Genomic DNA, 110,647 nt, shown 5'->3' with positions numbered 1-110,647 from the left:
CTTCGACTCGTACACCGGATCGCTGCTGCGGAACGTGGACACCGCGGGGATCGCCGACGCGGGTCTCAAGGTTGTCGTCGACGCCTCCAACGGCAGTGCCGGGCTTGTCCTGCCCAGCCTGCTGGGCAGGCTCGGCGTGGACGCATTGACCATCAACCCCGGCCTCGACGAATCACGGCCCACCGAATCCGCCGAGACCCGGCGCTCAGGGCTGGTGCGATTGGGCGAGATCGTCTCCTCGGCACGGGCCGCGTTCGGCGTGCGGTTCGACCCGGTGGGCGAGCGGCTCTCCCTGGTCGACGAACGGGGCAGGATCGTGGAGGACGACCGGGCGCTCCTGGTGATGCTCGACCTCGTGGCGGCCGAGCGGCGCAGCGGGCGGGTGGCACTGCCGGTGACCACGACGCGGGTCGCCGAGCAGGTCGCGGCGTACCACGGCACGCAGGTCGAATGGACGACGACATCGCCCGACGATCTGACGCGTGTGGGACGCGAGGAAGGCACCATCTTCGGTGGAGACGGCCGCGGCGGATTCATCGTTCCCGAATTCAGCAGCGTCTTCGACGGATCGGCTGCTTTCGTAAGACTCATCGGGCTCGTCGCCAGGACCCAGCTCACTCTCAGCCAGATCGATGCCCGTATTCCCCGTGCCCATGTCCTGCGCCGTGATCTGGCCACACCCTGGGCCGTCAAGGGCTTGGTCATGCGGCGGGTCGTGGAGGCCGCCGGTGACCGCAGTGTCGACACGACGGACGGCGTACGGGTCGTGGAGGCCGACGGGCGATGGGTGATGGTGCTGCCGGACCCGGCCGAAGCGGTCACCCATTTGTGGGCTGAGGGCCCGGACGACGCCTCCGCACAGGCGCTGCTGGGCGAATGGGCGGCGGTCGTGGAGAGCGCAGGTCACTGAGGGTTCCACCGGTGTTCCCGGCGGCGTCCAGCGACGCCTTTGGGCACACCGGTGGGGCCATTCGGCGGTAGCAGTGGCGACGTGCGACGATGTGCGGCATGTCGCAGCAGCCCCCCGATCGGAGTACCGCCTCGCCTCCTGCGCGCCCCGACGCGTCCATGTCGCTGCTGACCAATGTGATGGACCACAGCCTGGACGACGGATACGCCGAGGCATCGGCGCGTCGGAAGGCCGACGGGAGCGCGGGCATGCCCCGCACGCTCAAGTCGAGACTCGGCCTCGCCGCATGTCTGGTGCTTGCTGCGCTTGTGGTCACGCTCGGGGCTGCGCAGGCACGTGTCTCCGCGCCGGTCCTCGCCAAGGAGCGCCAGGAGTTGATCGATCGTATCGACGGGGAGACGGCGGCGGCCGACACCCTTGAGTCGCAGGTCGACAAGCTCCGGGACGACGTGGGCAGGCGCCAGCGCAAGGCGTTGGAGAAGCACGGCGGGGACCAGGGGGAGCTGGTGGCACTGCTCGCCGGGGCGACAGCGGTGGAGGGGCCCGGCGTGAAACTCGTCATCGACGACGCCAAGGACACTGACCAGGGCGGTGGCGGGCCGAGGGAGACCAGCGGATTCGCCGACACCGGGCGGGTCCGCGACCGGGACCTGCAACGGGTCGTCAACGGACTCTGGCAGTCCGGTGCGGAAGCGATCGCGATCAACGGGCAGCGTCTGACAGCCCTGTCGGCGATCCGTGCGGCCGGCGACGCCATACTGGTCGACAACAGACCGCTCGTGCCGCCGTACACGCTGCTGGCGGTGGGGAACGGGAAGCAGCTCAGCACCGCATTCCAGGACAGTGCTGACGGCCAGTATCTGCAGGCGCTCAAGGACACCTTCGACATCCGGACGAGCATGTCCGTCCAGGAGAAGGTGAACCTTCCGGTTGCGCCGAGCCTGATCGTACGAACAGCAGAGCCTTATAAGGCCGCAGACACCGGCAGTGGTGCGGCAGACACAGGGAAGGGCACATCGTGATCGCCGTACTGGGCCTCGTCGTGGGAGTCGTGGTCGGACTGTTGGTCCGACCCGAGGTGCCGGCGGTGGTCGAGCCCTATCTTCCGATCGCCGTCGTGGCTGCCCTCGACGCAGTCTTCGGGGGTCTGCGGGCCATGCTCGACGGAATCTTCGTCGACAAGGTGTTCGTCGTGTCGTTCCTGTCGAACGTCGTGGTGGCCGCACTGATCGTGTTCCTGGGCGACAAGCTGGGCGTGGGTGCGCAACTCTCCACCGGTGTGGTGGTCGTGCTCGGGATCCGGATCTTCTCCAACGCCGCGGCCATCCGCCGGCACGTCTTCCGGGCCTGAGGCCGATGAGCAACGAAGAACTTCCCAGCGACATGGGGCGCATCGGCGAGCAGCCGGCCGACGCCGCCAAGCAGCTCACCGGACGTCAGCGGCTGATCGCCGGTCTCTGGCCGCCGCGGATGACGCGAGCCCAACTCATCGTGGCGGTGCTGCTGTTCGTCCTCGGTCTCGGGCTGGCCATTCAGGTGCGCTCGAACAGTGACAACAGCGCACTGCGGGGTGCCCGCCAGGAGGACCTGGTCCGCATTCTCGATGAGTTGGACGACCGAACACAGCGTCTGGAGGACGAGAAGCAGCGCCTCGACGCTCAGCGTACGGAGCTGGAGAACAGCTCCGACCAGGCTGAGGAGGCGCGTAAGCAGACGGTGGAGAAGGAGCGGCAACTCGGTATTCTCGCCGGCACCGTGGCAGCACACGGGCCCGGGATCACGCTCACCGTCAATGACCCGGGAGACGGGATCAAGGCGGACATGCTGCTCGACGCGCTGCAGGAGTTGCGTGCGGCGGGTGCCGAAGCGATCGAGGTCAACGGAGTGAGAGTGGTGGCCAATACGTTCTTCTCCGGTGACGGCGGCAACGTCAAGGTTGACGGCCGTAAGATCACCGCGCCGTACGTGTTCAAGGTGATCGGCAAGCCCCAGGATCTGGAGCCGGCGCTGAACATCCCTGGCGGTGTGGTACAGACACTGGAGAAGGAGCAGGCCACCGTGCATGTGGAGCAGGCCGACGACATCGTCGTGGACGTCTTGCGACCGGCGAAGCGGCCTGACTACGCTCGGTCGTCATCCTCGTGAGGCCGCGCCATGGAGGGGTCGAAGGACACGGGCAGGAGGTTGCGGGGGGTCGCCGCATCGTAATGGTGGTGCGTGGTGGAAACTGTCGAGTGGATACGGACGTTGTGAAGATGTCCGGGTCGGCAGGTGTGTTCGTTCAGGGTTCGTCCTGCCCCACGGGCGGGTCTATTTCGGTCAAGGGGAATCGCCCGTGAAGTTGTTTGGGAAGTTGTTCGGCAAGAGCGCTCGCGATGAAGCTGCCCGCCATCGCGCACCGCGCCATGGCCAGGCGGAGGAGCAGGGCTCGGAGCGCCCGCTCTTCCGCGATCAGATGTCCGGTTCGGGCAGTGACAACTCGGGCGCTTCCGGCGCGTCGTCTGTTGACCCTGCCGGTGCCGGCCGCATAGGTTTCTCAGAACCGTCAACCTCAAGTACGGGTGGAGGGTTCACCCCGAGGCAGGAGGTTTCGTCCATGCCGGTCTGTACGAGGTGCGGGCATCGTAACGCCGAGGCCAGTCGCTTCTGCTCCAACTGCGGTGCGCCGCTGAGGGGTGGAATTCCCGAGCGTGCCTCGGAGACGACCTCGACCATCTCCATCTCGGGTCTTGAGGCATACGAGGCGGAGGCCACCGGGCAGACGCCCGTACCGTCCCTCTCGTCCGAGGCGCAGGCCGCAGTCGATGCTCTTCCGCTCGGCTCGGCACTCCTGGTGGTGCGACGTGGGCCGAACTCCGGCAGCCGCTTCCTGCTGGACGGTGAGCTGACCACGGCCGGCCGCCATCCGCAGAGCGACATCTTCCTCGACGACGTGACGGTGTCGCGGCGGCATGTGGAGTTCCGCAGGAGCCCCGACGGCAGCTTCACGGTCGGGGACGTGGGCAGCCTGAACGGCACCTATGTCAACCGCGAGCGCATCGACTCCGTCGCCCTGTCCAACGGTGACGAAGTGCAGATCGGCAAGTACCGGCTGGTCTTCTACGCGAGCCAGCGGGGCATCTGACCCGTCAGGGAAGGTCCATGCTGAGAACACCGACGGGCGGTGCCGGTCACGGCACCGCCACCGCCGACGACCGCCCGATGAGCATCGGCACGGTGCTCCTGCAACTCCGGGACGAGTTTCCCGAAGTCACGATCTCCAAGATTCGCTTCCTGGAGGCCGAGGGTCTCGTCGAGCCGCAGCGGACCCCCTCCGGCTACCGCAAATTCCGTGGGGCGGACGTGGAGCGGCTGGCTCAGGTGCTACGTATGCAGCGGGACCACTACCTCCCGCTGAAGGTCATCCGAGAGCATCTGGATGCCCTCGCCCGTGGCGAACAGTCCACGCTGCCGTCCGGGGGCGACCCGCGGGATCTGACCGACGGCGGCTGGGACGCCGGCTCCGGACGGGCGACTGCGGCCCGTATCGGCCGTGCCGAGCTGCTGGCGGCCGCCGAGGTCACCGAGAGCGACCTGGACGAGTGGGAGTCGTACGGCCTGGTCGCTCCGACTGCCGAGGGCGGTTACGACGCGGAAATGGTCACGGTGGCCAAGCTTGTGGCGGATCTGGGTCGATTCGGTCTGGAACCGCGTCACCTGCGTGCCATTCGGGCGGCCGCGGACCGTGAGGCGGGACTCATCGAGCAGGTGGTCGCGCCCCTGCGGCGGCACCGGAATCCGCAGACCAGAGCGCATGCCGAGGCCACCGCGAGGGAGCTCGCAGAGTTGTCCGTACGGCTTCATTCGGCGCTTGTGCAGACCGCTCTGCGGGTCCGGCTCCACTGATCACGTCGGTGCCCGACTACCCAAACCTGCCGAGCACGTCCTAGGGTTGCTGTGTGAACGAGCTCGACGTTGTGGGTGTCCGGGTGGAAATGCCCTCCAACCAACCGATCGTGCTCCTGCGTGAAGTGGGAGGCGACCGGTACCTCCCCATTTGGATCGGTCCTGGTGAGGCGACCGCGATCGCCTTCGCCCAGCAGGGCATGGCTCCGGCCAGGCCGCTGACCCATGATCTCTTCAAGGATGTGCTCGAGGCCGTCGGCCAGGAGCTCACCGAGGTCCGTATCACGGACCTGCGGGAAGGGGTCTTCTACGCGGAGCTGGTCTTCGCCAGTGGGGTCGAGGTGAGCGCGCGGCCGTCCGACGCCATAGCGCTTGCACTTCGCACCGGGACGCCGATCTACGGCAGTGACGGGGTGCTCGACGATGCAGGTATCGCCATCCCGGACGAGCAGGAGGACGAGGTGGAGAAGTTCCGCGAGTTCCTCGACCAGATCTCACCGGAGGACTTCGGTACCAACAGTCAGTAACCGTTCTACGGGGTCGCAGTCAGCGCATCCGACAAGCCCTTCCCGCTCGCAAGACACGGGAAACCACTCTCAGGGTGATTATCACTCGGCGTGCCGAGTGTGGCGATCGTTGACGCACCCCGAGTGACTGCCTACCTTCGAGATGGCAGGTCAAGGACGGAGGTCGGCGTGAGAAGCAGCGGCGACGGTACGGCAGCGGGTGGGCCGTATCCGCAGCAGGGGAGTACAGCCGGCCACACCATCAGGCAACCGGTTAAACCGGCGGCGGTGGCGGGGGGCGGCGTGGCATCGGCCAACGACATCGGTTATCGCGGGCCGACAGCTTGCGCGGCCGCGGGGATCACCTATCGGCAGCTCGACTACTGGGCGCGCACGGGGCTGGTCGAGCCGAGCGTGCGTCCGGCATACGGCTCGGGCACACAGCGGCTCTACAGCTTCCGGGACGTCGTCCTGCTGAAGATCGTGAAGCGTTTCCTGGACACGGGCGTCGCCCTGCAGAACATCCGCACCACGGTTCAGCATCTGCGGGCCCGCGGATTCCAGGATCTTGAGCGGATGACGCTGATGAGCGACGGGGCGACGGTCTACGAGTGCTCCTCGCCCGACGAGGTCGTCGATCTGCTCCAGGGCGGCCAGGGGGTCTTCGGTATCGCCGTGGGTGTGGTGTGGCAGGACGTCGACGCCGCCCTGTCGCAGCTGCACGGTGAGCGGGTGGACACCGGCGAGACGCTGGTCGGGAACAACCCCACCGATGAGCTTGCGCGTCGACGCAACCGTGCCGGCTGACCCGGCCTGGGAATCGGGCGCGGCGATTGTCAGTGCCGTAGGGCAGCATCGATTGATGTGAGAGCCGCGCCCACCATCCTGCATCTGGACATGGATGCCTTCTACGCCTCTGCCGAGCAGGCGGCGAAGCCCAGCCTGCGCGGCAAACCGGTCGTGGTGGGCGGGCTGGGACCGCGCGGAGTCGTCGCCACCGCGTCGTACGAGGCACGGCGCTTCGGGGTGCACTCGGCGATGCCCACGGCGCAGGCGCGGCGGCTGGCTCCCAACGCGGCCTATCTGGTGCCCCGCTTCCTGCTGTACCGGACGGTCAGTGACCAGGTGATGGAGCTGCTGGCGCGGCTCTCCCCGCTGGTGGAGCCGCTCAGCCTGGACGAGGCTTTTGTGGACCTCGAAGCGGGTGGCACGGCCGATGACGCCGCTTCCGCGCTGGAGATCGGTGAGCAGCTGCGTACGGCCATCAAGGCGGTGACAGGGCTCACCGGCTCGGTTGGGCTCGCCGGTTCCAAGATGCTGGCCAAGATCGCTTCGGAGGAGGCGAAACCGAACGGGCTGCTGCTCATAGAGCCGGGGACGGAACGGGAACTGCTCGCGCCCATGTCGGTACGGATACTCCCCGGCGTCGGGCCCGCGACGGCGGACCATCTGCGCCGCGCCGGGATGACGACGGTCAACGACCTGGTCGAGGCGGGTGAGGCGGAGCTCGTACGCCTGCTGGGAAAGGCGCACGGCGGCTCGCTGCACCGCATGGCGTTCGGGTACGACGACCGGCCCGTGGTCGCGGAGCGGGACGCGAAATCGGTGTCGGTCGAGGACACCTTCGACGCGGATCTGCACGACCGGGTGCGGGTCAGGGCAGAGGTGGAACGGCTGGCTGACCGATGCGTCCAGCGACTGCGGGGCGCGGGGCGGTCCGGGCGGACGGTGGTGCTGAAGGTACGGCGGTACGACTTCTCCACGCTCACGAGGTCCGAGACGCTGCGTGGGCCCACGGACGACCCCACGGTGGTCCGGGAGGCCGCCGCACGGCTCCTGGAGGCCGTTGACACCACCGGAGGAGTACGGCTCCTGGGGGTGGGCGTCACGGGGCTTGCCGACTACACGCAGGAAGACCTCTTCGCCCAGGCCGCCGGTGAGCAGGCCGCAACCGGGGAAGCCGCCGAGGAGGAGACAGCGGTGGGGGGCGACGGGGACAAGCCGGTGGACGGTGCGCGGGAGGAGGTCCAGGAGACCGCCGAGCAGCTCGCCGCGCGGCGTTGGCCCGCCGGACACGACGTACGTCATGACACCTACGGCTATGGCTGGGTGCAGGGCAGCGGTGTCGGCCGGGTGACGGTGCGGTTCGAGGAACCCGAATCGGCGCCCGGCCGGGTGCGTACGTTCCGCATCGACGATCCGGAACTGCAACCGGCCGATCCGCTGCCGCTGGTGCGGAACCCGGTGGACTACTCGTCCTGGCCGGCCAGTCTGCCGAAGTCCCTGTCCGGGCCGGTCTCCTCGGGCGGGGAGTCCAGACCGTAGTGCCGGTAGAGCTGGAGCTCCTGTTCCGGTGAGAGATGGCGGCCTACGCCGAAGTCTGGCGCGTCCTTGATCAGCGCACGGTCGAAGGGGACGCGGAGCGAATCCTCCACGAATTCGCTGGGTTCCAGCGGGACGAACGCGTCCCGGCTGAACAGTCCGGTACGTACGGCCGCCCACTCGGGCACACCGGTCGCGTCGTCGAGGTACACCTCGTCCACGGTTCCGATCTTGGTGCCCTTGCGGTCGAACGCTTTGCGGCCGATCAGGCTGCGCGGATCGATGTCGGTCTGCACGGTCCCTCCCACTGGTCGCGGCTACTCCACAAGCACTACAGAAGTGCAGATCCGGGGGGTTGGCCACTCGAGAATTCCGCCGCGAACCCCGCTGGTAGGCTGGTGATGGCTGCTGACCCCGTGCGGGAGAGTCCTCCGGAGCGAATCCGAAGGCGCCGAAGGAGCAAATCCTCCCCGGAATCTCTCAGGCCCCCGTACCGCACGGACGAGGTCACTCTGGAAAGCAGGGCGGGTTTCGTGCGGCCGAGTGCCGGTACGGTTCCCTTCCTCACCGACGGTGAAAGCTGGTACGCCGCAGGGCGCGCCGGTGAAGCTCTCAGGTTGAGATGACAGAGGGGGAGGCCGTTCGGGCACCCGCGCCGTGGTGCCCCTCGCAGGTCGTGACAGACCAGGAGGCCTCCACCATGACCCCCCGTCGCACTCCGCTCTCCCAGCTGGAGCAGGGCATTCCGTTCGAACAGCGCCACATCGGTCCCGATGCCGAGGCGCAGTCGAAGATGCTCGCTCAGATCGGTTACGGCTCGCTGGACGAGCTGACCGCGGCAGCGGTGCCCGATGTCATCAAGAGCGCGGAGGCGCTGCAGCTGCCGACCGCCCGCACCGAGGCCGAGGTCCTGGCGGAGCTGCGCTCCCTCGCCGACCGCAACCAGGTGCTGGCCCCGATGATCGGGCTCGGCTACTACGGCACCTTCACCCCGCCGGTGATCCTCCGCAACGTCATGGAGAACCCCGCCTGGTACACGGCCTACACGCCGTACCAGCCGGAGATCTCGCAGGGCCGCCTGGAGGCGCTCCTCAATTTCCAGACGATGGTCGCCGAGCTGACCGGGCTGCCCACCTCAGGCGCCTCGCTGCTCGACGAAGGCACCGCAGCCGCCGAGGCCATGGCGCTCTCGCGGCGTGTCGGCAAGGTCAAGAACGGTGTCTTCCTGGTCGACGCCGATGTCCTGCCGCAGACGATCGCCGTCATCGAGACCCGCGCTGAGCCGACCGGTGTCGAGGTCGTCGTCGCCGACCTCTCCGACGGCATCCCGGCGGAGATCGCCGAGCGCGGCGTCTTCGGTGTCCTGGTGCAGTACCCGGGCGCCTCCGGGGCGGTACGGAACATCAAGCCCGTCATCGAGCAGGCCCACGAGCTCGGTGCGATCGTCACGGTCGCCGCCGATCTGCTGGCCCTGACCCTGCTCACCTCACCGGGCGACCTGGGCGCGGACATCGCGGTCGGTACCACGCAGCGCTTCGGTGTACCGATGGGTTTCGGGGGACCGCACGCAGGCTTCATGGCCGTACGCGAGAAGTTCGCCCGCAGCCTGCCGGGCCGCCTCGTCGGTGTTTCCGTCGACGCGGACGGCAGCAAGGCATATCGGCTGGCCCTGCAGACCCGCGAGCAGCACATCCGCCGCGAGAAGGCCACCAGCAACATCTGTACCGCTCAGGTGCTGCTCGCCGTCATGGCCGGGATGTACGCCGTCTACCACGGCCCGGACGGGCTGCGGACGATCGCTCAGCGCACCCACCGCTATGCGACGATCCTGGCCGAGGGCCTGCGCGCCTCCGGTATCGACGTCGTGACCGGTGCCTACTTCGACACCCTCACCGTGCGTGTCCCGGGGAAGGCCGCCGATGTCGTGGCCGACGCGCGCGAGCGCGGTGTCAATCTGCGGCTCGTCGACGCAGACCTGGTCTCCCTCGCCTGCGACGAGACCAGCACGCGTAAGCAGATCGCCGCCGTCTGGGCCGCGTTCGGTGCCGACGGGGACATCGAGGCACTGGACGCCGCGACCGCCGACGCGCTGCCCGAGGGCCTGCTGCGCACCGACGAGATCCTCACCCACCCGGTCTTCCACCAGCACCGTTCCGAGACCGCGATGCTGCGCTACCTGCGCAAGCTCGCCGACCGGGACTACGCCCTGGACCGCGGAATGATCCCGCTCGGCTCCTGCACCATGAAGCTGAACGCGACCACCGAGATGGAGTCGATCACCTGGCCCGAGTTCGGCGCCCTGCACCCCTTCGCGCCGGCCGAGCAGGCGCAGGGCTTCCTCACCCTCATCCGTGAGCTTGAGGAGCGCCTCGCCGAGGTCACCGGGTACGACGCGGTCTCGATCCAGCCGAACGCCGGATCGCAGGGCGAGTTCGCCGGCCTCCTGGCCGTGCGTGCGTACCACCGGGCCAACGGCGACGACCAGCGGACCATCTGCCTCATCCCGTCCTCCGCGCACGGCACCAACGCCGCCAGCGCCGTGATGGCCGGCATGAAGGTCGTCGTGGTGAAGACTGCCGACGACGGCGAGGTCGACATCGAGGACCTGCGCGCCAAGATCGAGAAGCACCGCGACGAGCTCGCCGTGCTCATGATCACGTACCCGTCGACGCACGGTGTGTTCGAGGAGCACGTCGCCGACATCTGCGCCGAGGTGCACGACGCCGGCGGTCAGGTCTACGTCGACGGTGCCAACCTCAACGCGCTGGTCGGCCTCGCCAAGCCGGGACGGTTCGGCGGCGACGTCTCGCACCTGAACCTGCACAAGACCTTCTGCATCCCGCATGGCGGCGGCGGTCCCGGCGTCGGCCCGGTCGGTGTCCGCGCGCACCTCGCGCCCTACCTGCCGAACCACCCGCTGCAGCCTGCGGCGGGCCCCGAGACCGGTGTCGGACCGATCTCCGCCGCTCCGTGGGGCTCGGCCGGTATTCTCCCCATCTCCTGGGCGTACGTACGCCTGATGGGCGGGGAGGGCCTGAAGCGTGCGACGCAGGTTGCCGTACTCGCCGCCAACTACATCGCCAAGCGTCTCGAACCGCACTACCCGATCCTGTACAACGGCCCGGCCGGGCTCGTCGCGCACGAGTGCATCGTGGACCTGCGGCCGATCTCCAAGGCCACCGGCGTCAGCGTCGACGACATAGCCAAGCGTCTGATCGACTACGGCTTCCACTCGCCGACCATGTCGTTCCCTGTCGCCGGGACGCTGATGATCGAGCCGACCGAGAGCGAGAACCTCGCGGAGCTCGACCGATTCTGCGACACGATGATCGCCATTCGTGGCGAGGTCGAGAAGGTGGCCTCCGGCGAGTGGAGCGCGGACGACAACCCGCTGAGCAACGCTCCGCACACCGCGGCGATGCTGGGCGGGGAGTGGGACCACGGCTACAGCCGTGAGGTGGCGGTCTTCCCGGCCGGAGTCTCGGCCGCCGACAAGTACTGGCCGCCGGTGCGCCGGATCGACGGTGCCTTCGGTGACCGCAACCTCGTCTGCTCCTGCCCGCCGCTGGACGAGTACGACAACTGAGGCATGAGCGGTAGGGCGTGACGCGGACATGCGTCGGGGCCGGTGCGGAGAGTTCTCCGGGCCGGCCCCAGTTCGTACCGGCCGCGGTCAGGCGGCCTTCACCACCCGGCCGGTCTGCAGGGGCCGGTGCGGGGCGATGATCTGCCCGTCCGGGAGCAGCTCACCGGTGTCCTCGAAGAGCAGGACGCCGTTGCACAGCAGGCTCCAGCCCTGTTCCGGATGGTGTGCCGTCAGGCGGGCGGCTTCCCGGTCGGCTGAGTCGGCGGTCGGGCATGGTGGCTGGTGCTGGCACATGGATGGGTTCTTTCGCTGCGTTGTGGTGAATGTCCTGCGGCTTGATGAGGTGTTCATGGCCGCCCCCCGTATCGATCGGTCCGGTCCCAGTGTTGCCCCACGGGCGTCAATCCGCAGGGATTTCGCAGCAGCACTCCTCCTTACTCCAAGGACGTGTCACCCGGCCGGACGGTTCACCGCAACTGCACTGTCACTTCGGGTGGTTCGGGGTGGCCGGACCGGGCTAGTCCAGATGGGCAGGATGTGCGCCCCGCAGCACTGTGCCCCACCACCAGGGAGGGTGGCGGGACACAGCGCGGTGATGTGGGGTGCGGCCGTCGTCAGGCCGGTGATCCGAGCAGGGGGCCGGTGCCCGGGGTGATGCGCAGCGTCATCACGCGGAGCAGATCGGCGACCCGGTGTGGTCGATGCGCCGCGATACCCGGCGGTGCGGGTGCCAGCGGTACCAGGAGATCGGCGGGGGCAAGTGCCCCGCCGGAGGCGTCGGCCTCGGTGTCGGCGTGCAGCCACAGCGCCAGCATGTAGAGCTCCGGGATGGACAGCAGCCGTGGCTGGTAGTGCGGTGTCACCGTCTCGGCCTGGCGCACGGCGAGTTCGGTCGAGGCGATGTAGGGGCCCTCGAAGAAGTGCGAGAAGGTCCAGCCGTCCGGAGTGAGCATGGTGTCTGCCGCGGCGACGGCCTGCTCCGAGCTGCGGATCAGGAACCGCCACGCGGCAAGCCGGGTGACGGGTGCGAGCCCGCTCGGGCCGATCCGCTCCAGTACATGGACGGGGAGCGGGAGTTCGGGGCTCAGTGGTCCCTGGGCGGCTCGGAGGGCAGGTGTGCGGGCCTCGCGGACTGCGGTGGGTGAACCGAGTGCCGCGAGAACGCTGCGCAGAGCGGGCGCGGGAGCCGGAGGAACATGCAGCGGCATAGTGGGTCGCCTCTCACTTCGGAGACACGGTGATGCGTGGGCGGGTGCAGACGGCGCTGTCGGCGTGCGGGGCCAGAGGAGGCCGGTGACTGGGCCGGTGCGTCAACTCTCTGCCTCGTCCGCGAAGTTTATACGACACGTGTTCACGCAGTGATTCCACTAGCCGTCGCAGGTATTGCCGACAAGGCGGTATCAGGACTTTATTATGCGGAGATTCTGCTGATTCGTCGTCAGCGGCGCAGCCACCGCCAGGGGTTTTTCCCTGGACGCGGTCGGCCGAAACGCGTCGGCGTTTTCACCACGCGCCGGGCGGCGGAAACTGCGCACTGCACCATGCCGAGGGAATGTGCCCCGGACGGCTGCCCTCAGATTACTTGGTGCGCGGCGTTCGCGGGGCGTTATGGATCACCCGGCCTGGGCATTATCGATCGTGACGCGAGCGGCCTGGGCCGCGGGCCGCCCACTCGAGGGAGGGACGCTTCGATGGGGGAGAAGGTCGTGGCGGGCGCCTTTGATCTGTCCGATCGGCAGAGGTACCGGAGGAAGCTCCACCAGTGCCTGGAGGGGCTGGAGAGGCTCCTGGCAGAGCGGAGGTTCGACCGCCCCCGCAACCTCATGGGCATGGAGATCGAGCTGAATCTGGCAGGCTCCGACGGCATGCCGAAGATGATGAATGGGGAGGTGCTCCCGCGCATCGCGAGCCGTGATTTCCAGACCGAACTCGGGATGTTCAATTTGGAGGTGAACATAGTCCCGCACCACCTGGACGGACGCGTTTTCGATCAGCTGGCGGAAGAGCTCAGGACTGGCCTTGGATATGCCCATCGGAAGGCGGGCGAGGTCGATGCCGGGATCATGATGATCGGAATTCTGCCCACCCTGGGCCGTCAGGACCTCGTTGCGGCGAACCTCTCGGACGTGGACCGCTACGCACTGCTGAATGATCAAATGGTGGCTGCGCGGGGCGAGGATTTCTCCCTCGATATCCAAGGCGTGGAACGATTGGTCTCCACCTCCTCCTCGATCACTCCCGAGGCCGCCTGCACATCGGTCCAGCTGCATCTGCAGGTGACACCGGCGCGCTTCGCGGCCGTATGGAACGCGGCCCAGGCTGTCGCCGGGGTCCAGATCGCCCTTGGTGCCAACTCGCCCTTCCTGTTCGGCAGGGAGCTGTGGCGGGAATCGCGGCCGCCGCTCTTCCAACAGGCCACGGACACCAGGCCGCCCGAACTCCAGAACCAGGGGGTGCGGCCCAGGACCTGGTTCGGCGAGCGGTGGGTTGGTTCGGCGTACGAGCTCTTCGGGGAGAATCTGCGCTACTTCCCGCCGCTGCTGCCGATCTGTGACAAGGAGGACCCGCTGCGGGTGCTCGACGAGGGCGGGGTGCCGCGGCTGCAGGAGCTCGTGCTCCACAACGGTACGGTCTACCGCTGGAACCGGCCCGTGTACGGACTGGCCGACGGCGTACCCCATCTGCGGGTGGAGAACCGGGTCCTGCCCGCCGGCCCCACGGTCACCGATGTGATCGCCAACGCCGCCCTCTACTACGGGCTCGTGCGGGCGCTCGCCGAAGAATCCCGTCCGGTGTGGACCAGGCTCCCGTTCGCAGCAGCGGCCGAGAACTTCGACACCGCCTGCCGCCACGGCATCGACGCGGAGCTGATCTGGCCCCGTCCCGGCCGTTCGGGCGGGCTGACCCGGGTGCCGGCGGTCAAGCTCGTACGGGACGAACTGCTGCCGCTGGCCGCTGCGGGGCTCGATGCCTGGAACATCGAGCCCGCGGACCGCGACCGCTACCTCGGGGTCATCGAGGAGCGCTGCAAGCGGCGGGTGAATGGAGCGTCCTGGCAGGTGGACACCTACCACCGGGCACGGGAGGCCGGACTCGACCGGCATGCGGCATTGGCCGCGACCACCCGTCGGTACGCCGAGCTGATGCACAGCGGCGACCCCGTGCACAGCTGGCCGACGGGTGTCCCCGCACTGTGACCCGCTGTGGCGGGCGCCGACAACCGCTGCCGTTCCTGACCGCGCCGAGCGCTACTCCTGGGCGGCGTGGTTGCTCTGCCCGGCCGTCATGACGGCCTGCAGAATCACGGCCTGGATCTCGGTCGGGTCGGTGACCTGGTAGCCCCCGCCGCCGGTGACCTTCGCTATCTCGTTCACCTCTTCGCGGTCGGCCTCGGGGCCGACCGCGATGGCGAGGAGCAGCACCGGACGTTCCGGGTCGGCGATCCGCTTCAGTTCCGCGACCAGGGCACTGCGGGAGATGGAGCGGTTGTCCTGGTTCGAGCCGTCGGTGAGGATCACCACAGCGTTGAACTTGCCCTTCACATACGTTGCCTGGGCATCCTTGTACGCGGCCAGAGTGGTGTCGTACAGACCGGTCGCGCCGCCTGGTACCGGCTGCAGCGCGGAGAAGGCCGCGGCGAGCCTCTCGCGGTGAGTGCCGCCGCCCTTCGCAGGGTCCCCGAGTCGGCCCGTCGGCACCAGCCTGCGGTAGTCCTTGTCGCCGTCGAGTGCGGTGGCGAACTCCCAGAGCCCGATCTCGTCGTTCGGGGTGAACTGGTTGAGGGCCTGGATCAGGGACGCCTTCGTGACGTCCATCCGGGACTGGTGGCGCCCCGGCACGATCGTGGCCATCGAACCCGAGGCATCGACGACTGTCGTCAGCCGGGCGCTCTGCACCGTGATCGTCCACATGCCGAGCGTCTGCTGGAGCGCCTCGGCGGACGGCGCTGCGGCGGCCGCGGTGGCGTACGGCTGGGGTTTCCTGCCGCCCGCCGATGCGACCACCGACTCCCCGGCCGTCCCGTCGACGTTTCTGAAGCCGTGCTCCTTCAGGATGGTTTGCGCGTCCGGCTCATTCAGCAGTTTCATGAACCGCAGGGCCGCCCGGCCCTCGGAGGTACTCATCCTGGTCTCGTCCACCAGCGTGTACGGATAGTCGAGCAGCGGGGTGCCGTCCTTGGGGTAGAAGAGATCGAGCCTTCCACCGTCGGTCGACTTCGCGTTGTGGGCGAACGCGGCCTGCTCGGAGAGGAGCACCGCCTGGTTGCGCTCCGGGTTCCCCTGCTCGGCACCCGAATCGCCCTGCGGCAGCGTTTCGAGTACCTGGGTGTCACCGTCCGACATGCGCTGTGCCAGCAGCTTGGCGGTCGCCGCGACCCTGGTGTCGCTGTCGCCGCCCTGCTTCTCGGAGGAAGCGCCGATGCTGGAGAGCGCGAGCAGACCGGTTGCACTGCGTGCCGGGTCGGCCGCGCCGAGACGCACCTTGTCCGAGTCCATGGCCGCGGCCGTCAACTCGGCCCAGGAGTACTTCTTCTTCGGCCAGCCGAGGCTCTTGGCCGCCGACGGCGCAATGGCCAGGGTGACGGGGGAGGAGGCGACGGAATCGCCGGGTGTGATCGGGATGCCGTCACCGGAGCCCTTGGCCCGGTCGAGCCACAGGTCGGAGTCTGGCAGCCAGATCTGGTAGTCCGGGGTACGGGTGCCGGAGGAGAGAGCGTCAGCGACCTTGTAGGAATCGCGGGCCACCACCCGCACGTACAGACAGCGGCCGTCGGATCTCAGGTCGTCCTTGCGCGCCTTGTCGGCGATGGCACGCACGGCGGGGGCGATGTCCGGTGAGGCCACCATGGAAAGACGTACGGCGGAGTCCTCGCAGGAATTCGAGAACGACAGCAGATCGCCCTGCACCGCGACTGCCGTTCCCGCCGCCACCGCGAGGACGAGCATGGTCGCGATCGCTACGGTCCGCCGACGGCGCGGCGGCGGACCGTCCCCGCTTCCATCGGTCGCGTAGTCGTCGGGCAAGCTGTGACGTCCCATGACGGTGGTGCCCCTCCTTGAGGATGAACAAGGAAAAGGGGGACCACACCATCGCCAATGGTGGTTGTCCCCCGGCCTGTCGCGCATGATCTTCGTACCTGCATTCGAGACCTTAGCGGGACAGGGAGCGGGATGGGGCGTGAATGCACAACTCGAGGCAGGTGTACAGGTGGAGGCGGGGCACGTGGCTGAATCTTTCCCCCAAGAGGCTGTGTCGCGACGGATCTTGCGGTCCGAAACGGTGCTGGTGCTGGCTCTCTCATTGGGCGCCAGCGGGGTGTCTGCCCTGATCAGTTTTGTCGGATCGCTGACGAAACCAGGGGGTTTGAAGCAGCAGGCCGCGACGCTCAACGGCTCGTACGCACCAGGGCGTCCATGGCTGGATCTTGCCTGGCAGCTCTTCGGAATCGCGACGGCTCTGGTGCCCGTCGCCCTCGTCGCGCATCTGTTGATGAGGGAGGGGACCGGCCTGCGTGCCATCGGCTTCGACCGGACCAGGCCATGGCCGGACCTGGGGCGCGGCGCGATGGTCGCGGCGGGTATCGGAAGCGCTGGGCTCGCCTTCTATCTGGTGGCGCGGGCAGCCGGTTTCAATCTGACCGTGGTCCCGGAATCACTGCCCGATGTGTGGTGGAAATTCCCGGTTTTGATCCTTTCCGCGCTCCAGAACTCCGTGGTGGAGGAAGTGATCGTCGTCGGGTATCTGCTTCGCAGACTCGGGCAGTTGGGGTGGACGCCGATGGCGGCTTTGGTGGCGAGTTCGGTGCTGCGTGGTTCGTACCACCTGTATCAGGGCATCGGCGGCTTCATCGGCAACATGGTGATGGGTGTTGTCTTCGTGCTGCTGTACCGGCGTTGGGGCCGGGTCGGTCCGCTGGTCGCGGCGCATGCACTGCTCGACATCGGGGCATTTGTTGGATATGCCCTACTTGCGGGGAAGGTGGGGTGGCTGCCCACACCGTGAGTGGGGTGGGACGTCGCTGGGTGGTGTTCACCGATGGGGGCGTACGGCAGTGGTCGGTGGGTGGTGTTGGCGCAGAGGGTGTACGGGAATGGTCCGTATGCCCTCTGCGGTGTCTTCGGAGGGCGTCAGAGTGCCGTGAGCAGTTCGCCGTCGATGACCGTCACGGCGTTGCCGGTCAGCAGGGTGCGGTCGCCGCGCAGCGCGGTGCGGACCAGGCCGGAACGGGCGGAGGCCTGTAGTCCGGTCAGCTCGTCACGGCCGAAGCGGGCCGACCAGAAGGGGGCCAGCGCGGTGTGGGCGCTGCCGGTCACCGGGTCCTCGTCGATCCCGACGCGTGGGAAGAAGCCGCGGGAGACGAAGTCGTAGCCGCGGGCGGGGTCCTCGGCGGCGGCTGTGGCGATGATGCCCCGTCGGGAGAGTCGGCTCAGTGCGGCGAGATCCGGGGTCAGTCCTCGTACGGTCGCCTCGTCGGCCAGTTCGACGACCAGGTCGCCGATGTGAGGGCCGGTGTCGTGTACGGAGAGCGGTTCCGCGCCCAGGGCGACGGCCAGCCCGGCCGGGGCGATCTCCGGTGTCAGTGGGGCTGTGGGGAAGTCGAGCGTGACCGTGCCGTCGGGGTGGGCGGTCGAGGTGAGGATGCCGCACCGCGCGGCGAAACGCACCGTGCCGCTCGCCGTCTGGGTGGTGTGCAGGACGTGCGCGGTCGCGAGGGTGGCATGCCCGCACATGTCGACCTCGGTGGTCGGGGTGAACCAGCGCAGTGCCCAGTCCGCGTCGCCGCCCGGCGACAGCGGGTGGGCGAAGGCGGTTTCGGAGAGGTTCAGCTCCATGGCGATCCGCTGGAGCTGTTCGTCGTCGGCAAAGGCGTCGGAGTCCAGCAGCAGGACTCCCGCAGGGTTGCCGGTGAAGGGGCGGTCGGTGAACGTGTCGACGATTCGGATCCTCATGACGTGACCGTACGTGCGGCGGAAGGCCTCAGACCAAGGCCAATTCCGTATCGCTGGACCGAAAGGCCCGGACGGTTCTCGAGGTCCCGGTAGGCCGCCATGGCCTCGTCCTCGTCGACGGCCGCGAGCAGGCGGTGCAGTGCGTCGGGCACACTGCTGGACCGGTTGCCGAGCGTGCGGAAATCCTCCCACCGTGTGCGGGCGATCTCCATCTCGGCCGGCTGTCTGCGCACCGGACACCTTTCCTGCTCTCGCGCATCAATTGGACCACGCTCCGCCCTGGTCGTACGTGGCGTCCGGCGGGAATTGGCTCCGCTTGTACCGGGCCTGGCAGCAACAATCCGGTACGTGCGGCGCGAGCCGTCCGGCCGGGACGAGACGCGGCACCACCGGTTCGTCCGGGGGTGCCGCCTTCTGGCCGTCACGGTGTCGCGTGAGGAACGGTGCGACGCGTCGTCGATGGGGGCGAGAAGGGCAGCAAGCTGTATGTGCTGTCCGAGGCCCAGGGCCTCCCGCCGGCCGTCGCGGTGTCGGGGCGAACCTGTACGACAGTCAGGCGTTCAAGCCGCCGATCCTCGGCATACCCGCCGTCCGTTCCCGGCGTGGTCCCCGTCGGCGGTGGCCGGTGAAGATCCGGGCAGACAAGGCGTACTGCTCCGCCGAGCACATCAGCCGGCTTCGCGGCCGGAACCTCTCACCCGGCCGAAGGCCGACCAGGATGTTTGTCCAGCGACCGGTTCCGATATATCGTTGACGCATCGCGACAGATCAACGATGGAAGGAGCGTAGCGATGCGATCACGTGGACATGAGCATGAGCGCGGGCATGGACATGGGCACTGCGGGACCGGTCATCAAGGTCGGGGCGACTTCGAGGGGCGGCGGGCGGCCTTCGGGCAGTTCGGTCCGCCTTTCGGCGGCGGTCCCTTCGGTGGCGGACGCGGTCGGGGCGGCGGCCGGGGAAGGGCGCGCCGCGGTGACGTACGTGCGTCGATCCTGGCGCTGCTGAAGGACCGGCCGATGCACGGGTACGAGATGATCCAGGAGATCGGCGAGCGCAGCGGCGGGGCCTGGCGGCCCAGTCCGGGCTCGGTTTATCCGACCCTCCAGTTGCTGGAGGACGAGGGGCTGATCGTCAGCGCGAGCGAGGGCGGCAAGAAGCTGTTCACGCTCACCGGCACCGGCCGCACCGAGGCGGAGTCGGGCCCCGACGCGCCCTGGGAGGAAGCCGGGCGCGGAGTCGACTGGGAAAGCGTCAACGAGATCCGGCAGGCCGGTTTCGGCCTGATGGAGGCGTTCGGTCAGGTCTGGAAGACCGGTTCGGCCGATCAGCGCCAGAAGGCGCTCGCGGTCGTCAATGACGCCCGTAAGAAGCTCTATCTGATCCTCGCCGACGAGCACTGAGCCCGCAGGCGGGGTGCCGAGGGCCTCGCGGCCGAGCCGCGAGGCCCTTCCCGTCGCTCCGGTGGCGGTCAGGCGGCGACGAGCCCGCCCAGTTTGCGCAGTGACTCGACGAGCGCGGCGGTTGCGGAGTCCTTGAGCTTGCCCGCCATCAGGGAGACCGCGGCGCCGGTGAACTCTCCGTCGATGCGTACCGTGGTCGCGTCCCCGTCGGGGGTCAGCGAGTAGCGCATGGCCAGGTTGACGCCCATCGGCCCCTTGCCCTTGGTGGTCAGCAGGCGCGCGGTCTCCAGCTCCGCGACCGTCCACGTCACCTCGGCGGGGAAGCCCATGAGCTTCATGTTCTCCTCGTAGGTGGCCGCGAGTTCGAGTGTCGTCGGGCCGCCCTTGGGGAAGCTGGTGTGGGTGGCGTTCCACTGGCCGTACGCGGTGAAGTCCGTCAGCTTGGCCCAGACCTTCTCGGCCGGTGCTTCGATGCGTGCTTCTGCACTGACTTCGGCCATGCGACCACCCCTTCTCGGCGGGTTACGGTGTCGCGGAACGTAGTCGCAGTGCCGTGAACATTCAATACTGATGAACTGTCAGATCTGTGTGGTCCGTTCCCCCCGTTCCCGCCCGCCAGATCAGTGCGGCGTCGAACCGGTCGGAGGCGCGCGGGTGCGGGCCGTCGTCATGGCAGTGGAACGCGGCCCAGAAGAGATCGGCGCGCAGGGCGTCCGCCGGTGCGTGGATCCGGTATACATACTCCCGTCCGTCGAGCGCCGGTAGGGCGACCAACCAGGACACGTCCGTGGGCCCCCTTCCGGCTGCCGTATGGGTGGTGTGGCGTGTGGGACGTACGAGGGAGGCTCGCGGTTGCTCCGGGGGCGCGGCGCAAGGCGGCGCGCGCCGTTTTCCCGGATCGGATCCGGGAATGGCGAGATCTCATCCGTAAGGAGGAGGAACCGCTCGGGTGTGCCCAACTTGCGTGGGATGCCTAAATGGGCCCCTCCGGCGATGCTTCGGCGCGGTGGGACTGATGGGGTAAGGGGTGTGCAAAACCGGACGCCGTGGATCCCTCAGCAGCCCGCACCGAACCGTGCTGAGCTCGACGCCAGACTCACTGTGGAGCTGGCCGCCGTGGTGACGGGTGCCCGAAGGCGCGCACTGCGCGACGGCGACCGGCAGATCGACACCGCGCATCTGCTGCACTCCCTCATCGAATCGGACCCCGAGGTGCGGGCGGCCTTCGAGGGCGGACCCCAACTGGCCAAGGTGCTCGGATATCTCGTCCAGCGCAGTATCGGATATGGGCTCCGCTGGCAAGGCGCGGTGGAGGACTCCGGCGCTGTCCCGGTCGTTGAGGACCCGGATTCCGCGGTGCGGGACACGGGGGTGGAGGGCTGGTCGCCCTCGGCTGCTTCGGCGATGGCCGAAGCCCGTGAGCGGGCGGAGCTGCGCGGCGACGCGCGGGCCGGAGGGCTCGATCTGCTGGCGGCGCTGGCCTTGGACCACGAGTGCCGGGCCGTCGAGGTGCTGCAGCGGGCCGGCGTCGACGCGGAGCAGCTTGCGGCCCGGATCGTGGGGGCGTCCGGCCAGGGGTGACGGGGAGTCGGGGGCTGACGGCCTGACGTGCGGGCGCCGATTCAGCGTGGCGGTTCGGTCAGGGCCTTGAAGGCCGGGCGGAGCAGGGCGGCGATGCGGTCGGCGGGGGCGTGGCGGAGGGTGTCGAGGCCGAGTAGCTGGTGGCCGATGGTGACGCCGACCATGGTGGTGATGACCAGTGCGGCGCGCAGTTCGGCGTCCTCGGCCTCCGGTAGTGCCGCGCCGATGCTGCCGATCTGCCGGTCGAGGCTCGCACGGACGTGATCGGCCGCGGCTGGATCGGTGAGCATGGAGCGCATCATCGCCAGTGTGCCGTGGGGAAGGCCGCCGAGCTTGAGGCCGAGCGTGGCGATCAGTTGATCCACCAGCGCGTCGCCGTCGGTGCCGGTCGGCAGCGCGGGGGGCGCCTGTACGGCCTGGGTGAACAACTCGCGTTTCGCCCCGAAGTACTGCATGACCAGAGCCGCATCGACGCCTGCCGCAACTGCCACGGCGCGGATGGTGGTGCGATCGAAGCCCCGCTCGGCGAACAGCCCGCGGGCGCTGTCGAGGATGCGCGCCTCGGTGGCTCGGCGGCGCTCGGCGCGGGAGATGTGAGGGATGGTCACGATTTCACTCTACAGCCGTTGACCGAAGCCTTGACGGGCTCGTACGGTAATTGGGTCAACATTCGTTGAATGAACGGATCGAGTAGTGGATGGAGTGAGTGCCGTGTCAGGTCGGCAGAAGCCCTCGGCCCGTACGCCCCGCGAGGTGCTGGGGCGCTACCACCAGGCCATGCTCGACAAGTCCGCGGACGACCTCGCCGACCTGTACGCCGCGGACGCGGTGCACGAGTTCCCGTTTTCCTCTCCCGGGTTTCCCTCCCGCTATGAGGGGCGCGAGGAGGTGCGTGCCGGATACCGGGCGGCCTGGGGCGCGAGCCCCGTCCGGGTGGAGGCCGTCGAGGACATGGAGATCCACGAGACCGCCGATCCGGAAGTGATCATTGGCGAGCACGTCGTGGTCGGCGCGCTGCCGGCCGGGACCTTCGCCGTGCCCGGTGTGCTGATCGTCCGCGTCCATGACGGACTGATCACACGGGTCCGTGACTACATGGACGGACTGGCTGTCGCCGGACTGGGCGAGCTGATGGCGAAAGTTGCGGTGGAGCCGAGCGTCTGACGGAGAGTATGCGTCAGGGGTCACAGGGGTGACGCTACTGACAACAGCTGGCATGATGTCCCGATGCACGCGTCTCAGGGGAGAAGCGCCGGCCTGGGACTTGCCCTGGCCTCGGCGTTCGCATTCGGTGGTTCAGGGGTGGCGGCCAAGCCGCTGATCGAGGCAGGACTCGATCCGCTCCATGTGGTGTGGCTACGGGTGGCGGGCGCCGCCCTTGTCATGCTGCCCGTCGCTTGGCGCCACCGGGTTCTCGTGCGCAGTCGGCCAATCCTGCTGCTGGGGTTCGGGCTGCTCGCCGTGGCCGGTGTGCAGGCGTTCTACTTCGCTGCGATCTCCCGTGTCCCCGTCGGTGTCGCTCTTCTCGTCGAGTATCTGGCGCCCGCGCTCGTCCTCGGCTGGGTCCGCTTCGTCCAGCGCCGGCCGGTCGCCCGGGGTGCCGCGGTCGGTGTGGTGCTTGCCGTAGGGGGACTCACCTGCGTGGTCGAGATCTGGTCGGGTCTGAGCTTCGATGTGGTCGGGCTGCTGCTCGCACTCGGCGCCGCCTGCTGTCAGGTCGGCTACTTCGTCCTGTCGGACCAGGGCAGCGCGGAAGGAGTCGAACCTCCGCATCCGGTCGGTGTCATCGCGTACGGGCTGCTGATCGGCACGGTCATTCTCACCGTGGTCGCACGGCCCTGGGGCATGGACTGGTCGGTTCTGGGCGGCAGCGCGGGCATGGACGGCACGGATGTACCCGCCTGGCTGCTGCTTGTCTGGATCGTGCTGATGTCGACGGTGATCGCCTACGTCACCGGGGTGATCTCGGTGCGGCTGCTCTCACCCGCGGTGGCGGGTGTCGTCGCCTGTCTCGAGGCGGTCATCGCGACCGTGCTCGCTTGGGTGATGCTCGGCGAGCACCTGTCGGCGCCGCAGCTCATCGGCGGTTCCATGGTGCTGATCGGTGCCTTCATCGCCCAGTCGGCGACACCGAAGACGCCCTCCGGTCCCGTCGCATCCGGACGGGGCGAGGGGCACACTGCGGGATCGGACGGAGGCCGTGCCGCTGCCGAGGGGGAGTTGTCCGCGGGTCGTACTGCGACGTAATGTGACGATCATGCATTCGACCGTACTTTCGCCGCCTGCCGTCTAGCGCGGGCGGCCACTCCTGACGAAGACCGGGCTCGGGCAGTTCCGAGCGGTTCGTCGCTGCCCGTGTACCGAGCCGAGCGACCACCGTCCTGTCCTCATCTGGAGAAGTCACGTGTCGAACCCTGCTACCGGCCTGCCCGTCGGGCGAAGCCTCTTCTATCTGATCGTCGCCGGTGTTGCCTGGGGCACTGCCGGGGCCGCCGCTTCGCTGATCTTCGAGGTCAGTGATCTGGGCCCACTCGCCCTGTCGTTCTGGCGTTGCCTGGGCGGCCTCGTGCTGCTGCTCGCCGCGCTGGCGCTACGGCCCCGACGCGTGGCCGTCCCCGCCGAACCGCGCCGTCGTCGGCTGCTGCGCGTCCTGGGGACCGGCGTCGGTCTCACCGTCTTCCAGAGCGCGTACTTCGCGGCCGTCGAGGCGACCGGCCTCGCGGTCGGGACCGTCGTCACCCTTGGAGCGGGCCCCGTGTTCATCGCGGTCGGTGCACGGTTGACCATGGGGGAGCGGCTGGGACGCGGCGGACTCGCCGCGGTGGTGGGTGCGCTGGCCGGGCTCGCCGTACTGGTGCTCGGCGGCGACGGGGCCACCGTGCGGCCCGCCGGAGTCGCCCTGGCACTGCTCTCCGCGGCCGGCTACGCGACGATCACCCTGCTGACCCGGTGGCTCGGTCGCGATGGCGGCGCCACCGACTCGCTCGCCACCAGCGCATGGGCATTCGGGATCGGAGCCGTCGGACTGCTGCCGATGGCTGCGGCCGAGGGGCTCGTACCGCATACCGCTCAGGCCGCGCAGGTCGTGACGCTGCTGGTGTACGTGGCGGCGGTACCGACCGCGCTCGCCTATGCGCTCTACTTCGCGGGCGCCGCGGCGGTACGTGCCGCGACAGTGTCCGTGATCATGCTGCTCGAACCGGTCAGCGCGGCGGTCATCGCCGTGGTGGTGCTCCGTGAACAGCTCACCGCGGCCACCGTCGTCGGGACACTGCTGCTCCTGGTAGCCGTGGCGGGGCTGGCGTTCGCCGAGGCGCGCAGCGCCGCGTACGCCCGCCGCCGGGCGGCCGTACCGGCCTGACCGGCGGGGTGGCCGGAGGTACCCGGCGGCGGGCTAGGCCACCCCGGGAGGGGTCAGAGCGAGGCGATGTAGTCCGGCACCCCGATGGCGGGATCGAGGTCGTGCGAAGGGAGCGGGGTCGCATAGCCGTGGGCGAGCGGCACGACGCCCGCCCAGTGGGGCAGCTCGAGGTCGCGGGGTTCGTCGTTGGGGCCGCCGGTGCGGATCTTGGCGGAGACCTCCTGGAGGTCCAGGCGGATGACCGCTGTCGCGGCCAGCTCCTTCTCGTCGGCGGGCCGCGAGTCCGCGGACCGGCCCGGCACCACGTGGTCGACGATCGCGTCGAGGGCGGTCCGCCGCTCATGCGGGTCGGTGACCGTCCGCGCGATGCCGTGGACCACCACGGAGCGGTAGTTGATCGAGTGGTGGAAGGCGGAACGGGCGAGCACCAGTCCGTCGACATGCGTCACCGTCAGGCAGACGGGCAGGCCGGGATCGGTCCGGCCGGCCTCCCGCAGCGGCCGGGAGCCGGTCGAGCCGTGTACGTAGAGCCGCTCGCCGACCCGGCCGAAGAGCGTCGGCAGGACGACCGGTGAGCCGTCACGGACGAAGCCGAGATGGCAGACATACGCCTCGTCGAGTATCGAGTGGACCAGTTCCCGGTCGTACGCCGCGCGATCGCGGGAACGGGTCGGGACGGTGCGCTCGGTCGGCTGGTATCCGGCCGCGGTGTCCGGGCCCGTGGTCTGCGGCGATGCGGTGTCCGGCATTGCGTACTCCATTGCACTAGTGCATAATCTTGTTTGTGCTAGGAGAGTATCGGATCGTCGGGCGGCGTGCAGCGGAAATTGCCGCCAGTGTGGAGCGCGGGGTCGGGTCGGGGGAGCTCGCGCCCGGACAAGTGCTGCCGCCCATGCGGGAGTTGGCGGACCTGCTGGGGGTGAATCCCAATACGGTGGCGGCCGCCTACCGCACGCTCCGCGACCGCGGGGTGATCGAGACGGCCGGGCGCCGGGGCAGCAGGGTGCGGCCGCGACCCGCGAGTACGGCGCGCGGTTCCCTCCGGGTCGAGGCGCCGCCCGGGGTGCGCGACCTGGGGGAGGGGAACCCCGATCCGGTGTTGCTGCCCGCGCTGGGGGAGGCATTCGCGGCGGCCGCGGGTGAGTATGCGCGGCGGCCCGGAATGTACGGACAGCCACCGGTGGACCCGGAGTTCGCCACACTCGCCCGCGCCGCGCTGGATGCCGACGGACTGCCGGCCGGATCCGTGGTTGCGACCTCCGGATCGCTGGATGCGATCGAGCGCGTACTGGTCGCGCATCTCAAGCCCGGTGACGCGGTGGCCATCGAGGACCCGGGGTGGGGCAGCTTGCTGGATCTCGTACCGGCGCTGGGGTTGCGCCCAGTGCCCGTCGCGCTCGACGACGAGGGACCGTTGCCCGATGCCGTCGAGCACGCGCTGAACGCCGGTGCCCGCGCCCTCGTGGTCACCGACCGCGCGCAGAATCCGACCGGGGCCGCGATCAGCGCCGGGCGCGCCTTCGAGCTGCGGGGCGTTCTTGCCGGACACCGCGGCGTTCTCCTGATCGAGGACGACCACGGGCACGCCATCGTCGATCTGCCGCTGTACCCGCTGGCGGGCGCCACGGACCGGTGGGCATTCGTGCGGTCCGTGGCCAAGGCGTACGGACCGGATCTGCGGGTCGCCGTGCTGACCGGCGACCCGGTCACGGTCGACCGGGTGTCGGGCCGGCAGCGGCTGGGCCCCGGCTGGGTCAGCAGACTGCTGCAACGGGCCGTGGTGCACTTGTGGTGCTCGGGCGCGGTCGATTCGGGCGAGGTGGCAGGGGCGTACGCCGAGCGGCGGGACGCGCTCGTGAAGGCGCTGGAGGAGCGGGGCGTGGAGGCGCACGGACGCAGCGGCATGAACGTGTGGGTACCGGTCAGCGACGAGACCGGTGCGGTGGCGCGGCTGCTGCACGCAGGCTGGGCGGTGGCGCCCGGTGCGAGGTTCCGGATGGCCGCGCCCCAGGGGATCCGGCTCACCGTCTCACCGCTGACCGGGGCCGACATCGGGCCGCTGGCCGATGCGGTGGCGGCAGCTGCGGGACCGGCGAAACCGCTGAACTACGGCTGAGCCTCGGTCCTGGCCTTGCCGCTGCGTGCCCTGCTCTGGGTGAGAGCGGCACCTGCCAGGACCACGAGCGCGCCGACCGGAGTGTTCCAGCTCAGCTGCTCGCCGAGCATGACGACTCCGGCCGCGGTGGCGATCACCGGAATGAAGTAGGTCACCATCTGCGCGGTCGTCGGTCCGACCTCCTCCACCAGGCCGTACTGCATCAGCACCGCGAGGCCCGTGCCGAGCGCCCCCAGGGCGACCACGGCAAGTGTCGGGAGCAGCGGGAATCCATCGGGAGCCGATGTGAACAGCGGGGTCACCAGGGCGATTTGCACCGTGCCGAGAAAGAGCTGGCTGCCGGTCAGGGCGAGCGTGGACGAACTGCTGCCCGCCAGCGTCCTGCGGACGTAGATCCAGCCGACCGGATAGCTGAGGGAGGCGAGCAGGGCCATGGCCGTACCGCTGAAGTCCAGCCCGGAGAAGCCCTGCCAGGCGCCAAGCACGGTAAGTACACCGAGGAATCCGAGCCCGAGTCCGGCGACGCGGCGACGGGTCGGCCGGTCTTCGGAGAGCGCGACGAGTGAAAGCGCCATGCCCCACAGGGGCGAGGTCGCATTGCAGATTCCGGCCAGCGTCGACGGGATGCTCAGCTCGGCATACGCGAAGAGCGAGAACGGCAGTGCGTTCAGGAAGAACGCGGCGACGGCCAGGTGCCCCCACGTGCGGGCGCCGCGCGGCAGCCGCTCACGCCGTACTGCCATCGCGACGGCAAGCACCGCCGTGCCCGACAGGAGGCGGCCGAGAGTGACCTGGAACGGGGCGTACCCCTCGGTACCGACCTTGATCAGAAGGAAGCTGAAACCCCAGATGAGCGAGAGTGCCCCGAACCGGATCCGCCAGTCCGGCGCCCGGCGCACGGCAGGCGCCGGGACCGGAGCCGGAGTGGTCGTCCCGGCCTGCGGGGCAGGGGTGGAGGGCTTGGCGGGAGGAGTGGTTCTCTGCGTGGCAGGGGCGCTCATGGGGTCAACCATGACGAAAAAGATCGCGTAGGACAAGTGAGATTTTGTGCGGGATTTCGCGTAGCATTGCTTACATGTTGAACCTGGAGCGCCTGCGTACCCTGGATGCCCTCGCCCGGCACGGTTCGGTCAGCGGTGCCGCCGAGGGGCTGCATGTCACCACATCGGCGGTCTCCCAGCAGATGTCGAAGCTGGAGCGGGAGGTGGGGCAGCAGCTCCTCGCCAAGAGCGGCCGCGGGGTCCGGCTCACCGACGCCGGCCAGTTGCTCGCCGACCATGCGGCCCGGATCCTGTCCCAGGTCGAGCTGGCCCAGTCCGACATCGAGGCGCAGCGCGGTGAGGTGGTGGGCGAGATCCGGCTCTCCGCCTTTCCGACCGCGGCGCGCGGACTCTTCCCCGCGGCGCTCCTCGCGCTGCGCGCCGATCATCCCGAACTGCGCGTGCGAACACGGGAATTGGAGCCCGAGGACGGAATCCGTGCGGTGATCAGGGGTGACGTCGACCTCGCGGTGGTGCTGGACTGGAGCAACAAGCGGCTGCCGGTGCCCGGCGGCCTGGCAAAGGCCGAACTCCTCGACGACGCACCGGACATCGCGATGCCGGCCGATCATCGGCTCGCGGACCGGGTGGAGGTGGATCTGGAGGAGTTCGCCGACGACGATTGGGTGTCATGGCCGGAGGGTGAATTCTGCTACGACTGGCTGATGTTCACTCTGCGCTCGAAGGGCATTGAGCCGCGCATCGCGCATCTGGCGGGCGAGCACCACACCCAACTCGCCCTGATCGCCGCAGGTATGGGGGTCTGTGTGGCGCCGAGGCTGGGCCGAGGACCGGTACCCGATGGGGTGCGGCTCGTGCCCGTACGGCAGAAGATGCGACGGCACGTCCATGCCGTGTGGCGTACTGACGCGGACCGGCGTCCGTCGATCAGGGCGGCGGTGGCGGCGCTGCGGATGGCCGGTCGGGAGCTGGATGCGCCGTCGTCGTGGGACGGGACAGGGTGTTCTCAGGTCTCGGACGGTCCCGCGAGCTTCCGGAAGTCCCAGGAGGTGATGGACTGAGGGGTGAGCCGCAGCCAGGCGTGCCGGCCGTCGTGCGGCATGGTGTCCATCCCGAAGTACTTCTCCGCGAACAGCCGTTCCGGAATGTCGATTTCGGGGCACGGTTCGCCGGTACGGGGTGCCTCGCCCACAGGGACGGCCGCGCCGGAGAGTTCGATGCCGCGCAGATCCGCGTACTCCACCCCGTCGTCCACGACCACCGCGATCCTCGGGTCGTCGCACAGCTGGGACCAGCGCAGGCTGCGGGTGATCGAGTACAGCCAGAGCGAGGTTCCGTCCCAGGCGTACCAGAGGGCGCCGACATGCGGGTGGCCGTCCGCGGACACGGTGGCGACCCGGCAGGTGCGCTGCTCGGCGAGATAGGTGTCCCGTTCCGCGTCCGTCATCATGATCCGACGGCCCCGTCGCTGAATGGCGGCCATGGGACGCCCCCTCCCGATAGCTGACTCCGTGTCAGAAATCATGGGGCCTCTTCCCTCATCACGCAATGGCGGTTAACCTCGCGCGCCCGATCCGCCGCCGAAAGGGGCAGCCGTGTCGTCGAAGGAACAGCTCGCCGAGCAGCTCGATCCGGCCACCACCGTGCTTCTGACGGTCGAATGCCAGCAGGGCGTAGTGGGCCCGGGCAGCGCGCTGCCCGAACTGGCCGAGGAGGTGAGGTCCTCCGGCGCCCTTCACCGCGTCGCCCGACTGGTCGCAGCCGCCCACGAGGCCGGGGTCCAGGTACTGCACGCGGTGGCCGAACGCCGTCCCGACGGGCGGGGTGCCAACAACAACGCCCGCCTCTTCCGGGCCGCCGGCCGGCTGCCCGTACAACAGCACTCGGGCACCACGGCGGTACGGATCGCCGCGCCCATCGAGGTGGCGGACGGGGACCTCGTCGTGCGCAGACTGCACGGCCTTTCGCCCATCGCCGGCACGGATGTGGACGCACTGCTCCGCAACCTCGGCTGCCGGACGCTCGTCGTCACCGGGGTCTCGGCCAATGTCGCCATCCCCAACGCCGTGTTCGACGCGGTGAATCTCGGATATACGTCGGTGGTGCCGTCCGACGCCATCGCGGGGGTGCCGGCCGACTACACCCCCGCGATGATCCGCAACACACTCGCCCTCGTCGCCACCATCACGACCACCGACGACGTACTCGGCTGCTGGCGGAGCCGAGGTCGGGTCAGGGCCTGATCGGCCGATCAGGCCGGACCGGCCCTAGGAAGCGAGCGTGATCGAGCCGCCCTCGACCGTGATAGGCCGGGCGGGCAGCGGCTGGGTGGCCGGACCTGCTGCCACACTGCCCGTCGCCACATCGAACTTGCTGCCGTGACAGGGGCAGTTGATGGTTCCGCCCGACACGCTCGACACCGCGCATCCCTGGTGGGTGCACTTCGACGAGAACGCCTTGAACTCGCCGGCCTTGGGCTGCGTCACCACGACGCCCCGGTCGGCGAAGATCTTTCCGCCGCCCTCCGGAATGTCGGCGGTCTTTGCCAGAGCGGGTCCGCCGTCGTGCGATCCGTCACTGGCAGGGGGGGCGGCGGGCGGGGCCTCGACCGCATCCGAACCGCCCGAGTCCTTCTGGTTGCCGCACGCAGTGAGTACGGCAGCCACCGAGACGGCCCCGACCGCTGCGACAACGGCCCGACGCCCGGGACGGACCTCGTGGTCCTGCGATGCGCTCATGCTGGCTTTCCCTTCCGCGATGTTCATGACTTCGGTGTCCGACCAGGGGTACGCGCAGCGGAACGCCCGCGTTCAACGCCCCAGGGACTTCTTGAGGAAGTCCCGCTCCAGCAGCAACAGATCGCTGACAGTCTCCTCCCGGGTGACCAGATGGCCGGACCCGGACAACGGCAGAACCGTGTGCGACCGGCCCGCGGCCAGCAGCGCGGCGGAGAACCGCAGCGTGTGAGCGACGGCCACATTGTCATCGGCAAGTCCGTGCACCAGCATGAGCGGGCGTGTCGGCCCGGCCGCCTCCAAGTGCAGTGAACTGCGGTCGTGGTTCTCCGGAAGTACATCCGAGTGGCCGAGAAACCGTTCCTCCCAATGGGTGTCGTAGAGCCGTCCGTCGGTCGGCGCACCACCGGCGACCGCCGCGTGGAAGACCTCCGGGTGACGCAGCGCAGCGGCAGCCGCGAGATACCCGCTGAACGACCGGCCGAGCATGGCGACCCGCGCCGGGTCCGGCTCGGGATACTGTGCGGCAGATGCGTGCAACGTGTCCCTGTATGCAGTGGCCCGTGTGCGGGGCGAGCAGCACGGGCAGCGGGGCGTCCCCCGGCCGGTACCACGACGACAGATACGGCCTGCTGCGCAGCTCGCGTCACCGTCCTCGTGCAGCCGGAGCCGGCTGACCTGACCCGTACCGGACGTGGTTCGTACGAGGAGCACCCGGGCGCCGTCCGGTGAGGCGGTGAGCTGTCGGGGCATTCCGAGCGAGAAGCGGAAGGTGCGAGCTGCCGGGGGAATCGCCGGGTGTTGTCGAGCGCGTCGTCAGCCGTGGAGTCGAATGCGACCGACCGGCGCTTGCCAGGCAGGGGCCGGGCCGACTGCGGGGAGGCCACGCATCACGCGTGATTGTCAGAGGCGTCTGCAAGGCTGAGCGGTATGACACTGAGGAACTTCAACGACCTTGAGCGGGCCATTCGCGGCGGTTGGGGCGCGGACACCACGACGCCGGATCACCGTCCGGACTGGACCCCGGACAATCCGGCGCGCGACCAGTGCGGTGTCACCGCCCTGGTGGTGCACGACCTGTTGGGTGGTGAGCTGATTCGCGGTGAGGTTCATGTCAATGGCGAGCGAGTGGACTACCACTGGTGGAACCGTCTGGGCATGGGGATCGAAGTCGATCTCACCCGCGAGCAGTTCGGCCCCGATGAGACAGTCGTCGGCGGAGTTGTGATTGAACGGCCTGCGGAGATCGTGCGGCTCCGTGAGGAGTATGAGCTTCTCCGCAGCCGAGTAGTGGCTGAGCTGTGTTCGTAGGCGATACGTCTCCGGGGTTTCCCGCGCGGTGACGATGCGGGGTCAGCGAGCTGTCGCGTCGTTCGCGCGGAAGACCGGTTCTCCCTCAGGCAACCGGGCGAAGAGGAGGGTCCGGTCCAGCTGCTCCTCGTCCTCGTCCTCCTCGTTGCTGAACACCTCGTCCACCAAACAGTTCGCGCAGCTGCTCCTGTACGCCGTCGCCGTACCCCTGCCGGTAGCCGTCCAGATCGAAGTGGGTGTGCCTCCACCGCGGCGATCGTGCAGTGCTCGTCCTCGATGACCAGCCGGGCGCGGATGGTGCCCGCCTGGAGAGTCTGGTCGTTGCAGTAGCCGTAGACGACCTCGGCCTCGATGTCGCCGCCGACGGACATCTCGCCGTCGGCGTGCACCGCGCGGGCTGTCACATCACCGCCGACGGCGACGACGGAGTCGGGGCCGCAGTCGGCCAGGCAGCCTTCGACGGTCAACGAGCCGGTGACCACGAACGGGGCCACCACGTCCAGATGCCCCTTCACCACGAGATCCCCATGGTGGAAGAACGGCGCGCCCATTCGCTGGTCACCGGTACGGGCATCGTCGCCGAGAATCTCTGCGCACAACTCCGGTATCAGCCTCACGTGATCGGGATCGGCGTCGTTGCGCAGCTCGGCGACGAATTCCTGGTAGCTGTCGAACTCCGGCCGCACGAGCTCCGTCAGCCAGCCACTCTCGTCCGGAATCCCGGCGGCCCGGCAGGCTCCGGACGCAGTGACCCGCTTCCCCTCGGCGACCCGGCGGGCAACGGCCTGCCGTCCACTGCGGAATAACCGCCATGGGCCGGTGTGCCCGCCGCCTTCAGCATGGCCACGATCTCGGCGGCCCGTTCGGCGGCGTCGACATCATGGGCAGGGCTGACGGCAGCAAAAAGGGCTCTGTTCTCCGAGTCGCTCATGGCAGGACTCTATGAACTGCCACTGACATTGATACTCGTACGTGGGTTCCGGTGGTCGTGGCTCTGCCACTGACTGACAACCATTCCCGTCGACAGGATCCTGCGCCCGGACCGTAACCCTTGGCGGATCGGTGGTGGCGAGATTGTCAGAGGCTCGGGTCGCGATGGGTGGGCTGTCCGTCGAGGACGGTGAGCAGCACAGGGAGTCGGGGCAGGTCCGTGGCCGGGTCACCGAGCGGGTTGTCCGCGAAGACGGTGAGGTCTGCGCTGTGGCCGACGGCGAGGCGACCTGCGTACTCTTCTTCGCCCGCCGTGTAGGCGGCGTTGAGGGGCATCCCCTGGCGCGTCTCCAGCGGTGTCAGCGCCTGTTCGGGGCCGTGCGGGGGCCGGGTCGGGTCACGGCTGGGGCGGCGGTGGCGGGCACCGGCCATGACGGCCGGCGGCGGACATCGAGCTGGTCGCCGATCCGGCGCAGAGTGATTCACTCCAGGGCGCCGACCTCGCCCTCCCGTCGGCGTCGTGGCTGCGTCGGCCGTCTACGCGCTCATGACGCGCTCCGGCCTCGGGCTCGGCGCCCGTGCCCGCGCGGCAGGCCTGCCGGTCCCGGCCCACAACGCCCCGGATTCTCCCCGGGTCAGTACCGGGTCTCGCGGGAGGGCTGAGGCTTCGGCCCGGCCGCGGATCGCGGTCCGAGCGCCGGATAGCCTGGAAAAATGCTCACCGAAGTCACCGCGACCCGCTATGTCACGCCCTTGCGGGAGGGCGGATCTCTGCCCGGAATCGTCGAAGCCGACGACCTCGGCACCTACGTCATGAAATTCACCGGCGCCGGACAGGGCCGCAAGACACTGGTCGCGGAGGTCATCTGCGGACAGCTCGGCCGCAGGCTCGGCCTTCGCGTCCCCGACCTCGTACAGATCCAGCTCGACCCGGTCATCGGGCTCGCCGAGCCCGACCAGGAGGTGCAGGAACTCCTGAAGGCCAGCGGCGGGCTCAATCTCGGGATGGACTTCCTGCCCGGCTCGATCGGCTTCGACTCGCTCGCCTACCAGGTGGACTCCCGGGAAGCCGGACGTGTCGTCTGGTTCGATGCGCTGATCAACAACGTCGACCGGTCCTGGCGCAACCCGAACATGCTGATCTGGCACGGCGACCTGTGGCTCATCGACCACGGCGCCACCATGATCTGGCACCACAACTGGCCCGGCGCCCAGGTCTCCGCCGCCAAGCCGTACAACGCCTCGGACCATGCGCTGGCCCCGTTCGCCCCCGATATCGCGGCGGCCGCCGCCGAGCTCGCCCCGTTGGTCACCGAGGAACTGCTCACCGAGGTCGCGGCCGATGTCCCCGACGAGTGGCTGGTGGACGAGCCCGGCTTCGACTCCACCGACGAGCTGCGCCGCGCCTATGTGGAAGCGCTGCTGCCGCGCGCCGCCACCATTCATGAGCGGATCGCGATGGAGGGCCCCACCGAGCCCAAGCCGTCACAGGCCCCCGGCTGGCTCACCGAGCACCTCACCCCCTGGCCGCACCCCACCAAGAAGAAGAACGACAAGGACGGCCAGCGGTGATCAAGCGCGATGTCTTCGAGTACGCGCTGCTGCGCGTGGTGCCGCGAGTACAGCGCGGCGAGTTCTTCAACGCGGGCGTGGTCGTCTACTGCCACGCGCAGGGTTTCGTCGCCGCCCGTACCCATCTCGACGAGACCAAGCTGAAGGCACTGGACCCGACCGCGGATGTGGTCGGCGTACGGGCCGCCCTGCATGCCGTCGAGGGCGTGTGCCGCGGTGGTACGGACGCGGGCCAGGCGGCCCGCGACGACGCAGGCCGCCGCTTCCGCTGGCTGATCGCCCCGCGTTCCACCGTTGTCCAGCCGAGCCCCGTGCACAGCGGTCTCACGACCGACCCGGAGGCTGAGGTCGAACGACTGCTCGACCTGCTGGTGCGCTGATCCGCCGCCCCGCGGCGCCCGTCCGCAGCCACTGCGGCAGCGGCGCCGCCGGGTGTGACATGCACCCCTGCGGCCGTGGGCCGTTGACACCGAGTGGCAGGGCTTCTAGCGTCTCGTCTGCTGAAGGTACTAAGCGGTTGCTCAGTTATCGGGGAGGCTCCGTGCACGCGAAGGTTCCGTGCCGGGGGTGCCTCGACGTCCGCTGAGCCGCGATCCAAGGGCGAGGAGAACCAAGCATGTCCACCACCGAGCAGCGCGTCGCCATCGTGACCGGAGCGGCGCGGGGCATTGGCGCCGCCACCGCGGTACGCCTGGCGGCCGAGGGCCGCGCCGTCGCCGTACTCGACCTCGACGAGGCGGCCTGCAAGGACACCGTCGAGAAGATCACCGCCGCCGGGGGCGCCGCCCTCGCCGTCGGCTGCGATGTGTCGGACAGCGCCCAGGTGGAAGCCGCGGTTGCGCGGGTCGCCGCCGAGCTCGGCGCACCGACGATCCTTGTCAACAACGCGGGCGTGCTCCGCGACAACCTGCTCTTCAAGATGAGCGAGTCCGACTGGGACACCGTGATGAACGTGCACCTCAAGGGCGCGTTCCTGATGGCCAAGGCCGTCCAGAAGCACATGGTGGACGCCGAGTTCGGCCGTATCGTCTCGCTCTCCTCCTCCTCGGCGCTCGGCAACCGCGGCCAGGCCAACTACTCAGCTGTCAAGGCCGGTCTGCAGGGCTTCACCAAGACCCTCGCCAAGGAGCTCGGCAAGTTCGGCATCACCGCCAACGCCGTCGCACCCGGCTTCATCGTCACCGAGATGACCGCGCAGACCGCGGCCCGGGTAGGCATGGGCTTCGAGGAGTTCCAGGCCGCTGCCGCCACCCAGATCCCGGTGCAGCGCGTCGGCCGCCCCGAGGACATCGCCAACGCCATCGCCTTCTTCACGGGCGACGAGGCCGGCTTCGTCTCCGGTCAGGTCATGTACGTCGCCGGCGGACCGCTCAACTGACCCGAAGGGTTGCAGACATCATGAGTGTGCAGGACAGTGGGAAGGTCGCGCTCATCACGGGCGCGAGCCGGGGTATCGGCTACGGCATCGCCGAGGCGCTCGTGGCGCGCGGCGACCGGGTGTGCATCACCGGACGAGGCGAGGACGCTCTCAAGGAGGCCGTCGAGCAGCTCGGCTCCGACCGCGTCATCGGCGTGGCGGGCAAGGCGCACGACGAGGCGCACCAGTCGGCGGCGGTCGAGCGCACCATGGAGGCATTCGGCCGTGTCGACTTCCTGATCAACAACGCCGGTACGAATCCGGTCTTCGGCCCGATCGCGGAGCTCGACCTCAATGTCGCCCGCAAGGTCTTCGAGACGAATGTGATCTCGGCGCTCGGTTTCGCCCAGCAGACCTGGAAGGCCTGGCAGAAGGAGAACGGCGGGGCGATCGTCAACATCGCCTCGGTCGCCGGTATCTCCGCCTCGCCCTTCGTCGGCGCGTACGGCATGAGCAAGGCCGCCATGGTCAACCTGACCCTTCAGCTGGCGCACGAGTTCGCGCCGGTCGTCCGGGTCAACGCGATCGCCCCCGCGGTCGTGAAGACGAAGTTCGCCCAGGCGCTGTACGAGGGCCGCGAGGCGGAGGCCGCCGCGGCCTATCCGTTGGGCCGGCTGGGGGTCCCCGAGGACATCGGCGGCGCCGCCGCGTTCCTCACGTCGAGCCAGAGCGGCTGGATCACGGGACAGACCCTGGTGGTCGACGGCGGGATCTTCCTGAATGCGGGCGTGAGCTGAGAGCGGCCTGAGCGGATTTGGCCCTGATTGACTCAAGTGCCCCGTCGGGCCTGCGGATTGACCCGACGGGGCACTGCGGTATGGTCTGCCGACCCATGGCTGATCGAGGAGCGTTCACGTGTTCTACCGGGCCAGTCTGCAGGCCGCTGCAGTCCTTGCTTCCCTCTCTCTGCTGGCAGGCTGCGGACTTCTCTCCGACAGCGGCTCGAAAACGGAGCAGAAGATAGTCGTCGGTACGACCAGCGAGCTCTCCACCCTCGATCCGGCGGCGGCGTGGGACAACTCCTGGGAAATGATGCGGAATGTCTTCCAGACCCTGGTGAGTTTCCCCACAGGCAGTACCAGCCCCGAGCCCGATGCGGCGGAATGGTGCAAGTTCACCGACACGACCAGCACGGCCTACCGGTGCAAACTCCGCAAGGGCCTGAAATTCTCCAATGGCGACAAACTCGACGCCGAGGCCGTGAAGTACTCCATGGACCGGATCACGGCCATCAAGGTCAAGGGCGGCCCCGTCGGCATGCTCGGCTCGCTCGACCGGGTCGAGGTCAAGGGGGACGACATCGTCGTCTTCCATCTCACCAAACCGGACGCCACATTCCCGTTCATCCTCGCCACTCCCGCGATGTCGCTCGTGGCGCCCGGCGACTATTCGAAGCACAAGGTCCGCAGCGACGGAAAGGTCACCGGATCCGGTCCCTATCTCCTGGATTCGTACAAGCCGGGGAACCGGGCCGAACTGGTGAAGAATCCGGACTACAAGGGTTTCGCCAACCGTAAGAACGACGCTGTGACCATCCGGTACTTCAAGGATTCCGCCCCCGTGGTCGCGGCGCTGAAGAAGAACGAGATCGACGCGATCTACCGCGGCCTCACCGCCGAGGAGGTCGTCAACCTGGAAGACAACAAGGACAAGAACAGCAATCTGCAGATTGTCGAGACAGTCGGCGCGGACATCCGCTTCCTGGTTTTCAACCCCGACGATCCGGCCGCCGGGAATGTGGCCGTACGGCGGGCCATCGCCCAGCTCGTCGACCGTGACGCCCTGGTGGCCAAGGTCTACCAGGGGACGGCCGAGCCGCTGTACTCCATGGTCCCCAAGGGCATCGCCGGACACACCACCAGCTTCTTCGACGCCTACGGTGACCCGGACAAGGACAAGGCGAAGCAGATCCTCGTCAAGGCGGGCATCACCAAGCCCGTATCGATGACGTTCTGGTTCACGACCGACCGGTACGGCTCGTCCACGGCCCCCGAGTTCGACGAGCTGAAGCGACAGCTGGAGGCCTCCGGGCTGTTCCGGATCACGCTGAAGAGCAAGCCCTGGAAGGAGTTCCAGGAAGGCTTCACCAAGGGCCAGTACCCCGTCTTCGGCCGCGGCTGGTTCCCGGACTTCCCGGACCCGGACAACTTCATCGCCCCCTTCGTGGGCAAGGAGAGCATCACCGGGATGCCGTACATGAAGAAGGAGATCACCGAGCAGGTGCTGCCGCAGACCCGTAAGGAGAGCGACCGGGGCGCGGTCAGCAAGGAGTTCGAGCGGGCCCAGCAGATCCTCGTCGACGACGTACGGCTGCTGCCGCTGTGGCAGGGCAAACTGTACGTCGCGGCGGGCGAGGACATCGGCGGCGGCGAGCGTGCCCTGGACCCGCAGACGGTCATGCAGATGTGGGAGCTGTACCGCAAGGCCAGCTGGTAGGCCCCGGCAGGGCTCGCAGGGTCCGTTGTCAGTGGCCCCCGGTAGGTTCTCGGTTGAAGAACTGATTACTTGACGGAGGTTGTTGACGTGACCGACACCGACCTGCTGCCCGAGTCCTGGCGCGGCGTCCTCGGCGAAGAGCTGCAGAAGCCCTATTTCAAGGAGCTCACCGAGTTCGTCGAGGAGGAGCGGGCCAAGGGGCCGGTCTATCCGCCGCGCGACCAGGTGTTCGCAGCCCTGGATGCCACGCCCTACGACAAGGTGAAGGTTCTCGTCCTCGGTCAGGACCCGTATCACGGGGAGGGGCAGGGACACGGACTGTGCTTCTCCGTGCGGCCGGGCGTCAAGACGCCGCCCTCCCTGCGGAACATCTACAAGGAGATCAAGGAGGAGCTCGGCCTGCCGGTCCCGGACAACGGGTATCTGATGCCGTGGGCCGAGCAGGGCGTGCTCCTGCTCAACGCCGTGCTGACGGTGCGCGCGGGCGAGGCGAACTCGCACAAGGGCAAGGGCTGGGAGAAGTTCACCGACGCGGTGATCCGCGCCGTCGCCTCGCGGCCCGATCCGGCGGTCTTCGTGCTCTGGGGCAACTACGCGCAGAAGAAGCTTCCGCTGATCGACGAGGAGCGCCATGTGGTGGTGAAGGGTGCGCACCCGTCACCGCTGTCCGCCAAGAAGTTCTTCGGCTCCCGTCCGTTCACGCAGATCAACGAGGCGGTGGCGGCGCAGGGGCACGAGGCCATCGACTGGCGCATCCCCGACCTGGGCTGACGCTGCGGTTTCGGCCCGGGCCGGTGGCGGGCGCCCGGTGGACAGGTCCGGGCCGGGGGTGGGCGCCCGGTGGACAGGTCCGGGACGCCCGCCCGAGCCTCAGCGGGATTGACCGCAGCTGCGGCTAGCGTCGAACGGAATCGGGTGGACGTGGACAGGGAGGCCGCAGTGACGGAGCAGCGGGAGGCGTCGAAGGATGCCGTCATGACCAGGATCGGCCAGGCGATCATGCTGCTGCACGGCGGCGACCGGGAGGAGGCCCGCAATCGCTTCGGCGAGCTCTGGGCGGAGATCGGCGAGGACGGGGACGCCCTGCACCGGTGCACCCTCGCCCACTACATGGCCGACACGCAGGACGACCCCGGGGATGAGCTGGCCTGGGACCTGAGGGCATTGACCGCGGCCGGCAGCCTGACCGACGAGCGCGCGGCACAGCACTCCGATGCGCTCGCGGTGCGGGCGTTCTATCCCTCGCTCCATCTCAATCTCGCGGTGGACTATGTGAAGCTCCACCGTCCCGAGGCGGCCCGGATCCATCTGGACCGGGCGCGCGCCACCTCCGGTGTGCTCGCGGACGACGGGGCTGATGACGGGTACGGGGGAGGGGTCCGCGCGGCGATCGCGAGGCTGGAACTGAGGCTGCGGGAGCTGTGAGGGGTGGCCCGTCCATGGCGGACGGGCCACCCGCTCGGCTCTCGCCTGCGGGGTTCAGCGGCCGTAGGTGTGCTCGCAGATCCGGGACTGCGGACTGCCCGCGGGCCAGTGCCCGTATCCCCGTCCCAGTGCGCAGACGTCCTTCCGGGTGACGGGGTCCGGCAGGGCCGGGACGGGCGTGGTCACGGCGGGCGGGGCCTGACGCGGCCGAGGCCGCGCCGCCCCGGGGTGCTTCCGTTGCTGTGGTGCGCGGGGCGCGGCGCGGCGGGTGTCCGGCGGTGCGCCGGGCGCCGGGGCGGACGGCTCGGGGGCCGGTACGGCTCCCAGGCTGTCGTGGACCGGCGGCTGCACGATCTGTGGCGCCAGGTCCTGGGCGGGCCGGCTGATCCCGGGCCGGGACGGAACGTCCGGCTGTGGCGCCACGGACACACAGCCGGACAGTGTCGTGACCGCCACGCCGACCAGGAGCTTCACGGTGATTCGGGTTCGTTGCACCTGATCAACTCTGCTGTGCGGACCAGGTTTTGAGTGAGCCGGGAAGCCAAGATTGGCCCGCACGAGTGACGCCGGTCAGCGCAATGCCGCCTGCGATCCGAGCATCCCGCGCAGCAGTTCGGTGAAGCCGGTACGCAGCTCCTCCTCGGTCGGGTACGGAGCGGTGGTACGACCCCGCGGCGCACGAGAACATCAGCCCCTCGCACCAGGCCACCAGGGACAGGGTGTGCCGCTCGGGCTCGGCCGACCCGGCTGCCGGTCATCAGCGCCATCAGCGGCTCGCGGAACTGCCGGCCCGTCGCGTCGAAGAACTCCCGCGGCTCCGGGCGCCGGGTGGCCTCGCGGGCGAGCTCGTAGCGGCAGATGAGCAGTTCGGGGTGGCGGGTGAGATACCGGTGCAGGGCCAGCGCGAGACCGGCGACCAGCCGGCCACCTTCGTCGACCGCCTCGTCGCCCGGCTGTCCGACTCCACCGTCTGTACCGAAGCCGCCGCGGAACTGCTGGACCCGGGCGCCACGGACGGTGCGCGTGCCGTGGTCCGCACGGCGGCCGGGGACATCGAGGCCGACCTCGTCATCGGTGCCGACGGCATCAACTCGGGCGTACGCAGCGCACTTTTCCCGTCCCACCCCGGACCGTCGTACGCCGGGGTCACCACCTGGCGCATCGTCGTCCCCGCGCCCGAGCGGCCCTTCGCTCCGCACGAGACCTGGGCCCGCGGCGCACTCTGGGGCACCCAGCCGCTCAAGGACGGCCGCATATACGCCTACGGGGCCGCCGTCGCCCCCCGCCGGAGACCGTGCTGCCGACGACGAGAAGGCGGAGCTGATGCGCCGGTTCGGCAGCTGGCACGACCCGATCCCCTCGATCATCGCCGCCGCCCAGTCCGGACAGGTACTCCGCAACGACGTGCACCAGCTGACCGACCCCTGCCCTCCTTCCACCGGGGCCGCACCGTCCTCGTCGGCGACTCCGCCCACGCCATGGCACCCAGCCTCGGCCAGGGCGGCAACCAGGCCGTCGAGGACACGATCGTGCTCGCCCATCATGTAATACCGGGCAGGGACCTCGGCGCGGGTCCGGCGGCGTACACCGCCGACCGGCTGCCCCGCACGTCGGTCATCGTCCGCAAGGCCGCACATGCCTCCCGGCTGATGCGCCTGGCCAGTGCCCCGGGCGTGGCGCTGCGCGACGCCCTGATGTCCACCGTCTCGCGGCTCGGGCCCACTCTCGTCCTGCGCACCTTCGACGGCATCGCGGACTGGCAGCCGCCGCAGCACACGTATGCTGCCCCGACGAAGGAAGCGCACAGGTCGCTGCGGCAGACATCGGCTCGAAGAGCTCGACGGGGCACCCTCAACCGGTGAACACCGCACCGGTCGGCGCTGAACAGTGAGAGGGAGACCCCTGTGAAGGTCGGCTGCATCGGGCTCGGCGACATCGCGCAGAAGGCGTATCTGCCGGTTCTGACGACCCTGCCCGGGGTCGAACTGCATCTGCAGACCCGTACCCCCGCCACCCTGGCCGCGGTCGCCGAGAGGCACCGGATCCCGTCCGGGCAGCGCCACACCGACCTCGAATCGCTGCTCGCCGAGGGCCTGGAAGCAGCGTTCGTCCACGCTCCGACGGCCGTGCACCCGGAGATCGTGGGCCGGCTGCTGGACGCGGGAGTCGCCACGTACGTGGACAAGCCACTGGCCTATGAACTCACCGATTCCGAGAGGCTGGTGAGCCTTGCCGAGGAGCGCGGGGTGAGCCTCGCCGTCGGTTTCAACCGCAGGGTCGCGCCCGGCTACGCGCAGTGTGCCGAGCACCCGCGCGAGCTGATCCTCATGCAGAAGAACCGGGTGGGCCTGCCCGAGGATCCACGCACCATGGTGCTCGACGACTTCATCCATGTCGTCGACACGCTGCGCTTCCTGGTGCCGGGGCCGATCGAGCACACCGTCGTACAGGCCAGGATCCGCGACGGTCAGATGCACCATGTCGTGCTGCAGTTGGCCGGTGACGGATTCACCGCCATCGGCGCGATGAACCGGCTCAGCGGCTCGAACGAGGAACGGCTGGAGGTCTCCGGCCAGGACTCCAAGCGCGAGGTCGTCAACCTCGCCGAGGTGACCGATCACAAGGGGCAGCCGAGCGTGCGACGGCGCGGCGACTGGGTGCCGGTGGCCCGCCAGCGCGGCATCGAGCAGAGCGTGCTGTCCTTCCTGGACGCCGTGCGGGCCGGAAAGGTGCTGAGCGCCGGGGACGCCCTGCAGACGCATGAGTTGTGCGAGCGCATCCTGCGCGACCTGGACTGTGCCTAGTGGCTCGTCTCGGATCGTCGGCCGGGTAATTGATCCTGCACATCATCCGCTCGTTGTGCGGCAGACTGCTCCCAGGCCGTGATCGTGGAGGAGGTCGTGGGGCGTCGTCCGGGAGTTTTCGTCCGGCCGGTGAACATGGAGGAGTGCCGTCGGCGGCAAAGGACCAGCCGGACCGCGAACGACCCGGTGAAGTTGCGGCGGGCGATCGTGGTGATGATGTCCGCCCAGGGCCAGTCGGACATCACCTCGTTGATGCAGGTCAGCGCCGACTGTGTGCGCGATGTCATCCATGCCTTCAACGAACGGGGTTTGAGGCACTGGACCCAAGATGGAGCGGGGGACGCCCCAGGACGACCAGCAGCGAGGTACGCGAGCGCGTCTGTCTGATCGCCCGGACGTCCCCCGCCGACTGGCGCATCACCGCCTTCTCCACCTGGAGCCTGATCAAGCTGGCCGGGCACCTGGTGAAACCAGTGAGTCGTCCCAGCGGTCAGCCGCGAGATCCTGCGGCGGATACTGCACGAGGGTGAAGTCTCCTGGCAGTCGATCACCACCCGGAAATCTTCGAACGACCCGGACTTCATCTTGGCGGGCCGGGCCGGCGCCCGTCTGGCCCCCGGGGCTGCCCGTCAGTCGCAGCATGATCCTGCGTCTGGTCGACGCTCTTCCCGAGCCGGCAGTCCCAGGTGTTCTGTTCGGCTCCGCATCGCTGGGCTTCGGGATGCGTCGGGCCCCGCTCCGATGCAGGCTGGGGAGATGGGCCACCGGCCCGTGGAGGTGACCTCGTGAGGCCCCACGACGAGCCAAAGGGCTGGGGAGCGCTCCAGCCGCCGCCCGGCTACTACTCGGCCGTCGGGCGGCCGCCCGACGCGATGCAGCGCGGGTTGATCCTCGACTGGGCGGTCAATCAGCGGATCGCGAGCGGCTGGCGAGTGGAATCACGCTCCGAGACACAGGTTGTCATGGTCCGGGGCCGGCCGCTGAACCATGTGCTGCACGCCATTCTGATGGTGTTCACCTGCTTTCTCTGGGGCGCCGTGTGGCTGGTGCTGTCCGTGACCAACAAGGTCGAGAGGGTCTCGCTCACCGTCGACGCCCAGGGCCACATCGTCTCCGTGAACGGCCCCGGATAGTCCGGCCGGTCTTCGGGCTCACGGCCTGGAGCGACCGGTGGATTCGGTGGATTCGGCGGGTGGGGCAACCACCGGAGCCGCCGCACTCCTCGCAGCGGCCGGCCCGTCCCGGTGGCGCCTCCGGAGCGATCGCACCCCTTCGAAGGCGCAGAACACGGCCAGCACCGCCGACGCCCCGTGCACCGGCCAGTCGCCCAGCCGTACGTAGAGCGTCGTACCGGATGCCAGCGGTACGTCGAACACGGCAGCCCCGCTCGTATCCGTACCGAGCGGGGCCCCGATGCGCTCGCCCTGCGGGCCGTACACCGCACTGACGCCGGTGAGAGTCGCATGCACCATCGGGCGGCCGTTCTCGGCGGCCCGCAGCGCCCCGAGCGAGGCGTGCTGTTCGGGCGCCCAGCTGTGCTGGAACGTCGAGGTCGACGACTGGTCGATCAGCAGCTGCGCACCGTCCCGAGTCAGGTGCCGGCTCATGTCGGGGAACGCGGACTCGAAGCAGATCAGCGGCCCGATGCGCAGACCCTTCCCTCCGGCGGCCCCGGGAAGCCACATCGTCACCGGGTGGGTGCCCCGCAGCCGGTCCTCGCCCGCCGCCTTACCGAGCGACGTGGCCCACCCGAGCACCGAACGGGCCGGGATGTACTCGCCGAACGGCACCAGCCGCATCTTGTCGTACCGGTCCCCGGTCAGTCCGTCCGGACCCACCAGCACCGCGGATTTGAAGATCCCCGTCCGATCCGACCCGCCGGTCTGCCGGGCATCCATGTTGACCAGCACATCCGCGCCCACCCGACGCGAGAGGGCCGCAATCCGGGCGGTGATGTCCGGGTGCCGGGAGAGATCCACACCGACACTGCTCTCGCCCCACACCACCAGATCGAGATCGCGTCCCGCCAGCTCGCCGGTCAGCCGCTCACTGACGGCGAGCCGACGCTCCACGCTGTGGGGACCCGCGATCACACCCGGCTGCACGACGGCGATCCTGGCCACGCCCGACCGCTCGGGCTGCGGTGCCCACTGCGCCATCGCCCCCACGGCCAGGGCGCACACCACGATGCCGGCGACGGCGACGGCGACCGTACGGGCGGCGGCGGCCACGAACAGCAGGGCGACGGCGGTGTTCACCGCGACTACCAGAAGGCTCACCAGCCACACCCCACCGACGGATGCCACGCGGAGTGCCGGAGCCACCTCCCACTGGCTCGCGCCGAGCAGCCCCCAGGGGCCGCCGAGGCCCTCCCAGGAGCGGGCCAGCTCGATCATCAGCCAGCCGCACGGCACGACGACGACCGCGGCCATGGCTGCTGTGACGGAAACCGGCGCGCGCAGTACCCGGAAGACCAGCAGACCCCACGGCGCCCACAGCAGACCGAGCAGGGCCGCCAGGACCACGATGAAAACGTGGAGGCTCGGCATCAGCCAGTGATGCACGGCCAGCAGATAGCCGACCCCGCCGAGCCAGCCGTCGAGCGCCGCCCGGCGCCCCGTACCGGCGGACCGGATCAGCAGCAGCCACGGCACCAGACCGACATAGGCGAGCCACCACAGGGAAGGCGCCGGGAACGCGAGCGCGGGCAGCGCACCGGCGAGCAGTGCGATGCAGCCGCGCCACCGGCCGGACCGCAGCATCCGCTCCCACTGCTCGCGCCGACCGGCCGGAATCCGCATGCTGCGCCTCCTCGTCCTGCTGATCAGCAGTGTCCCCCCTGGGCACCCGTTCCGCAGTTCTTTCCCGGCGCGGGAGGGCGGAAGCACCGGTGGGCGGGCTCAGGAAAGGGTGAGCGAGTCAGCTGTGCCGCGCCACTTCTCGTGCACGGTCACGGTCCGGATCCGCCAGCCGTTCCCCGTACGCGACAGCGTGAAGGCGTACCGCCCGCCGGAGACGAAGTTCGGCACGGTCGTCCCCGCCCCGGAGCTGCCTTGGCCGCCCGCCGTGCTGTCCAGCCGCATCGGGTTGAGGTAGTCGGCCCGCACTTCGGCCCGGTCGCCCGGGTAGCCGCCCAGGTCCTGGACGTCGAGCCGGCGGTTGACGATCAGATGCTGGCGTACGGGGAAGAGCCGCATGGTCTCCGCGAGCCACTGGGCGACCTCGGCGGCAGGTCCTTCGATACCGCCCGCGCTGCGGTAGTCGGCGCGGCCGTCCGCGGTGAACAGGGCCCGGTAGTCCACCCATTCGCCGTCGTCCACCGCCATCGCATAGCCGGTGATCACTGCATCGATGGAAAGCTGGTCCATCACGGTCGAGAGATCCACGCGCTGCGTCATCGGGTCAGTCTCTGCCCGCCGGCGTCCGAGGCCAAGGGGTGTGCACGCACGACGGGCCGGCACAACCGTCAGCAGGGCACCACGGCCACCGGGCCGAGCGCATGCGTGAGCGTGGTCTGTGCGACGGGGGAGAGCCCGAGCCCGAGGGACTCACCGCCCTTGCGCCGCCCGATCACGGTCAGCGCCGCGGTCGCCGAGGCCGTGACCAGAGTGCGTGCGGCGGAGCCGCCGACCGATTCCCTGACGACCTCGACCTGCGGGTACTTCTCCCGCCAGCCTGCGGTGAGTTCGGCGAGGGTCCGCTCGGCCGTACCTGCCACCGCGTCCCGGTCGAAGACCGGGCCGCCGGACAGCATCGAGGAGAACATCGTCCAGCCGTGCACGATCCGCAGTCGCGCACCGGGCCGGGAAGCGGCCGTCGCGAAGGCGAATTCCAGCACCGCTTCACTGCTCTCGTCGGCGGCCACGCCCGCGACAATGTCGGGAAACGCTTCGGCCGCCTCCCCACGGTCCTCGTCCGACGGCCCGTTATGGATGACGACGACGGGGCACTGGGCCATTGAGGCGGTCGCCAGACTGTTGGAGCCGAGCATCAGGGACCGGAAACCGCCCAGACCGCGCGATCCGACGACCACCAGCGACGCATCACGGCTCAGCGAGGTGAGTGCCGCCGAGGGGAAGTCCAGCGGTGCGAGCGTCGACGGGTGCAGATCCGGAACGATCTCGGACACCCTTCGTACGGACTGCGTGAGCAGTTCCTCAGCCTCGCGCTGCTGTATCTCCTGACCGCTGCGCCGGTTCGGCGTCCGGGCGTGCACGATCACCAGCGGGAGCCCCCGGCGGACGGCCTCGCGGGCGGCCCAGTCGAGTGCCTCACGGCTGTGCGACGAGCCGTCGACGGCTGCGATCACGGGAAGCTCGGTGATGGTCATGATTTCCCTCCGGGTTCCGGCTGTACATGTCCCAGGCTGGTACGCGCACACGCCTTATGACAGGGCCTTTCGGCCTCATCTGCCTGGGAAGATCCGGGCAGACGCCACCACGCGTAACATGCCGCGCCCCGACGCACTTCAACACAGGCGTCGATCGCTCGGACGGCCGCCCGCGGCCACGCGGTGAACGGGCCGGCGGCTGCTGAGGCTCCGGACCGCCCGGACGGACTCAGGCCTCCGCCACGGCCCGGCGATGCCTGGCGTGGATGGGGAGGGAGTCCGAGTAGCGGCGGAGCAGAAGTACGGCTGTGGTCGCCAGGCCGGTGAGCAGGCCGAGCCAGATTCCCGGGGTGTCGAGGCAGAGCGGGTAGGCGAGGAGCCAGGAGGCGGGGAGGCCGACGGCCCAGTAGCCGATGAGCGTGATACGGAATCCGCTCCTGGTGTCGTCGAGCCCCCGCAGGAGTCCGACGCCGATGTTCTGGGCGCAGTCGAAGAACTGCAGGAAAGCAGTGACCACGAGCAACTGCGTGGCAATGGTGAGCGCCCGGTCGGAGTCGGCGGAGCCGGAGTCCAGGAACGGCTCCAGGACCAGCTGCGGCAGAGTGAGGCAGACGACGCCGACGACGGACATTGCGGCTGCGGCGCACGAGAGCGCGGTGTTCTTGATGCGGCGGGCGTCCTCGTGGCGGCCCAGGGCGAGTTCGCGGCTGACCAGTTGCCGTGGATCAGAACCCAGTTCAGGCCCGCGTTGACGGCGATGGAGGCGACGGTGATCCGCAGCAGCGCCTGCGGCCGCCGCATGCCGACGGTGAATTGCCGAATGGCCTGGAACCACAAGCAGGGCAGCAGTCCGGGGGCGAGCGCCATCAACATCGTCCGGGCCCGGTCGACGACCGCGGCGTCCTGCCCGAGCCAGGTCGGGGCCTGACCGATGAGGACCATCAGCACGGCCCCGACCAGACCCGCGAGCGTGGCCACCGCCATGCTCGCGCGGACGATTCCGCGGACCTCCTCTCGCGTTTCCCGCGACGCGAGTTCACGGTCATTGCCCGCGGTGGCTGCCGCCTTCTCGGTACGGGCTGCAGCGGCGGCAACCAGGTTGCCGACGGAAGTGACCAGACGCACCTGACGCACCGGTGCGGGCCGTGAGGCTTCCGGCCCGCTGCGATTGTCAGTGCCGGATGCGATCCTGCCCTCATGGACGAGTTGATGCGGCAGCGGCGCGTGTACGGCGCCGACCATGACGATCCCGACCCGGGGCCCCAGCCGGGTCACTCCTACCGGGAGTTGGTGGGCGGCCCGCTCGACGGGCTGCTCCTCGATGTGACCGGCTGGACGGAGACGGCACTGCGCGAGGGGGCGGCGCTGAACACGGAGATCGGGCGGTTCGGCCCGGGCGGCCGAGCGGAGTACGGACCCAGGGACGGCGACTTCGACCGGTGGGACTGGCAGGGCGACATACCCTGACGCTCACCGCCACGCCACTTTGTCGAGGTGGTGTGGCGGTGGCCGGCGCCGAGCCCGCTGCGCAGCGCGCGATGAATGAGACCTGTCAGGACTAATCGCCCGAATCGCTCGATACTGGAACCATGGCACAGAAGACGTCTCGACCGCACGCCCCGCCGACCCTCTCCGTCAAGGGCCGGGACGTGCGGATACGCACCATCGGGATCCTGGTACTGATCGGTCTTGCGATCTGGTTCATCGCCGCGAACACCGAATCGGTCGGCATCCGGCTGTGGGTACCCACCGTCACCCTGCCGCTCTGGGCGGTACTGACCGTGACCCTGCTGGTCGGGCTGGGGATAGGCGCGCTGCTGGCCCGCCGCAGGGCGAAGCGCTGAGCCGGTGGACGGGGAGCGGGGCCTCACGGGCGCGCGTACGTAGCGTTAGCCCGCCGACTCGCCCGCGTGCGGGCTCAGCACCCCTGCAGTCACCAGTGCGAACAGGAGCAGCCCGAGAAGCACGCGGTAGATGACGAACGGCATGAAGCTCTTGGTCGTGATGAACTTCATGAACCAGGCGATAACGGCATAGCCCACGCCGAATGCGATGAACGTCGCGAAGATCGTCGGACCCCACGACACATGTCCCTCGCCCGCGTCCTTGAGCTCGAAGACACCCGAGGCGAGCACCGCCGGGATCGCGAGCAGGAAGGAGTAACGGGCCGCCGCCTCGCGGGTGTACCCCATCAGCAGACCGCCACTGATGGTGGCGCCGGAGCGGGAGACACCCGGGATCAGGGCCATCGCCTGACAGAAGCCGAAGATCAGGCCGTCCTTGACGCCGAGCTCCTTCAGCGTCTTGCGTTCCTTGGCGGCCCGGTGCCTGCCACCTGCCTCGTCGCGGGCGGCGAGACGGTCGGCGATGCCAAGGACGATGCCCATGACGATCAGGGTGGTGGCGATCAGTCGCAGATCGCGGAAGGGCCCCTCGATCTGGTCCTTGAACGTCACGCCGAGCACACCGATGGGGATGGAGCCGACGATGACCAGCCAGCCCATCTGCGCGTCGTGGTCGCTGCGCATCGACCGGTTGGTCAGCGAGCGGAACCAGGCCGAGACGATCCGGACGATGTCCTTGCGGAAGTAGATGAGGACTGCCGCCTCCGTACCGATCTGGGTGATGGCGGTGAATGCCGCACCCGGGTCGTGCCAGCCGGCGAACGCTGCGGTGAGCCGCAGATGTGCGCTGGAGGAGATCGGCAGGAACTCGGTCAGTCCCTGAACGAGGCCCAGGACGAACGATTCGAACCAGCTCATGGGGCTTTGGCCATCCCGGAGGTGATCGTGCATCGACCGACGGCAGTAAGGCCGTCGGCAACGTGCGCATTGCGGTCAAATGAGGGCAGGGCCGTGCCGGGCCCGGAGATCTTCGGTCGGTCGCGGGCAGGGTATCGCTCTCAGATGAACTGCGATACGCGTACCCCCGCGCCCGCCCACCGCCCCGGTGTCCGCTCCCATGCCTACGGGATCACTCGGAGGCGAGGCGGTGACGCTTGCGCCAGGCGACGGCGGCCGCGCCGAGCCCCGTCAGCACGATGAAGCCCATCGCGGCCAGGAACGCGGGCGACGTCGGTGACGAGGCCTCGCTGCCCGCGACGACATACGCGGCGGTGTTCGGGACCGAGCCGAGCCCGGTGGCCATCAGGAACTGCGGATACCCCATGCGCGAGACGGCCGCGCAGTAGTTGGCCGCCGCGAACGGCACACCGGGGAACAGCCGCAGCGCCAGCATCGAGCGGAAACCGTGCCGGCTCAGCTGGCCGTCCGCCGCCTTGAGCCAGCGCCCGCGCAGCAGCGTACGGAGCGCGTCCTGCCCGAGCACCCTGCCCAGCCCGAACGAGAGGCCCGCGCCGAGCACCGTACCCGCCAGCGCAGCGACCAGTCCCGCCTGCGAACCGAACAGCGCACCGGCGGCGAGATTGAGCAGTGGCCGCGGTACGAAGGCCACGGTGCACACGCCGTACGCGACACCGAACAGCGCGACCGCGGCGGCGCCACCGCTCAGTTGGGCAGGCCAGCCGGTGGCGAGCAACCGTTGGGGTTCGAGGAACAGCATCGTCGCCGCAGCGGCCAGCAGCACGGCCACGAGCAGCGAGAACCGGGACCAGGGCGAGAGCAGCGCCCTCGTGCAGCGCACGGCGAGGCCGCCTGTGGGCCGGGCGGCGGGGACGGGGTCGAGCATGCGGGGAGACTAACCGACGTCCGGGTGTGATCGCCGTAATGTGCACGGTACGAGCCAGGCGGCCGATATCGCTCCCGCGCGCTGCCGACATCCCGCGGACCAGGCATCTGCGACGGCGGGGTGGAACCCGAACTCCCGTGTCCGGCTTGAGGTGTCCGCCGGAAAACCATTCGACGTGACCGTGCCGGTCGGCCATGATCGGACCCATGTTCCGGTACGCCTTCCTCGCAGCGCAGTCCGCAGTCGCGGACGCGCCGAAGGCTGCCGTGAACCCCGTCACCGCAGCGGCACTTGTCGCAGCGGCAGCGTTCTCCGCTGCCGCAGCGCCCATCGGCGGCGCCCGAAGCTGACCCTCCCCCGACAGTCCGGCGGACCCCGTAAGGGGAGGGTCGGCGAGGCCCTGGGGTCTTCTCTCTCAGCTTCGAATTCCAAGGAATGAGCCATGCCCAAGACGGCATACGTGCGCACCAAGCCGCACCTCAACATCGGCACCATGGGCCACGTCGACCACGGCAAGACCACCCTGACCGCCGCCATCACCAAGGTCCTCAGCGACCGCGGAACCGGCACGTTCGTCCCGTTCGACCGGATCGACCGTGCGCCGGAGGAGACCCGGCGCGGCATCACCATCAACATCGCGCACGTCGAGTACGAGACCGACACCCGTCACTACGCGCATGTCGACATGCCGGGACACGCCGACTACATCAAGAACATGGTCACCGGCGCTGCCCAGCTCGACGGGGCGATCCTCGTCGTCTCCGCGCTCGACGGGATCATGCCGCAGACCGCCGAGCACGTCCTGCTCGCCCGTCAGGTGGGTGTCGACCACATCGTCGTCGCCCTCAACAAGGCGGACGCGGGTGACCCCGAGCTGACCGACCTGGTCGAGCTGGAGGTCCGCGAGCTGCTCTCCGCGCACGGCTACGGCGGCGACGGTGTCCCCGTCGTACGGGTGTCGGGCCTGAAGGCCCTGGAGGGCGACCCGCGGTGGACCGCGGCCGTCGAGGCGCTGCTGGACGCCGTCGACACGTATGTGCCGATGCCGGTCCGCTACACCGACGCGCCGTTCCTGCTGTCGGTGGAGAACGTCCTGACCATCACCGGCCGGGGCACCGTCGTCACCGGAGCCGTCGAGCGCGGCACTGTGCGGGTCGGTGACCGGGTGTCGGTGCTGGGCCCGGACATCGAGACGGTCGTCATCGGTCTGGAGACCTTCGGGAAGCCGATGGAGTCCGCGGAGGCAGGCGACAACGTGGCGCTGCTGCTGCGCGGGGTGGAGCGCGACCGAGTGCGTCGCGGCCATGTGGTCGCGGCGCCCGGCAGCGTGACGCCGAGCCGTCGTTTCACCGCGCAGGTGTATGTCCTGTCGGCGCGGGAGGGCGGCCGGACCACCCCGGTGACCACCGGCTACCGCCCACAGTTCTACATCCGCACCGCGGACGTCGTGGGCGACGTCGATCTCGGTGCGGTGGCGGTGGCGCGACCCGGGGACACGGTCGACCTGGCCGTCGAGCTGGGCCGTGACGTCCCGCTGGAGACCGGACTCGGCTTCGCGATCCGCGAGGGCGGCCGCACCGTCGGCGCGGGTACTGTCACCGGACTGCTCTGAGCCGTGTCGCACCAGGGGCCCGCCTCCCGTACCCCACGGGAGGCGGGCCCGGTGCCCTAAGCAAGACTGACGGTATGAGAGAAACAGCACTGGTGCTCGGTGCCGGCGGCGTCACGGGCAGCGCCTGGGAGACCGGAATTCTGTACGGGCTCGCAGAGGCGGGCGTGGACCTGTCCACCGCCGACCTGATCATCGGCAGTTCGGCGGGCGCGATGGTCGGCGCGCAGCTGGCCTCCGGACTGCTCGGCCTTCCGGAACTGTACGAACTCCAGCTCGCCGATCCGCAGGGCATGACCGGCGGCAAGCTCGGCGCGCTGACCTTCCTGCGCTATGCGGGGGCCGTGCTGTCCACACGTACTCCCGAGGCATACGGGCGGAAGCTGGCCCGGATCGCGAAGGACGCCCACCTCGGCATCACGCCGGAGGAACGGCGCGCGGCGATCGCCGGGCGTCTCCAGTCGCCCGACTGGCCCGGGCGTCCCCTGCGCATCACCGCGGTCGACGCGGCCACCGGTGAGCTCCACACGTTCGACAAGGACAGCGGAGTACCCCTCGTGGACGCCGTCACCGCGAGCTCCGCCGTCCCGGCAGTATGGCCCGTCGCCACCTTCCAGGAACGGTCCTGGATCGACGGCGGGGTGCACTCCCCGGCCAACGCACATCTCGCCGCAGGCTACGGGCGCGTCGTCGTCATCGCTCCGACGGCCAGTGGCAACAAGGTCATCGTCTCGCCGCGCTCGCAGGCGGCCGAGCTGGCCGCGAAGGGTGCCCGTGTGGAGGTCATCACCCCGGACGCGGCGGCGAAGAAGGCATTCGGCCGCAACTCCCTCGACCCCAGCCGCCGGGCCGCGGCTGCCCGTGCCGGGCTCGCCCAGTCGGCGGCGCACACCGAAGCCGTCGCCGCGGTCGTGAGCAGCTGATCGGGCACCCCACAATGGGGGGGTGAACGAGTCAATACCTGTCATCCGGGACGTGGACCACGGCACCGCCAGACTCCTGCCCGACGTGGACCGGGACAGGGCCTGGCTGCTCACCGTCGACGGTGCACCCCAGTCGTACGTCGACCTCGACGCACCGGACCACCTCGAATTCGAGTACGCGCGACGGCTCGCCCATGTCGTGGACTGCGCCGCGGCACCGGGCGCACCGCTGGACGTACTCCATCTCGGTGGTGGTGCGCTCACACTGCCCCGCTATGTCGCCGCGGCCAGGCCGGGCTCCCGCCAGGACGTCGCCGAGGCCGACCTCGGGCTCCTCGCCCTGGTCGCCGAGCATCTGCCGGTCCCCGACGGCAGCGGGATCACCGTGCACGGCGCGGACGCGCGCAGCCGGCTGGAGCAGACCCCGCCCGGCTCCGTCGACGTCCTGATCGCGGACGTCTTCGGCGGTTCGCGAGTGCCCGCCCACCTCACCACCGTCGAGTACGCACAGGCTGCCCGCCGGGCGCTGCGCGACGGCGGAATCTACGCCGCCAACCTCGCGGACGGCGCACCCTTCGGCTTCCTCCGCTCCCAACTGGCCACCTTCGCGGCCGTCTTCGAGGAGCTCGCACTGATCGCCGAACCGGCGGTGCTGCGCGGCCGGCGCTTCGGCAACGTCGTCCTTGTCGCGTCCCGAAGCCCCATCGACACGGCGACGCTGACCCGCCGCTGCGCCGCCGACGCCTTCCCCGCCAGGGTCGAGCACGGGCCTGCGCTGGACCGGCTCGTCAAAGCCGCCCGGCCGGTCAGGGACGGCGAGGCGGTCGCCTCACCCGAGCCGCCCGACGGAGCCTTCAGTATCGGCTGAGGCCGGCCCCTGCGTCTTGGCCGTCACCACCTCGGTGGTGACGGTGGCACGGGTCAGATTGCGTACCTCGGGTACGAACAGCACGGCGCCGGTGACCAGTACGATCAGCCCCGCGCAGCCCCACAGGGCCTCACTGCGCCCGACCAGGGCCTCCACCGGACCGGCGAGCGCGGTGGCGACCGGCATCATCGCCACCGAGCCGAACCAGTCGTACGCCGAGACACGCGACAGCTTCTCCTCCGGGATCTCCTGATGCATGGCCGTCATCCATGAGACCCCGAACACCTCGATGGCGAGCCCGCTGACGAACATCACCCCGCAGAGCCCGGCCACCGGCAGCGGCACCGCGAGCCCCGCCGACGGCAGGGCCAGCGGGAAGACACAGAGGGTTCCGGCCAGCAGCAGCCGCCGGGGCTTCCAGCGCATCATCAAGAGCGCCCCGCCCAGCGTGCCGACCCCGAACGCGGCGAGCGCGAAGCCCCAGGGGCGGGCGCCACCGAGCTCGTCCCGGGCGACCAGCGGCCCGTACACCGACTCGGCGGCCCCCACCGCGGCGACCACCACCGAGAACTGCGCCACGATGCTCCACAGCCAGGGGCGGCCGATGAACTCCTGCCAGCCGTCCCGCAGATCGGCGAGCAGGCCGCCGCCCGGTGTGCGCGACGGAATGTGGCTGACGTCCAGGAAGGCGCGCAGCGCACCCGCCACCGCGAAGGACGCGGCATCGATGGCCAGCACCCAGCCCGGGTCCATCGCCGCGATCATGGCGCCGCCGAGCGCCGCACCGCCGATCGCCGCGCCCTGCATGGACATCCGGAAGAGGGCGAAGGCGCGGCTCGCCTGCTCACGGCTGACGCTCGACATCAGCATGCCCTCGGCCGCCGGGTTGAAGAACGCCTGCCCGGTGCCGCACAACGCGGTGAGCAGCATCATCTGCCACAGCTTCGGATCGCCGGCCAGGACCAGCCAGGCGAAAGCGGCCTGCGAGACGCAGTTGAGGGCGTTCGCCGCGACCATCACCCGGTGGCGCGGCAGCCGGTCCGCGATCGCCCCGCCGATCAGCAGGAAGAGCACCAGCGGTGCGGTCCTGGCGGCGGCCACCAGACCGACGTCGCCGCCGTCACCGCCCGACTCCAGAACCGCGAACGCCGCCGCGATCAGCGCACCATGGGTGCCCAGGCCCGTGATGATCGCTGCGGCGGTCAGCAGACGGTAATTGCGGCCGGGGCGGCTCATGAGAGGTGCGGGGGCGGGAGCGGCAGTCACCAAGGGACTATCGCCGCTGCGACCCCGCCCTGCCAAATGCTTTCCCGGAGGCGGTGGAGACGGTCAGGATGACGGGGCGACGTCCACCAGCCGCACGGTGCTCAGGATCTGCTGGATCGTCGTGTCCGGCAGCTCGTCCTTGACGGAATCGGCTCCGTACAGGATCCAGGACGCGAAGTCGCCCTTCTTGTTCTTGAAAGTGAAGGCGATCGTCTTGCCGTCGCTGTCGCACTTCTTCCGCTTCGTGACATTCGGGGCGGTGGCTGTGACGACCTGGCCGGTGAGACCCGACTTGGTGGTGTACTGCTTGGCCTCGGTGAACTTGATGGTGCTCTTCGGCATGTGCTGCGCGTAGGCGGCCCACGCCCAGTCGCCGGCCTCGTTGCGGGCGTTCTTGGCCGCGTCGGTGGCGCCTTGGGCGCCCCTGGTGCCGGCACTGGCGAGGCTCATGTCCTCCTTGGTGCCGTCCTTGTCGGAATCGTCCACGCACCACTTGCTCTGGTAGTACGACGGTGCGGAGAAACCGATGTAGGGCGAGCCGTCACCCTTCTTGTCGTCCTCGAAGTACGAGAACGTGCCGGGAGAGCCGACCTCCCAGTCCCCGGGCACGTCGAACTGCGTGCCCCACCTGGGGTTGGTGACGACCTTCCAGCCCGCGATCAGAGGCTTGGCGTCCCCGTCGGCGCCGCGCGGGTTCGCCTCGGGCGAGGACGCGGAATCGGACGGCTTGGCGGGCGCCGACGAGTTCTTGTCGTCGGCGACGTCCTTGCCCTTGTTGCCGTCCTTGTTCATCACGACGACACCGGTGACCACGGCAGCCACGACGACGGCGGTGGCCGCGACGATCGCGATGGCGGTGGTCCTCTTCTTGCTGCCGTCGGGCTGCGGACCACCGGGCGGACCGGGGATCGCGTACTGCGACACGGTCGGCTGCTGGTACGGGTTCGGCTGCTGATACCCCGGCTGCTGTCCGGGCTGTCCCTGTTGCTGATACCCCGGCTGCTGTCCGGGCTGTCCCTGTTGCTGATACCCCGGCTGCTGTCCGGGCTGTCCCTGCTGCTGATATCCCGGCTGCTGATAAGGATTCGGCTGCTGGTACCCCTGCTGCTGATACGGGTTCTGATTCTGGTCCTGCGGGTTTTGCTCGCCCCCGGGCGGCTGCTGTCCTGGCCACATGGCGAGTAACGATAGAGGGGCGGTGGCCGGTTTGCTACGCCCGCCCCCATGAGCGGACGGTGAAGGATGCGGTCAGTGGACGGGGCATGGGGATCAGGGGATGGCCAAACAGATCTACTCGCGAGTAACATCTCGTCATGAGCGCTGAACAGATGACCGTCGGCGAGATGCTCGCCGCGACGGTTCCGATGGCCCGGACCCTCAATCTCGAGTTCGTGGAGACGACCGCCGAGCGTGCGGTGGTCCGTCTGCCGGACCAGGCCGACTACCACAACCACATCGGCGGACCCCACGCCGGCGCGATGTTCACGCTCGCGGAATCGGCGAGCGGCGCGATCGTCATCGCCGCCTTCGGCGACCAGCTGTCGCGTGCCGTGCCGCTGGCGGTGAAGGCGGAGATCGGTTACAAGAAGCTGGCCATGGGTGTCGTCACCGCGACGGCGACCCTCGGCCGCCCGCTGGCCGATGTCGTCGCCGAGCTCGACGAGGGCAAGCGGCCCGAGTTCCCCGTGGTCATCGAGATCCAGCGCGCGGACGGTGCGGTGACCGGTGAGATGACGGTCATCTGGACGCTGCGTCCGAACGCCTGATACAGGACGGTTCCGTGAAGGGCCGCCGCGCACCCCATGAGGGTGTGTGGCGGCTTTTCGCGCTGTTCGGGCAGTTGGTGGGACAGGTAGCATTCCCGCCGTGCGCCGAGGAGTTGGCCGGCGGGCAACGGGATATCAGTACGGGAGGAACCGGCGTTGCACATCCAGGAATGGCTGGAGACCGTCCCCGCGGTCAGCGTTTACGTCCTGGTGGGCGTCGTCATCGGGCTGGAGAGCATCGGAATTCCGCTGCCTGGCGAGATCGTCCTGGTCAGCGCGGCGCTGCTGGCCGCTGGGCACGACGGAATCAACCCCTGGATCCTCGGGGCCTGCGCCTCGGCGGGCGCGGTCATCGGCGACTCGATCGGATACGCCATCGGCCGCAAGGGCGGACGGCCGCTGCTCGCCCGGCTCGGCGGGAAGTTCCCCAAGCACTTCGGCGAGAGCCAGATCGGTATGGCGGAGCGGTCGTTCCAGAAGTGGGGCGTGTGGGCGGTGTTCTTCGGCCGCTTCGTCGCACTGCTGCGGATCTTCGCGGGTCCGCTGGCCGGCGTCCTGCACATGCCGTACTGGAAATTCCTGATCGCCAACCTGCTCGGCGGCATCGTCTGGGCCGGTGGCACCACGGCCGTCGTCTACTCGGTGGGGGTCGTCGCCGAGGCCTGGCTCAAGCGGTTCTCCTACCTCGGCCTGGTGGTCGCGGTGCTGATCGGTGTGACCTCGATGCTGGTGCTGAAGAACCGGGCCAAGAAGGCGGCGGCACAGGGGCCGGTCGTCTCCGCGCCCGACACGGGGACCGTACCGGTGGCGGACTGACCGGTCGTACCGCTGCGACCGACTGACCGGGGACGGTGCGGGCGCGCGGAAACGGCCGACGCTTCCGTTCGTCCGACCGCCCCCGCTCCTTGGTTTTGTCGCGTTCCGCTCAGCTCTCGTGTGCCTGACGGTGTGCCTTGGCCAGCTCCACATAGCCCACCGCGTTGAACTTGATCCCGTCCAGCTCCTCCTCGGTCAGCTGCCGCTTGACCTTGGCGGGTACGCCGGCGACGAGCGAGCCCGGGGGCACCTGCATCCCCTGCGGGACCAGCGCCTGTGCCGCGATCAGTGAACCGGCGCCGATGCGGGCACCGTTGAGAACGGTGGACCCCATGCCGACCAGAACGTCGTCCTCGATGGTGCAGCCATGGAGTACGGCGTTGTGCCCGACCGAGACGCGCTCGCCGACCGTGACGGGGAACCCGGGGTCGACATGGACGCTGCAGTTGTCCTGGATGTTGCTGTCGGCGCCGATGACGATGGGACCGCAGTCGGCACGCAGCACTGCGTGGTACCAGACGCTGGAACCCGCGGCCATCGTGATCTCACCGATCACGACCGATGTCGGTGCGGTGAAGGCCTCCGCATCGATGTCCGGCTCCTTGCCGCCCATTCCCGTGATCAACGCCTGCTCTGCCATCGCCCGTTCCTCCGTGCCCCGGTGCTGTGCGGTCGCGGTCGTCCGATCGCAGCAGCTCGGTCGCCGCTGTTCGATCGCGTCAGAGGAACGGTATGCGACGGGCGGTGGAGCGCCGCCGAGTGGGGTGAACATCACAGGCCGCCGCGGTGATCGCGCCGGGCGCCGCCGACTACCGTGTGCGAGTGCCCAAGAACAGGAACACGTTCTCTTCCCTCGCCGCCTGGCGGCGACGCGCCCTGTCCCGGGCCGTCCACCGCGGCTGGCGCTGGGTGCAGGAGTCGGGCGCGGTCACTGCTGAACACCCCGGCCGGCTGCGGTTCGGCCGGATCGGCGCAGGCACGCGCCTGGCCTTCCCGCAGGGCACGGTCTTCGGGGAGTCGTGGATCGAGCTCGGTGCCCACTGCGTGATCGGTGAACAGGTCACGCTGACGGCCGGACTCATGCCCGACCTGGATCTCGGATCCGAGCCGATCCTGACCCTGGGGGACGGAGTGGTGCTCGGCCGCGGCAGCCATGTCGTCGCCGACACCAAAGTGACCATCGGCTCGGACACGTACTGCGGGCCGTATGTCTACATCACGTCCACGAACCACAGTTACGACGATCCGCACGAGCCGGTCGGCAGACAGTGGCCCCGAATGGAGCCGGTCGCCATCGGGCCGGGCTGCTGGATCGGCACCGGAGCGGTGATCCTGCCCGGGGCCACGCTCGGGCGCAACGTGGTGGTCGCCGCAGGCGCGGTGGTACGGGGTGAGGTGCCCGACCATGCGGTGGTGGCCGGTGCTCCCGCCCGTGTCGTACGCAGTTGGGATCCGGAGAAGGGCTGGCAGCCGCCGCTGCGCACCCCTGCTCCGGTGCCGATCCCGTCGGGCGTCACGCCCGAGCAGTTGCTGGCCCTGGCGGAACCGGGCGAGACATCGGGCCCGTCCGGCGACTGATGGGCGGTAGGGCGCCGGATGCTCAGCCGGTTGCCAGCAACACCGTGCCCACCAGGGCGAGACCGGCCCCGGCGGCCTGCACCCCGCGCAGCCGTTCCTTGAGCACTCCGCGCGCGGCCAGGGCCGTGACCACCGGATAGAGCGAGGCGAGTACGGCGGCCACGGTGACCGGGCCGTGCTGTGCGGCTATCGAGTACGTGCCGTTGGCCGCGACATCCGCGAGCCCGACGAACACCAGGGCGGGCAGCGCGGCCAGCGCCACGGCGGCCCCGCCCTCCTCCGGCAGTGCGCGTGCCCCGCGGCGCACCGATATGTACAGGGCGCTGCCGCCCACCGCGATATTGGTGAGGCGCTGGACGAAGAGCGCCAGGAACAGCCCGGGCACCGTCGTGGACGCCTCCGCGATCAGGGACATCACCGACCCGAAGCCGAACGCGGCCACCAGGGTCAGCAGCACCGCCCGGCGCTGTACCGGCGCCCCGCGCAACTGCGGACCGCCGGCGAGCACGATGCCCACCACGGCGACGCCGACCCCCGCGAACTGCAGCAGCCCCGGCCGCTCCCCGACGATGAGCCCGACGCTCACCGGCACGGCGACACCCAGCGATCCGAGCGGGGAGACGACGCCCATCGGGCCGAGCGCCAGGGCCTTGTAGAAGCTCAGCATCGCAATCGGTCCGACGGCGCCCGCCGCGACGGCGAACCAGAGCTGCGGACCCGCCTCGCTCCAGCCGCCGGTCGCGATCACGATGACGCCGAGCACCAGGGCCGCGGCGGTCTGCGAGACGACGACCACGGTGAGCGCGGGCGTACGTCGCGTGAGCAGCCCGCCGCCGAAGTCGGCCAGCCCCCAGAGCAGGCTGGTGGCCAGGGCGAACAGTGCTGTCATTGCATGCCTCGCAGTACAGTGCGATGAACGGTTGGGTGCACCACACCGTAGTGCAGTATTTTCGACCCTGTCATCCAAAATATTGGACGGAATGTGTCTGACCTCGATCAGCTCACCCAGTCGCTCGCGCGCAATCTCAAGCGCTGGCGGGGGGAACGCGGCTTCACTCTGGACGCACTCGCCGCCCGTGCCGGGGTCAGCCGCGGCATGATCATCCAGATCGAGCAGGCCCGCACCAACCCGAGCGTCGGCACCACGGTCAAGCTCGCCGACGCGCTGGGTGTCAGCATCACGACACTGCTCGACTACGAGCAGGGCTCACCGGTCCGGCTGGTGCCCGAGAGTCAGGCGGTGCGCATGTGGTCCACGGAGGCGGGCAGTTCCACCACGCTGCTCGTCGGCACGGAGGCCAGAGGGCCGCTCGAACTCTGGTCGTGGCGCCTGATGCCGGGCGACAGCAGCGCATCCGACCCGCACCCCGAGGGCACGGTCGAATTGCTCCACGTCACCGCGGGCGAGCTCACCCTGGTCGTCGACGGAGCCTCGTACTCCGTACCCGCCGGCGGGTCCGCCACGTTCGAGGCGCATCACCCGCACGCCTACCGCAACGACGGCTCCGAGCCGACCGAGGTCACCATGGCGGTCTCCATCCCGCCCGTACGGTGAGACGGTCAACCGGCCGCCTTCGAGACGCTGTTAGCGTTGCGTGCATGCGCGCACCCATCGGATCCTTTGAGAATGCCTGCCCGGCGGTCGACCGCCTCGACCTGCTCACCGAGCCCGTCGCCGCAGCCGTGGGCGAAGGCTGGGGCGGTGTCCCCGCCGCGCAGATCATCCACGTCGACACGGATCCGGCCATCGCCGACACGGCGGTCTTCGTCGAGCACCACGGCGCGGAACTGCTCGACCGGTCGGCCAACTGCGTCGTGGTGGCGGGCAAGCGCGGCGGCGAAGTGACACTGGCGGCCTGCCTCGTCCTCTCCCACTCCCGTGTCGATGTGAACGGCGCGGTCCGCAAGCACCTGGGCGCACGCAAGGCGTCCTTCGCCCCGATGGACACGGCAGTCGGTGAGACCGGCATGGAGTACGGCGGAATCACGCCGATCGGACTCCCGGCCGCTTGGCCGCTGCTGATCGATCCTGCCGTCGTCGACGAGGAATGGGTACTGATCGGCAGCGGCAGCCGGCGGGGCAAGCTGATCGTCCCGGGCAAGGGGCTGGCGGCGCTGCCGGGCGCGGTGGTCGTCGAGGGTCTGGGCGTCAGGGCCTGAGGTTCTCAGCCGTGCGCTCGGCAGAGGGTCCGAACAGGCACCCCGCCCCGATGCGACGGCAGCCAGCGGGACGCGAAGTCCACGGCGTCGGTGAAGCGGAAGAGCCGACTCGTTGATGATCCCACCGGGCCGATGCGGACAGCCGCGCCGTTGTCCGAGCGGGCGAAGTCCGCTCCCAGGGCCGCGAAGTCGCTGTCGTCCAGCGCGACGTCCTCGTACTCCCACCACTGGCGCCGGCCCCCGGACGTGACCACGCAGCGATAGGTGCGGCGGGGCGGTGCGGGCACCCGGTACTCGCCGAGATGGAACGCGGTGCAGGTGTCGAACCCGGTACCCAGCAGGAGCACCTGGGCCCGCAGGTCGTAGAGCCGGGCCAACGGGGAGTCCTCGCCGAGATGGCAGTCGGGGCGGTGGTGCGCCACCAGTTTCCGGGCCGAGGGGCCGAGCGCAGCGAAGGATGTCTGGGGGTGGTCGCTGCGCGCCGCCCCCTCGGTGAGCCGCACGGCCTCCGCGAGGCGGCCCATCGACGGTGCGGCCGACGTCGCCGGGTCGAAGGGCGGCATGCTCGCCCGTACGGCGTCCCGGGCCCGGTCGGTGAGACCGCGCACCCGGTCGAGGTAGTGCGGGGAGGTGTCGGAGTTCTCCGGGGTGAAGGCCGGGACGACGAGGGTGCCGTGCCCGCCGAGGGCGTCACGTAACGCGGCGACCACCGCTCGGACCCCGCCGCTCACCGACCCCACCGCATGCATCGACGCATGTACCAGGAGGACGCCGTTCCGCTCCACGCCGAGCTCGGACAGTTGCCGGGCCAGCGCGGTTCGGCTGTGGCGGACGGTCGGCGCAGTCGTAGTACTCACAGCGGGTCATTCTCCCAGCCGGGCGCCGAGTGTGACACCACGCACATTCGGACGAGAGACGGGGGTGCGGCGGCTACCGGCTCAGCGCGGGAATCTCGATGGCCGGGCAGCGGTCCATGACCATGTCGAGCCCGGCCGCCCGCGTGCGGTCGTACGCCTCGGTGTCGACCACGCCGAGCTGGAACCAGACCGCCTTCGCGCCCGCCGCCACCGCATCGTCGGCCACGCCGCCGGCAAGTTCACTGTTGACGAAGACGTCCACCACATCGACCGGGAACGGTATGTCGGCCAGCGAGGCGTAGCCGTCCTCGCCATGGACCGGCTCCGCCTTCGGGTGCACCGGGACCACCCGCTTGCCGAAGCGCTGAAGCACCTCGGCGACGCCGTAGGCCGCGCGCGACCGGTTGTTGGACAGGCCCACCACCGCCCACGTCTCGCCCGTGTCCCGGAGAATCCTGCGGATCGTCTCTGCGTCTGCGTACATGATCGGCACAACGGACAGCGGCCCCGGACCATTCCCGGCCGGGGCATAGGGTGGCCGGATGCAGGAGCAGTACCGGACAGTCGCCCGAGCGGGCGTGCACGAGACCGAGATCAACAGGTCGCGTTTCATCTGCGCGCTCGCCCCCGCCGCCACCGAGCAGGAGGCACAGGACTTCGTCGCACGCATCCGCAGGGAACACCCGACCGCCACCCACAACTGCTTCGCCTACGTGATCGGCGCCGACGCCTCCGTGCAGAAGGCGAGCGACGACGGAGAACCCGGTGGCACCGCGGGCGTACCCATGCTGCAGATGCTGACACGCCGTGAGATGCGGTACGTCGTCGCCGTCGTCACCCGCTACTACGGCGGTGTGAAGCTCGGTGCGGGCGGACTGATCCGGGCATACGGGGGAGTGGTCGGAGAGGCCCTCGACGAACTCGGCACCATCATCCGGCAGCGGTTCCGCCTTGCCACGATCACCGTCGGCCATGAGCGCGCGGGCAAGCTGGAGAACGACCTGCGAGCCACCGGGCGGAGTGTCCGCGAGGTCCGCTACGCGGAGGCTGTTGTCATCGAGATCGGGGTGCCGGACGCCGATGTCGAGGGGTTCCGCGGCTGGCTGGCGGACGCGACAGCGGGCGAGGCCGAGCTGGAACTGGGCGGCGAGGCGTACGGGGACGCCTGACCGGGTCTCCACGTCCCCACAGCTGTCCCCGGGACCTCCGGTGCTGCCGGGGCCTGATCCGCCCCACGGGACAATGGGCGCATGACCCGACTCCTGACCAGCAGTGATCTCTTGGCCGTCCTCGATCCGGAAGCCTCACTGAAGGCCCTGCGAGAGGGGTTCCGCCAAGCCGATTCCTCGACGGTCACCGGGCAGCGGGTGCGCACGGATCTTCCCTTCCCGGGCACGGCGACGGTTCTGATACCCGGGCTGCTGCCGGGCATTGATGCGTACACCGTCAAGGTCAATGCCAAGTTCCCGGGCGCCCGGCCGGCGCTGCGCGGTGTGATCTGTCTGCACAGCGGCCGGGACGGCGAACTCCTCGCTCTTCTCGACTCCGCCACCGTCACGGCATGGCGGACCGGACTGGCCGCTGCCCTCGGCACTCATGTCATCGCCGCTCCCGACCCTGCGGGCGAAGCGGTGCTGGGCGTCGTCGGCGCGGGCGCACAGGCCGAGATCATGGTCCGCGGACTGCGGAGCCTGCGGAGTTTCCACGATCTCGTGGTGCACGACACCGATCCGGGACGCGCAGCGGAATTCGCCGCCCGGCACCACGGCCGGGTCCTCGGCTCCGCCACCGAAATCGCTGCGGCCGCAGATGTCGTCCTGCTCTCCACCTGGTCACGCACACCCGTGCTGAGCCTTGCCGACAGCCGCCCCGGACAGCACTTCACCACGCTCGGCGCCGATGAACCCGGCAAGCAGGAACTCTCCGCCGACCTGCTCGCCGCTGCCCTCCTCGTCGTCGACGACCGTGAGCAGGCCGCGGCGATGGGCGCCCTCGCCGCAGCGGGACTGCCGGCCACCGCCGCGGACGCCACCCTCGGCGAACTGCTCGGCGGCGCGCATCCCGGCCGCACCTGCGGCACGACCCGCTCCGTCTACGCACCCGTCGGGCTCCCCTGGCAGGACCTGGCCGTCGCCTGGGACGCGTACCGGCAGGCGGAACGGCTCTCGGCCGGAACCCGGATCGATCTTCTCGGCTGAAGGCCCCGGCGGCGGTCGGCGGTGGTGGGAGACTGTGGTCGGTGAGGAAACAGGGGCTCACCGGTGTCGACGTGGTCGGTGCAGACGACGAGGGCCCGTGCCGGCCCGGTGCGATCACGGTGCGAGGCAGACATGGGCCCCGGGGGCGGAGGAAGAGAACAATGCAGGTCGGAGCCGGCTCTTGAGAATTCTGCACACGTCGGACTGGCACCTGGGGCGGTCGTTCCACCGGGTCTCCCTGCTCGAAGCCCAGGCCGCGTACCTGGACCACCTGGTGGCGACGGTGCGCGAGCACGAGGTGGACGCGGTCCTCGTCGCGGGTGATGTGTACGACAGGGCCGTCCCGCCGCTGGCCGCGGTCGCGCTCTTCGACGATGCGCTGCACCGGCTCGCCGCCGCCGGCGTGCCCACCGTGATGATCGCCGGGAACCATGACTCCGCACGCAGGCTGGGCGTCGGCGCAGGCCTGATCGGGCGGGCCGGAATCCATCTGCGTACCGACCCCGCCCACTGCGCCACCCCCGTCGTCCTGCGCGACGTACACGGCGACGTGGCGTTCTACGGGCTGCCCTACCTGGAACCGGCCCTGGTGAAGGACGTCTTCAAGGCGGAGCGCGCCGGGCACGAGGCGGTGCTGACCGCAGCCATGGACCGGATACGCGCCGACCTCGCGAGCCGCCCGGGCATCACCCGGTCCGTGGTGCTCGCCCACGCCTTCGTCGCGGGCGGCGAGCCCAGCGACAGCGAGCGCGACATCACCGTCGGCGGGGTGGCCGCCGTACCCGCCGGAGTCTTCGACGGCATCGACTACGTGGCGCTCGGGCATCTGCACGGCTGCCAGACCGTCACCGATCGGGTCCGTTACTCGGGCTCGCCGCTCGCGTACTCCTTCTCCGAGGTCGCCCACCGCAAGACGATGTGGCTGATCGACCTCGACGCCTCGGGAACGATTGCCGCCGAGCGCATCGACTGCCCGGTGCCCCGTCCGCTCGCCAGACTCCGCGGCCGCCTCGACACCCTCATCGACGACCCCGCGCTGGAGCAGCACCGGGAATCCTGGGTGGAGGCCACGCTCACCGACCCGGTGCGCCCGGTCGAGCCCATGGCCCGCCTCGTCGAGCGGTTCCCGCACACACTCAGTCTCGTATTCGAACCCGACCGGGCCCCCGACGACCCGCTCGCCTCGTACGCACAGCGCCTCAAGGGGCGCGACGACCAGCAGATCGCGGAGGACTTCGTGGCACATGTGCGGGGCGGGTCCGCAGCGGACGAGAGGGAGCGAACGGTGCTGCGCAGCGCCTTCGACCATGTACGGGTGGACGACAGCGTGCGCGAGGTGAACCGTTGAGACTCCACAGGCTGAGCCTCACCGCCTTCGGGCCGTTCGGCGCCACCCAGGACATCGACTTCGACGTACTGTCCTCGGCTGGGCTCTTTCTGCTGCACGGGCCGACCGGCGCCGGAAAGACCTCGGTCCTCGACGCCGTCTGCTACGGCCTGTACGGCGCGGTGCCCGGCGCCCGCCAGAGCCCCGGCACCTCGCTGCGCAGCGACCACGCCCCGGCAGACCTCCCCACCGAGGTCAAGCTGGAACTGACCGTCGGCGGACGGCGCCTCGAAGTCACCCGGCGCCCCGCACAGCCCCGCCCCAAGAAGAAGGGCAACGGCTTCACGACGGAGAAGGCCCAGAGCTGGCTGCGGGAGTACGACCCCGACGACGCCTGGCAGCCGCTGAGCCGCTCGCACCAGGAGATCGGCGAGGAGATCACCCAGCTCATCGGGATGAGCCGGGACCAGTTCTGCCAGGTGGTGCTCCTGCCGCAGGGCGACTTCGCACGCTTCCTGCGTGCCGATGCCGAGGCACGCGGCAAACTGCTCGGCAGGCTCTTCGACACCCGCCGGTTCGCCGCAGTCGAGGAGCGTCTGGCCGAGCTGCGCCGTACGGCCGAAACACAGGTCAGGGCCGGGGACGAGCGCACCATCGCGGTTGCCCAGCGGATCGCCCAGGCCGCCGGGCCGGCAGCGCGTGAATCGCCGCTGCCCGACGTCCAGCCCGGCGAACCGGGGCTCGCCGACGGTGTGCTGGAGTGGGCCGCGACGGCCCGCAGCAGCGCCCGGGAGCGGCTCGACATCGCCGAGTCCGTACTGGCCATGGCCGAAGGCCGGCAGGCGGCCGCACGCCTGGCCCTCGACAGCGAGCGCGAACTCGCCGGGCTCCAGCAGCGTTACGAGGAGACGCAGCGCCGCGCCGCCGCAATCGAAGCCGGCCGTCCCGACCACGACCGACACCACGAACGGCTCGCTCGGGCCCGCAAGGCGGACCTCGTCGCCCCCGCACTGGAGCTGCGCGACGATGCGGAGCGCGCGTACCGCACGGCCCGTGAGGCCCGTGACCGCGCCCGTGCACTGCTGCCCGGCACCCTGGCCGACGCCGGTGCGGAACAACTGGCGGAACTGGAGCGAAGGCTGCGGCAGGAGCTCGGCGGGCTCGACGCCGCGAAGCGCGCCGAGCGGCGCAGCGCGGAGATCGACGCCGAGCGGGCCGGACTGGAGCGCCAGGCCCGGGCCGACGACGAGCTGATCCACGAGGCGAGAGGCTGGCTGGCCGGCTGGGAATCGACACGCCACGACCTGCGGGCACGCATCGAGGAGGCCCAGGAGGCCGCCACTCGCGCCGAACAGCTCGCCGGCCGGCTGGAGCCGGCCGGCGCACGGCTGGAAGCGGCCCGCCGCCGCGACGGTCTGGCCATTCAGGCGTCGGCCGCCGCCGAGCGGCTGGCCGCGGCCCGTGAGCAGGCCTCGGGCGCCCACGAGTCGTGGCTGGAGCTTCGCGAACGACGACTGCGCGACATCGCCGCGGAGCTGGCTGCGGAACTGGTGGACGGCGAGGACTGCAAGGTATGCGGCTCGGCCGACCACCCCAAGCCCGCCCGCGCGGCTGACGGGCATGTCGACCGGGCCACCGAGGAGAGGGCTCTCGAAGCGTACCGGCGGGCCGAGGAAGCGCGCACGGAGGCGGACCGGGAGCTCGGGGTCGTACGCGAGAAGCACATGGCGGCCCGGGTTGCCGCACAGTCGGCTGTGCCGCAGCCGAGGGACGGCACTGATGCCGCTGAGCCGGTTGTGTCCGGGCGGATGGCCGGGGTTGTCGCTGCCGAGTCGGATCCGTCCGGGACGGCAGCGGGGGTTGTTGCCGCTGAGTCGGCTGCGCGGCAGCCGGTGGCCGGGGCCGAGGTGGTTGCCACCGATGTGGCCGACTCCGAGCAACCCCTTCCCGGTGCCGCCACCGAGCCCCTCGCCGACCCCACCGTCGCCGAACTCGGCGCACTCCTCGACCGGTTGACGCGCATGCATGCGCAGGCGCACCGGACCGCCGCCGGTATGCACACGGCGCGCGAGGCCCTCGCAGCCGCCGAGCGGGAGCAGGCCGAGCGCCTTGAGAGCCGGCAGCTGGCCGAGCGCCGGGCCGCGGCCCGCACTTCGCTGCGGGAAGGTCTGGACCGGGAACAGGCCGCACTGGAGGCCGAGTTGGTGTCAGCCCGCGGAGAGTCCGGCAGCGTCGCCGAGCACGTCGAGCTGCTGGAGCGCCGGGTCGGTCTGCTCGCCGCGGCCGCCGAGGCGGTGCGGGAGGAGGAGACGGCCGCACAGCGCCGCAAGGAGGCCGACGGCCGGCTCGCGGACGCCGCGTTCCGGGCCGGGTTCGACACCCCGCAGACCGCGGCCGCGACCCTCCTCACCGATGCCGAACAGCGCGAACTCCAGCGCCTCATGGACGCCTGGCAGTCCGAGGCGGCCGCCGTCGCCGACCGTCTCGCCGAGACCGCGACCCGAGCAGCAGTCGACGGCCCGCGAGCCGAGGTCGATGTTGCGCAGGCCGCATACGACATGGCCGAGCGGCAGCTGCGGGACGCTTCCGCGGCGCTGGCCGCCGCACGCGAGCGCTGTGCCGAGCTCGGCCGGTTGTCGCGGAGCGCAGCGGACGAGGTGCGTAGGCTCGGTCCGCTGCGCGAGGAGTACGACCGGGTGGCACGGCTGGCCGGGCTCACCGCCGGTACTTCCGCGGACAACGAACGCAAGATGCGGCTGGAGTCGTACGTGCTCGCGGCCCGGCTCGAACAGGTCGCCGCAGCCGCCACCGCACGGCTGCAGCGCATGTCGTCCGGCCGCTACACGCTGGTCCACTCCGATGCCCGCACCGGAGGCCGCAGGTCGGGTCTCGGCCTGCACGTCGTCGATGCGTGGACCGGCCGCGAGCGCGATACGGCGACACTCTCGGGCGGCGAGACGTTCTTCGCCTCGCTCGCCCTCGCGCTCGGCCTCGCCGATGTCGTCACCGACGAGGCGGGCGGCGTACGGCTGGACACCCTCTTCATCGACGAGGGCTTCGGCAGCCTGGACGACCAGACCCTCGACGAGGTGCTCGACGTGCTGGACTCGCTGCGCGAGCGGGACCGCAGCGTCGGCATCGTCAGTCATGTCGCCGATCTGCGCCGCCGTATCCCCGCACAGCTCGAAGTGGTGAAGGAGAGGCACGGATCAGCGGTACGGCACCGCACCACGGGCGAGGTCAGCGGCTGATGGCGCGCCGGGGGAGCGGCGAGGAATAGACGACGCTCGTGGTCACGGAGCCGAGGGCACCGATCTTCCCCGAGACCTCCTCCAGGTGACTCATCGAGCGTGCGGTGACCTTCAGCACGAAACAGTCGTCGCCGGTGACATGGTGGGCCTCCACGATCTCGGGTGTCGTGTCGAGCAGATCGTGGAACGGCTTGTAATTGCCGTTCGGACAGCGCAGCCGTACGAGAGCGAGAATCGGCAGCCCGAGCCGCTCCGGGTCGACCACCGCGGCGTAACCGCTGATCACCCCGGCCTCCTCCAGCCTGCGCACCCGCTCGGTCACGGCGCTCGGGGACATCGCCACGGCCCGCGCCAATTCGGCGAACGTCGCGCGCCCTTCACGTTGCAGGACATCGAGGATGCGCCAGTCGGTGGCATCCGGGGAATAGTCGCTCATGTTCAGGAGACAACAGGGAAATCCCCGGCAGATCAAGAGTTGTGCCGGGGATCTCGTCTTCCCGGGAAGGATCACCGGTCGTAGATTTTTGGACATGACATCGCAGCTCACCGCGATCGCGGCCAACCCCGTCCTCCGCGTCCCGATGGCCTCCCCGGCCGCGGCAGCCGCCTACTTCGGCGCCTCGCTCGCCTTCCACGCCGACGTCTCCGATGTCGCCGCCGCGCTCACGGCCGACGGCGACCCCGGCTTCGTACTCCTCGATTCGCGTTCCACCGAATCCTGGGACCAGGGCCATGTCCCCGGCGCTGTCCACCTGCCGACCGCCGTCATTCCCGAGCAGGCCCGGAACCTTCTCGACCCGGCCGTCCCCGTGGTCACGTACTGCTGGGGCCCCGGCTGCAACGGCGGAACACGCGCCGCGCTGGCACTCGCGGAACTCGGCTACCAGGTCAAGGAGATGCTCGGCGGCTTCGAGTACTGGGTGCGCGAGGGTTTCGAGTTCGAGACCCGGGAGGGGCGCGAGCGGCGCGACGCCGACCCGCTCACCGCACCGGTCGACTCCGACGACTGCGGCTGCTGACCGGCCGGGCCGGACGAATGCCCCCTCCCGGCGGCTCCCGCCGGGACGTTCCACCAGGAGTGCCGAAAGCAGGAGGGGAGGGGGCGAGAGGCGGGTCAGAGCTTGGACAGCTCGTCCACGAGATCGTCGAGTCCGAGCGGCCCCTGCGACAGGGCGGCCATGTGCCAGGCCTTGGCGTCGAACGCGTCACCGTGTGCCTTGCGGGCGTTCTCCCGGCCGAGCAGCCAGGCGCGTTCGCCAAGCTTGTAGCCGATGGCCTGCCCCGGCATCGAGAGATAGCGGGTGAGTTCGCTCTCCACGAAGTCGGCCGGACGACCGCTGTGGTTGCCGAAGAACTCCTGGGCCAGCTCAGGGGTCCACCGCTCGCCGGGGTGGAACGGGGAGTCCGCGGGGATCTCCATCTCCGCGTGCATACCGATGTCCACGATCACCCGGCAGGCCCGCATCATCTGCGCGTCCAGATAGCCGAGGCGGCGCTCGGCGTCCGGCAGGAAGCCCAGCTCGTCCATGAGCCGCTCCGCGTACAGTGCCCAGCCCTCGGCATTGGCGCTGACATCGCCGATCGACGCCTGGTAGCGGGAGAGGCTGTCGGCGACATGCGTCCACTGGGCGATCTGCAGATGGTGGCCCGGCACACCCTCGTGATACCAGGTGGAGACCAGGTCGTACACCGGGAAGCGGGTCTCGCCCATGGTGGGCAGCCAGGTGCGGCCGGGGCGCGAGAAGTCCTCGGACGGGCCCGTGTAGTACGGGGCCGCGGCGCCGCCGGGCGGCGCGATGCGGGACTCCACCTTCCGTACCCTTTCGGCGAGTTCGAAGTGCGTGCCGTCGAGGGCCTCGATCGCCTCGTCCATCAGACTCTGCAGCCAGGCCTGGACCTCATCGACCCCTTCGATGTGCTTGCCGTGCACGTCGAGATGGGCCAGCGCCTCCCAGGGACCCGCGCCGGGCAGGACCTTCTCGGCCTCGGTCCTCATCTCGGCGAGCAGCCGGTGGTACTCGGACCAGCCGTAGGCGTACGCCTCGTCGAGGTCCAGGTCGGTGCCGTTGAAGTAGCGCGACCAGCGCGCGTACCGCTCACGGCCCACCGTGTCCGGCGCACCCTCGACCGCGGGGGCGTACACATCGCGCATCCAGTCGCGCAGCGCCGCGACCGACTCGGTGGCACGGCGGGCGCCGTCGTCCAGATCGGCACGCAGAGACGCCGGGCCGGCGGCGGCGAAGCCCTGGAAGAATCCCGTTCCGCCGTCGCCGGACCACTCGTCGAGCTGGCCGATGAAGGTGGCCGTGGCGCGCGGGCCGCCGAGCAGCTTGCGCTCCAGGCCGAGCGCGAGCGACTCGCGGTAGCCCTCCAGCGCGGCGGGAACCGCTCGCAGCCTGTCCACGACCGCCGCCCAGTCCTCGTCGGTCTCGGTCGGCGTCACCGTGAACACCTCACGGATGCTGTGCGCCGGGGAGGCGAGGTTGGAGACCGTGCGCAACCCCTCATCGGCCTCATGGACGGCGAGTTCCGCCATGAGGCGCTCGCGCAGCAGGCGGCCGCATCGGCGCTCGGCATCGCTGTCCGCGCCGGGCAGCTGTTCAGCGGCATCGAGCTTCGCCAGGGTGGTGCGGGCGAGCTCGGCAAGAGCTTCCTGCCCCGCGGGGGAGAAATCGGGAAGGCGCCGCGAGCTCTCCGCAACACCCAGATATGTGCCGGCGATCGGGTCGAGTTCGATGAATGCGTCGACGTAGGCGTCGGCGACCTGACGGGGCAGCGCACTGCTGAGAATGTCTGACATGCGGACATCCTCGTACGGCGGAGGCCTCCGCGTCATCATCATTCGGCCTCAGTGGCCTGTCCCGGACGATCCTGCGGACGGCGGCAGCAGAGGTCCGCACTCCCACTGCTGGAATATCAGCCGGGTCTCGACCCTGGCCACTTCGCGGCGTGAGGTGAATTCGTCCAGCACGAGGCGTTGCAGATCCGCGGTGTCGGTGACCGCGACATGGACCAGGTAGTCGTCGGGCCCGGTCAGATGGAAGAGCGCGCGGGACTCGGGCAGCGTCCTGATGCGTTCGACGAACGGGCCGATGAGCTCTCTGCGGTGCGGACGGACCTGTACGGAGAGCAGCGCCTCCAGGCCGCGGCCCAGCTTCGCCGGGTCAAGACGCAGCTGATGGCCGAGAATGACGCCGGAGCGGCGCAGCCTGGTCACCCGGTCCAGACAGGTCGACGGTGCGAGCCCGACCTCGGCGGCCAGCTCGCGGTAGGTGGTCCGGGCATCGTTCTGCAGCAGTCGCAGAATGTGCAGGTCCACCGGGTCCAGTACGACTGAATCGGCCATCTGTCGAACGTAGCACGGGGCTTTCACATGAAGGCCCGGTGTTTGTTCAGGGTTATTTCATGGACACCGAATCCTCGATGGCGCCCTCGACGACAACCCGCTCCAGGGCGCTGGCCACCGAAGCCGTGCACGCAGGCCGCGATGATCTCGCGGCCCTGGGCCTGCATGCCCCGCCGATCGATCTGTCCACCACCTACCCCTCGTACGACTCCAGGGGCGAGGCCGAGCGGATCGACACCTTCGCCGCCACCGGAGCCAGGCTCGAAGGACCGCCTGTCTACGCACGGCTGGACAACCCGACGACGGGCCGCTTCGAGACCGCCCTCGCCCGGCTCGAAGGAACGGAGAGTGCCGTGTCGTTCGCCAGCGGAATGGCGGCGCTCACCGCCGTCCTGCTGGTCCGGGCGAGCATGGGACTGCGCCATGTGGTCGCCGTCCGACCGCTCTACGGCTGCAGCGATCACCTTCTCGGCGCCGGTCTGCTGGGCACCGAAGTGACCTGGACCGACCCTTCGGGCATCGCGGAGGCCATCCGCCCGGACACCGGGCTGGTGATGGTGGAGACGCCCGCCAACCCGACGCTCGCCGAGGTCGACATCCGCGCGATCGCGCACTCCTGCGGTTCCGTGCCGCTGCTCGTCGACAACACCTTCGCCACGCCCGTACTCCAGCGACCCGTCGAGCACGGCGCACGGATCGTGCTGCACAGCGCCACCAAGTACCTCGGTGGGCACGGCGATGTGATGGGCGGGGTCGTTGCCTGCGACGAGGAGTTCGCGGCCCGCCTGCGGCAGGTGCGCTTCGCCACCGGCGGGGTGCTGCACCCGATGGCCGGGTACCTGCTGCTCCGCGGCCTCGCCACGCTCCCGGTCCGGGTGCGGGCGGCCTCCGCGAGCGCCGCCGAACTGTCCCGCAGGCTGACGGCCGATCCGCGTATCGCCCGGGTCCACTACCCGAAGCTTGGCGGGGCGATGGTCTCGTTCGAGGTGTACGGGGATCCGCACCGGGTGATTTCGGCCGTACGTCTCATCACACCCGCGGTCAGTCTCGGCAGTGTGGACACCCTGATCCAGCATCCGGCCTCCATCAGCCACCGCATTGTGGATGAGGGAGACCGGCAGGCGTCCGGCGTCGGGGACCGGCTGCTGCGGATGTCGGTCGGTCTGGAGGATGTCGAGGATCTGTGGGCCGATCTGTGCCAGGCGCTGAGCTCACAGGAGGTCGGTCGTCAGGAAGTCCTCCGGCATGAGCCCCTCCGTCCGGAAGCCCCCCGGCATGAGGCCCTCCGTCCCGAAGTCCTCCGTCAGGAGGTCAGCGGCCGGCCTGCTCGTACGGTGGCAGCGAACGAACCGGAGTCGCGTCCAGCCGTGCGGTGATGACCAGCGTGCCCTCCTCGATCTGGTAGTCCAGCGGCAGGGACAGCGCACGCATGGCCGCGACCATGCCGGTGTTGGACGCCTGGGTAACGGCGTAGACGCTCTCGCAGCCTGCTTCGATGGCGAGCGTCACCAGTCGGCCCAGGAGTTCGGATCCGATCCCGCGGCGCTGCCATTCGTCCTCGACGAGGAGGGCGACCTCGGTCTCGTCGCCGTCCCAGAGGAGGTGGCCGAGGGCGACCAGCCGGCCCGAGGCCGTCTGCACGGCCAGGGTGCGGCCGAAGCGAGGGCTCAGCAGATGGTCCAGGTAGCGGTCGGCGTCACGGACCGGGCCGTGGTACCGCAGCCGCAGCGTCTGCTCGGAGCAGCGGTTATGCATGGCGCGGGCCTCTTCGAGGTCGCTGCGGTCCGCGCGGCGCACGGTGATCTCGTTGCCCTCGGGAAGGGTGAGTACCTGCTCGCTGCGCGGCACACGGGGGCCGAGCCGGGCGTCGAGCTCTACCAGGGCGCGGGCTCGGGCGAACTCGGTCGGGGTGAACGGAAGGTAGGGGCGTTCGATGGTGATGGCACCTCCGGACGGGTCGCGCAACCGCATCAGCGTCTCCTCCGGCATGCCCTCGACGGGCGCGGTCTCACCGGTTGCGCGGCCAGTGAGCGAGACGGCGGGCAGCGAATGGATCGTGCAGCGGCCGAGCAATTGACGCAGGGCAAGGGGGAGTTCGGCGGCGTCCAGGGCCGTGCGTGTGGCGAGGCCCAGGATGCGGGTCGGGGCGTCCACCAGGTCGTGCGCGTCGGCCCGCTCGATCCAGGTGGAGCCGCCCCCCGCGGCGGAGATCGCCCGGCTCAGCTGCTGGGCCTGGAGCGGAGCGGGGGCGCGGAGCAGGAACTCGTCGACCGTGCCCTCTGCCAGCGGGTGCGTCTGCAGGGTGAGGATGTCGACTCGATGCCGGGCGAGCGCGATGCACAGCGCGGCCAGACTGCCCGGGATGTCCCGAACGGTGGTACGCATCCGCCACAGCACCGTGTCCTCGGGGGGCAGGGCCGGGCCTGCGGCGGTGGACGCGGTCGCGAGCGCGGCGGCGTCGATGCGGTGCGACACGCTGTCGCTTTCGGAGATGAGGTCGGTGCGGGTCGGCGGCGGGGCGTGGCTGTGACGACGTGCCCACCAGGTGTGGAACGCGGCTGTCACCGCCAGGGCCACGGCCGAGGCGATCAGGAGATACGGTCCGTCCGGCTGGTGTCCGATCAGGTTGGCGATCGCGTCGGCCACCGCGACCGCGGTGAACAGGGCGGCCAGTTCGGTCACGTCCCGCCGCCAGTGGTGGGAGCGGTGGGCAGTCTTGGTGGATGTCACATCAGCCATGCCTCCACTGTGACTGAGCGGTGTTGCCTGATCACGAACGCTCTGTGACTGATGGGTTAAGTGTGGATCTGGTCCCCTATCGTTGGTTTTGGCGGATTAATGTCTTGATCGATTGTGGTTCGCAGTAGTACTGCGGTCTCCTCCGGGCCCGGGCCATGAGCCGGCGGCACGGCAGCTCCCGTCCGGGCCCGGACCCCCGAGCGTCCGGCCCGGACGGGGCCGTCGCGCCGGACGGGTCGCTGCGGGTTACGCCAGGATGTCCTGGGCGGTCATGTCAGTACCGGACCTTGTTCCCAGGCCGCCTTCAGGCGCGCTGCTTGACGTACCAGCTGCGAGGATCCGCCGCGTGCGGCAGTTTCGGCGAGCCCGGGTATCGGCTCGGTACCTGTCGCACCACAGTGCTCCACGCATTCGGCCGCCACGGAGAGCAGGTCGCTCAGCCCGCGAGGTCCCTTCTTGTGCGCCAGTAGCCCCGGCAGAACGACGGCCAGCACGGTGAGCACGGTCCGGTATGCCCCGGTGGCGGCCGCGGTACGGGCGGAATCCGCGAGACGACTGGGCTTCACCAGGCTGTGGTCGAGGAGGATCGCCAGCTCCTTGCCGAGCAACGCCGCGTCCAGCCGCTGCTGGGCTGCGAGTATCAGCAGAGCGTCCACCGCCGACAGCCGGTCCTCCGGATGCCGGGCTCCCAGCCCGTACGCCACGGTCAGATGTATGGCCTCGGAGGCGGGCCCGCCGAGTTCGACGAGTGCGGTGAGCGGCTGGGCCGCTCCCCTCAGTTCATCGGTCGCACAAGTTGCGACGGTCGGCAGCAGCCATGCGGCCAGTGTCTCGCCGTCCTCGGGCAGCGTGGCGAGCCAGGACCCCGGGTGGTCGCCCCAGTGGTAGCAGATGCGATGGCGCGGGGTATGCGGATGGCCCAGCCAGTGGAAGGAACGAGGGAACTCCCGCTGAATGACCGGGCGTTCATCGCTGGCCATCAGGACGCGCAGGATCCAGTCGGTCGGCTGCCGCATCTCCCAACCATGGGCCAAGGACTGCTGCTTCTCCAGATCGAACCGGAACACAGGCGCGAGTGGCTCGTCGGCCTGCAGCCAGGCGGCCAGCCGGTCACCCTCCGGGGTGCCGAGCAGGGCGGCCGCCGCCGCGGCCTCGTGCTGACCGTTGCGCCGCACGCGCAGCAGGGCCTGGGCGAAATCCGCGTCTCCGGGCCGGATCCCGAGCTGCTGATACGTACGCAGCCGCTCGACCAGCACAGCAGGGTCGAGCAAGCCGGTGTGCCACGTCGGAAAGGCGAGCAGGAACGGTGCGCTGCCGCTCAGCACGACGTCGGCGGCCTCCCACAGCCGGGCCTTCATCACCCCCTTGAGCGCGGCATGGACGCAGGTCCCGGTGCCGGTCCAGGCGGCGCGTCCGTCATGCACGGCCTGTACCGACACCCGTCCGAGCAGTACGCCCACGACGAGCTCGATACCCGCCTCCGAGCGGAGCCGCCGCTCGACCTCCGGCAACGGTTCGTCGTCGAGCCACCACTGACCCGCCAGCGCATCACGCAGCGCGTCGGCCAGCGCCGGCCGATCGGTGTGGGCATGGCGGACCAGCCCGTCCAGCGCTCGCTCGAAGGCGGTGACATCCCGCGATGCGGATCTCGCCAGGACCACCACCTCCTCGACGAGCTCGGGCAGCGTCGTCGGTGCCGGTTCGAGACGTTGCAGGGCCGGAGCGGGTGGCAGCAACTCCTCGTACGGCTCCGCCGCCCACCGGTCGTCCAGCAGGTCGCCGAACACCTCGGCCGCAGCCGTGCGGTGCGTCGGCCCCAACAGTGAGGCGGACAGGGCAAGTTCTTCCCGAACAGGGTCACCGACGGCGGGCAAGTACCGCGCCACCAGTTTGAGCGCCCGCTCCTGGATGGCGATGTCCTCGTGCCCGAAGGCTTCCGTGACGACGGGCAGTAGTTCGTCGGCCGTCGACGGATCGCGGCGCAGTGCCTTGCCGATCACCATGAGCTGGGCCCGGACCAGCTTCTTCTCGGTGCGGAACAGCATCGAACCCGACACATCCGCCAGGGCCCGCACGGGCAGTTCTCCGTGTTCTTCCAGGCGGCCGAGCACATCCTGGGCATGGCCGGCCACGGTGGAGATCCCGTCCGCGGCCATTGCGATCCAGTCGGCGACCCGCTCGGCCTCCTCCTGCTCGGTCAGCGCGAGCCGGTGCAACACGGCCAGGAAGAACCGGAGATCGCCAGGCTTTCCGCCGCGCAGCAGCCGGGTCACACAACTGTTGACGAGCACCGAGCGCTCCAGCAGGCCCTCGTCCGCGAGGACGGCCAGCGCCTCGGGCCAGTGGCAAGGGTTGTCGGGTTCGTCGATCCAGGTCACCTGTGGCGGCAGTTCCGCCACCTCGAAGAGCCGCGGCACCATAATGGTCAGATGCGGGTCGGCACGGAGGATGTCGCGCAGCGGTTGCGCCCTCTGCCGCCGCCACGGTGCGGTCGATACAGTCTCGGCCCAGCCCTGTACGAAGCCGTCAGTGGTGGGCACCGGGCATTGAGCGATCTTCACCAGCCCGGCGATGAGCTCGTATGCGGTCTCCGCCGTCGCGGCCCGCCCCGCCAGCCGATGCGCGACGTCACCGAGCCAGGCGGGGTCACGGTCCGCCAGGATTTCGAGAACCAGCGGGTACGGGGACCGTGCCCAGTCCAGCAGATCCCGGCCGCCGATCCAGGTGGCGCAGGCCGCGGCGCCGGTGTGACAGCCCGCCCCGGCCACCAGCAGGGCCTTCCGGATCTTGTCCTGTTCGCGCCAGTGCCAGCTCCGCGCCTCCTTGCGGAGCGCCTTCAACTCCGACAGCGCCGACCTGCGTTCGGCATTGTTCAGCCGGGCCAGCAGTGCCGGGACATCTTGCTTGCGACCTTCCCGCACCGCGGTGAGCAGCTCCTTCATCGCACGCCTCCGGGGACCGGTGCACCGCGACGGACCATCCGGACGGCCAGCGCGTGCTTGCACGGGCCCCGCCGCCCGCGGTAATCCGCCCACCACTGGCACGTACAGCTCAGCATCCCGTCCTGCTCCCTCACCTGATAGCGGCGCTCTCCCGAGGCCACGGCCGCCACGTCCCCGTCGAGTACGACGGCGCCCGAGCCGGCCAGCTGCCGGGCCGCCACCAGCCGGGGATTGTGCCGCTCGGCCCGGTCGGCGTCGTACGGCAGCTCGCGGTGGAAGTAGGCCGCGTCGGCGAGGTCGTAGCCGACCCGGCCCGCTGTCCCCAGCCGGGTGAGCGCGGCCCGTACCCGCTCCACCGCCAGACCCGACTGCTCCGCGAGGTCGGCGGGTTCGATCCGCGGCTCCCAGGCCAGGAGCACGGAGACCAGCTCGGCGTCGGCCGCGGCATCGTCGGTGGCCAGCGCATCGAGCACCCCGCCCTCGCCGGAGAACCCGCGCGAGGCGTCGGGCGACAGCGTCAGGGTGAGCCGCATGCCCGGCAGCACCACCTCCCAGGCGCTCGCGGTCGCCGCCCCGTCGGCCACCGGCCCGTACACCCGCAGTGATGTCGCATGACGCAATACCCGCTGCAGTGCAGCCAGCCGCTCGGGGCCCGGCAGACACACCGCCCCCGCCACCGGCCGTGTCGTCGGCCGCAACGTCTTTCCGGCGGGAACCACCCACTGCGCGCCCCGCGAGGCATTCCCCGACGAACGAGGCAGCGAACGCAGGAACCGCACAGCCTCCGCGGCCGACAGCTCGGCCCGCAGATCGAAACCGGCGGACACCACCTGCGCCTCGGCGAAGCCGCGCAACCACCGGTCGGGCAGGGGCACCTTCTTCTCCACGACCGGACCGTCCATAGTGGTGACGGCCAACTCGTCCGGGCCCACCCGCATGTGCAGAGGATCGTCGCCCGCTATCCGCGAAAGCGCCTCCCGCAGCGGATTGTTCACATCCACATTCGTCGTACCGTGACCCGTCTGCGCACCGTCCAGACCGTCCCGCAGCACATCGAGGCGCGCATACACCCCGCAACAGCCGGAGAACGACTCGAAGCGCAACCGGTCGCCGTTGCCCGTCACCACCGGGTCGAGCGACGAGGGCAGGGTGCGCTGGTAGTAGCGCGCGGATGCCACGTCCGCCACGGCCAGCAGGCCGCGGGCAGCGATCCTCGGCGATGTGAGGAAACCGGAGAAGAACCGGGGGTGGGGCTCGGTGCCCTGTGGCGTGTGACCACCGGCGGTCTCCAGGCCGAGGAGCTGTCCGGCCTGCGAGGACTCCAGAACGGACGGGCGTGAGTAGGCCAATGCCTGAACGGATCGGGTCATGCAGGAACCGTAGAACCCACCACTGACAGTCGGCCCCCGACCACTTCCCGGGGCCGACTGCCCGCGTGCCGGTTCACTGTCCCACGCGCCCCGGCTGCAACACCTTGCTGAACAACACGGAACCGCCCTGCGCCCGCAGCCGCACGGTCAACTCGCCGCTGCCGCCGTCGATGTCGACCTCGCCGAAGAACTGCGGAGACTCCATCGGCGACACGTTCGCGCGGTCGGGCGCCCGCACGAAGACCTGGTCGGGACCGAACGTCGCGTCGAGTGCGTTGGCCGGGAACTGACCGGCCGCCAGCGGTCCGGACACGAACTCCCAGAACGGTGCGAAGTCCTTGAACGCTGCGCGCTCGGGCTCGTAGTGCTGCGCCGATGTGTAGTGCACATCGGCCGTCAGCCAGACCGTGCCGGTGATCCGCCGGTGCTTGATGTACCGGAGCAGTTCCGCGATCTGGAGCTCACGGCCGAGCGGGGCTCCGGGATCGCTCTGTGCGACCGCTTCGAAGTCCGTCGCACCGTCGGTGACCACCAGTCCCAGCGGCATGTCCGCGGCAATCACCTTCCACACCGCGCGGGACCGCGACAGCTCGTGCTTGAGCCAGCTGAGCTGCTCGGCGCCGAGGATGCCGGTGGTGTCGTCGGGCTGCCGGCCGGGGGAGTTGGCGTTGCGGAAGGACCGCATGTCGAGGACGAACACATCGAGCAGGGGACCGTGCCGCACGACGCGGTGCATCCGGCCCTCGCCCGACGAGGCATGCAGAGTGGACACCGGGAAGTACTCGCGGAACGCCCGCATCGAACGATCCGCCAGCACATTGACGTTCTTCTCGGTGTAGCGGGAGTCATCGAGGATCTGCCCGGGATACCAGTTGTTGCGTACCTCGTGGTCGTCCCACTGAACAATCGAAGGCACCTGCGCGTTGAACTCGCGGAGATTGCGATCGAGCAGGTTGTAGCGGAAGTTCCCGCGGTACTCGGCAAGGGTCTCGGCGACCTTCGCCTTCTCCTCCGTGGTGACATTGCGCCAGACACGCCCGTCGGGCAGGGTCACGCTCGGCTCGATCACCCCGTCCGCGTAGATGTTGTCGCCGCTGCAGAGAAAGAAGTCCGGGTCGAGGCGGCGCATTTCGTCGTACACCACGTAGCCGCCGATGTCCGGGTTGATGCCCCAGCCCTGGCCCGCGATGTCGCCGGACCACAGGAAGCGCACCCCGTCCCGGCGCCGGGCGGGCGCGGTCCGGAAGGTTCCGTACACCGGCTCGCCGGTGCGGCGGGGGTCTTCAGGATCGGAGAGCGTCACCCGGTAGTGCACCTGCTCTCCCGGTGGCAGCCCGTACAGCGGTGTAGTCCCAGTGAAGTCCGTGTCGGAACCGACCAGCGGACCGTGCCATGTGCGGGCCCGCCGGAAGGACTCCGTCGCCGAAGTCTCCACGACCATCCTGGCCGGACGGTCCGACCGGACCCACACCAGCGCGGACGACGCGGTGACATCGCCCACCTGCACGCCCCATGCCGCGCGCGGCCTGCCGGACAGTGCGAAGGCGGGGGCAGCGGCGCCCACCACGGGGAGCGTCAGCGCCGCCGACGCGACGAGCGAGCCGCGCAGCACCCCGCGGCGGTCGAGGGACGGAATACGCGGACGGTACGACATCGAGGAGCCTCCGGGGCAGTGGTCAGTGGACGAACGGGTGGCTGATCGACCGACCCCACCCTCGTGCCCGTCGGCGGCGCACACACCAACCTCAGATGAACACCCGGCCCCGGCCCTCGCCGATGTCCGGTCCGTTCGCGTCCCGCTGAGCCGCCGCCGGCAACCGCACACCCTGAGCGATGTCCTGGGTAGCCAGATGTGCGTAACCGAGAACCAGGCTCACGGTTCGGTCCGTGGAGGACACGGTGCCGAAGTCGCCCAGTGGCCGCAGGGCCACTCCGACACCGGTCGCGCGCCACGAACACCGGTGCGGGGCCGTACCGTTCAGGCAGTTGGGCAATGATGTGCAGACCGGCGGCGATCCCGCTCACCTCGGTGCCGGGGAAGTGCTCAGCCAGCGCCGCGGTCAGCGTGTCGCGCCGCTCACGGTAGGCGCGCTGGCAGCCGTCGGCATGGTCGGCTTCAACCTGGCCGTACTCGGAGCGGAACGATCCGCGGAACCCGCCGTTGCAGGGGTGCTCGTCGGCTGCGCCCCGATCCTCGTCGCGTCCTCGTACCGCTGCTGGACGGCCGTCGCCCGATGCGCGCGGTCCTGTACGCTGCCGCGCTCGTCGCCGCCGGGGCCTTCACCGTTCAGGGGCGGGCCGTACGGGTCCGGCGGGAATCCTCTGCTCGGTCGGCGCGCTGGCGGGCGAGGTCGGCTTCGCCGTCCTCGCCGTCCTCGCCGTACCGGTGTGGCGCCCGCTGGGGCCGAAAGTGCTGTCCGCCACGGTCTGCGGCATCGCCGCCGCGGAGTCCGTGCTGCTCGACGGCGGGGCCGTTCTGCAGATGCCCACACCCGGCGAAGCCACGGCGCTGCTCCGGCAGGCAGCCGTGGTCACCGCGCTTCGTCTGCTGGTACATGGGCATGCAGCGCATCGGCGCCGAACGCGCCACACTCTTCTCCGGCCTGATCCCGGTCTCCGCCGTGCTCACCGCACCGCTCGTCGGCACCGGATCGTACGGGATCCCGCAGGCCGGCGGCAGCCTTCCGGCCGGGCTGGGAGTGGTGCTCGGCTCGGGCGTCCTGCCTCGGAGTGGCGCGGCGCGGGATGTCGACTCAGCGGCTGGTATCGAGAATGACGCGCGCCACGAGCGCCGGATCATCGTTCATCGGAACATGTCCGCAACCGGGCAGCCGCACCAGCCGGGCACCGGGAATGGTGTACTTGGCCCTGATTCCCTGGCGACGCAGCAGCAGCCGGTCGCGGCTGCCCCAGGCGACGGTCACGGGCAGCCCCGGCACGTCGTCGGTGAACGTGACACTCCGCCCGGCGGCAAGCGTCTGGTGGAAACCGGTCGCCTCGCGCAGGGCGATGGTCTCCGCGACAACGGCGCTGGGTGAACGGCGGCCGGGCCGGGCGTAGCTGGTGCTGGTCAGCGCCGCACGTCCGGCCGCGCTGTGCGAGAGCCGCTCGATCAGCGGCGTGGGCATCGACAGCGCGCCCCGCCGCATTGCCCGCAGCGCCCCGAACGCATAGCGCCGCTCGCTCTCCGTCCAGAAACCGGCGGGCGACAGCGCCGTCACCGACCGCACGAGCTTCTCGCGGCCCAGCTCCAGCGCCAGCAGACCGCCCAGCGAATTGCCTGCCACATGCGGCCGGTCCAGACCGAGCTCCTCGCAGAACGCTCCGAGCGCCGGGACCACGCTCGCCAGGTCGTACGGCACCCCGTCGGGCAGCGCCGAGGATGCACCGAAACCGGGAAGGTCCACGGCTATCACATCCCGTTCCACGGCCAGGACGGGCAGCACCGGATCCCAGGCCTGACGGTGGTGGCCGATGCCGTGGAGCAGAAGCAACGGCTCCCCGGAACCGGTCCGTTCATACGCGATGGACACGGCCCGAGGCCCTTGAGGTGAGTCGACGCTGAACGAGACCGTGGTGGCCATGCTGGTGCTCCCGGGGTGATCCGGCATGAACGGGCCATGCCTGAAGGGGACTTAGACGTCTCGTCAACAACAATTACCGCTCGGTAGCTTGCGGTTCAAGAGGCCGGGCGGTTCGTGCTGGACAGTCTGTGGAGTCTCGGCTGGGATGGAGGGGTGACAGCCGACACCGCGACCGATGTCTTCGAGGACCACCGCCCCGTGCTCACCGGGGTTGCCTACCGCATGCTGGGCAGGATCGCCGATGCCGAGGATGTGGTGCAGGAGGCATGGCTGCGCTGGTCGTCCGCATCGCGTGAGGATGTACGGGAGCCGCGCGCCTTTCTCGTAAGGATCATCACCCGTCTCGCCATCGACCGGTTGCGGCAGGCGCAGTCGCGGCGCGAGGCGTACGTCGGACCGTGGCTGCCGGAGCCCCTCGTCACCGACTTCGGGCCGGCCGTGCCCGATACCGCGGAACAGGCAGTTCTCGCCGACTCCGTATCGGTCGCCGTGCTTGTCGTCCTCGAATCGCTGTCGCCGATGGAGCGGGCTGTCTTCGTCCTGCGCGAGGCGTTCGGCTTCCCGTACGCCGAGATCGCCGCCACCCTGGACCGGACCGAGACCGCAGTACGGCAGCTCGCGGGGCGTGCGCGGCGCCATGTCGAGGAACGCAAACCGCGCTACGACGTCGACCCGGCCCAGCGCCGTGACCTCACGGAGCGGTTCCTCGCCGCGGCGGCGGGCGGTGACATCAAGGAACTTCTGGCCCTGCTCGCGCCCGATGTGCGCCTCGTCGGCGACAGCGGCGGAAAGTCCAAGGCGCCGCTGCGGGTCATCGAGAGCGCCGACAAGGTCGGCCGTTTCCTCATCGCCGTGGCCCACGGCCAGGCCCAGGACCTCGACATGCGGTTCCTGGAGCTCAATGGTGCGCCGGGCCTGCTGGTGCTCTCGGGTGGAAAGCCCGACTCCGTCTTCCAGGTGGATGTCAGGGACGGGCTCATTCAGTGCGTATATATCGTGCGCAATCCCGACAAGCTCGCCAACCTCGCCGGAGTGTAGCCGGACCTCCCGGCCGCTGGCCGCCCTCCCAGCCGCCGCAAGGGCCTCCGGTTTGCCCGGGGATCCCTCTGCTGTCCCTGCCCGAAGCCCCACGGTCTGCCCGGCCGTGGGGCCTTGTGCTGCGGGCGGCTCGCGGCGCCACGAACGTCCTGTGAACGCTCTGCGGCAGAGGGCCGTTTCGCTGCGTGACCGAAGGAGGATTGGTCTTGACCAAGGGTGTGTCCCGTCCTATGGTCTCAACGTTAAGACAGGAACCTTTAATAAATAACGTCGCGGAAAAGCCGCTGGGCGATTGCGGAGGACAGGGTGGGGACCACGCAGCTGGAAACGGTGCAGGAGCCGAAGTACTGGCACCTCAAGACCGTGCTCAGTGAGGCACTCGACTCGGACTTTGCGGTGGGCGAGATCCTGCCCAACGAGCGCGAGCTCGCCGCGCGGTTCGGAGTCGCCCGAGCCACGCTCCGGCAGGCTCTGGAACAGCTGGAACTCGAAGGCAGGCTGCAGCGCCGCCGCGGCGTCGGGACCACCGTCGCCCCGCCGCGCGTCGGGGTCGCCGTCTCCACGGCACAGCGCGACTGGTCCGACGGCGGTGTCGGCGAGGCATGGCAGCCCGTGGACTGCACGACGGCGGTCGCGCCGGCATCTGTACTGGCCATGCTCGACGTGGACGGCGACGAGCCGGTGCACATCGTCCGCCGGATCCGGGTCGCCCACGGTCAGGCGGTCGCGGCGGAACTGCTGTACGTCCCGTCGTCGTCCGTGCCCGAACTTTCCGCGATCGACGCCCCGTCCGGTCCCGCCCGGGCCCGCAGTGTGCTGCGCGAACTGCACCGTCTCGGCCTCGACGGCCAGGACCGTTCGGTGGAGCTCGGTTCGGCGCGCGTGGACGACGCCAAGGAGCTCGACCGGCTTCCCGGCGCCCCTGTTCTCGTTGTCACCACCCGTTATCTCGTGGCGGGCGGCACCGCGGCGCTCTCCGTCGCCACCTACCGGGCCGACACCTGCCGGCTCACCTTCGGTGACTCGGGCGACCTGGAGATCAGCCATCAGGGTCAGGAGCGCCAGGCCTCCTGAGCACGACCGGCTCCGCCGGTCTGCCATGTCTGTGTACGGCCCATCGCACTCAGCGGCGGGCCGTCACCGTTCCCTCCACCGCGAAGAGCTGCTCCTCGACATGGTCGAGAGCCAGCCGCAGAGCGCCCGTGGCCACCGCCGCCTCGCCGAGCAGCGACAGCGTGACCCGCGGCGGCCGAAGGCAGTATCGGGACAGCTCACGGCGGAGCGGATCCAGCACACCGTCCAGCCCCGCGGCCCAGCCGCCGATCACCACAAGCTCGGGGTCCAGCGCCAGCACCAGCGCCGCGACGTCATGCACCAGGCGCTGAATGAACCGCTCGACCGCCGCCTGTGCCCGGACATCGCCATGCCGTGCCTTCGCGAACACGGCGGCGACCGCAGGCTCGTCCAACGGGTCCAATGGCGTGTTTGTCGTCGACAGAAGCTTCTCCGGTGTCGCCTCGCGGCCGAGGAGATGCAGCGCGCCGATCTCCCCCGCCGCACCTCCGAAACCGCGGTGCAGCCGCCCGCCGATCAGCGAACCGGCGCCGGGGCTCAGCCCTGCCAGGACGAACACGATGTCGTCGGACTCGGTGGCTGCACCCTTCCAGTGCTCCGCGACCGCCGCGGCATTGGCATCGTTCTCCACGAGGACGGGGCAGCGGAAGGAGCGCCTCAGCCGCTCACCCAGCGCCAGACCGGTCCAGTCCGGCAGCGCGGTGCCCAGCCGTACGGTCCCGTCGGCCTCCACGATGCCCGGGCTGCCTACCCCGACCGCACGCAGACTGCTCCGGGCCACGCCCGTCCGCCGCAGGAGATCGGCGACCACTGCCCTGACCTTGTCGAGCCGGTCGTCGGCGCAGGCCGCTTCCGAAACCTCGCGTGAGCCCGCCCCGATGATCCGGCCGTCCAGCCCCGACAGCAACGCGGAGATCCGATGCGGGCCGATCTCGATACCGAGCAGATGCCCGGCCTCGGCGCGGAACCGGAACCGGCGGGCCGGCCGCCCCTGACGTCGGGTCTCACCCCCGTCGGGCAACGACTCCACGACCAGTCCGGCCTCGAAGAGCCCCTCCATGACGCCCTCGACCGTCGGCCGAGACAGACCTGTGATCCGGGTCAGGTCCGTGAGGGTGGGGGAGCCGGCGCCCCGGAGGGCATGCAGCACCACCGCGGAATTGATCCGTCGCAGCAGTGACGGATCCCCACCGGTCAGCCGGCTCACGGTGTGTCCTCCCAGCTCGTGCGCATGTCAGGCGGATGCTACTCGCTGCCCGGGTACAGGGCGACTGCGGGCCGGAACGGGTATCCGGGGCCGGCGGCCCTCAGCTCGGAGCGACGAACCCGGACTCGTACGCTGCGATCACCGCTTGAGTACGGTCCCTCGCACCCAACTTGGCCAGTACGGTGCTGACATGGGTCTTCACCGTCTCGACACCGACCATGAGCTTGGCGGCGATCTCCGCGTTCGACAGGCCACGGGCCATCAGCCGGAGGACCGCAGCCTCACGCTCGGTCAGCGACGCCCGGGCCATGGCCGCCCGCGCCTTGCTCGTGCCGTACTCGGCGGCGAGTTGCCGGACCGCCGCCGGGAACAGCAACGACTCGCCCTCTGCGACCAGGCGCACCGCATGCACGATCTCGGCGGGCCGGGCACGCTTGAGGAGGAAACCGTCCGCTCCGGCGCGCAACGCCTCGTACACGTACTCGTCGTTCTCGAATGTGGTGACCACCAGGATCTTCGGTGGTTCCGGCACGGTCCGCAGCACCACCCGCGTCGCCTCGATGCCATCCATCAGCGGCATTCTGACGTCCATGGCCACCACATCGGGGCGCAGCTGATGCAGCAATGGGATCACTGCGGCGCCATCACCCGCCTCGCCCACCACCTCGATATCGGGCTGAGCCTCAAGAACCGCGCGCAGCCCCGCGCGGACGAGGGGTTCGTCATCGACCAGAAGAACGGTAACCGGCATCAGGCCAGCCTAGGCCGTTCAACGGAAGACTTGCGTGCACCCTCCATTCGCCGTCGTACGGACCTGTCTTGGCCTTTCCGCCCAGCAACGCGGCCCGCTCGCGGATGCCCCGCAGCCCGCTCCCACCGCCCGGCGTACCCATCGAATCAGTGAGCGGATTGGTCACCTCCAACTCCAGCCGGCCGTTCGTGACGCTGATCCGCACCCGGACGGGAACCGCCCCGGAGTGACGAAGCACATTGGTGAGAGATTCCTGAAGGATGCGGTACCCCTCCCGGGAGACCGCCCCCGGAACCTGCTCCAGTGGACCGGAAACGTCCGAATCGATCTTCGCCCCCGAACCACGCGCGGAGTCCAGGAGCCGGTCCGCTTCCGCGAGCGTCGGCCGCTGCCCCACCGGTGTTCCCGATTCGCGCAGCACCCGCAGAACCCGCTCCAGATCGTCGAGCGCGTCCCTGCCGGTCTCCTCGATCGCGGCCAGTGCCCGCTCGGTGAACTCCGGGTCGTCAGCAGCCCGGGCCGCACCCGCCTGTACGACCGCGACCGTCAACGCGTGCCCGATCGAGTCATGCAGCTCCCGTGCGATGCGATTGCGCTCCAGCAACTGCTCGGTGCGCTCCTCCAGAGCGGTCAACCGCTGCACCGGTGAGGGACCGAGGAGCCGACGGGCGGTCGCAGTGATCAGCTCTCCGCTCGCCGCGACCATGGCAAGCAGCACCAGGAAGGGCAAGGGTGCCAGCAGGGCGTACCACCAGTGCGGCTCCACTCCGCGGACCAGCCATTCGCCACTCGGGCCTGCGCCCGCTGCGGTGAGGACGAGGTCAACCGCGGTCGCCGGCAGCCACACCGTTGCATACCCCACGGCGACGCAGAGCAGTAGTCGTATCTCCAGCCACAACACGGTTCGCCAGCGATCCGCCCAAGTGACCGCAGCGCTTGTGGAGATCGCCGCGTGGGGGCTGCCCCGCTCCGCAGGTGTGAGCAGGAGCTGTGCCTGAACACCCTCGGCCATCCGCATGGCGGGCAACAATCCCGCTGGCACAGCGAAGACCATGGGCGCCCACAGCGTGTCCATGGAGATGTACAGCCACACGCTCCAGACCGCTCCCGGGATGAGGAGATGCAGCCACCGGGTGTAGGTGGCAGAGGTGGCCAGCGGGCGGAGAAAGCGGAACATGCTGCCATCGTGTCAGTCCGCACGGGCCCCGCGGCTCCCCCGAGCGGGGGAGGTGATCCCCACTCCCGGGGGAGGCCGGGCACCGGGCGCGACCGCGAGACTGAGGACATGACCAGCATCGACGTCCATGAGCTCACAAAGGAATACGGCACGACCCGCGCCGTGGACAGCCTCACGTTCAGCGTGCGACCCGGCCGCGTAACCGGCTTTCTCGGCCCCAACGGTGCCGGGAAGTCCACCACTATGCGACTCGTTCTCGGCCTGGACCGGCCAACCGGCGGCACGGCCACGATCGGCGGGCAGCCCTACGCCACGCTCGACGATCCGCTGCGCCGGGTGGGCGCCCTGCTCGATGCCCAGGCCGCCCATGGATCGCGTACCGCGCGGAACCACTTGCTGGCCCTCGCAGTCAGCAACGGCATGGGTGCGCGCAGAGTGGACGAAGTCCTTGAGGAGGCAGGCCTCGGCGCGGTCGGTGGAACGCGCATCCAGAGGTTCTCACTCGGCATGCGGCAGCGGCTGGGCATAGCTGCCGCACTGCTCGGTGACCCGGAGGTCGTGATGCTGGACGAACCGTCGAACGGGCTGGATCCGGAAGGCATCATCTGGATCCGCGAGCTGATGAAGCGGCTCGCCCGAGAGGGCCGCACGGTCCTGGTCTCCAGCCATCTGATGAACGAGACATCATCGTTCGCCGACCACCTGGTGGTCCTCGGCCGGGGCCGGCTCCTCGCCGACCTGCCGATGCAGGATTTCCTTGACTCCCGCAGCCGGCCTCGGGCGCGGGTGCGCACGACCGAATCCACTCGGCTGCGTGATGTTTTGATCCGTAAGGGATATGAGCCTGCACAGGGTGACGACGGTCGTTGGACCGTCGAGGGCGCGAAGGCCGGGGAGATCGGTGCGATAGCCGCCGCCGAAGGCATTCCCGTCCTTGAACTCATCGACGAGCAGGCCACGTTGGAGCAGGCCTACCTCGACCTCACCTCCGACGCCATGGAATTCGCTTCCGCGGCGACCTCATCCACCAACCGTCAGGAGGCCTGACCATGTCGACCACCGCAGTGCTGCGCTCCGAGTGGATCAAGATCAGATCGGTGCGGTCCGTCACCGGATCCTTGATAGCGGTCCTACTCGTGACGCTTGCCATCACAGTGCTCGCATTCGCCACCGTCGGCCAGGCCGAGGCGGACAACGCGGACGCCGAGCCGCTCTTCAATGCCTTCTATGCATTGAACTTCGGCCAGATCGCCGCCATCAGCTTCGGGGCAACCGCGATCTCTTCCGAGTACCTCAACGGCGCCCTGCGGATATCGCTCGCCGCTGTACCGAGCCGCAACCTCTTCTACGCGGCCAAGATGGCTCTCGTTGGCGCGCCGGCTCTCGTCGTTGGCCTTGTCGCCAGCTTCAGCGCCTTCCTGGTGGGACAGATGTTCATGGGGAAGTACGCGATCGGCCTGGGGGAGCCGGGTGCCCTGCGGGCGGCCTTCGGCGGAGGGATATATCTGGCCCTGATGGCTCTGTTCGCAGCCGGATTGGCGGTAGTGCTCCGTAGCGCCGTGGCCGTGCTCAGCCTGCTCATTCCGTTCATCCTCATCGTCTCCTTCGTGATCGGAGACGTCGCAGGTGGCGCGGCACAGTATCTGCCCGACCGGGCAGGACAGTTGGTGCTCCACCAGAACCCCGAAGGCAGTCTCGGACCGTGGAGCGGTCTCGCGGTGGCGGCGGCGTGGGCAGCGGCCGCACTGCTGGCAGGCTGGTGCGCGATCCGCCGAAGGGACGCATAGCCCGCTGCCACGTCCTCAGAGGTGGAGCAAGACGGCTGAAAGCCCCTCAAAGCTCATGACGCGGAGCGGCTTGTCAGTGCTGGGCGGTTTACTAGCGGCATGACCACCGCACATCATCTCCGCCTCATCGACGGGATGCGCACCCGGGACTTCCCCGCGGAGCGCATCCGGTCAGGCTCGGGAGTCAGCGGGCCCGGCTATCACACAGCGTCCTTGCACGTGGACATCGATCACTGGGACGACGACGAGGCAAGGCGACTGGAGCTCCGGGCCCAGTGCCTCGCAGAGCATGACGCACTGCTGACACTGCTCGCCGGCCGCTGGGGCGAGCCGCAGACGATCAGTCTGTGGAGTGCGCAGGAGCGGATGATGGCCGGTGAGGAGATTCCGGAGGCGTGGGCCGAGACGGTTGCGGGCTGCGAGCACCTCCAGCTCTGGCAGATCGAGGACCGATGGGTTGCCATGGGGCTCTACCTGGAGGAGGAAGGCCCCGGTTGCGAGCTGAGCGTTGTGGTGACGGAGATAGATCCGCCGTGACAAGAGCAGGCTGCTGCCCGCTGAGACGGAACGCGGCAGCCGTCCGCCGTGTCGGCCCGGGTCTCCGCCTCCTGCGGACGGGCCCTGTCACCAACCCTCCGCGACGGCCCCGCCGCCGCTCACCGTGATGGGCCAGGCACCAGCCCTCTGGCGCGGACACAACCACAACCGGACGGCCATCGGCGTCAAGCCGCCGTGCAGGCGCCGGGGCGTCAGGCTCCTTCAGTGGTGCTGACGCCGTCGCATTCGACAGAGGTGCGGAGGCGTCCGTACTCCTCCGCCATCGTCTGAGCGGTCCAGTGGGCGTTCAGGCCGCTGGGGTTGGGCAGGGCCCAGACGCGGGCGCCGCCGACCGTATGGTCCTGCGGACCGATCCGGGCGGTTCGTTTGCCGAAGGCGGTGCGGTACGCGGTGATCCCCACGACTGCCAGCCACCGCGGCCGCAGTTGCTCGACCTTGGCTGCCAGGATCTGTCCGCCCTCGCGGAACTCCTCGGTGGACAGCTCGTCCGCCCGTGCGGTGGCCCGGGCGACCACATTGGTGATGCCCAGGCCATATCGCAGCAGTTCGGTCTGTTCTGCAGGCTTCAGCTGCCGAGGGGTGAAGCCGGACCGGTGGAGTACCGGCCAGAAGCGGTTGCCGGGGTGGGCGAAGTGGTGGCCCGTTGCCCCTGTCATCAGGCTCGGGTTGATCCCGCAGAACAGCACACGCAGGCCGCCCGCGACCACATCGGGAACGGTGCTGTCGCGGGCGGCCTGGTGCTCTTCGGGTGTCATCCGGCTGCGGTGGCGGCCGTCAGAGGATGGAGCCCGGTGTATATGCGGCGGCCTCGGGGTGCTGCTTGGTGATCTCCTCGATGCGGGAGATCAGCGCGGTGACCTGGTCGCCCGCCGCTCCCGTGAAGGAGAGCTTGTCGGCCATCAGCGCGTCCAGCTGTGCGCGGTCCAGCGGAATGCGCTCGTCGGCGGCCAGCTTGTCGAGCAGCTCGTTGCGCTCGGCGCCCTGCTCGCGCATAGCCAGGGCCGAGGCGACCGCATTCTCCTTGATCGCCTCGTGGGCGACCTCACGGCCGACACCGGCGCGCACCGCACCCATCAGGACCTTGGTCGTGGCGAGGAACGGGAGGTAGCGGTCCAGCTCGCGGGCGACGACGGCCGGGAACGCCCCGAACTCGTCGAGCACCGTCAGGAAGGTTTCCAGGAGACCGTCGAATGCGAAGAACGCGTCAGGGAGCGCCACACGGCGGACCACGGAGCAGGACACATCGCCCTCGTTCCACTGGTCACCGGCCAACTCACCGGTCATCGACGCGTAGCCGCGCAGGATGACCATCAGACCGTTGACGCGCTCGCAGGAGCGGGTGTTCATCTTGTGCGGCATTGCGGACGAGCCGACCTGACCCGGCTTGAAGCCCTCGGTCACCAGCTCGTGCCCGGCCATCAGACGGATCGTCTTCGCGACCGACGAAGGCGCCGCGGCCAGCTGCACCAGTGCCGTCACCACGTCGTAGTCGAGCGAGCGCGGGTAGACCTGACCGACCGATGTGAAGGCCTGAGCGAAACCGAGGTGCCCGGCGATGCGCTGCTCCAGCTCGGCGAGCTTTCCGGCGTCGCCGCCGAGCAGGTCGAGCATGTCCTGGGCCGTGCCCACGGGGCCCTTGATGCCCCGCAGCGGGTAGCGGCCCAGCAGGTCCTCAAGCCGCCCGTAGGCCACCAGCAGCTCGTCCGCCGCGGTCGCGAAGCGCTTGCCGAGCGTGGTCGCCTGCGCGGCGACATTGTGCGAGCGGCCGGCCATGACCAGCTCGCGGTACTCGCCCGCCAGCTTGCCGAGCCGGGCCAGGACCGCCACCGTGCGGTCGCGCATCAGCTCCAGGGAGAGCCGGATCTGAAGCTGTTCCACGTTCTCGGTGAGGTCACGGGAGGTCATGCCCTTGTGGACCTGCTCATGGCCGGCGAGGGCGTTGAACTCCTCGATGCGGGCCTTGACGTCGTGACGAGTGACCTTCTCGCGCTCGGCGATCGAGGCCAGGTCGACCTGGTCGACGACACGTTCGTAATCGGTGAGGGCAGCATCCGGCACCTCGATCCCGAGGTCCTTCTGAGCGCGCAGCACCGCCAGCCACAGCTGGCGTTCCAGCTTCACCTTCTGCTCGGGGGACCAGAGGACGGCCAGCTCCGTGGAGGCGTAGCGGCCGGCCAGGACATTGGGGATGCGAGGCTTCGCAGACACAGCAGTCACGTGTCCAGAGTTTACCTGTCGTCCTCAGTGGTTCGTGAGTGTCCACAAAGTCCATAAGGTCCAGGTCTGAGGCTCCTGGATCACCGTCTCACACGCAGCGTGTGAGACACGCGTGAGACGAAACGGCCCCCTCGCCAGCACCCGGGCGCGGACCGAAGCGCCCGCCGAGGCCGGCTGACCGCTGCAGACTCCGGGCCGACGGCCTGCCAGCTCCCGCCCAGGCGACGGGTCGTCGGCCCGAGATGCTCCAGTAGGCTGCGCTGGCCATGGATACGCACGCCGAACCCGAGCAGACCCGGCACGACGCGATAGCTGCCGGTCCGCCGATCCGGCAGCTCTTCCGGGAGGTAATCGCCGACCGCCTGCCGGGCCGCAGGCCGCGTCAGGCGGCGATGCTGTTCGACGCCGAGATCGACCCCTGCTGGGACGATCGGAGCTTCCTCGGCGACTTCTAGGGGGTCGAGGAACATCGGAACGAAAACCGGCGCTAACCTCGCCGTTTCGGTTGGGGTGATGAGACGCCGCTGTTCCTCTGCTGTCGGGTGGGCGGGGTGATTTCGTTGCTCGGGCATGGCGGAGTCCCGGCGCGGGGTCGGGTTCTCCAAGGTCTTTCGGGTCGTGGGCGGTCAGGGGTTTGCTGGTCAGCCGGCGGGACGGGGTAGTGCGGCGAGGCGGTGGAAAGCCGTGGCCAGTTCGTGTTTCCAGGGCCAGGTTGTCGATATCCGCAAGCGCAGACGCCGACCGCCGTGGGTGAGGCGGGCGGCGACGTGCAGCAGCCGGTAGCGAAGCTTCTTCGGCTCGGCGGTGGCCAATTCCCCCTCCAGCAGCAGGACGCACATCCAGGCCAGCAGGTCGATCGCCGTGAGGCTGAGTTCGAGCCAGACGGCATTGACACCGAAGTCGCGGGAGGGGAAGCGGCCAAACCCAATGGTCTTGCCGCACCGGATGCGGCCCTCGACAGTGGCATGCCCACGGTGGCGCACTTCGAACACCGCGATGTGGTCTGTGGCTGTGTTGGCGCCGGCGTTCCCGGGCCGCAGCCAGCCGGACAGTGCCTCTCCGGTGTTGGCGAGGAAGCACAGCAGCGGGTGGAAGCCGAAGCCGCCCTTGTAGGTGGGTGCGGCCGCCTCCTTCTCGGAGTGGCAGGCCACCAGCGTGGCGTCGAGGTCCAGGACGAGGCCGGGCAGCACGCGTCCCGCGGCGCGGGCAGCGGGTATGCCCTCGCTGGTCTCGGCGGCCTGCAGCCAGGCGACCTCCCGAGCCGAGGCGCGGGCCGAGCGCAGAAAAGCCAGTGCCCGCTCGTCAACGTCGGCGAGCATCACCGCCAGGTCGGTGGCGATCCGTCCCGGATCATGTCCGGTCCCGCGAGGCCGCAGCGGCCTGAGAGCGGTGGAGTACGCGGCGGTCAGTCCCGTGGCATCGGCAAGATCCGCCAGCAACCGTGCCCCGGCATGACCGACCACACCCGAACCATCGGCACTGACATAGACCCTGGGACGCGAACCGATACCGTCGGGTAGCGAGGGCGCATTTCGGCGCCCTCGCCCCCTCAGAACCGTACGTGCACGTTATCCGCGCATACGGCTCAAGCAAGTCCTGAAGGCTCTTGGGACTATGCAGAATTCCCGTTGCCTGACGCCTTCCGGCGTCGGAGGCACGAGGCATGAGCAAGGCGGAGTTGAACCCCGTCCGGCGTCTTCGTCCCCTGGTAGGCGATGTGTCGTGCCTTTATCGCTTTCCGGGTAGTGCGGAGCCATTGCTCCCACCCGGTTGGGGACTGTGGAGGCTGGTCGGAATGCAGAAGCAGTTGCCCGCAGCACTGGCAGCGGCCCTTTTGCGTCTGGAGCAGACGCATCGTGGCCCGGTCCAGCGGCAGCGGTGCGCTTCTGCGCCGCCGGTTGGCCCAGTAGTCCGTCAAGGCCGGATCGTCTGGGGACGAGGCGTCCTTGACCAACTGGTGCCGGACGATTTTCGTCCAGGCGAACTTGACGAGGTAGGCACCGTTGTCGCGGTGGCCGAATACCCATTTGTCTTCCCGGGCGGTGTTGAATCGGCCGAAGTACCGGCTGGTAATCCAGTGCTTCGACTTCTTCGGATGCCTGTGCAGAGCCCACCGGTAGGTGAGCTGCCACAGATAAGAGTCCAACGAGGCGAAGACCTCCTTGGACACCACCGTCCGGTAATAGGCCGACCACCCGCGAACGATCGGGTTGACCGCCCGCAAGATGGCGAGAGTTTCCGCGCCCCGCAAGGCACGGACCTCCTCGCGCAACCTGGCCCGGATCCGCATGACGGCTGCTTCACTGGGCTTGATCAGCAACTTGCCGCATCGATAACGGCGCACGTTGAACCCCAGGAAGTCAAAACTGGTCTCCGCGTGGACGATACGTGTCTTGTCCTCGTTGAAGACCAGCCCCCGGGGCGCGAGCCACTCGGCAAGCTGGGCCTTGACCTGCTCAGCCGCATCGCGGCTGTGGCACATCGCCACCAGGTCGTCGGCGTATCTGACCAGCACCGGAGCGTCCGGCATGATCTCTCCGGGCCGTCGGCCAGGAGGGTAATACCGCACACCCGCAGCCGCCTCCATCCCATGCAGGGAGACGTTCAACAGCACTGGGCTGATCACTCCGCCTTGAGGAATTCCCTCCTCCGTCGCAGTGAAACGGCCGCGTTCCACCACTCCGGCCTTCAGCCACTGCCGGACCAGCCCCCGTGCGGGGAAGGTACCGAGCTGGGCCAGAAGCCGATCGTGGTCAATGCGGTCGAATGCCGCCGCCAGGTCGGCGTCCAGGATCCACACGCGTTGCGGGTTCTTGCCGTTGAGCGTGTTGTAGATGACCCCGATCGCGTCGTGGCAGCCTCGGCCCGGGCGGAAGCCGTATGACCTCGCCTCGAACCGTGCCTCCCACTCAGGTTCCAGCGCCGCCGACGCGCGGGCCTGATGAGCCCTGTCGATGATCACGGGAATTCCTAGTGGGCGCCGTTTGTGTCCCCCTGCCTTCGGGATGAACACTCGCCGGACCGGGCGGGCCTGCCAGATACTTCCGCGCTGCTGGATGAAGCGCGCCAGTTCTGCCTTGCCCGGGGCGGTCAGTACGACCTGGCCGTCGACCCCCGCTGTCTTTCGTCCGGCGTTGACCTCCGTCACCCGGCGCACGCTGACCAGCGTGTTGCTGAGGCTCCGGAGCATCAGTTTCTGCAGGTTCCTGACTTTCGCCAGGTCACCGTCCCTCGATGCCGTGAAGATGCGCTGGCGCAGGCGGCGTACGTTCTTCTCCGCCTGGTCCCAGTCGATACTGTCCCAGTCCGCGAAGAAGTCATCCTCCGGTCCGTTCACCCCGGCCGCAGCCGGGGCGTCCAACTTGTCCTTCGGTACTGTCGCTGCTGCCATCGTCCCTCCTCACAGACTCACCCGGCTCACGTCAGCGCCCTTTCGGACCCGGAAACCTGTCCGGTATCCGGCGAGTTGGCCGGGACGGTGGCGGAGAGGCCGCCGCTCGTGCTGTCCCGGTTTCCTCTGACCTTTCGGCCTGCCGGCCTTCGCTTTTTGAGCCGTCCTGTCCCGCCGGAGACATCAGCCTTCCTCACGGTCAGCCCACCGCCGCCCATGCCAGAGCGGCGGCCTCCGTCGGGGTTTCCACGTTCCGCGTGTGCGAGATGCGACCGGATTGGGCGCCCTCTATATCCCGGGGCGGCGGTGTCCTCCCGGGCGGCATGAAGATCCGCTCGGCGCCTGCCGCGTTTCAGCGGCCCACCCTGCACCCTGCTACCACAACCCACCGGCAGGGCTTTTCTTCACGAGACGTCATCGAGGGTTCACGGGTGTTCGCCCGCCCGGTCTTTCCCTTGCCTGTTGCCACCGGGTGGAACGGCGGCGCTTGGGCTTCTCCCCGGAGCTTCGCACCCCGCCGTTACCAGCGACGCACGTCCGGGTGGGAACGGATCATCGGACACGGACCCGGGATTACTCTGTCGTCGGCGACATCGCCGACCCCCTCTCCAAGAGCATCCACTCAACACACGCGACCTCGTGTCGCACCTGCACGTGGAAAGTGCCCTCCGCCTGGTCCGACAGAACCCCTCAGCAAGGTTCATCGTCCCAGGTCAGGAAGGCACTTTCGCGCTTCCGCCTCGAAAGCCGCCAAACCCAACCGAAACGGCGAGGCTAAGCCCTCGGCGGCACCTTCCGCGAGGGCGACTCCAAGATCCATATCGGCCCGCTCCCGCGCGTCATGGCCTGCCTGCGCAATCTCGCCATCGGCATCCACCGCCAGGATGGCCACACCAACATCGCCGCCGCGCTACGTCACGCCGCCCGCGACTGCCACCGCCCCCTGACTGCCCTCGGCCTCGCAGGATGAACCCGGACAGAACTGATCACGCAACGGACCCTGGCGGGCAGGCCATGATGAAACGGCAACGGAGCTCGTTGGTACAAGCAGTCTCCAGGACTGCTTGTACCAACGAGTTCCGTTGCACCACGCCAGGAATTCCTCAAGGGGCTTGCGTGACCAGTCGAAACGCTAAGGGCCTGCCGATCATTAACTCGCTGTCTTGATCTCCGGTGGGCGGGTGATCCCCGTCGCTGCTGCGAGCTTGTGGAGGCCATCGAGGGTGGCGAGGCGGTCGGCGGCGGGATGGACAGTGTGTCCGGCTGCGGCGAGGAGTTGGCGGATGTCGCGGATGCGCCGGTTGATGGTTTCTGGAGTGACGGAGAAGAGACGGGCGATAGCGACCTGCGGGAGCCCGTGCCGGTAATGGAGGAGGGCGGCCAGGAGCCGGTCGGCGAGGGTGAGGACGGGGCGGCGGCCGGTGCCGCCGTCGCCCTTGACGCGTGGGCGGTGACCGCGCCGTTTGTTCAGGTTCGCCTCCCGCTGGTCCTCGTGGAGGGTGGTGAGTGTGGTGATCAGCGTGTCCCATTCGGCGGGCGGCAGTCCGGTCAGGGCCGGGTGGCACAGCCAGGCGAGGTCGGGGCTGGGCTGGTCGAATGGGTCCGGGACGTCGCTGACCTGGGCATATGGCTCGGGGCGAAGGCTGTAGTTCCAGTCGCCGTGCCAGGCATGGCGGTCCACGGGCAGCGCGTCCATCTGCCGGTCGCCGATGCGGACGCCGGTCTCGTAGGAGGCGGTGTCGAGTTCGGCGCGGACGGTCAGTCCGGTGCGGGTAGTGGTCGCCGCGATGCTGTTCACGATGACGTCGTGGCTGGTCAGCGGTCTGCCTCGCCAGTTCATCGTGATGTGGGAGAACAACCGGTGTTCAATCTTGTTCCACTTCGAAGTCCCCGGCGGCATATGGCACACGGTGATCTCCAGGCCCGTTTCCAGCGCCAAGGCGGCGAGCTCGGCTTTCCAGGCGCGGGTGCGGTAACCGTTGGAGCCGCCCGCATCCGCGGTGATCAACAGCCGCCGAGAGGCAGGGTAGGCGTGCCGGCCGCACCCGTTCCACCAGCGGCGGATCGACTCCACAGCGAAGGCGGCGGTGTCGTGGTCGGTGCCGACGTTGACCCAGCCGGTATTGCGGGTGAGGTCGTAGATTCCGTACGGGATGGCCTTGCCCAAATCGGCGTCCGGGAAGTCGTGGGTGTGCACGGTGACCGGCTTGCCGTGGGGCCGCCACTGGCGGCCGCCGTTGCGGTACTGGCCGACCAGCTCCTTCTTCTTCGCGTCCACGCTGATCACCGGGTCCCCGGCCGCCTGGTAGCCCTTGGCCTGTTCGTTGACATAGCGGAACTGCGCATCCCGGTCCGGGTGTTGCTTGCCTTCGATGGTCTTGGCGTTGCCCTGCAGGCTGAAGCCCTCCTCGCGCAGCAGGTCGCCAACGGTGTCCGCGTTGACCTGGTGCCCCTGGCGGGTCAGCTCTGCGGCCAAGACGCGGGTGGACTTGGTCGTCCAGCGCAGCGGCGACATCGGGTCACCGCGCTCTTCCGGCTCGACCAGCGCCAGCAGCGCGGGCCGCAGCCCCGGATCCAGGTCCACCGCCCGCCTACGGCCCCCGCCCACCCGACGGATCCGCCCCAACGGCGCCTCCCCGGACTCCAGTTCAGCTACCCCGCGCGAGACGGTGCCCTCACGCACCCCGGCCGCACGGGCGACAAGCCTGATCCCGCCGTGCCCCAGCGACCGCGCCTCCGCCCCTATGGTCAGCCGACGCTGGCGCTCGTCCAAGTGCGGGAACAACGCCTGGAACTTCGCCGTCAGCATCGAATCGGCCCCTCCGGAATCCCCATACCACAACAACGAGGCACGATCCCGGAAGCGACGGCTTGTTTCCAGGCAAGCCCTAACTGCCCAGCATTGAGTCAAGGCTCGATCGCTGAAGTGGAGCGGCGCACGCTAGAAGCAGGCAGGGAGCGACGCTGGCCACAGGCACCTAACCGGCTGGTCGAGCAAGGCCTCGACAGGAGCTCCCCTCCTCGAAGACTGCTGCTAGCAACGCCCTTGCCATGGGACTTGGTAGGAGCTGCTGATCTTGTATTGACCTGCGGTAGGCACCTTGAGACGCATCCATTCGCCATCGCGTTCCAGGCACCCCTCACTGGCACGAAGCCAGGGGGAATACGCGATGCGCAGGCTGACTGTCCCACTATCCCGCGCCCATAGCGTCACCGTGGCGTTGTCACTGCTGACGATCTTCGCTCCGGCACCTGAAATCATCGGCTTCGCACCCTTAACTTCATAGATTCGCCAATGGGTATCCCGCCACACAGGTTTCAACCAGCCAGGCTCGTTACGGACGAGCTCAGCCTCATCCTTTGCGGCATAGTCCGGTTCACCTTCTGGCAGAACTACGTAGCCGACAGCCCAGTCGTTGAGCCAGGCACGGTACTTCGCCGACGAGAAACGATTCTTGTAGAAGAGATCGTTGCGCTCTACATCGACTTGACGATTCCAGCCCCGGGCCAGATTGATATGAGGCCCTAGCGCAGTGCTTTCTCGGTGATTCACAGCCGGGACCACCTCGACGCGTGTACGGTCCGCCCCTAGCCGATCAAGGGCCATCAGTACACCGCGGGATTCCGTAGCCCACGTTGGCACCGGAGTTGACATCCTCGTCACATGAATGGTGTGTTCCGTGACCCAATATGCGGAAAGTGCCAGAGCGAGGGTAAGCGCCACCTTTTGAACCCTTCGCCCCTTATCGGCGAGAAGCGCAGCAAGCAACACCGGACCGCCAAACAGTTCGGCTAGACGAACGACGTTGGAACCCACAGGCGAAGGAATCAGGGCCGACAGAAGGACTCCGGCCGAGTACGTTGCCGCGCCGAAACGGAGCACTCGCCATTCCCGCGGAGCAAACACCGCAAGCAGCGCGCCGAAAAGGACCGGCTTCCAAATATCGCTTGCGGACATTGGCATCATGCCGCTAAAGGGGAATAGCAGGGTCGTCAAGCCCACCACCACAATGGGTGGGGCGCACAGCGCGAGGGCACTACCGAGATCTCGGTTCAAAAGCCAGCCTGCCCCGCACACAAGAAGGAACAGTCCTGCCACCGGGCTAGCCATGGTCGCCAGCGCGGCGAAGATGCCAGCCAGGGCAAGGCGCCGACCATGCCCCATCAGCAGGAGGCACGACACCAAGGCGAGCGCAACGCCCAGCGCGAAGGTAGACCGACCAGACGCTACGTTGCCCCAAAGGAACAAGACCCCCAGGAGGGTAGGCCACAAGGGGTGACGGACACCGCTACGTACAAACACGCAGCCCACCAGCCATGAGGCAGCCGTACCCGCGGCGACAGTGACAGTTCGCACACCGAACAGCGCCATCAACTGTGGGGCCAAAACACTGTAGTTGCCTACGTGGACGCCCCCATACCAGCCAAGGCTATAGGGCGACCCAGGATGTTCGGCGACGAAATTTGTCCAGGAGACCTGTGCCGCAAGGTCCCCCCCTCCGGTCCCGAGGAAGATAAACCATAGGACGTACAGAGGAAGGGCGAGCGCGCTGGCCAAGATAGGCACGCGATGCCGCTCCCAGAAAGCGCGAACCCACCTCTGTCCAGCAAGGGGGGTCCGTGTACGTTGCGCAGGCAGCTCGGTCGGCGAGACAGAGGATGCCACTGATGATTCCGTTCAGTAAATTGCCGAAAAACCGGCCCACCTCGTAGACCCGTTCCAAATTGGCGACTATTTCCGGAACAGCACTGCCTGGACGTTACTCATATAACGCCGGTTTACCTTTTTGATTTCATCGAAATAGGCCCTATCCTTGCCGATTTCGATTTCCTGTAGCCTCTGTTCGGTGGAGAGTCAAACAGCAACCACCTTGGTCTGCTGCTTGCACTTGACATCAGCCTCAGCGGTTGAAATCTCGCGCTCTGAAGGTTCCCCCTTGGCGCCCCATTTACTAGCCGCACCCCAGGGCGTCGCGTAGTCGAAACCAGCCGTCTTCATGCATGCACTCCAACGACTCACTACGCTCCTTACGCGTTGATCACGTTTCGCAGCATCGAACGTACTCGACTTCAAGTCGTTGAACTTCGCAAAGGAAGTCTTTGCGCCACGCGTCAATGTCCGGTCAGCTTCTTTCTGGCACGCCATGACATCTGAAGCAGCGTCCTTCGGTAGGCTCGCCAACCGCCCCCTGATTTGCTTAGTCACCCCCCTGTACCCCGGCGACGACAGGAGCTCCGCCGGCGCATGGTACCCAAATCTCGTCGCAACGCTAAGCTCGACGACTCCAAAGTGGAGACGATTTCGCCAGCTAGGGACGTGCTCAGGTGTCTTGATTTGCCCCCACTCGTACCCCCTCTCTCGCATGCATGGGCGAATCTTCCACGGCAGGCACGGGCAGCTCTACCAGGACGGTATGGAGGACCAGATCGGCGCCCTCGGCTTGGTCCTCAACGCCCTCGTACTCTTCACCACGAGGTACATGGACGCTGCAGCGAAGCGGTTGCGGGCGGACGGCTTCGACGTCCGTGACGAGGACGTGGCCCGCCTCTCGCCGTTTGTGCGGCACCACATCAACATGCTCGGCCGGTACTCCTTCCAGCTCCCGAACCTGCCTGGCGGCCTACGGCCCCTGCGCAATCCGGATTCCACCGACGAGGAGTGAAGCGCTTGTTCTAGTCAGGACCATGAACCCGGTGATCTCTGGTCGTATCCGCCACGTCGCCGGCGGACGCCCCGATAGCGCGAAGGGGCGTGGGTCCGGTCCTCGATGAACTCGTTCTTGTGTCTACGTGACAGCTTCCTGACCTTCGACGATGGAAGTCAGGCCGTCGAGGAGTGCCTTGAGGCCGAATTCGAAGAGAGCATCGAGACGCAGGTCATAGCCGTCCTCGAAGGCTCCGACCACCTTGGTGAAGGTCGGGAAGCGGCCGGATTCCACCAGTTCCCGGAGAGCGGGGGTGCGGCTGTCCAACCACTGGTCCTCCGACTGGCCCGTGGCCGCTTCGGCGTGCGCTTCCATCTCCAGGTGCACAGCCAGGCCCTGGACATGGCTGTAGAGCAGGACGTGGATGTCGAACAGCTTGGTGGGATCGAGTCCGTGGCCGTCGAGGGCTCGCAGCACCCACTCGCCGTGGACCATCAGGTTGGGCACGAGCAGAGGGCGGGTGAGAGAGCCGATCTGGGCCAGCCACGGGTGCTTGCGGTAGAGAGTCCAGAGGGTCCGAGCACCCAGTTCGATGCGGGAACGCCACTCTTCGGGGGCGTTGGCGGGGTAGGACTCCTCGCCGAATGCGGTGTCGGCCATGAGCAGGATGAGGTCGTCCTTGCTGGGGACGTACCGGTAGGGCGACATGGCGGCGACGCCGAGCCGTGCCGCAACGCCGCGCATGGAGAGCGCCGACAGTCCTTCGGTATCGGCGATGTCGATGGCCGTGCGGACGATCCGGTCGAGGCTCAGCTCCTGCTCGGGGTCCGGGACGGGTGACGGGCGCCTGCGGGTCGGCGCGGCGGGGGCCGTTCCGGCGACGACCGTGCCGATCCGGGGCCGTGCCTGGACAAGTCCCTCCAGACGCAGGGTGGTCAGGGCCTTGGTGGCGGTGGCGAGCGCGACGCCCCATTCCCCGGCGATCTGCCGGGTCGAGGGAACCCGGTCTCCGGGGGCGAGTTCACCGTCCGCGATGCGCCGCCGGATCGCGGCGACGATGCGCAGATAGGGCGGATCACCGACTGCGTCTGTGGTCTTCGTCACGTCCTGCCGCTTTCCTTTCCTGTACTAGTGCAGAGGGTAGCAGCGGCAACGCCGAACGTAAGCCGTCTGGCCTAGTACAGATCCGGTATTTGGCCAGTTGGAGGGAGTGTGCGTACGTCGTACGTTCAGTGCGCGTACATCGTAAAAAGCACTGGAGGAACTTCTCATGCAGACCGTACTCATCTCCGGCGGCGGAATCGCCGGGCCCGTCCTCGCCTACTGGCTGCGCCGCCACGGCTTCGCGCCCACCGTCGTCGAACGCGCCCCGGGCCAACGCCCCGGCGGCCAGGCGGTGGACATCCGCGGCGTCGCGCTCGAAGTCGTGGAGCGGATGGGCCTGCTGGAGCAGGCAAGCCGCGTGCGGACCCGGATGCGCGGCATGTCGATCCTCGACCCCGACGGCCACGAGGTCGACCGCTCCACCGAGGCGACCTTCAGCAGCGGCCGGCTCGACAGCGAAGACATCGAGGTACTGCGCGAGGACCTGGTACGGATGGTGTACGAGCACACGCGCGCAGGCGTCGAGTACCTCTTCGGCGACAGCATCACCGCACTCGACGAGGACGAGACCGGCGTGCGCGTCGACTTCGCGCACGGGCCGTCCCGCACCTTCGACCTCGTGGTCGGGGCGGACGGCCTCCACTCCACCGTACGACGCCTGGCCTTCGGTCCGGAGGAGCGTTTCGCCCACCACCTGGGCAGCTATCTCTCGGTGTTCAGCGCGGACAACTTCTTCGCCCTGGACGACTGGCAGATGTGGCTGCGGGACGGCGACACGGGCTTCGGCATCATGCCCGTACGCGGCAACACCGAACTCAGGATCGCCTTCGGATTCGAGTCTGGCCCCCTCGCCCACGACCTCCGCGACAGTGGCGCCCTGCGGCAGCTCGTCGTGGACAAGCTCGCGTCGATGCGGTGGGAAGGGACCCGCCTGGCCGAGGCCGCCCGGAAGGCGCCCGACTTCTACTGCGACGCCATGGCCCAGATCCGCATGGACCCGTGGTCGCGGGGCCGGGTGACCCTGCTCGGAGACGCCGGCTACTGCCCCTCCCCCCTCTCGGGGCAGGGCACCAGCCTGGCCCTCGTCGGCGCCCACGTGCTGGCCGACTGCCTTGCCCAAGCCAACGGCGACCACCGCACCGCGTATGCCCGCTACGAGCAGCGGATGCGCCCCTTCGTCACCCTCAACCAGGCCCTGGCCACCGAGAATCCCGGCGGACCCGCCTCGGAGGAATCCGCCGCGCACGCCAAGAACGCACTCTCACTGGACAGCTGATCCCCTGGCCCGAACGGACATCCAAGCAGGAAGGAACAGCACAGAACCGCTCCGCGTTCAGCGCCTGCTGTCGCCGGGGGCCAGCAGGCTGGTGAGCTCGGCAATCGCCTCCGGGGACGGCTTGAAGTAGCGGCGGACGTTCTCCGGCTTCTTGTGCCGGGACTTCGCCATGAGCATCAGCAGCGACGCACCCTGTTCACCGAGGTGGGTCAGGGAGGAGTGGCGGTACTCGTGCAGGTCCCAGCCCGTTCCGGGCCCGCGCACCGCGGTGTGTTCGTCCAGCAGCGCGCGGGCCTGCCCGTACGACAGTCGGGCCAGCCCGGTATCTGGGCAGACGCCGCGCGGGCTGACGACCTTGCCAGGCCCCGGGCGGCGGTGGGTGACAAACACCGGCCCGCAGGTGCGGCCCTTGAGAAGCCGGGGCAGCAGCCGGGCAGTGCCGGCGTCCCAGTACACGGGCTCCAGCACGAAGTCCTCGCGCGCCTGGCCGCGGCGGCGGGCCTTGGTCCGGGCGCCCTTCGCCTTGACCGGGCAGCGGCGCCCGGCGAAGTCCAGTTCCTCGATGTTCACACCGAGGATCTCTTCCGCGCGGGCGGCGGTCTCGTACAGCATCCGCCACGGCGTCTTCTCCCGCAGGTGAACCTCACGCCGCGCGGTCAGCCGGTCGATCGCCATCTTCGAGCGGGCCGGGGTCTCAGAGTCCGGCACCGACAGCCGCTTCGCCCAGGCCGGGACCATCGGACCGTCGTAGCCGTGCTCCCGGCACCAGCCGAGCCAGGACAGCACCCCCGCCCGACGGGAGTTCCACGTGTTCACCGCCGCGGTGCCCCACAGCAGTTCCAGAGCCTCACCGATCTCGTCGTCCGCGACCGATGCCAGTGACCGAGCCTCGCCGAGCCGTTCGGCGGTCTTGCCGACCCCGATCCCATAGTTCCGGATCGTGTTCGGGTTGCCGAGCGAGTCGAGAAATACGTCCGCCGCCGCGCGGACGGTCAACGCCTTCCCAGCCGGCAGCTGTACGACGGTGGGCACCGCTTCCCCCTTGCCGCGGATAACAGGGCCGCTTCGCGTAGCGGCCGAAGAACGTCACCGCAGGTGACGGATCAAGCTACCGCAGATATTGGGGTGTTATCTGTGGGACGACTTCAGACCCGTCCCGGGACCGACGCGCCGTCAGCCGCCCACCTGGGCCGACGAAGGCTTAGCGCACGATCTGACACGGATGTTCCTCAACCCCCTTCTACAACGAGATCCTCCACCAGGACACCTGCCAGCCCGCCACCGCTGACGGCCTCGTCCTGCTCGCGGCCCTCGCCGTCGACGACCGGATTCCCGGCCGACACCGATTCCAAGCCGTCGACCTGCTTTTCAGGGCTGCCACCGTCGCCGAGCGTCACCTCGCCGAGACCTGGCCAGCCACCCCGCCACACGCCGATCCCGACAGCGAGGCCCGGGCCCGCAGCGCGGTCCAGGCCCGCACTCCAGATCTGCTGACACGCTGGTCGGCCGAATGCCCTGCGGTTCGGCTGGCCCTGGCCGGCCTCGCCGTCGTCTTCCCGACGGACCGCACCCTGACCGCCCTGACACCGCGCCTGCAGACCTTCACGCACCAGCACCCCCAGGGCACCGACATCGGCGACTACGTGCGGTTCGTCCTCGTGCTGGCCGCCCAGGACAACGACCGGATCCTCACGGTCACGGAGAAGCTCACCGACGCCTACTGGACGGGAACCACGCGTGGAGTGCCGACACGTGCACGAGCCCTCCACCTCCTCGGCCAGATGCCTACCAAGGTCGGAGCCGGACTCACCCGGCCACGCGCCGGGCAGTAGACGCCCCGCGGGACGACGAGCGACGCACCGCGCATCGCTCGCCCTGCTATTTCTCCTGAACATTCACGGGCCTCAAGATCCGCGACTGCTGCCCAAACCGGCGGACAAACGCTGCCCCTGGAAGTGAACGAAGCCACCCGGATCCGCTCACGCACCTCGTCGGCATCTGACACGGCCCGCACGCTACCGGTGGTGGTGTCAGGGGGGCCACGATGAGTGTCTCGGTCCTGTCAAGTGATGTGGCGCAGCAGTGCGGCGACTGCCGGTGGTGCCTCGCCGGGCGGGCGTACCACCATGACCTTCCAGTGCGGCGCGTGCCTGTGGAACCGGTACTGGGGGAGATCGGGGAAGCGGTCGGCGATCGACTTGGGCATGATGCAGACTCCCAGGTCGTTGCGGACCAGTTCGGCTGCCGCGACGATGTCGTTCACTTCGAAGGTTGTGCTGCGGTCGACGCCGGCGGCGCGGAAGGCCCGATCGACCGCGTAGCGGATGGCCCAGCCCGGTGAGAAGTCCACCAGGGGCGACCGGGCGGCCTCGGCGAGTTCGACTTCACCGTTCGGCGTCGTACCGAGAATCCGCTGGGACGACGCCAGCAGCACCATCTCCTCGCGCGACAGCAGCCGCGTCGTCAGCCCGCGCTGCTGCTGCCGGTCGAACGCGACCACGGCCAGGTCCACCGTGCCCTCGCGCAGCGCCTGGCGGATGTCGGCGACCGCCGCCTGCCGCAGCTGGACCACTACGCCTGGATGCTCCGCCCGCAGCGCGGCCAGGGCGTGGTGGAGCCCGGCCCAGACCCCCTGCATCGTCCCGACGGTGATGCGTCCGCGCAGCTGCCCCTGCACCGCATCGACTGCTTCCCGTGCCAGTTCGGCGGCTCGGAGAGTCGCACGCGCGGCGGGGAGGAATGCTTCACCTGCGGGGGTCAGCGAAACACGGTGCGTGGTGCGGTCGAACAGGGGGGTGCCGAATTCGCGTTCGAGGGCCCGCACCGTGCTGGACACCGCGGACTGGACCACGTGCAGGCGTCTTGCCGCCGCCGTGAAACCGCCCGTCTCCGCCACAGAGACGACGACCTCCATCTGACGCAGATCCATCATCCGCTCCCGGTCAAGCAGCGCTCCGTCTGATGCAGAGTCCGCGATCTTCGATCCTCACTGCATCGTAGGCGGACGGGGGTGCCATACGGGCGTCGGCCCGTGTCCGGAAGGACACGGGCTGAGGCTCCGTCAGGCACGCACCAGCGGTGTGTCGACCAGATGCTCGGCCAGGAACCACGCCTGCAGTTCGCCGGTCCTGATCACCTGGGAGACAAGCAGGTCGTTGGTGCCGTCGTCCCCCAGCTCGGCGGTCCGGGCAGCGGCGTCGTGGGCCTCGACGAGGATGGTCTCGTGGGCCTCCAGCAGTCGTGACAGCATCGCCGGCACTTCCTCCACCCCGTCCGGAGGCCGCGGAATCGAGGTGATCTCGGCGACGTGCCGGGGATCCCCTACCGCGACGCCGCCCAGGGACTGGACGCGTTCGGCGATGGTGTCGACGAGTTCGAGCTGCTCTCCCGCGTGCTTGTCCAGGACCAGGTGCAGTTGGTAGAAGGTCGCGCCGCGCATCAGCCAGTGATGCTTCTTGTAGAGGCCGTAGAGGATCTGGGTGTCCGCCAGGACCCTGTTCAGGCGCTGGCAGGAGTACATCCGCGCCTCGTAGGACAGACCGATCGGGAACTGCTTGACGGTGCCGAATTCCTGGATCACCTCGCCCTTCTGGTGCAGCCAGGGCTGGCTGCTGCTCAAGGGCTTGGAACTGCTGGTCATGGACCGCCTCCTGCGATGCCGTGCTGTGCTTACCCGGGCGACGCTAGGTGCCCCGACGCAGGGCGCATTGACCGACAGCGCATGCGGTGATGCCTGCCGGCGCACTGTGCCCGTTGCATGTGCGAGGCGTTCGCTCTCGGACAAGCCCCCGTGCGCTGGCAGGCATGCGTGGTGGTCCTGCCGCTCTAGCCTCGGCGGGACAACCCACGCTCGGCGAGCTGGGGAGCGAGGAGAGGCATGAGTACGAACGAGCAGGTGGACGTGGTGGTCCTCGGGCTGGGGCCGGGCGGCGAGTACGTCGCGGGCACGCTGGCCGAGGCCGGACTTGACGTGGTGGGGGTCGAGGCGGAACTCGTCGGAGGCGAGTGTCCGTACTGGGCGTGCGTGCCCAGCAAGATGATGATCCGGGCCGGGAATCTGCTTGCCGAGGCGGGCCGGATCCCCGCCCTCGCCGGTGAGGCGGTCGTGACTCCGGACTGGGGCCGGGTCGCCGGGCGCATTCGCGGCGAGGCGACCGACGACTGGAACGACCGGGTGGCCGTCGACCGGCTGGCGGCCAAGGGCGGCCGACTCGTCCGCGGGACAGGCCGACTCGCAGGGCCACGCCGGGTGGTGGTCGGCGACCGCACCTTCGAAGCCAGGCGCGGTGTAGTGCTGGCCACCGGCACGCGGCCCCGGATCCCCCCGGTGCCGGGCCTCGACGGAACGCCGTACTGGACCAATCGGGATGCCATGGCGGCCAAGGAACTGCCGGAGTCGATGGTCGTGCTCGGCGGGGGCGCCATCGGCGTCGAACTCGCCCAGGTTTTCGCCCGTTTCACGTGTGTGGTCACGGTGATCGAGGGGCAGGAGCGGCTGCTGTCACAGGAGGAGCCGGAGGCGGGGGAGCTGGCGGCGGAGGCTCTGCGGGCGGACGGTGTCACCGTACTGACGGGTGCCCGGGCGCGGCAGATCGGCCATGACGGCACCGCGTTCACCGTACGGTTGGAAGCGGGCGGGCAGCCGCTGCGCGCCGAGAGGCTACTGGTCGCCGCCGGGCGACACGCCGATCTGGCCCCACTGACGGTCGACTCGGTGGGACTCGATCCGGCAGCAGGAGTCGTACGCACGGATGGGCAGATGCGGGCAGGGGACGGGCTGTGGGCGATTGGCGACATCACCGGCCGGGGCGCCTTCACCCACGTCTCGATGTACCAGGCGGAGATCGCCGTTCGGGACATACTCGGACAGCCTGGACCCGACGCGGACTACCGGGCGCTGCCCCGCGTCACCTTCACCGATCCGGAGATCGGTGCGGTGGGAATGACGGAGCGTCAGGCGCGGGAGCAGGGACTGCGGGTGCGTACCAGCGTGCTGCCCATTTCCTCCTCCACGCGAGGGTGGATTCACGGGCCGGGCAATGAGGGGTTCATCAAGCTGGTCGAGGACACCGACCGGGGCGTACTGGTCGGCGCGACGTCGGCGGGGCCGGCGGGCGGCGAGGTGCTCTACGGGCTGAACGTGGCCGTCCACGCCGAAATACCCGTCGACCGGCTCCAGCACATGATCTACACGTATCCCACCTTCCACCGGACGGTGGGGGCCGCGCTCGGAGCCCTCCGCTGAGCCGCCCTCCGATCGCCCGCACGGACCCGGCGCCCAGGCGATGGCGTAGCATGCCGGGCCGCGACCCCGGCGAGCCGCAGCGGACCGCCACCTCCCTGGAGCTTCTTTTCGACCTGTGCTTCGTCATCGCGGTGGCCCAGGCGTCCGGGAGTCTGCACGAGGCGCTGACCGACAGGGAGTACGCCACCGGTGTCCTGCGCTTCGCGCTGGTCTTCTTCACCATCTGGTGGGCGTGGATGAACTTCACCTGGTTCGCTTCCGCCTACGACCCGGACGACGTCCTGTACCGGTTGACGGTGTTGGTCCAGATCACGGGGTCACTCGTGCTTGCCGCAGGCGTTCCCCGCGCGTTCGAGGAGGGTGACCTGCGGGTCATCACCATCGGATACGTCGTGCTGCGCACGGCGCTGGCCGCCCTGTGGCTGCGGGCCGCGTGGTCCGACCCCGCTCGGCGGCCGACCACCCTGCGCTTCGCCGTTGGGGTGACGGTATGTCAAATCGGGTGGGTCGGGCTGCTCGGTCTCCCGGCATCGGCTCGGCTGCCGGGCATTGTGGTGCTGATCATCGCCGAGGTCTCCGTCCCGGTGTGGGCGCAGTCCGCCGGGATGACTCCATGGCATCCGCGCCACATTGCCGAGCGCTACGAACTCTTCACCCTCATCGTCCTCGGAGAGTCCGTCGCGGCGGCCACCGTCGCCGTCCGGGGCGCCTTCGACCGGCACCAGGGCACCGGTTCGCTGTACGCGGTGGCGGCCGGTGGCCTGTTCATGGCCTACGCCATGTGGTGGCTGTACTTCGCCAGATCCGCGCACGCCCTGCTTGCCACGACGCACCAGGCCCACCGCAGGCGATTCACCTGGGCCTACGGCCACTACCTGATCTTCGCTTCGGCGACCGCCGAGGGAGCCGGCCTGGCCGCGTATGCCGATCATGTCACGCGACGCACGGACGCCTCGCCGTTGGCCGCGGGCGCGGCGGTCACCGTCCCCGCGGCCGTCTTCCTGATCAGCGTCTGGGCCGTACACCTCCGGCCCCATCAAAGAACCGTGGCCGAGTGGATTCCGTATCCCGTCGCGGCCGTCGGCGTCCTGCTGGCCGCTTTCTTCCCGGCACCTGCCCTCGCCGCCGGTGCGCTGCTGGCGGTCCTGGTCGTGGTGGCCACGGTGGAACAGCGGTGCAGAAGCCCGCGGTGAGATCTCACCCTGTGCCGGGACCGAAGGGCCGCGGGGGGGGGGGGGGGGGGGGGGGGGGGGGGGGGGGGGGGGGGGGGGGGGGGGGGTCGGGGGGGGGGGGGGGGGTGGGGGCGTTC

The 110,647-nt window shown here is 69.3% G+C and carries 110 protein-coding genes, 6 pseudogenes and 1 riboswitch (1 of these 117 running past the window's edge); of the genes and pseudogenes, 63 read left to right on the top strand and 53 right to left on the bottom strand.

All coding sequences use genetic code 11. From position 1 onward, the window contains the following. The 9 genes from ACZ7IB_RS24550 to ACZ7IB_RS24510 all read left to right on the top strand — a co-directional run. Positions 1 to 910, top strand: the 3' portion of a protein-coding gene (locus tag ACZ7IB_RS24550) for a sugar phosphate nucleotidyltransferase (protein ID WP_470915649.1). The gene continues 1,586 nt to the left of window position 1, outside the view; only the last 910 of its 2,496 coding nucleotides appear in the window; its start codon lies off the left edge, out of view; the stop codon is at positions 908 to 910. Between the two features lie 98 nt (positions 911 to 1,008). Next, entirely contained in the window at positions 1,009 to 1,932 is a 924-nt protein-coding gene (locus tag ACZ7IB_RS24545) for a DUF881 domain-containing protein (protein WP_470915647.1), read from the top strand. Further along, positions 1,929 to 2,261, top strand: coding sequence for a small basic family protein (locus tag ACZ7IB_RS24540; protein WP_003970459.1), 333 nt, complete (start codon positions 1,929 to 1,931; stop codon positions 2,259 to 2,261). Before ACZ7IB_RS24545 ends, ACZ7IB_RS24540 begins: the two co-directional genes overlap by 4 nt. A 5-nt stretch (positions 2,262 to 2,266) precedes the next feature. Further along, positions 2,267 to 3,055: a DUF881 domain-containing protein gene (locus ACZ7IB_RS24535; RefSeq protein ID WP_470915645.1), complete on the top strand. Its 789-nt coding sequence runs from the start codon at positions 2,267 to 2,269 to the stop codon at positions 3,053 to 3,055. Between the two features lie 190 nt (positions 3,056 to 3,245). Then, positions 3,246 to 4,034 carry an FHA domain-containing protein gene (locus ACZ7IB_RS24530; RefSeq protein ID WP_470915643.1) on the top strand — a complete coding sequence of 263 codons (789 nt, stop codon included), beginning with the start codon at positions 3,246 to 3,248 and terminating at the stop codon, positions 4,032 to 4,034. A 17-nt stretch (positions 4,035 to 4,051) separates the two neighbouring features. After that, on the top strand, positions 4,052 to 4,795 hold the full coding sequence (gene ftsR / locus ACZ7IB_RS24525; protein ID WP_470915641.1) for a transcriptional regulator FtsR: 744 nt from the start codon (positions 4,052 to 4,054) through the stop codon (positions 4,793 to 4,795). 53 nt (positions 4,796 to 4,848) lie between these two features. After that, positions 4,849 to 5,322 (top strand): bifunctional nuclease family protein, encoded by a 474-nt coding sequence (locus ACZ7IB_RS24520; RefSeq protein ID WP_006123076.1) that lies wholly within the window; start codon positions 4,849 to 4,851, stop codon positions 5,320 to 5,322. 168 nt (positions 5,323 to 5,490) lie between these two features. Then, entirely contained in the window at positions 5,491 to 6,108 is a 618-nt protein-coding gene (locus ACZ7IB_RS24515) for a MerR family transcriptional regulator (RefSeq protein WP_398632447.1), read from the top strand. A gap of 57 nt (positions 6,109 to 6,165) precedes the next feature. Further along, positions 6,166 to 7,626: a DNA polymerase IV gene (locus ACZ7IB_RS24510; RefSeq protein ID WP_470915639.1), complete on the top strand. Its 1,461-nt coding sequence runs from the start codon at positions 6,166 to 6,168 to the stop codon at positions 7,624 to 7,626. Here ACZ7IB_RS24510 and ACZ7IB_RS24505 read toward each other — a convergent pair. Continuing rightward, positions 7,551 to 7,919 carry a PRC-barrel domain-containing protein gene (locus tag ACZ7IB_RS24505; RefSeq protein WP_327276384.1) on the bottom strand — a complete coding sequence of 123 codons (369 nt, stop codon included), beginning with the start codon at positions 7,917 to 7,919 and terminating at the stop codon, positions 7,551 to 7,553. The genes ACZ7IB_RS24510 and ACZ7IB_RS24505 overlap by 76 nt on opposite strands. A gap of 113 nt (positions 7,920 to 8,032) precedes the next feature. Next, a riboswitch (glycine riboswitch) is annotated at positions 8,033 to 8,129 on the top strand. Between the two features lie 194 nt (positions 8,130 to 8,323). Here ACZ7IB_RS24505 and gcvP point away from each other — a divergent pair. Beyond that, complete coding sequence (gene gcvP, locus ACZ7IB_RS24500) at positions 8,324 to 11,209, top strand: aminomethyl-transferring glycine dehydrogenase (protein WP_470915637.1); 2,886 nt, start codon at positions 8,324 to 8,326, stop codon at positions 11,207 to 11,209. A gap of 87 nt (positions 11,210 to 11,296) precedes the next feature. Here the strand turns inward: gcvP and ACZ7IB_RS24495 are convergent, their stop codons facing one another. Then, positions 11,297 to 11,503 carry a DUF5999 family protein gene (locus ACZ7IB_RS24495; RefSeq protein WP_470915635.1) on the bottom strand — a complete coding sequence of 69 codons (207 nt, stop codon included), beginning with the start codon at positions 11,501 to 11,503 and terminating at the stop codon, positions 11,297 to 11,299. Between the two features lie 320 nt (positions 11,504 to 11,823). Continuing rightward, complete coding sequence (locus ACZ7IB_RS24490; RefSeq protein ID WP_470915633.1) at positions 11,824 to 12,417, bottom strand: hypothetical protein; 594 nt, start codon at positions 12,415 to 12,417, stop codon at positions 11,824 to 11,826. Positions 12,418 to 12,900: 483 nt separating this feature from the next. Between ACZ7IB_RS24490 and ACZ7IB_RS24485 the strand changes: the two genes are divergently transcribed. Beyond that, on the top strand, positions 12,901 to 14,406 hold the full coding sequence (locus tag ACZ7IB_RS24485; RefSeq protein WP_470915631.1) for a glutamate-cysteine ligase family protein: 1,506 nt from the start codon (positions 12,901 to 12,903) through the stop codon (positions 14,404 to 14,406). 51 nt (positions 14,407 to 14,457) lie between these two features. Here ACZ7IB_RS24485 and ACZ7IB_RS24480 read toward each other — a convergent pair whose 3' ends face one another. Beyond that, positions 14,458 to 16,248, bottom strand: a complete 1,791-nt coding sequence (locus ACZ7IB_RS24480; RefSeq protein WP_470915630.1) for a substrate-binding and VWA domain-containing protein — start codon at positions 16,246 to 16,248, stop codon at positions 14,458 to 14,460. 184 nt (positions 16,249 to 16,432) lie between these two features. Between ACZ7IB_RS24480 and ACZ7IB_RS24475 the strand changes: the two genes are divergently transcribed. Beyond that, positions 16,433 to 17,212, top strand: a complete 780-nt coding sequence (locus tag ACZ7IB_RS24475; RefSeq protein WP_470915670.1) for a CPBP family intramembrane glutamic endopeptidase — start codon at positions 16,433 to 16,435, stop codon at positions 17,210 to 17,212. 125 nt (positions 17,213 to 17,337) lie between these two features. Here ACZ7IB_RS24475 and ACZ7IB_RS24470 read toward each other — a convergent pair whose 3' ends face one another. Together ACZ7IB_RS24470 and ACZ7IB_RS24465 are read right to left on the bottom strand one after the other, a co-directional pair. Next, positions 17,338 to 18,159, bottom strand: a complete 822-nt coding sequence (locus tag ACZ7IB_RS24470) for a PhzF family phenazine biosynthesis protein (RefSeq protein WP_470915628.1) — start codon at positions 18,157 to 18,159, stop codon at positions 17,338 to 17,340. After that, positions 18,156 to 18,392: a hypothetical protein gene (locus ACZ7IB_RS24465; RefSeq protein ID WP_470915626.1), complete on the bottom strand. Its 237-nt coding sequence runs from the start codon at positions 18,390 to 18,392 to the stop codon at positions 18,156 to 18,158. The genes ACZ7IB_RS24470 and ACZ7IB_RS24465 overlap by 4 nt, the downstream gene beginning before the upstream one ends. Before the next feature lie 558 nt (positions 18,393 to 18,950). Here ACZ7IB_RS24465 and ACZ7IB_RS24460 point away from each other — a divergent pair. Then, complete coding sequence (locus tag ACZ7IB_RS24460; RefSeq protein WP_470915624.1) at positions 18,951 to 19,562, top strand: PadR family transcriptional regulator; 612 nt, start codon at positions 18,951 to 18,953, stop codon at positions 19,560 to 19,562. 68 nt (positions 19,563 to 19,630) lie between these two features. On the opposite strand, the gene ACZ7IB_RS24455 is transcribed toward ACZ7IB_RS24460, so the two are convergent. Both ACZ7IB_RS24455 and ACZ7IB_RS24450 read right to left on the bottom strand, forming a co-directional pair. Continuing rightward, positions 19,631 to 20,062 (bottom strand): type II toxin-antitoxin system Rv0910 family toxin, encoded by a 432-nt coding sequence (locus ACZ7IB_RS24455; protein ID WP_470915622.1) that lies wholly within the window; start codon positions 20,060 to 20,062, stop codon positions 19,631 to 19,633. Between the two features lie 61 nt (positions 20,063 to 20,123). Then, positions 20,124 to 20,345, bottom strand: coding sequence for a hypothetical protein (locus tag ACZ7IB_RS24450; protein WP_470915620.1), 222 nt, complete (start codon positions 20,343 to 20,345; stop codon positions 20,124 to 20,126). Positions 20,346 to 20,591: 246 nt separating this feature from the next. On the opposite strand from ACZ7IB_RS24450, the gene ACZ7IB_RS24445 reads away from it, so the two are divergent. Next, entirely contained in the window at positions 20,592 to 21,143 is a 552-nt protein-coding gene (locus tag ACZ7IB_RS24445; RefSeq protein WP_470915618.1) for a peptidase, read from the top strand. 41 nt (positions 21,144 to 21,184) lie between these two features. Here ACZ7IB_RS24445 and ACZ7IB_RS24440 read toward each other — a convergent pair whose 3' ends face one another. Further along, positions 21,185 to 21,751, bottom strand: a complete 567-nt coding sequence (locus tag ACZ7IB_RS24440) for a TetR/AcrR family transcriptional regulator (RefSeq protein ID WP_470915616.1) — start codon at positions 21,749 to 21,751, stop codon at positions 21,185 to 21,187. A 103-nt stretch (positions 21,752 to 21,854) separates the two neighbouring features. Between ACZ7IB_RS24440 and ACZ7IB_RS24435 the strand changes: the two genes are divergently transcribed. The 3 genes from ACZ7IB_RS24435 (at position 21,855) to ACZ7IB_RS24425 (ending at position 24,504) form a co-directional block, all read left to right on the top strand. Beyond that, positions 21,855 to 22,307: a nuclear transport factor 2 family protein gene (locus ACZ7IB_RS24435; RefSeq protein WP_470915615.1), complete on the top strand. Its 453-nt coding sequence runs from the start codon at positions 21,855 to 21,857 to the stop codon at positions 22,305 to 22,307. A gap of 63 nt (positions 22,308 to 22,370) precedes the next feature. Beyond that, positions 22,371 to 23,390 carry an EamA family transporter gene (locus ACZ7IB_RS24430; RefSeq protein WP_470915613.1) on the top strand — a complete coding sequence of 340 codons (1,020 nt, stop codon included), beginning with the start codon at positions 22,371 to 22,373 and terminating at the stop codon, positions 23,388 to 23,390. Positions 23,391 to 23,547: 157 nt separating this feature from the next. Beyond that, entirely contained in the window at positions 23,548 to 24,504 is a 957-nt protein-coding gene (locus ACZ7IB_RS24425) for a DMT family transporter (protein WP_470915611.1), read from the top strand. A gap of 53 nt (positions 24,505 to 24,557) precedes the next feature. On the opposite strand, the gene ACZ7IB_RS24420 is transcribed toward ACZ7IB_RS24425, so the two are convergent. Further along, entirely contained in the window at positions 24,558 to 25,253 is a 696-nt protein-coding gene (locus tag ACZ7IB_RS24420; protein WP_470915609.1) for a pyridoxamine 5'-phosphate oxidase family protein, read from the bottom strand. Positions 25,254 to 25,288: 35 nt separating this feature from the next. On the opposite strand from ACZ7IB_RS24420, the gene ACZ7IB_RS24415 reads away from it, so the two are divergent. Further along, the gene (locus ACZ7IB_RS24415) at positions 25,289 to 26,620 is read left to right on the top strand and encodes an aminotransferase class I/II-fold pyridoxal phosphate-dependent enzyme (RefSeq protein ID WP_470915607.1); all 1,332 of its coding nucleotides are present in this window, start codon (positions 25,289 to 25,291) and stop codon (positions 26,618 to 26,620) included. Here the strand turns inward: ACZ7IB_RS24415 and ACZ7IB_RS24410 are convergent. Then, positions 26,611 to 27,621, bottom strand: coding sequence for a DMT family transporter (locus ACZ7IB_RS24410; RefSeq protein WP_470915604.1), 1,011 nt, complete (start codon positions 27,619 to 27,621; stop codon positions 26,611 to 26,613). The two genes, ACZ7IB_RS24415 and ACZ7IB_RS24410, sit on opposite strands and share 10 nt — an antisense overlap. 74 nt (positions 27,622 to 27,695) lie before the next feature. Between ACZ7IB_RS24410 and ACZ7IB_RS24405 the strand changes: the two genes are divergently transcribed. Then, complete coding sequence (locus ACZ7IB_RS24405; RefSeq protein ID WP_470915602.1) at positions 27,696 to 28,682, top strand: LysR family transcriptional regulator; 987 nt, start codon at positions 27,696 to 27,698, stop codon at positions 28,680 to 28,682. Here ACZ7IB_RS24405 and ACZ7IB_RS24400 read toward each other — a convergent pair. Next, the gene (locus ACZ7IB_RS24400) at positions 28,628 to 29,104 is read right to left on the bottom strand and encodes a pyridoxamine 5'-phosphate oxidase family protein (RefSeq protein WP_470915601.1); all 477 of its coding nucleotides are present in this window, start codon (positions 29,102 to 29,104) and stop codon (positions 28,628 to 28,630) included. The two genes, ACZ7IB_RS24405 and ACZ7IB_RS24400, sit on opposite strands and share 55 nt — an antisense overlap. A 112-nt stretch (positions 29,105 to 29,216) precedes the next feature. On the opposite strand from ACZ7IB_RS24400, the gene ACZ7IB_RS24395 reads away from it, so the two are divergent. Continuing rightward, entirely contained in the window at positions 29,217 to 29,864 is a 648-nt protein-coding gene (locus tag ACZ7IB_RS24395; RefSeq protein WP_470915600.1) for a cysteine hydrolase family protein, read from the top strand. Between the two features lie 24 nt (positions 29,865 to 29,888). On the opposite strand, the gene ACZ7IB_RS24390 is transcribed toward ACZ7IB_RS24395, so the two are convergent. Both ACZ7IB_RS24390 and ACZ7IB_RS24385 read right to left on the bottom strand, forming a co-directional pair. Beyond that, positions 29,889 to 30,359, bottom strand: a complete 471-nt coding sequence (locus ACZ7IB_RS24390; RefSeq protein WP_470915598.1) for a Rieske (2Fe-2S) protein — start codon at positions 30,357 to 30,359, stop codon at positions 29,889 to 29,891. A gap of 72 nt (positions 30,360 to 30,431) precedes the next feature. After that, a pseudogene (locus ACZ7IB_RS24385) lies at positions 30,432 to 31,002 on the bottom strand (alpha/beta hydrolase family protein); the annotation flags it as partial. A gap of 284 nt (positions 31,003 to 31,286) precedes the next feature. Between ACZ7IB_RS24385 and ACZ7IB_RS24380 the strand changes: the two are divergent. Next, entirely contained in the window at positions 31,287 to 31,667 is a 381-nt protein-coding gene (locus ACZ7IB_RS24380; protein WP_470915596.1) for a YunG family protein, read from the top strand. A 263-nt stretch (positions 31,668 to 31,930) separates the two neighbouring features. Then, on the top strand, positions 31,931 to 32,473 hold the full coding sequence (locus ACZ7IB_RS24375; RefSeq protein WP_470915594.1) for a hypothetical protein: 543 nt from the start codon (positions 31,931 to 31,933) through the stop codon (positions 32,471 to 32,473). 271 nt (positions 32,474 to 32,744) lie between these two features. Here the strand turns inward: ACZ7IB_RS24375 and ACZ7IB_RS24370 are convergent, their stop codons facing one another. Continuing rightward, positions 32,745 to 33,029 (bottom strand): amidohydrolase family protein, encoded by a 285-nt coding sequence (locus ACZ7IB_RS24370; RefSeq protein ID WP_470915590.1) that lies wholly within the window; start codon positions 33,027 to 33,029, stop codon positions 32,745 to 32,747. Between the two features lie 282 nt (positions 33,030 to 33,311). On the opposite strand from ACZ7IB_RS24370, the gene ACZ7IB_RS24365 reads away from it, so the two are divergent. From ACZ7IB_RS24365 to ACZ7IB_RS24335, 7 genes are all read left to right on the top strand, one after another. Next, the gene (locus ACZ7IB_RS24365; protein ID WP_470915587.1) at positions 33,312 to 34,169 is read left to right on the top strand and encodes a HipA family kinase; all 858 of its coding nucleotides are present in this window, start codon (positions 33,312 to 33,314) and stop codon (positions 34,167 to 34,169) included. Beyond that, on the top strand, positions 34,166 to 34,549 hold the full coding sequence (locus ACZ7IB_RS24360; RefSeq protein ID WP_393704766.1) for a DUF3037 domain-containing protein: 384 nt from the start codon (positions 34,166 to 34,168) through the stop codon (positions 34,547 to 34,549). The genes ACZ7IB_RS24365 and ACZ7IB_RS24360 overlap by 4 nt, the downstream gene beginning before the upstream one ends. A 236-nt stretch (positions 34,550 to 34,785) precedes the next feature. Then, positions 34,786 to 35,547 (top strand): 3-oxoacyl-ACP reductase FabG, encoded by a 762-nt coding sequence (gene fabG, locus ACZ7IB_RS24355; protein WP_470915585.1) that lies wholly within the window; start codon positions 34,786 to 34,788, stop codon positions 35,545 to 35,547. Between the two features lie 20 nt (positions 35,548 to 35,567). Next, positions 35,568 to 36,323, top strand: coding sequence for an SDR family oxidoreductase (locus tag ACZ7IB_RS24350; RefSeq protein ID WP_470915584.1), 756 nt, complete (start codon positions 35,568 to 35,570; stop codon positions 36,321 to 36,323). A gap of 118 nt (positions 36,324 to 36,441) precedes the next feature. Beyond that, the gene (locus ACZ7IB_RS24345; RefSeq protein ID WP_470915582.1) at positions 36,442 to 38,022 is read left to right on the top strand and encodes an ABC transporter substrate-binding protein; all 1,581 of its coding nucleotides are present in this window, start codon (positions 36,442 to 36,444) and stop codon (positions 38,020 to 38,022) included. A gap of 87 nt (positions 38,023 to 38,109) precedes the next feature. Continuing rightward, positions 38,110 to 38,793, top strand: a complete 684-nt coding sequence (ung, locus tag ACZ7IB_RS24340) for a uracil-DNA glycosylase (protein ID WP_470915580.1) — start codon at positions 38,110 to 38,112, stop codon at positions 38,791 to 38,793. A 168-nt stretch (positions 38,794 to 38,961) separates the two neighbouring features. Next, positions 38,962 to 39,447 carry a hypothetical protein gene (locus ACZ7IB_RS24335; RefSeq protein WP_470915579.1) on the top strand — a complete coding sequence of 162 codons (486 nt, stop codon included), beginning with the start codon at positions 38,962 to 38,964 and terminating at the stop codon, positions 39,445 to 39,447. A 54-nt stretch (positions 39,448 to 39,501) separates the two neighbouring features. On the opposite strand, the gene ACZ7IB_RS24330 is transcribed toward ACZ7IB_RS24335, so the two are convergent. Both ACZ7IB_RS24330 and ACZ7IB_RS24325 read right to left on the bottom strand, forming a co-directional pair. Continuing rightward, positions 39,502 to 39,942, bottom strand: a complete 441-nt coding sequence (locus tag ACZ7IB_RS24330; protein WP_470915577.1) for a hypothetical protein — start codon at positions 39,940 to 39,942, stop codon at positions 39,502 to 39,504. A gap of 75 nt (positions 39,943 to 40,017) precedes the next feature. After that, positions 40,018 to 40,373 (bottom strand): annotated as a pseudogene (locus ACZ7IB_RS24325) (TetR/AcrR family transcriptional regulator); the annotation flags it as partial. On the opposite strand from ACZ7IB_RS24325, the gene ACZ7IB_RS24320 reads away from it, so the two are divergent. Together ACZ7IB_RS24320 and ACZ7IB_RS24315 are read left to right on the top strand one after the other, a co-directional pair. After that, entirely contained in the window at positions 40,320 to 41,309 is a 990-nt protein-coding gene (locus ACZ7IB_RS24320; RefSeq protein ID WP_470915576.1) for an FAD-dependent monooxygenase, read from the top strand. The pseudogene ACZ7IB_RS24325 and the gene ACZ7IB_RS24320 sit on opposite strands and share 54 nt — an antisense overlap. 42 nt (positions 41,310 to 41,351) lie before the next feature. Next, positions 41,352 to 42,251 (top strand): Gfo/Idh/MocA family protein, encoded by a 900-nt coding sequence (locus ACZ7IB_RS24315; protein ID WP_470915574.1) that lies wholly within the window; start codon positions 41,352 to 41,354, stop codon positions 42,249 to 42,251. Here the strand turns inward: ACZ7IB_RS24315 and ACZ7IB_RS24310 are convergent. Beyond that, positions 42,248 to 42,538: a hypothetical protein gene (locus tag ACZ7IB_RS24310; RefSeq protein ID WP_470915676.1), complete on the bottom strand. Its 291-nt coding sequence runs from the start codon at positions 42,536 to 42,538 to the stop codon at positions 42,248 to 42,250. The genes ACZ7IB_RS24315 and ACZ7IB_RS24310 overlap by 4 nt on opposite strands. On the opposite strand from ACZ7IB_RS24310, the gene ACZ7IB_RS24305 reads away from it, so the two are divergent. Both ACZ7IB_RS24305 and ACZ7IB_RS24300 read left to right on the top strand, forming a co-directional pair. Continuing rightward, the gene (locus tag ACZ7IB_RS24305; protein ID WP_470915668.1) at positions 42,521 to 42,781 is read left to right on the top strand and encodes a helix-turn-helix domain-containing protein; all 261 of its coding nucleotides are present in this window, start codon (positions 42,521 to 42,523) and stop codon (positions 42,779 to 42,781) included. The two genes, ACZ7IB_RS24310 and ACZ7IB_RS24305, sit on opposite strands and share 18 nt — an antisense overlap. A gap of 255 nt (positions 42,782 to 43,036) precedes the next feature. After that, positions 43,037 to 43,384: a hypothetical protein gene (locus ACZ7IB_RS24300; RefSeq protein ID WP_470915573.1), complete on the top strand. Its 348-nt coding sequence runs from the start codon at positions 43,037 to 43,039 to the stop codon at positions 43,382 to 43,384. Between the two features lie 18 nt (positions 43,385 to 43,402). On the opposite strand, the gene lnt is transcribed toward ACZ7IB_RS24300, so the two are convergent. From lnt to ACZ7IB_RS24280, 4 genes and pseudogenes are all read right to left on the bottom strand, one after another. Beyond that, the gene (gene lnt / locus ACZ7IB_RS24295; protein WP_470915571.1) at positions 43,403 to 45,052 is read right to left on the bottom strand and encodes an apolipoprotein N-acyltransferase; all 1,650 of its coding nucleotides are present in this window, start codon (positions 45,050 to 45,052) and stop codon (positions 43,403 to 43,405) included. Between the two features lie 99 nt (positions 45,053 to 45,151). Then, positions 45,152 to 45,649 (bottom strand): nuclear transport factor 2 family protein, encoded by a 498-nt coding sequence (locus tag ACZ7IB_RS24290; protein ID WP_470915570.1) that lies wholly within the window; start codon positions 45,647 to 45,649, stop codon positions 45,152 to 45,154. A 68-nt stretch (positions 45,650 to 45,717) separates the two neighbouring features. Further along, a complete protein-coding gene (locus ACZ7IB_RS24285; RefSeq protein WP_470915568.1) occupies positions 45,718 to 46,581 on the bottom strand; it encodes a universal stress protein in 864 nt (287 codons plus the stop codon). A 229-nt stretch (positions 46,582 to 46,810) separates the two neighbouring features. Continuing rightward, positions 46,811 to 47,706, bottom strand: a pseudogene (locus ACZ7IB_RS24280) (MATE family efflux transporter); the annotation flags it as partial. A gap of 72 nt (positions 47,707 to 47,778) precedes the next feature. Between ACZ7IB_RS24280 and ACZ7IB_RS24275 the strand changes: the two are divergent. Both ACZ7IB_RS24275 and ACZ7IB_RS24270 read left to right on the top strand, forming a co-directional pair. Further along, entirely contained in the window at positions 47,779 to 48,048 is a 270-nt protein-coding gene (locus ACZ7IB_RS24275; RefSeq protein WP_114248874.1) for an MDR/zinc-dependent alcohol dehydrogenase-like family protein, read from the top strand. Between the two features lie 122 nt (positions 48,049 to 48,170). Continuing rightward, complete coding sequence (locus ACZ7IB_RS24270) at positions 48,171 to 48,425, top strand: LapA family protein (protein WP_470915566.1); 255 nt, start codon at positions 48,171 to 48,173, stop codon at positions 48,423 to 48,425. Positions 48,426 to 48,470: 45 nt separating this feature from the next. Here the strand turns inward: ACZ7IB_RS24270 and ACZ7IB_RS24265 are convergent, their stop codons facing one another. Both ACZ7IB_RS24265 and ACZ7IB_RS24260 read right to left on the bottom strand, forming a co-directional pair. After that, positions 48,471 to 49,343 (bottom strand): undecaprenyl-diphosphate phosphatase, encoded by an 873-nt coding sequence (locus ACZ7IB_RS24265; protein WP_383078105.1) that lies wholly within the window; start codon positions 49,341 to 49,343, stop codon positions 48,471 to 48,473. A gap of 211 nt (positions 49,344 to 49,554) precedes the next feature. Further along, positions 49,555 to 50,268 carry a TVP38/TMEM64 family protein gene (locus tag ACZ7IB_RS24260; RefSeq protein ID WP_470915564.1) on the bottom strand — a complete coding sequence of 238 codons (714 nt, stop codon included), beginning with the start codon at positions 50,266 to 50,268 and terminating at the stop codon, positions 49,555 to 49,557. Between the two features lie 206 nt (positions 50,269 to 50,474). Between ACZ7IB_RS24260 and ACZ7IB_RS24255 the strand changes: the two genes are divergently transcribed. The 4 genes from ACZ7IB_RS24255 to ACZ7IB_RS24240 all read left to right on the top strand — a co-directional run bounded on the left by ACZ7IB_RS24255 (position 50,475) and on the right by ACZ7IB_RS24240 (position 53,668). Next, complete coding sequence (locus tag ACZ7IB_RS24255; protein WP_189280386.1) at positions 50,475 to 50,618, top strand: hypothetical protein; 144 nt, start codon at positions 50,475 to 50,477, stop codon at positions 50,616 to 50,618. A 92-nt stretch (positions 50,619 to 50,710) separates the two neighbouring features. Further along, complete coding sequence (gene tuf, locus ACZ7IB_RS24250) at positions 50,711 to 51,880, top strand: elongation factor Tu (protein WP_470915562.1); 1,170 nt, start codon at positions 50,711 to 50,713, stop codon at positions 51,878 to 51,880. A 74-nt stretch (positions 51,881 to 51,954) separates the two neighbouring features. Further along, positions 51,955 to 52,800, top strand: a complete 846-nt coding sequence (locus tag ACZ7IB_RS24245) for a patatin-like phospholipase family protein (RefSeq protein WP_470915560.1) — start codon at positions 51,955 to 51,957, stop codon at positions 52,798 to 52,800. 22 nt (positions 52,801 to 52,822) lie between these two features. Next, a complete protein-coding gene (locus ACZ7IB_RS24240; protein WP_470915558.1) occupies positions 52,823 to 53,668 on the top strand; it encodes a spermidine synthase in 846 nt (281 codons plus the stop codon). Here the strand turns inward: ACZ7IB_RS24240 and ACZ7IB_RS24235 are convergent. Next, positions 53,630 to 54,904 (bottom strand): MFS transporter, encoded by a 1,275-nt coding sequence (locus ACZ7IB_RS24235; protein ID WP_470915667.1) that lies wholly within the window; start codon positions 54,902 to 54,904, stop codon positions 53,630 to 53,632. The genes ACZ7IB_RS24240 and ACZ7IB_RS24235 overlap by 39 nt on opposite strands. A gap of 93 nt (positions 54,905 to 54,997) precedes the next feature. Next, complete coding sequence (locus tag ACZ7IB_RS24230) at positions 54,998 to 56,110, bottom strand: DUF8017 domain-containing protein (RefSeq protein ID WP_470915557.1); 1,113 nt, start codon at positions 56,108 to 56,110, stop codon at positions 54,998 to 55,000. Positions 56,111 to 56,262: 152 nt separating this feature from the next. On the opposite strand from ACZ7IB_RS24230, the gene ACZ7IB_RS24225 reads away from it, so the two are divergent. Continuing rightward, the gene (locus tag ACZ7IB_RS24225; protein WP_470915665.1) at positions 56,263 to 56,700 is read left to right on the top strand and encodes a DUF4442 domain-containing protein; all 438 of its coding nucleotides are present in this window, start codon (positions 56,263 to 56,265) and stop codon (positions 56,698 to 56,700) included. Between the two features lie 156 nt (positions 56,701 to 56,856). Then, on the top strand, positions 56,857 to 57,516 hold the full coding sequence (locus ACZ7IB_RS24220) for a DedA family protein (RefSeq protein ID WP_470915555.1): 660 nt from the start codon (positions 56,857 to 56,859) through the stop codon (positions 57,514 to 57,516). 109 nt (positions 57,517 to 57,625) lie between these two features. Here the strand turns inward: ACZ7IB_RS24220 and ACZ7IB_RS24215 are convergent, their stop codons facing one another. Further along, positions 57,626 to 58,156 carry a gamma carbonic anhydrase family protein gene (locus ACZ7IB_RS24215; RefSeq protein WP_470915553.1) on the bottom strand — a complete coding sequence of 177 codons (531 nt, stop codon included), beginning with the start codon at positions 58,154 to 58,156 and terminating at the stop codon, positions 57,626 to 57,628. A 182-nt stretch (positions 58,157 to 58,338) separates the two neighbouring features. Between ACZ7IB_RS24215 and ACZ7IB_RS24210 the strand changes: the two genes are divergently transcribed. Next, positions 58,339 to 59,094, top strand: coding sequence for an acyltransferase (locus ACZ7IB_RS24210; protein ID WP_470915551.1), 756 nt, complete (start codon positions 58,339 to 58,341; stop codon positions 59,092 to 59,094). A gap of 22 nt (positions 59,095 to 59,116) precedes the next feature. Here the strand turns inward: ACZ7IB_RS24210 and ACZ7IB_RS24205 are convergent, their stop codons facing one another. Further along, positions 59,117 to 59,983: an EamA family transporter gene (locus ACZ7IB_RS24205; protein WP_470915549.1), complete on the bottom strand. Its 867-nt coding sequence runs from the start codon at positions 59,981 to 59,983 to the stop codon at positions 59,117 to 59,119. Between the two features lie 93 nt (positions 59,984 to 60,076). Here ACZ7IB_RS24205 and ACZ7IB_RS24200 point away from each other — a divergent pair, with 93 nt between their 5' ends. After that, positions 60,077 to 60,649, top strand: coding sequence for a helix-turn-helix domain-containing protein (locus ACZ7IB_RS24200; RefSeq protein WP_470915547.1), 573 nt, complete (start codon positions 60,077 to 60,079; stop codon positions 60,647 to 60,649). 44 nt (positions 60,650 to 60,693) lie between these two features. Next, on the top strand, positions 60,694 to 61,254 hold the full coding sequence (locus ACZ7IB_RS24195) for a YbaK/EbsC family protein (protein WP_470915546.1): 561 nt from the start codon (positions 60,694 to 60,696) through the stop codon (positions 61,252 to 61,254). Positions 61,255 to 61,259: 5 nt separating this feature from the next. Here the strand turns inward: ACZ7IB_RS24195 and ACZ7IB_RS24190 are convergent, their stop codons facing one another. Beyond that, on the bottom strand, positions 61,260 to 62,111 hold the full coding sequence (locus tag ACZ7IB_RS24190) for an AAC(3) family N-acetyltransferase (RefSeq protein ID WP_470915545.1): 852 nt from the start codon (positions 62,109 to 62,111) through the stop codon (positions 61,260 to 61,262). Between the two features lie 73 nt (positions 62,112 to 62,184). Further along, positions 62,185 to 62,595: a CoA-binding protein gene (locus ACZ7IB_RS24185; protein WP_470915543.1), complete on the bottom strand. Its 411-nt coding sequence runs from the start codon at positions 62,593 to 62,595 to the stop codon at positions 62,185 to 62,187. 58 nt (positions 62,596 to 62,653) lie between these two features. Here ACZ7IB_RS24185 and ACZ7IB_RS24180 point away from each other — a divergent pair, with 58 nt between their 5' ends. The 4 genes from ACZ7IB_RS24180 (at position 62,654) to ACZ7IB_RS24165 (ending at position 68,887) form a co-directional block, all read left to right on the top strand. Beyond that, entirely contained in the window at positions 62,654 to 63,280 is a 627-nt protein-coding gene (locus tag ACZ7IB_RS24180; RefSeq protein ID WP_470915541.1) for a YigZ family protein, read from the top strand. Between the two features lie 81 nt (positions 63,281 to 63,361). Further along, entirely contained in the window at positions 63,362 to 64,309 is a 948-nt protein-coding gene (locus ACZ7IB_RS24175) for an ornithine cyclodeaminase family protein (protein ID WP_470915539.1), read from the top strand. A 181-nt stretch (positions 64,310 to 64,490) separates the two neighbouring features. Beyond that, positions 64,491 to 65,657, top strand: coding sequence for an exonuclease SbcCD subunit D (locus ACZ7IB_RS24170; protein ID WP_470915538.1), 1,167 nt, complete (start codon positions 64,491 to 64,493; stop codon positions 65,655 to 65,657). Next, complete coding sequence (locus tag ACZ7IB_RS24165; RefSeq protein ID WP_470915537.1) at positions 65,654 to 68,887, top strand: AAA family ATPase; 3,234 nt, start codon at positions 65,654 to 65,656, stop codon at positions 68,885 to 68,887. The genes ACZ7IB_RS24170 and ACZ7IB_RS24165 overlap by 4 nt, the downstream gene beginning before the upstream one ends. Here the strand turns inward: ACZ7IB_RS24165 and ACZ7IB_RS24160 are convergent. Beyond that, entirely contained in the window at positions 68,877 to 69,323 is a 447-nt protein-coding gene (locus ACZ7IB_RS24160; RefSeq protein ID WP_470915535.1) for an Lrp/AsnC family transcriptional regulator, read from the bottom strand. The genes ACZ7IB_RS24165 and ACZ7IB_RS24160 overlap by 11 nt on opposite strands. A 94-nt stretch (positions 69,324 to 69,417) precedes the next feature. On the opposite strand from ACZ7IB_RS24160, the gene ACZ7IB_RS24155 reads away from it, so the two are divergent. Continuing rightward, positions 69,418 to 69,906, top strand: coding sequence for a rhodanese-like domain-containing protein (locus tag ACZ7IB_RS24155; protein WP_470915533.1), 489 nt, complete (start codon positions 69,418 to 69,420; stop codon positions 69,904 to 69,906). A 95-nt stretch (positions 69,907 to 70,001) separates the two neighbouring features. Here the strand turns inward: ACZ7IB_RS24155 and ACZ7IB_RS24150 are convergent, their stop codons facing one another. Both ACZ7IB_RS24150 and ACZ7IB_RS24145 read right to left on the bottom strand, forming a co-directional pair. Then, entirely contained in the window at positions 70,002 to 71,687 is a 1,686-nt protein-coding gene (locus tag ACZ7IB_RS24150; protein WP_470915531.1) for a DUF885 domain-containing protein, read from the bottom strand. Positions 71,688 to 71,735: 48 nt separating this feature from the next. Then, complete coding sequence (locus ACZ7IB_RS24145; RefSeq protein ID WP_470915529.1) at positions 71,736 to 72,233, bottom strand: Lrp/AsnC family transcriptional regulator; 498 nt, start codon at positions 72,231 to 72,233, stop codon at positions 71,736 to 71,738. Positions 72,234 to 72,292: 59 nt separating this feature from the next. Between ACZ7IB_RS24145 and ACZ7IB_RS24140 the strand changes: the two genes are divergently transcribed. Then, positions 72,293 to 73,609, top strand: coding sequence for a trans-sulfuration enzyme family protein (locus ACZ7IB_RS24140; protein WP_470915527.1), 1,317 nt, complete (start codon positions 72,293 to 72,295; stop codon positions 73,607 to 73,609). Here ACZ7IB_RS24140 and ACZ7IB_RS24135 read toward each other — a convergent pair. The 5 genes and pseudogenes from ACZ7IB_RS24135 to ACZ7IB_RS24115 all read right to left on the bottom strand — a co-directional run. Further along, positions 73,545 to 74,972: a GNAT family N-acetyltransferase gene (locus ACZ7IB_RS24135; protein ID WP_470915526.1), complete on the bottom strand. Its 1,428-nt coding sequence runs from the start codon at positions 74,970 to 74,972 to the stop codon at positions 73,545 to 73,547. The two genes, ACZ7IB_RS24140 and ACZ7IB_RS24135, sit on opposite strands and share 65 nt — an antisense overlap. A gap of 269 nt (positions 74,973 to 75,241) precedes the next feature. Next, positions 75,242 to 77,914: a DUF7824 domain-containing protein gene (locus ACZ7IB_RS24130; RefSeq protein WP_470915524.1), complete on the bottom strand. Its 2,673-nt coding sequence runs from the start codon at positions 77,912 to 77,914 to the stop codon at positions 75,242 to 75,244. After that, positions 77,911 to 79,284, bottom strand: coding sequence for an SWIM zinc finger family protein (locus ACZ7IB_RS24125; protein ID WP_470915523.1), 1,374 nt, complete (start codon positions 79,282 to 79,284; stop codon positions 77,911 to 77,913). Before ACZ7IB_RS24125 ends, ACZ7IB_RS24130 begins: the two co-directional genes overlap by 4 nt. Before the next feature lie 73 nt (positions 79,285 to 79,357). Next, positions 79,358 to 80,938 carry an alkaline phosphatase D family protein gene (locus ACZ7IB_RS24120; RefSeq protein WP_470915521.1) on the bottom strand — a complete coding sequence of 527 codons (1,581 nt, stop codon included), beginning with the start codon at positions 80,936 to 80,938 and terminating at the stop codon, positions 79,358 to 79,360. A 91-nt stretch (positions 80,939 to 81,029) separates the two neighbouring features. Then, positions 81,030 to 81,381: pseudogene (locus tag ACZ7IB_RS24115) on the bottom strand (hypothetical protein); the annotation flags it as partial. Between ACZ7IB_RS24115 and ACZ7IB_RS24110 the strand changes: the two are divergent. Next, positions 81,367 to 82,028: pseudogene (locus ACZ7IB_RS24110) on the top strand (EamA family transporter); the annotation flags it as partial. The pseudogenes ACZ7IB_RS24115 and ACZ7IB_RS24110 sit on opposite strands and share 15 nt — an antisense overlap. Positions 82,029 to 82,037: 9 nt before the next feature. On the opposite strand, the gene ACZ7IB_RS24105 reads toward ACZ7IB_RS24110, so the two are convergent. Further along, on the bottom strand, positions 82,038 to 82,868 hold the full coding sequence (locus ACZ7IB_RS24105; RefSeq protein ID WP_470915519.1) for an alpha/beta fold hydrolase: 831 nt from the start codon (positions 82,866 to 82,868) through the stop codon (positions 82,038 to 82,040). 153 nt (positions 82,869 to 83,021) lie between these two features. Between ACZ7IB_RS24105 and sigJ the strand changes: the two genes are divergently transcribed. Next, positions 83,022 to 83,906 (top strand): RNA polymerase sigma factor SigJ, encoded by an 885-nt coding sequence (sigJ, locus tag ACZ7IB_RS24100; RefSeq protein ID WP_470915518.1) that lies wholly within the window; start codon positions 83,022 to 83,024, stop codon positions 83,904 to 83,906. Positions 83,907 to 84,212: 306 nt separating this feature from the next. Further along, on the top strand, positions 84,213 to 84,980 hold the full coding sequence (locus ACZ7IB_RS24095) for a GntR family transcriptional regulator (RefSeq protein WP_470915516.1): 768 nt from the start codon (positions 84,213 to 84,215) through the stop codon (positions 84,978 to 84,980). Between the two features lie 49 nt (positions 84,981 to 85,029). Here the strand turns inward: ACZ7IB_RS24095 and ACZ7IB_RS24090 are convergent, their stop codons facing one another. The 3 genes from ACZ7IB_RS24090 to ACZ7IB_RS24080 form a co-directional block, all read right to left on the bottom strand. Next, positions 85,030 to 86,187, bottom strand: a complete 1,158-nt coding sequence (locus tag ACZ7IB_RS24090) for an ROK family protein (RefSeq protein WP_470915514.1) — start codon at positions 86,185 to 86,187, stop codon at positions 85,030 to 85,032. A 100-nt stretch (positions 86,188 to 86,287) separates the two neighbouring features. Further along, positions 86,288 to 86,938 (bottom strand): response regulator, encoded by a 651-nt coding sequence (locus ACZ7IB_RS24085; protein ID WP_470915512.1) that lies wholly within the window; start codon positions 86,936 to 86,938, stop codon positions 86,288 to 86,290. Continuing rightward, a complete protein-coding gene (locus ACZ7IB_RS24080) occupies positions 86,910 to 88,115 on the bottom strand; it encodes a sensor histidine kinase (protein ID WP_470915510.1) in 1,206 nt (401 codons plus the stop codon). Before ACZ7IB_RS24080 ends, ACZ7IB_RS24085 begins: the two co-directional genes overlap by 29 nt. A 108-nt stretch (positions 88,116 to 88,223) precedes the next feature. Here ACZ7IB_RS24080 and ACZ7IB_RS24075 point away from each other — a divergent pair, with 108 nt between their 5' ends. The 3 genes from ACZ7IB_RS24075 to ACZ7IB_RS24065 all read left to right on the top strand — a co-directional run bounded on the left by ACZ7IB_RS24075 (position 88,224) and on the right by ACZ7IB_RS24065 (position 90,439). Then, positions 88,224 to 89,162 (top strand): ABC transporter ATP-binding protein, encoded by a 939-nt coding sequence (locus tag ACZ7IB_RS24075; RefSeq protein WP_470915508.1) that lies wholly within the window; start codon positions 88,224 to 88,226, stop codon positions 89,160 to 89,162. Between the two features lie 2 nt (positions 89,163 to 89,164). Continuing rightward, positions 89,165 to 89,902, top strand: coding sequence for an ABC transporter permease (locus ACZ7IB_RS24070; protein WP_470915507.1), 738 nt, complete (start codon positions 89,165 to 89,167; stop codon positions 89,900 to 89,902). A gap of 99 nt (positions 89,903 to 90,001) precedes the next feature. Further along, entirely contained in the window at positions 90,002 to 90,439 is a 438-nt protein-coding gene (locus ACZ7IB_RS24065; RefSeq protein ID WP_470915506.1) for a hypothetical protein, read from the top strand. 212 nt (positions 90,440 to 90,651) lie between these two features. Here ACZ7IB_RS24065 and mug read toward each other — a convergent pair whose 3' ends face one another. Both mug and purB read right to left on the bottom strand, forming a co-directional pair. Beyond that, entirely contained in the window at positions 90,652 to 91,215 is a 564-nt protein-coding gene (gene mug / locus ACZ7IB_RS24060; protein ID WP_470915504.1) for a G/U mismatch-specific DNA glycosylase, read from the bottom strand. A gap of 19 nt (positions 91,216 to 91,234) precedes the next feature. Next, positions 91,235 to 92,677, bottom strand: coding sequence for an adenylosuccinate lyase (gene purB, locus ACZ7IB_RS24055; RefSeq protein ID WP_351257056.1), 1,443 nt, complete (start codon positions 92,675 to 92,677; stop codon positions 91,235 to 91,237). A gap of 266 nt (positions 92,678 to 92,943) precedes the next feature. Between purB and ACZ7IB_RS24050 the strand changes: the two genes are divergently transcribed. After that, positions 92,944 to 93,132 carry a hypothetical protein gene (locus tag ACZ7IB_RS24050; RefSeq protein WP_470915503.1) on the top strand — a complete coding sequence of 63 codons (189 nt, stop codon included), beginning with the start codon at positions 92,944 to 92,946 and terminating at the stop codon, positions 93,130 to 93,132. A 186-nt stretch (positions 93,133 to 93,318) separates the two neighbouring features. On the opposite strand, the gene ACZ7IB_RS24045 is transcribed toward ACZ7IB_RS24050, so the two are convergent. Both ACZ7IB_RS24045 and ltrA read right to left on the bottom strand, forming a co-directional pair. Then, positions 93,319 to 94,185, bottom strand: a complete 867-nt coding sequence (locus ACZ7IB_RS24045; RefSeq protein ID WP_470915663.1) for a transposase — start codon at positions 94,183 to 94,185, stop codon at positions 93,319 to 93,321. A 104-nt stretch (positions 94,186 to 94,289) separates the two neighbouring features. Then, entirely contained in the window at positions 94,290 to 96,068 is a 1,779-nt protein-coding gene (ltrA, locus tag ACZ7IB_RS24040; protein WP_470915501.1) for a group II intron reverse transcriptase/maturase, read from the bottom strand. An 841-nt stretch (positions 96,069 to 96,909) separates the two neighbouring features. On the opposite strand from ltrA, the gene ACZ7IB_RS24035 reads away from it, so the two are divergent. Beyond that, positions 96,910 to 97,038 (top strand): hypothetical protein, encoded by a 129-nt coding sequence (locus tag ACZ7IB_RS24035; protein WP_470915499.1) that lies wholly within the window; start codon positions 96,910 to 96,912, stop codon positions 97,036 to 97,038. A gap of 180 nt (positions 97,039 to 97,218) precedes the next feature. Here the strand turns inward: ACZ7IB_RS24035 and ACZ7IB_RS24030 are convergent, their stop codons facing one another. After that, complete coding sequence (locus tag ACZ7IB_RS24030) at positions 97,219 to 98,877, bottom strand: ISAzo13 family transposase (RefSeq protein ID WP_470915497.1); 1,659 nt, start codon at positions 98,875 to 98,877, stop codon at positions 97,219 to 97,221. A 225-nt stretch (positions 98,878 to 99,102) separates the two neighbouring features. Then, complete coding sequence (locus tag ACZ7IB_RS24025) at positions 99,103 to 100,707, bottom strand: hypothetical protein (RefSeq protein ID WP_470915661.1); 1,605 nt, start codon at positions 100,705 to 100,707, stop codon at positions 99,103 to 99,105. 733 nt (positions 100,708 to 101,440) lie between these two features. Here ACZ7IB_RS24025 and ACZ7IB_RS24020 point away from each other — a divergent pair. Beyond that, positions 101,441 to 101,731: pseudogene (locus ACZ7IB_RS24020) on the top strand (Tn3 family transposase); the annotation flags it as partial. A 123-nt stretch (positions 101,732 to 101,854) separates the two neighbouring features. Here the strand turns inward: ACZ7IB_RS24020 and ACZ7IB_RS24015 are convergent. Continuing rightward, positions 101,855 to 102,817, bottom strand: coding sequence for a TetR/AcrR family transcriptional regulator C-terminal domain-containing protein (locus tag ACZ7IB_RS24015; RefSeq protein WP_470915495.1), 963 nt, complete (start codon positions 102,815 to 102,817; stop codon positions 101,855 to 101,857). 166 nt (positions 102,818 to 102,983) lie between these two features. Here ACZ7IB_RS24015 and ACZ7IB_RS24010 point away from each other — a divergent pair, with 166 nt between their 5' ends. After that, positions 102,984 to 104,093 (top strand): FAD-dependent monooxygenase, encoded by a 1,110-nt coding sequence (locus ACZ7IB_RS24010; protein ID WP_470915494.1) that lies wholly within the window; start codon positions 102,984 to 102,986, stop codon positions 104,091 to 104,093. 57 nt (positions 104,094 to 104,150) lie between these two features. On the opposite strand, the gene ACZ7IB_RS24005 is transcribed toward ACZ7IB_RS24010, so the two are convergent. Together ACZ7IB_RS24005 and ACZ7IB_RS24000 are read right to left on the bottom strand one after the other, a co-directional pair. Then, complete coding sequence (locus ACZ7IB_RS24005; protein ID WP_470915492.1) at positions 104,151 to 105,125, bottom strand: site-specific integrase; 975 nt, start codon at positions 105,123 to 105,125, stop codon at positions 104,151 to 104,153. Positions 105,126 to 105,322: 197 nt separating this feature from the next. Next, positions 105,323 to 105,703 (bottom strand): hypothetical protein, encoded by a 381-nt coding sequence (locus ACZ7IB_RS24000; RefSeq protein WP_470915490.1) that lies wholly within the window; start codon positions 105,701 to 105,703, stop codon positions 105,323 to 105,325. 33 nt (positions 105,704 to 105,736) lie between these two features. On the opposite strand from ACZ7IB_RS24000, the gene ACZ7IB_RS23995 reads away from it, so the two are divergent. After that, entirely contained in the window at positions 105,737 to 105,925 is a 189-nt protein-coding gene (locus tag ACZ7IB_RS23995; protein ID WP_470915489.1) for a hypothetical protein, read from the top strand. Between the two features lie 230 nt (positions 105,926 to 106,155). Here the strand turns inward: ACZ7IB_RS23995 and ACZ7IB_RS23990 are convergent, their stop codons facing one another. Together ACZ7IB_RS23990 and ACZ7IB_RS23985 are read right to left on the bottom strand one after the other, a co-directional pair. Next, a complete protein-coding gene (locus ACZ7IB_RS23990; RefSeq protein WP_470915487.1) occupies positions 106,156 to 107,025 on the bottom strand; it encodes a LysR family transcriptional regulator in 870 nt (289 codons plus the stop codon). A 129-nt stretch (positions 107,026 to 107,154) separates the two neighbouring features. Further along, complete coding sequence (locus ACZ7IB_RS23985; RefSeq protein ID WP_359111059.1) at positions 107,155 to 107,733, bottom strand: Dps family protein; 579 nt, start codon at positions 107,731 to 107,733, stop codon at positions 107,155 to 107,157. 237 nt (positions 107,734 to 107,970) lie between these two features. Here ACZ7IB_RS23985 and ACZ7IB_RS23980 point away from each other — a divergent pair, with 237 nt between their 5' ends. Together ACZ7IB_RS23980 and ACZ7IB_RS23975 are read left to right on the top strand one after the other, a co-directional pair. Continuing rightward, entirely contained in the window at positions 107,971 to 109,338 is a 1,368-nt protein-coding gene (locus ACZ7IB_RS23980; protein WP_470915486.1) for a dihydrolipoyl dehydrogenase family protein, read from the top strand. A gap of 50 nt (positions 109,339 to 109,388) precedes the next feature. Further along, the gene (locus tag ACZ7IB_RS23975) at positions 109,389 to 110,531 is read left to right on the top strand and encodes a low temperature requirement protein A (RefSeq protein WP_470915485.1); all 1,143 of its coding nucleotides are present in this window, start codon (positions 109,389 to 109,391) and stop codon (positions 110,529 to 110,531) included. Positions 110,532 to 110,647: the final 116 nt, after the last annotated feature.

The sequence above is a fragment of the Streptomyces sp. NPDC037301 genome, assembly GCF_055602785.1.
Note: the sequence above shows the minus strand (reverse complement) of the source record. Positions and strands in the feature narration are given on the sequence as shown.

Excerpts from the sequence above, each read along its gene's own strand:
- ACZ7IB_RS24545 (WP_470915647.1), top strand. The coding sequence starts at position 1,009 with ATGTCGCAGCAGCCCCCCGATCGGAGTACCGCCTCGCCTCCTGCGCGC.
- ACZ7IB_RS24535 (WP_470915645.1), top strand. The coding sequence starts at position 2,267 with ATGAGCAACGAAGAACTTCCCAGCGACATGGGGCGCATCGGCGAGCAG.
- ftsR (WP_470915641.1), top strand. The coding sequence starts at position 4,052 with ATGCTGAGAACACCGACGGGCGGTGCCGGTCACGGCACCGCCACCGCC.
- gcvP (WP_470915637.1), top strand. The coding sequence starts at position 8,324 with ATGACCCCCCGTCGCACTCCGCTCTCCCAGCTGGAGCAGGGCATTCCG.
- ACZ7IB_RS24495 (WP_470915635.1), bottom strand. The coding sequence starts at position 11,503 with ATGTGCCAGCACCAGCCACCATGCCCGACCGCCGACTCAGCCGACCGG.
- ACZ7IB_RS24490 (WP_470915633.1), bottom strand. The coding sequence starts at position 12,417 with ATGCCGCTGCATGTTCCTCCGGCTCCCGCGCCCGCTCTGCGCAGCGTT.
- ACZ7IB_RS24485 (WP_470915631.1), top strand. The coding sequence starts at position 12,901 with ATGGGGGAGAAGGTCGTGGCGGGCGCCTTTGATCTGTCCGATCGGCAG.
- ACZ7IB_RS24480 (WP_470915630.1), bottom strand. The coding sequence starts at position 16,248 with ATGGGACGTCACAGCTTGCCCGACGACTACGCGACCGATGGAAGCGGG.
- ACZ7IB_RS24470 (WP_470915628.1), bottom strand. The coding sequence starts at position 18,159 with ATGAGGATCCGAATCGTCGACACGTTCACCGACCGCCCCTTCACCGGC.
- ACZ7IB_RS24460 (WP_470915624.1), top strand. The coding sequence starts at position 18,951 with ATGCGATCACGTGGACATGAGCATGAGCGCGGGCATGGACATGGGCAC.
- ACZ7IB_RS24455 (WP_470915622.1), bottom strand. The coding sequence starts at position 20,062 with ATGGCCGAAGTCAGTGCAGAAGCACGCATCGAAGCACCGGCCGAGAAG.
- ACZ7IB_RS24430 (WP_470915613.1), top strand. The coding sequence starts at position 22,371 with ATGCACGCGTCTCAGGGGAGAAGCGCCGGCCTGGGACTTGCCCTGGCC.
- ACZ7IB_RS24420 (WP_470915609.1), bottom strand. The coding sequence starts at position 25,253 with ATGCCGGACACCGCATCGCCGCAGACCACGGGCCCGGACACCGCGGCC.
- ACZ7IB_RS24410 (WP_470915604.1), bottom strand. The coding sequence starts at position 27,621 with ATGAGCGCCCCTGCCACGCAGAGAACCACTCCTCCCGCCAAGCCCTCC.
- ACZ7IB_RS24405 (WP_470915602.1), top strand. The coding sequence starts at position 27,696 with ATGTTGAACCTGGAGCGCCTGCGTACCCTGGATGCCCTCGCCCGGCAC.
- ACZ7IB_RS24400 (WP_470915601.1), bottom strand. The coding sequence starts at position 29,104 with ATGGCCGCCATTCAGCGACGGGGCCGTCGGATCATGATGACGGACGCG.
- ACZ7IB_RS24390 (WP_470915598.1), bottom strand. The coding sequence starts at position 30,359 with ATGAGCGCATCGCAGGACCACGAGGTCCGTCCCGGGCGTCGGGCCGTT.
- ACZ7IB_RS24380 (WP_470915596.1), top strand. The coding sequence starts at position 31,287 with ATGACACTGAGGAACTTCAACGACCTTGAGCGGGCCATTCGCGGCGGT.
- ACZ7IB_RS24370 (WP_470915590.1), bottom strand. The coding sequence starts at position 33,029 with ATGGCCGGTGCCCGCCACCGCCGCCCCAGCCGTGACCCGACCCGGCCC.
- ACZ7IB_RS24365 (WP_470915587.1), top strand. The coding sequence starts at position 33,312 with ATGCTCACCGAAGTCACCGCGACCCGCTATGTCACGCCCTTGCGGGAG.
- fabG (WP_470915585.1), top strand. The coding sequence starts at position 34,786 with ATGTCCACCACCGAGCAGCGCGTCGCCATCGTGACCGGAGCGGCGCGG.
- ACZ7IB_RS24350 (WP_470915584.1), top strand. The coding sequence starts at position 35,568 with ATGAGTGTGCAGGACAGTGGGAAGGTCGCGCTCATCACGGGCGCGAGC.
- ACZ7IB_RS24310 (WP_470915676.1), bottom strand. The coding sequence starts at position 42,538 with ATGACATCGCGCACACAGTCGGCGCTGACCTGCATCAACGAGGTGATG.
- lnt (WP_470915571.1), bottom strand. The coding sequence starts at position 45,052 with ATGCGGATTCCGGCCGGTCGGCGCGAGCAGTGGGAGCGGATGCTGCGG.
- ACZ7IB_RS24290 (WP_470915570.1), bottom strand. The coding sequence starts at position 45,649 with ATGACGCAGCGCGTGGATCTCTCGACCGTGATGGACCAGCTTTCCATC.
- ACZ7IB_RS24285 (WP_470915568.1), bottom strand. The coding sequence starts at position 46,581 with ATGACCATCACCGAGCTTCCCGTGATCGCAGCCGTCGACGGCTCGTCG.
- ACZ7IB_RS24275 (WP_114248874.1), top strand. The coding sequence starts at position 47,779 with ATGGACGAGTTGATGCGGCAGCGGCGCGTGTACGGCGCCGACCATGAC.
- ACZ7IB_RS24270 (WP_470915566.1), top strand. The coding sequence starts at position 48,171 with ATGGCACAGAAGACGTCTCGACCGCACGCCCCGCCGACCCTCTCCGTC.
- ACZ7IB_RS24265 (WP_383078105.1), bottom strand. The coding sequence starts at position 49,343 with ATGAGCTGGTTCGAATCGTTCGTCCTGGGCCTCGTTCAGGGACTGACC.
- ACZ7IB_RS24260 (WP_470915564.1), bottom strand. The coding sequence starts at position 50,268 with ATGCTCGACCCCGTCCCCGCCGCCCGGCCCACAGGCGGCCTCGCCGTG.
- ACZ7IB_RS24255 (WP_189280386.1), top strand. The coding sequence starts at position 50,475 with ATGTTCCGGTACGCCTTCCTCGCAGCGCAGTCCGCAGTCGCGGACGCG.
- tuf (WP_470915562.1), top strand. The coding sequence starts at position 50,711 with ATGCCCAAGACGGCATACGTGCGCACCAAGCCGCACCTCAACATCGGC.
- ACZ7IB_RS24245 (WP_470915560.1), top strand. The coding sequence starts at position 51,955 with ATGAGAGAAACAGCACTGGTGCTCGGTGCCGGCGGCGTCACGGGCAGC.
- ACZ7IB_RS24235 (WP_470915667.1), bottom strand. The coding sequence starts at position 54,904 with ATGAGCCGCCCCGGCCGCAATTACCGTCTGCTGACCGCCGCAGCGATC.
- ACZ7IB_RS24230 (WP_470915557.1), bottom strand. The coding sequence starts at position 56,110 with ATGTGGCCAGGACAGCAGCCGCCCGGGGGCGAGCAAAACCCGCAGGAC.
- ACZ7IB_RS24225 (WP_470915665.1), top strand. The coding sequence starts at position 56,263 with ATGACCGTCGGCGAGATGCTCGCCGCGACGGTTCCGATGGCCCGGACC.
- ACZ7IB_RS24215 (WP_470915553.1), bottom strand. The coding sequence starts at position 58,156 with ATGGCAGAGCAGGCGTTGATCACGGGAATGGGCGGCAAGGAGCCGGAC.
- ACZ7IB_RS24205 (WP_470915549.1), bottom strand. The coding sequence starts at position 59,983 with ATGACAGCACTGTTCGCCCTGGCCACCAGCCTGCTCTGGGGGCTGGCC.
- ACZ7IB_RS24195 (WP_470915546.1), top strand. The coding sequence starts at position 60,694 with ATGCGCGCACCCATCGGATCCTTTGAGAATGCCTGCCCGGCGGTCGAC.
- ACZ7IB_RS24185 (WP_470915543.1), bottom strand. The coding sequence starts at position 62,595 with ATGTACGCAGACGCAGAGACGATCCGCAGGATTCTCCGGGACACGGGC.
- ACZ7IB_RS24180 (WP_470915541.1), top strand. The coding sequence starts at position 62,654 with ATGCAGGAGCAGTACCGGACAGTCGCCCGAGCGGGCGTGCACGAGACC.
- ACZ7IB_RS24175 (WP_470915539.1), top strand. The coding sequence starts at position 63,362 with ATGACCCGACTCCTGACCAGCAGTGATCTCTTGGCCGTCCTCGATCCG.
- ACZ7IB_RS24160 (WP_470915535.1), bottom strand. The coding sequence starts at position 69,323 with ATGAGCGACTATTCCCCGGATGCCACCGACTGGCGCATCCTCGATGTC.
- ACZ7IB_RS24155 (WP_470915533.1), top strand. The coding sequence starts at position 69,418 with ATGACATCGCAGCTCACCGCGATCGCGGCCAACCCCGTCCTCCGCGTC.
- ACZ7IB_RS24150 (WP_470915531.1), bottom strand. The coding sequence starts at position 71,687 with ATGTCAGACATTCTCAGCAGTGCGCTGCCCCGTCAGGTCGCCGACGCC.
- ACZ7IB_RS24145 (WP_470915529.1), bottom strand. The coding sequence starts at position 72,233 with ATGGCCGATTCAGTCGTACTGGACCCGGTGGACCTGCACATTCTGCGA.
- ACZ7IB_RS24140 (WP_470915527.1), top strand. The coding sequence starts at position 72,293 with ATGGACACCGAATCCTCGATGGCGCCCTCGACGACAACCCGCTCCAGG.
- ACZ7IB_RS24135 (WP_470915526.1), bottom strand. The coding sequence starts at position 74,972 with ATGGCTGATGTGACATCCACCAAGACTGCCCACCGCTCCCACCACTGG.
- ACZ7IB_RS24130 (WP_470915524.1), bottom strand. The coding sequence starts at position 77,914 with ATGAAGGAGCTGCTCACCGCGGTGCGGGAAGGTCGCAAGCAAGATGTC.
- ACZ7IB_RS24125 (WP_470915523.1), bottom strand. The coding sequence starts at position 79,284 with ATGACCCGATCCGTTCAGGCATTGGCCTACTCACGCCCGTCCGTTCTG.
- ACZ7IB_RS24120 (WP_470915521.1), bottom strand. The coding sequence starts at position 80,938 with ATGTCGTACCGTCCGCGTATTCCGTCCCTCGACCGCCGCGGGGTGCTG.
- ACZ7IB_RS24105 (WP_470915519.1), bottom strand. The coding sequence starts at position 82,868 with ATGGCCACCACGGTCTCGTTCAGCGTCGACTCACCTCAAGGGCCTCGG.
- ACZ7IB_RS24085 (WP_470915512.1), bottom strand. The coding sequence starts at position 86,938 with ATGCCGGTTACCGTTCTTCTGGTCGATGACGAACCCCTCGTCCGCGCG.
- ACZ7IB_RS24080 (WP_470915510.1), bottom strand. The coding sequence starts at position 88,115 with ATGTTCCGCTTTCTCCGCCCGCTGGCCACCTCTGCCACCTACACCCGG.
- ACZ7IB_RS24075 (WP_470915508.1), top strand. The coding sequence starts at position 88,224 with ATGACCAGCATCGACGTCCATGAGCTCACAAAGGAATACGGCACGACC.
- ACZ7IB_RS24070 (WP_470915507.1), top strand. The coding sequence starts at position 89,165 with ATGTCGACCACCGCAGTGCTGCGCTCCGAGTGGATCAAGATCAGATCG.
- ACZ7IB_RS24065 (WP_470915506.1), top strand. The coding sequence starts at position 90,002 with ATGACCACCGCACATCATCTCCGCCTCATCGACGGGATGCGCACCCGG.
- mug (WP_470915504.1), bottom strand. The coding sequence starts at position 91,215 with ATGACACCCGAAGAGCACCAGGCCGCCCGCGACAGCACCGTTCCCGAT.
- ACZ7IB_RS24050 (WP_470915503.1), top strand. The coding sequence starts at position 92,944 with ATGGATACGCACGCCGAACCCGAGCAGACCCGGCACGACGCGATAGCT.
- ltrA (WP_470915501.1), bottom strand. The coding sequence starts at position 96,068 with ATGGCAGCAGCGACAGTACCGAAGGACAAGTTGGACGCCCCGGCTGCG.
- ACZ7IB_RS24035 (WP_470915499.1), top strand. The coding sequence starts at position 96,910 with ATGGCCTGCCTGCGCAATCTCGCCATCGGCATCCACCGCCAGGATGGC.
- ACZ7IB_RS24030 (WP_470915497.1), bottom strand. The coding sequence starts at position 98,877 with ATGCTGACGGCGAAGTTCCAGGCGTTGTTCCCGCACTTGGACGAGCGC.
- ACZ7IB_RS24010 (WP_470915494.1), top strand. The coding sequence starts at position 102,984 with ATGCAGACCGTACTCATCTCCGGCGGCGGAATCGCCGGGCCCGTCCTC.
- ACZ7IB_RS23990 (WP_470915487.1), bottom strand. The coding sequence starts at position 107,025 with ATGATGGATCTGCGTCAGATGGAGGTCGTCGTCTCTGTGGCGGAGACG.
- ACZ7IB_RS23985 (WP_359111059.1), bottom strand. The coding sequence starts at position 107,733 with ATGACCAGCAGTTCCAAGCCCTTGAGCAGCAGCCAGCCCTGGCTGCAC.
- ACZ7IB_RS23980 (WP_470915486.1), top strand. The coding sequence starts at position 107,971 with ATGAGTACGAACGAGCAGGTGGACGTGGTGGTCCTCGGGCTGGGGCCG.
- ACZ7IB_RS23975 (WP_470915485.1), top strand. The coding sequence starts at position 109,389 with ATGCCGGGCCGCGACCCCGGCGAGCCGCAGCGGACCGCCACCTCCCTG.